This window comes from Streptomyces sp. Inha503 (assembly GCF_047215865.1).
In the GTDB taxonomy this organism is placed as follows: domain Bacteria; phylum Actinomycetota; class Actinomycetes; order Streptomycetales; family Streptomycetaceae; genus Streptomyces; species Streptomyces lycopersici.
In genome coordinates, this window is record NZ_CP178360.1 from 10,094,502 (window position 1) to 10,207,089 (window position 112,588).

Genomic DNA, 112,588 nt, shown 5'->3' on the forward strand with positions numbered 1-112,588 from the left:
TGGTCTGGGAGACCCGGTCCACATCGCGGTCGGTCGGGCCGCGTCCGCTGGCGACCAGGCACACCCGCTTGGCGCCGCCCGCGACCCCGGCGCCCGCCGCGGCGGCGGCCTGCTCCGGCTTGAGCCAGGTGTACTTGAGGATCTCGGACTTCGAGCCCAGCCGCTGTGAGCAGTACGAGCAGTCCTCGGGGCACAGCCCCGACTTGAGGTTCACCAGATAGTTGAGCTTCACCCGCCGCCCGAACCAGGCGCGGCGCACCTTGCCCGCCGCGGCCACCACATCGAGCAGCTCGTCATCGGAGGTCGCCAGGACGGCGAGCGCCTCTTCGCGGGTGGGCGTCTCGCGCCGCAGCCCCTTCTCCACCAGCGTGTTCAGCAGGTCCATGGCGACGATCCTTTCCTACCCCACCGCCCGCGGCCAAGGAGGGACCGTACAAGACGCGCTGATCGGGGTGTGTGTATTGCCACACCATGACCGGGCATGGACGAGGCTACGTTCTATCCGGACCCGACAGTCGGTGCCGGAGACGAGGCCACGGAAGGCGAGGCAGCCGATGCCCCAGGACCGCCACGACGCGTTCGCATGGATCGACGCACAGCGGGAGCGGCGCGACCGGGCGGGGCTGGTGCGCCGGCTCAGCCCCCGCCCCGCCGACTCCCCGCTGCTCGATCTGGCGAGCAATGACTATCTGGGGCTGGCCCGGCATCCGGAGGTGACGGCCGCCGCGGCCGTGGCGGCGCACCGCTGGGGCGCGGGGTCGACCGGGTCGCGCCTGGTCACCGGCTCCACCGAACTGCACGCCACGCTGGAGCGGGAACTCGCCGAGTTCTGCGGATTCGAGGCGGCCCTGGTGTTCTCCTCCGGCTACGCGGCCAATCTGGCCGCCGTCTCCGCGCTGAGCGGCCGGGACGCCCTGGTCGTCTCCGACGCGGACAACCACGCCTCGCTCATCGACGGCTGCCGGCTCTCCCGCGCCGAGATCGCCGTCGTCCCGCACGCCGACCCGGACGCCGTACGCAAGGCGCTGGGCGCGGCCGTGGTGGACGCGGGGGAGGCGAACGCGGGGGAGGCGCGGCGGCGCGCCCTCGTCGTCAGCGACGCGGTCTTCTCCGTCGACGGCGACGCCGCCCCGCTGGCCGCCCTCGCCGGTGCCTCCCGGCCGTACGGCGCGGCGCTGGTGGTGGACGAGGCGCACGGCCTGGGGGTGCTCGGCGAGGGCGGGCGCGGCGCGGTGCACGAGGCCGGGCTCGCGGGCGCGCCGGACGTGGTGGTCACGGCGACGCTCTCCAAGTCGCTGGGCAGCCAGGGCGGGGCGGTGCTGGGGCCCGCCCGGGTCATCGACCATCTGGTGAACTCCGCGCGGACGTTCATCTTCGACACCGGGCTCAACCCGGCGGCCGTGGGCGCCGCCCTGGCGAGCCTGCGGCTGCTGCGCCGGGAGCCGGAGCGCGCCACCCGCGTCCGTACGGTCGCCATGGGGCTGTACGGGCGGCTGACCGCCGCCGGGCTGGCCGCGGTGCGGCCGGACGCCTCGGTGGTGTCGGTACGGGCCCCGTCGCCGGAGGAGGCGGTGCGCTGGGCCGCGGACTGCCGCGCGGCCGGGCTGATGGTGGGGTGCTTCCGCCCGCCGTCCGTCCCGGACGGGGTCTCCCGGCTGCGGCTGGCCGCGCGCGGGGATCTGACGGAGGAGCAGATCGAGGAGGCGGTCGACGTGATCGTGAGGACCGCGCCGACCGCCTGATGGCTCACTGACGGGAGGGTGAGCGGATCAGCTCACCGGCGGAAGGAGTACTTCACTTACGGATCAGCTTCCGGTTCCGGTCGAGCGGGAGATGCCGGAGCCGGGGCCGTCGCCCTTGAGTCCCTCGAGGAAGGAGACCCAGGTCGACGGGGTGAACAGCAGGACGGGGCCCGCCGTGTTCTTCGAATCGCGCACGCCGAGCCGGTCGGGCCCCAGCAGGGCCGTCTCGACGCAGTTGTTCATTCCGACGCTGTAGCTGCTGCGCAGCCAGTCGACGGAGTTGGCGGACATTTTGGACATGGTGCCCCCTCAGGCGCCGCCCCCGATTTTGTTGATGAAGGACAACGATTCCTCAGGTGTCAGGGCGTGAGCGCGCAGTACTTCGAACGCGGCGCTGTACGCCCGGAGGTCTTCTTTCCGCTCCAGATAGAGGCTACTCGTCAGGTGGTCGAGAACTACTACGTCCAGGTCACTAATGTGCGGAAAAGAGAAAATAATGAAAGGACCTGTCATACCAATGGGCATTCCGATAGAGAATGGCAGCACCTGGAGCTGCACCTGAGGCAATGCGCAGAGTTCGGCCAGATGGCGCAATTGCGCCGTCAGCACTCCGGGCGCGCCCACCTCACGCCGCAGCGCCGCCTCGTCGAGCACCGCGTGCAGCCGCAGCGGCCGCTCGCCGTGCAGCACCGACTGGCGCGCGATCCGCACCTCCACCAGCGAATCCACCTGCGGCCCCGGCAGATCCGGGAGCGCCGCGAGGGTCACCGCCCGGGCGTAGTCCGGAGTCTGGAGCAGACCCGGCACCACCGTGGTCTCCAGGGTGTACGCGTCCGACGCCTCCGCCTCCAGGCTGATGAAATCCCGGTAGGCGGGCGGCAGCAGATCGCGGTACGCGTACCACCAGCCGCGCCGTGACCCCTCCGGATCCGAGGCGCCCCCGCGGCACAGCGCCTCCAGCAGGGCGCGCAGCTCCGGGTCGGCGACCTGGTAGACCTCCAGCAGCCGCGCCACGTCCGAGGGCTTGGCGCCGCTCCGCCCGGTCTCGATCCGGCTCACCTTCGACTGGTGCCAGCCCAGCTGGTTGGCGACCTCACCGCTGGTGAGCCCGGCCAGATCGCGCTGGCGGCGCAGTTCCGCACCGAGCTTTCGGCGACGCACCGCCGGGCCGTATCGCATCAGTTCTCCCTCCCGCCTTCCTTTTGGCGCGTCACCCACAGCGCGTGTCGCACCAGTGGCCCAGTGTGCCTTCCAAATCCGGTCTTCCGTAGCAGAGTTCACCGCTTTGGGCGACAGATATATGCATAACTCGGTGGATCGCCCCCGCTGGAGAGGCCATTGGTGGCAGTCTGACGCGTAGAGCCGTCGGGGCAGCCCACGACTTCACCGGCTTCGCAGTACCACCCTCGAAACGCGTCCGCAGCCGCGCCCCGGCCGGAAAGGGACAGGCCGTCATGGCAGACCATCAGGAAGCATCCGTCACTCTGCCGAGCGCACCGGCGTCGGTTCCCGCGGCACGCGCCTATGTCACGGACGTGCTCGCCGAATGGGGGCTCGGGGCGGGAGCGGAGGCCGCCGACACCGTGCGGCTGATCGTCTCCGAACTCGCCACCAACGCCGTGGAGCACACCGTGGGCCAGTCGCCCACCTTCACCGTGGACCTACGGCTCGACCGCGAGCAGCGGCTGGAGATCGGGGTCACCGACAGCCATCCGAAGTGGCCCAGGTGGCTGCCGCTGGCCACCCAGCAGGACAGCGGGCGCGGGATGGTGATCGTCCGCTGTCTGGCCGCGGAGTCGGGCGGCGAGGTGTTCGTCACCCCGACCGCGGACGGCGGCAAGACCGTCTGGATCGCCCTGCCGTGGACCGTCCCGGTCCGCTGAACGGGTGGGCCGTCCCCGTCCGCCGAAGGGCGGGCCGTCCCCGTCCGCTGAGCCCGGCAGGACCGCACCGATCCGCCCGAACCGCTCACAGCACGCGCTGGGCCTGACCCTCCGAGACCCGTGCCTCGGCCAGCTGGCGGATCCGGGTGTAGACCCGCCCGGCGGCCGGGCCGATCAGATAGTGCGGCATGTCGCCGCGCTCGATCACCCCGTACCGGCTGGTGCCCATCAGATACGAGGAGTAGAGGATCAGCCCGCTCGGTCCGCGCATATCGATGGTCAGCGCCGAGAAGCCGGGAAACTCCTCCGTCTGATAGACCCGCAGGCCGTCGGCCTCCGCCCCGTAGCGCTCCTTGAAACGGCCGAACCGCTCCAGCGAATCCTTGATCTTCCGCGTCATGTCCTCCTGGTACTGGCGGGAGAGCGTGGCCGCCGCGTCCGAGGACGGGTCCAGCAGATAGCAGTGGTACGTGCCGCCCCGGCGCAGCAGCCCGAGGACCGCGTCGCGGAAGCGGGCCGGGCGCTCGGTGGTGACCAGCCGGCCGGAGGTGGTGCGCAGCGCCGTCCCCATGTCCAGGACCTCCTCGGCCGCCGCGTCCAGCAGCCGCGCCTTCTCCTGCGGGCTCGGCCGCTCCGGATACGCGTGCACCGGGGAGCCGTCCGCGAGCCCCCGGCCCGCCAGCCACGCCTTGGCCGCCCCGTCCGGGCCGCCGTCGCCCGCCATCAGATAGACGTCCTTGCCCTCATGGCTTCCCACGTGGGCGAACAGCTCCGAGTACGGCCCGGCGGTGCGGTACACATCCTCCGAGACCGCCAGACAGTCCGGCGGAGTGGCCTTCTCCAGATGCGCGGCCAGATTGATGTCGGGGGAGTGGATGGTGCCGGTCCGCCCCTCGCCGGTGTGCCGTATCGCCCCCTTGTGCAGCGCCATCCGCACATGCAGCTCGCCCTCCACCCCCGCCTGGGCGAACTCGTCCCGCAGATGGCGCAGATCGAGGGTGAGAAAGGTGCGGGCCGCCTCCAGCGCGACATCGCGGGCCACGCTCTCGCGGTCGTCGTGGACCGCGAAGAAGCCCCCGTCGCCGCGCCAGCTCCATAAGTCGCCCCGGGCGCAGCGGTGCTGGGCCGAGAACTGCTCGATCCGCGCGCGCATCCGCTCCCGCAGCAGATCGAAGGCGTGGGCGGCGCGGTCCCTGGGGTTCGAGCGGACGATCGTCGAATACCCGGAGGTGTCGACGAAGAGCAGATACACCTGGTCGTAGGTCCGGTCCGCCTGGAAGGGCTCACTCATGCCGGCACCACACCACGCTCGACGGCGCCGCGCTCCACGCAGAACTCATTGCCCTCGACGTCGGACATCACCACCCACCCCAGCCCGTCCTCCGTGCGCCGGTCGTCCACCACGCGTGCGCCGAGCCCGATCAGCCGCTCCACCTCGGCGTCCCGGGTGGCCGACGGCGGCTGGATGTCCAGGTGCACGCGGTTCTTGACGGTCTTGGCGTCCGGGACCCGCAGGAACAGCAGCCCCGGCACCCCGGGTTGCCCCGGGCTGATCAGCGCCCATTCGCCGTCCGGATCGGAGTCCTCCAGGGGGTAGCCGGTCAGCCGGGACCAGAACCGTGCGAGGGCGTGGGGATCACGGGCGTCGAAGGTGATGTGCCGGACCGGGTTGAGATACGCCATGCGAAGCCTCCGGTGGTCGACGGGGCCGGTCCACGGCGGTGTCCCGGCCCCGTCAACCTACCCACGGCCACTGACGCCTACGGCGGGTCAGCGCACATGTCCGTACCAGACCTTCTTGGTCCAGATCCGCTCCAGCCGCACCACCTCGCCGGTCTTGGGGGCGTGCCAGAGGCGGCCGCCGCCCGCGTACACCCCGACGTGGTACACCCCGCTGCCGGAGTGGAAGAACACCAGGTCACCACCCTTGCGGGCGGCGGCCTTGATATGGCGGGTCCGGTTGTACTGGGCGGCGGCGGTGCGCGGCAGCCGCTTTCCCGCCCGTTTGTACGCGTACTGCGTCAGCCCGGAGCAGTCGAAGCGCTTCGGCCCCGCCGCGCCGTACTTGTACGGTGCGCCCTTCTTGGCGGCCGCGATCCGCAGCGCCTTGGCGGCGACGGTCGCGGCCTCGGCCTCCGGTGGACAGCCCGGCGTCGCCACGGTGCCGCCCACGGCGGCGACGGTGAGGGCGGAGACGGCGCCCGCTCGGGAGAACATCCTGGGGATGCGTATGTGCGCAGACATCACACGAAACCCTTCGTGAGCCGACCCCGCCCCGGTGCGGTGGCGGGGTCCTGTCGTCTCCAGGGATCGTCACGCAGGCGCGCCGCCGGTTCCGACTCGAGAGGGCGCGGTGTGACGGTGGTCACCGCGGGGCCGTTCGGGTGGTGCCGACCGCTCCGTCCCACGGCGATGACCTCCCCGAACGGCCGTTCCGCGGCGTGATGGGGCGGGCGGGGACACGGACCCGGGGCGGCCGCGGGACGCAAGCCGATCTCGCCCGGAGCGCCGGAATCCCGCTCCGCCGTTCGGGCGACGGTGCCGCGCGACGGTGACGGCCAGGCGCCCCCTCCGACAGCCAGGCGCCCCCTCCGACCGCCCCCGCCCCTGACGAGCGCGGCCGTCAGGCCCGGCATCAGGCCCGCAGCGCCGGGGGCAGCGTGACGCGCTCCGCGCGCCGCTCACCGTCCAGCACCCGCAGCGCTCGGGCCAGGGTCGCGGTGTGCAGTTCGCTCTCCCCGCGCTCATGCATCAGCGTCAGCGCGTCCCGCAGCGCGGTGGCCTTCCCCACCAGCGCCTGGGCGGCCCGCAGACTGCCGTAGGTGTCACGGCAGCGCGCCGGATTGATCCGGCCCAGCAGATCGACCACCTCCAGATAGCCGTCGATCACATTCCCCTCCGCGCGGGTGAGCGCGGGCAGCGGGGGCAGTTCCGGTGGCAGCACCGCGCTCACCTCGTCCGCGGCGGCGGGCCCGGCCGCTTACGGCTCTGGGTGACCTCGTCCACCAGCCCGTAGGCCATCGCGCCCTCGGCGTCGAAGATCTTGTCGCGGTCGATGTCTGCCCGGATCCGCTCGGCGCTCCGGCCGGTGTGCCGCACCAGCATCTCCTCGAGCATCCGCTGGGTGCGCCGCAGCTCATTGGCCTGGATCTCCAGATCCGAGGTGGTGCCCTCGACCGGTTCGCTGAACGCGGCCTGGTGGATGAGGATCCGCGCGCCCGGCAGGGCCAGGCGCTTGCCCGGAGTGCCGGCGGCCAGCAGTACGGCGGCCGCCGAGGCGGCCTGGCCCAGGCAGACCGTCTCGATGTCGCAGGAGACGAAGTGCATGGTGTCGTAGACCGCCGTCATGGCCCCGAATGAGCCGCCGGGCGAGTTGATGTAGAGCGAGATGTCCTGGTCGGGCGCTGCGTGCTCGAGATGGATCAGCTGCGCGATCACATCGTTGGCGGCGGTGTCGTCGATCGGGGTGCCGAGGAAGACGATGCGCTCGGAGAGCAGCTTGGAGTACGGGTCCATGGTGTGCGTCCCCGAGCTGGTGCGCTCGGTGAACTCGGGCAGGACATAGCGCGCGGTCGGTCGTTCCATCGCGTCACCTCTCGGCGTCGTCGTTCGCGGTGTCATTGGCTCCGTAAAAAACGTACAGGATGTACATCCAGATATGATGGGAGCATGGCTTACGAGATTCCGGTGACGCAAGCCCGTGCAGAGCTCGCGGAGCTGATCAACCGCGTGGTGTACGGCGGCGAGAGGGTGGTCGTCACGCGCCACGGGAAGCCGCTTGTCGCCCTGGTGTCCGCCGCGGACCTGCGGCGACTCGAGGAGATCGAGACGGGCGGGGAGGAGCAGGTGATCAGCACCGTGTCCTCGATGCGCCCCGCCTCGTCCGCTCCGGGCGAACGGCGGCGCTTCGGCATCGCGGCGGAACACAGCGGCCCGGACGCCGGGGATCGGCGTCCGGGCCGCGAGGAGTGACGGACGGCACCGGACCGGCTCAGCGCCGGTCCGGTGCGGGGGTGCTGATCAGGAGCTGAGCGTCCAGATCGCGTTGGCGATGGCGTCGGTGTTCAGGTCCAGCGCCTTGTCGTCGATGTTGGAGGTCTTGTCGCATGCGGAGTGGTAGCACGGGTCGAACGCCTCGCCCGCCTTGCCGCCCCACTGGTCGGCCTGCTCCTGGCTCATGGTGGCCTCGGCGCCGGTGAACAGTCCGCCGACCCGCACGCCCGCGTCCTTGAACGGGGCGTGGTCCGAGCGGCCGTCGCCCTCGGTCTCCTTCTCGGTCGTGATGTTCTTCGCCGCGTACCAGTCCTTGAAGACCTTCTCCAGCTCCGGGTCGTCGTCATAGACGAAGTAACCCGGGTTGGGGGAGCCGAGCATGTCGAAGTTGAGGTAGGAGTCGATCTTCGACTGCTCGTCGGCCGCCAGGCTGTCGACGTAGTGCGTCGACCCGACCATGCCGTCCTCCTCGTCGCCCCACCAGGCGAACCGCAGGTGCTTGGCGGGCTGGAGGTCGGCCTTGGCCACGGCGAGCGCGACCTCGAGGATCGCGGCCGAGCCGGAACCGTTGTCGTTGATACCGGGGCCGGCCTCGACCGAGTCGAGATGGGAACCGGCCATCACGACCTTGTCCTCGGAACCGCCCTTCCAGTCGGCGATGAGGTTGTAGCCCTTCTTGCCGCCGGAGGTGAACTCCTGGACGGAGGTGGTGAATCCGGCCTCGTCCAGCTTGCCCTTGATGAAGTCCAGGGACTTCTGGTAGCCGGGCTCGCCATGGGCGCGGTTGCCGCCGTTGGCGTCCGCGATGGACTGGAGCTCGCCCAGGTCGGCCTTGACGGCCGCGACGTCCACGTCGGGGGCGGCGGCCTTGGCGTTGACGGTGGCCTCGGCGCCGGAGGCGCCGCTCAGCAGGGCCGCGGCGAGCGCGGCACCGGTTGCCGCCGCGAGGCTTCCGCGGCGAATTGACGCTATTCGCTTCACAGTTGGGCTCCGTTGTGATGTGGGGGGTTGGAGCGGAGCAGGTGAATCATGGTGTTGCGGTGATGAGAATCGGGGCTATGCGGTGGGGCCGTCAAGTGCGATAGCCGGACGTACGGGTCCGCCGAGCGGATGCCGGGCGCTGGGCGAGGGGGGTACGAAGACGTGACGGTGGCTCATAAGACCGTCTTGACCAGCATCGATCGGATTGATCAGGGTTGCTCGGTCAATGGCTCAGTTAACGCCGACGAAATGCCGCGGAACTAGTCTGCGAAGGCTGGACGCAAGTCGTACCGGACCGGGCGGAGCGGGTGGTTTCCGCCGGATCGGGGCGTTTGCGGAATGAGGGCGAGAAAGAGGTGGTAAGCGTGCACTTGACCCCGCATGAACAGGAACGCCTGCTCATCCATGTGGCCGCCGACGTGGCCGAGAAGCGACGGGCCCGGGGTGTGCTGCTCAACCACCCCGAGGCGACGGCGCTGATCACCGCCCACATCCTGGAGGGCGCCCGCGACGGCCGCGGCGTCGCCGAGCTGATGGCCTCCGGCCGCGGGGTGCTCACCCGCGACGAGGTCATGGAGGGCGTACCCGAGATGCTCAAGGACGTGCAGGTCGAGGCCACCTTCCCCGACGGCACCAAGCTGGTCACCGTCCACCAGCCGATAGCCTGACGGGGGCGTTTCCATGATCCCTGGAGAGATCTTGTACGCCGATGAGCCGGTGCTCCTCAACGAGGGGCGGCCGGTCACCCGTCTGACCGTGCTCAACGCCGCTGACCGGCCCGTCCAGGTCGGCTCCCACTACCACTTCGCCGAGGCCAACCCCGGCCTCGACTTCGACCGCGCCGCCGCCCGCGGCAAGCGGTTGAACATCGCCGCGGGCACCGCCGTGCGCTTCGAACCGGGCATCCCCGTGGAGGTCGCCCTGATCCCGATCGCGGGGGAGCGGATCGTGCCGGGGCTGCGCGGGGAGACCGGAGGGCGGATCGTGCCGGGGCTGCGCGGGGAGACCGGAGGGCGGATCGTGCCGGGGCTGCGCGGGGAGACGGGAGGACAGCTCGATGACCGCTGAACTGGACCGCGCCGCGTACGCCGATCTCTTCGGCCCCACCACCGGGGACCGCATCCGGCTCGCCGACACCGACCTCTTCATCGAGATCGAGGAGGACCGCGGCGGCGGGCCCGGCCGGGCCGGGGACGAGGCGGTCTTCGGCGGCGGCAAGGTGATCCGCGAATCCATGGGCCAGTCCCGCGCCACCCGCGCCGAGGGCGCCCCCGACACCGTGATCACCGGGGCCGTCGTGCTCGACCACTGGGGTGTCGTCAAGGCGGATATCGGCCTGCGTGACGGCCGTATCACCGGAATCGGCAAGGCCGGGAACCCCGACACCATGGACGGTGTCCACCCCGACCTCGTCATCGGGCCCGAGACCGAGGTCATCGCGGGCAACGGCCGGATCCTCACCGCGGGCGCCATCGACGCCCATGTCCACTTCATCTCCCCGACCCTCGTCGACCAGGCGCTCTGCTCCGGGATCACCACCCTCGTCGGCGGCGGCACCGGCCCCGCCGAAGGTACCAAGGCCACCACCATCACCCCCGGACCCTGGCACCTCGCCCGGATGTTCGAGGCGCTGGAGGGGTATCCGGTCAACATCGGACTGCTTGGCAAGGGCAACACCGTCTCGCGCGAGGCGATGTGGTCCCAACTGCGCGGCGGAGCCCTCGGATTCAAGATCCATGAGGACTGGGGCGCGACCCCCGCCGCCATTGACGCCTGCCTCGGCGTCTGCGAGGAGAGCGGCGCCCAGCTCGCCATCCACACCGACACCCTCAACGAGGCGGGCTTCGTCGGCGACACCCTCGCCGCCATCGCCGGGCGCACCCTCCACGCGTATCACACCGAGGGCGCGGGCGGCGGGCACGCGCCCGACATCATCACCGTGGTCTCCCAGCCGAACGTGCTCCCCAGCTCCACCAATCCGACTCGTCCGCACACCGTCAACACCGTCGAGGAGCACCTCGACATGCTGATGGTCTGCCACCACCTCAACCCGGCCGTCCCCGAGGACCTCGCCTTCGCCGAGTCCCGCATCCGGCCCAGCACCATCGCCGCCGAGGACGTGCTGCACGACCTCGGCGCGATCTCGATCATCTCCTCCGACTCCCAGGCCATGGGACGGATCGGCGAGGTGGTGCTGCGCACCTGGCAGACCGCGCATGTGATGAAGCGGCGGCGCGGCGCGTTGGCCGGGGACGGGCGTGCCGACAACCACCGGGCGCGTCGCTATGTCGCCAAATACACCATCAACCCGGCGGTGGCCCAGGGGCTCGACGGTGAGATCGGCTCGGTGGAGCCCGGGAAGCTGGCCGATCTGGTGCTGTGGGAGCCCGCCTTCTTCGGCGTCAAACCGCATCTGGTCATCAAGGGCGGCCAGATCGCGTATGCGCAGATGGGCGACGCCAACGCCTCCATCCCGACCCCGCAGCCGGTCCTGCCGCGCCCCATGTTCGGCGCGCTCGGCCGCGCGGCGGCCAGGGGCTCGGTCAACTTCGTGACCCAGGCCGCCCTGGACGACGGTCTGGCGGACCGGCTGGACCTCCACAAGCGGTTCGCCCCGATCCGCGGTACGCGGGGGGTCACCAAGGCGGACATGCGGGAGAACGACGCCCTGCCGCGGGTCGAGGTCGACCCCGATACGTTCACCGTGACGATCGACGGTGAGCCCGTCGAACCGGCACCGGCGACGGAACTTCCCATGGCCCAGCGGTACTTCCTCTTCTGACCGGACCCGTCATGCGCATGAACGAGCCCCTGCCCACTCCTCCTCCGGGCGCCCGCGGTCCGGCGGCGGGTGGCCGGTCGGCGGACCTTTCCCCACCCCGCCCCTCCCCACAACCAGGGGGCTCCGCCCCCTGGCCCCCCGCCGCCCCGCCCCCGGGCGGACCGGACCGGTCCGGCCAACGCCCGCCCGCGGACGAAGCCCCTGGCGGGCCCCGGGCCGATGCCCCTGGCGGGGGCGCCACTCCGGTCCCCCGGGTCCCGGGTGCGCTGTCACCGGGTGGGCCGGGTCGGGCCCGTTCGGGGGCGGAAGAGACGCCTTCCGGCGGGGTTCGGGGTGAGGCCGTTGGTGGGGGCGCCGCTCCCGGCCACCCTGGTACGTCGCCGTCGGGCGGGCCGGGTCGGGCTGGTCCGGGGGTGGAGGACGTGGCTGTGGGGCCTGCGGTGGGGGGCGGGGGTGAAGTCCCCGGTGGGGTGGGTGCGTTGCTCGTTCTCGCCGATGGGCGGTTTCCCGCCGGAGGCCATGCGCATTCCGGGGGTGCCGAGGCCGCTGTCGCGGCGGGTCGGATCCGTGACGCGGCCTCCCTGGAGGCGTTCTGCCGGGGGCGGCTGCACACCGCTGGGCTCACCGCGGCCGGGCTCGCCGCCGCGGCCGCCGCCGGGCTCGATCCGCTGGTGCTTGACGATGCGGCGGACGCCCGTACCCCCAGCTCCGCGCTGCGGGCCATCGCCCGGCGGCTCGGACGCCAGCTGATGCGCGCCGCCCGCGCCACCTGGCCCTCGCCCGAGCTGGACGCGCTGGCCGCTGCCCGGCCGCGCGGGGCGCATCAGCCCGTGGTGCTCGGACTCACCGCGCGCGCCGCCGCGCTGGGGCCGACGGGCGCCGCGTACGCCGCCGGGTACGAGGCGGTGAGCGGGCCCGCGACCGCCGCCGTACGGCTGTTGAGCCTCGACCCCTTCGACGCCACCGCCGTCCTCGCCCGCCTCGCCCCCGAGCTGGACCGGGTCGTGGCGCGGGCCGCCGACGCGGCGTGGCGGGCCCTCGACGAGGGCCCGGGCGCGCTGCCCGCCGCCTCCGCGCCGCTGCTCGACATCGCCGCAGAAGACCACGCCACCTGGTCCGTACGCCTCTTCGCCTCGTAACCGGGCCCGCCCCGCCCCCGCCCCCACCCTCTGCTGGAACATCGGAGCCGTTCATGCACCTCGACCACGCGGATACCTACCCCACGCGCCACACCTACGGCGCCACCGTCCCCCACCGCCCCGACGGCACCCGCCGGGCGCTGCGCATCGGCCTCGGCGGGCCGGTCGGCTCGGGCAAGACCGCGACCGTCGCCGCGCTCTGCCGGGCGCTGCGCGACCAGCTCTCCCTCGCCGTGGTCACCAATGACATCTACACCCGCGAGGACGCCGAGTTCCTGCTGCGCAACGCGGTACTGCCGCCGGAGCGCATCACCGCCGTGGAGACCGGCGCCTGTCCGCACACCGCGATCCGCGACGACATCTCCGCCAACCTGGAGGCCGTCGAAGAGCTCGAGGAGACCGTGGGTCCGCTCGATCTGATCCTGGTCGAGTCCGGCGGGGACAACCTCACCGCGACGTTCTCCAGGGGCCTGGTGGACGCGCAGGTGTTCGTCATCGATGTCGCGGGCGGCGACGACATCCCCCGCAAGGGCGGCCCCGGCGTGACCACTGCCGATCTGCTCGTGATCAACAAGACCGACCTGGCCCCCTATGTCGGCTCGGACCTGGCACGCATGGCCCGCGACGCCGAGGCCCAGCGCGGTGAACTGCCCGTGGCCTTCACCTCCCTGGTCGCCGAGGACGGCGTCCGCCCCATCGCCGACTGGGTCCGCACCCGCCTGGCCGCCTGGACAGCGGCCCCGGCATGACCCCGGCCCCGGACGCCGCGGCCGGGGCGGAGCGACCGCCAGCGGCTGCCCCGGCCGCACCGGGTGGCGTACCGCCACACCCCGCGCCGCGGATGCCGGGGAGTGCTCCGGAGCGGGATGCCCCGGACAAACGGTGCGGCCCGGCCACCTCGGCTACGACGGCCTCCTCGGGCGCGGCGGCTGCCTCGGGTGCGGCGGTCACCTCGGCTACGACGGCCACTTCGGCTACGGCGGTCACCTCGGGTGCGGCGGCTGCCTCGGTTACGACGGCCGCCTCAGGCGCGGCGGGTACCTCGGGCGCGGCGACCGCTTCGGCTACGGCGGCTGCCTCGGGTGCGGCGGCTGCTTCGGCTACGACGGCTGCCTCGGGTGCGGCGGGCACCTCGGGTGCGGCGGCTGCTTCGGCTACGACGGCCGCCTCAGGCGCGGCGGCCACCTCGGGTGCGACGGGCACCTCGGGCGCGGCAGCCGCTTCGGCCAAGGCGGCCACCGCGGGTGTGACAGCCGCCTCGGCTACGACTTGCGCCTCGGGCGCGACTCGTACCTCGCCAGCGTCCGCAGTCGTCTCGCGTGCGGCGGGCACCTCATCCGCAACGGGCACCTCATCCGCAACGGGCAGCTCCAGCCCGGTCGTACGGGCCACCGCCCGTCTCGTCGCCGAGGCGGACGGGCGCGGGGGTACCGCGTTGCCCGTGCTCGCCGGGGACGGGCCGCTCGCGTTGCGGCGGACCCGGGGCGTGGGTGGGGAGGCGTGGGTCACCGTGGTCGGGGCCATGTCCGCGCCCCTCGGCGGCGACCGGATCGCCCTTGAGGCGACCGTCGGGCCGGGTGCCCGGCTGCGCATCGGTTCCGCCGCGGCCACCATCGCCCTGCCGGGGCGGGCGGCCGGGCCCGCGTACTACGAGATCCGGCTGACCGTCGCCGACGGCGCGACCCTGCACTGGCTGCCCGAGCCCCTGATCTCCGCCCACGGCAGCGAACTGCTGATGACCACGCGTGTCGAACTCGCGCCCACCGCCCGCCTCGTGCTCCGCGAGGAGCAGATCCTGGGCCGTACCGGCGAATCCCCGGGCCATCTGACCAGCCGTCTCACCGTCCACCGCGCCGGGCGCCCGCTCCTCGACCAGGAGCTCGCCCACGGCCCCGGCGCCCCCGGCTGGGACGGCGGCGCGGTCCTCGGCGGCCATCGGGCGGTGGGCCAGCTGCTCGTGGTCGACCCGGCCTATGGCGCTCGTCCCCTCGCGCCCCGCCGTCTCGCCGACACCGCCGTCCTCACGCCGCTGACCGGCCCCGCCGCCCTCGCCACCGCCGTGGCCCCGGACGCCCTCCACCTCCGCCGGGCCCTCGACGCGGCGCTCGCGGCCGTGGGTTGATGTTCACGTCTTGATAAAGAAACGGCGGTTTGCCCTGTACTCGGCGGTAAGCAAGACAGAAGAATCCCCCTGACACTCTGTGATCATCGCCGCTCCTGGCGGCGCAACAAAGCAGGGGGATGACTAAGTGAGACGCACAGCACTCTTCGGCGCGACCGGCGGTGTGATCGCCGGTGCGCTGATAACCGGTGCGCTGGCCGCCCCCACGGCCGGGGCCTCGGAGCGGACGCCCGGCGGGGCCGCCGAGGCCCGTGGGGTGGCGGTGGCCGCGGCCAAGGCGGCGAAGAAGGGCATCGACTGGACGGACTGCCCGGCCGACTGGGGGCTCGCCAAGCCCATCCAGTGCGGCTATGTCACCGTGCCGCTCGACTACGCCAAGCCGAACGGCCGCACCATCAAGCTCGCGGTGGACCGGATCGCCAACACCGGCTCCGCCTCCGAGCGGCAGGGCTCGCTGATCTACAACCCGGGCGGGCCCGGCGGCTCCGGGTTGCGCTTCCCGACCCGGGTCACCACCAAGAACCCGCTGTGGACGAAGGTGTCGAAGGCGTACGACTTCGTCGGCTTCGACCCGCGCGGGGTGGGCCACTCCACGGCCATCTCGTGCGTGGATCCCCAGGAGTACGTCAAGGCCCCGAAGCTGGACCCGGTGCCCGACAGCGAGGCGGACAAGCGCGTCCAGCGCAAACTGGCCCGTGAGTACGCCGATGGGTGCAAGGAGCGCAGCGGCTGGATGCTGCCGCAGATGACGACGCCCAACACCGCCCGGGACATCGACGTCATCCGGGCCGCGCTCGGCGACAAGAAGCTCAACTACCTGGGCGTGTCCTACGGAACGTACATCGGCGGGGTCTACGCGACGCTCTTCCCGACCCATGTGCGCCGGCTGATCGTGGACAGCGTGGTCAACCCCTCGCGGGAGAAGATCTGGTACCAGGCCAACCTGGACCAGGACGTCGCCTTCGAGACCCGCTGGAACGACTGGAAGGCGTGGGTGGCGAAGAACGACGCCGCCTACCACATCGGCGACACCCCGGGAGCAGTCCAGAAGCAGTGGGAGAAGCTGCGCGCGGCCGCCAAGAAGAGCCCCATCGGCGGGGTCGTGGGCCCGGCCGAGCTGCTCGGGTTCTTCCAGAGCGCTCCGTACTACGACTCGTCGTGGGCCACGGTCGCCCAGGTGTGGAGCGACTACCTCGGCGGCGATGAGAAGGCGCTGGTCGAGGCCGCGGGCCCGGACATGTCCGACACCGCGGGCAACATCGCCTCGGAGAACGGCAACGCCGTCTACACCGCCGTCGAGTGCGCTGACGCCAAGTGGCCGACCAGCTGGGCGAAGTGGGACCGGGACAACACCCGGCTCCACCGCGACTACCCCTTCCTGACCTGGTCCAACGCCTGGATGAACCTGCCGTGCGCCACCTGGGGGGCCAAGCAGGGGACCCCGCTGGAGGTGGGGGCCGCCAAGGGGCTGCCCAAGACGCTGATCGTGCAGAGCACCCGTGACGCCGCGACCCCGTACGAGGGCGCGGTGGAGTTGCACAAGCGGCTGAAGGGCTCGCGTCTGGTGACCGAGAAGGACGCCGGTTCGCACGGGGTCACCGGTCTGGTGAACCCGTGTGTCAACGACCGGGTGGACGCCTACCTGCTCAAGGGCACGGTGGACGCCAAGGACGTGACCTGCGCCCCGCACACCACGCCGGTGCCCGCCAAGTCGGGCGCGTCCGCGAAGGCGGCCAAGGCCGCGAAGGAGGCGGCCGCCGTCGTCAAGTAGTCGGCTGGCCGGCGGTATGCGGTGCTGGGCCGGGCCCGTGCGTTCCCCGCACGGGCCCGGTTCCGTTTCCCCGCACGGGCCCGGTTCCCTTTCTCCGCTCGGACCCGGTTCCGTTTCTCCGCCGTACGCCCCGCGTCGATCAGGGCGCGGGGGAATTCCCGCCGCTGCCCCGCAGCCACGCGTCCTCGGCCGCGTAGTCGAACAGATCGGTCATCGGATCGTAGGCGGCGGCCATATCGGGGAAGGCCGTGCGCCAGTCCGGGTCGGCCGCCAGCCGGTCCGCAAGCCAGGCGACGGTCGCCGGGAGCGATTCCGCATAGCCGGTCACCGGGCGGTAGCCCAACTCCCGTTCGGCCGCGGACATGTCGTAGACGAGGGGGTGGGCCAGGCTCCAGGGGGTGCTGCCGACATGCGGATGCGGCGGCTCCCCGTCGACCAGCACCAGCTCACCGCGCACCTCCAGCACCGCGTCCACGGCGGCGGCGATGTCGGCGACCGTCGGGGCCTGCGGATCGCCCGCGTTGAGCACCCGTGAACCGGGCCGGTGGGCGGCCAGCCGGACCAGCTCCGCGATGTTGTCGACATGCACCGGATGGAACCGGCTGCGGCCGCCGTACGCCAGGATCCGCACCGGCCGCCCGTCCAGCGCCCGTTTGACGAAGTACAGCTCACGCGGGGTGCGGCAGTGCGGGCCGTGGATCGCTCCGGCGCGCAGCAGGGTGGTCGGCAGCCGGTCCCCGGCGGCCAGCAGCTCCCGCTCCAGCGCCACCTTCCGGCTGCCGTAGCCGTCGCCCGGCGGGACGGTCCGCTGGGACTCGGGGAGCGGCACCGGATACCGCGGGGCGCCGTCCGGTTGGTCCTGGGTCGCGAAGCCCCGGCCCTGGTCGTCCTCGTACACCGCCCCGGTGGAGATCACCACCGCCGAACCGATCCGGTCGGCGAGGTCCAGCAACTGCCGTGCGTGCGCCCGGCCGTAGGCGACGCAGTCCAGCACCACATCGCAGCCGTCGCCGATCAGCGCGGCCACCGCGGCGTCGTCGTCCCGGTCCACGGCCACGCTCTCCACCGACCCGGGCCAGCTCTCGTCGCGGCCCCCACGGCGCGAGGCGGCCCGCACCCGCCATCCCTCCTCGGCGAGCGCGCGCACCGCCGCCCGGCCGATCTGCCCCGTCGCCCCGATCACACATGCGCTCCCAGTGCTCATGCCGGGACGCTAAGCGCCCGAGCGCCACACTGCCCAGACTCCTTCGCCATGAGCAGATTCGCCCTCGGCCGATCATTCACGGTCAAAGAGTGAGTGCAGATGATCGCTTTTTCACGGTCTTTGAATTCACCGTGATGCATTCCGAAGAAAAAAGCATCTTCGATTCATGCGACGGTGAAACCGCTATGCTCCAGGGCCCATGACGGGCTGGCTCATCGCCCGCGTTTCGCACTCATTTTCTCTTCGCTGTTTTTAAGGATGCCCATGGTTTTCGCCGGCACCTCATCCGGAGGCGGCACCTCACCCGGAGGCCGACGGCCCGCCTCCACGCTCGTATGGGTCATCCCTCCCGCCGCGATGGCGCTCTGCGCGGCGCTGGCCGTCGCCGTGGTCCCGTCCGGGGCGCGGGCCGCGGCCGCCTGGTGCGGAGTGGCGGCGACGCTCGCGGTGGTCCTCGCGGCGGCCGAGGCGATGCGCCGCGGCCGGCTGATCACCACGCTGCGCACCCGGCTCTCCGCCCAGGAGGCCGCGTTCCGGCAGCGCCTGGCGGCCCAGGAGGCGGAGATCCGGCGGCTGACCCGGGAGGTGCTCCCCGCGACGGTGGCCCGGCTGCGGCGCGGCGCCATGGTGCACGAGGCGATGAAGGACGTCGACTACGCGCCCCGTCTCGACCCGGACTTCGACGCCGCCCACGAGCAACTGCTCCGGTGGGTGCTGGACACCGTGCGGACCGAGGAGGACCTGAGGGACGCGGCCCAGCGGGCGTTCGTCAACATCGCCCGCCGGGTGCAGGCCATCGTCCACCAACAGGCCATGGACATGCGGGAGATGGAGGACAAGCACGGCGCCGACCCGGACGTCTTCGAGGATCTGCTCCACCTGGACCACGGCAACGCCCTCATCGGCCGGCTGGCGGACTCCATCGCGGTCCTGGGCGGCTCGCGGCCGGGCCGCCAGTGGCAGAAGGAGGTGCCGCTGTTCAACGTCTGCCGCGGCGCCATGTCCCGCATCCTCGAGTACGAGCGGGTGGATCTGCACTCGGTGGCGGACGTCGCCATCGTCGGCCCCTCGGTGGAGCCGCTGATCCACGCCCTGGCCGAACTGCTGGACAACGCCACCCGCTACTCGCCGCCCAAGACCCGGGTGCACCTGACCGCGATCGAGGTCCAGTCCGGGGTGGCGATCGAGATCGAGGACGCCGGGGTGGGCCTGTCGGAGGAGGCCCGCAGGCGCACCGACGCGGTGCTGCTCCAGGCGGCCACCGGATTCGACCTCAACGACCTCGGCGAGACACCGCGGCTCGGCCTGGCCGTGGTCGGCAGGCTCGCCGTGCGGTACCGGTTCCAGATCTCGCTGCGGCCCTCGGCGTACGGCGGGGTGCGCGCGGTGCTGGTCGTACCGCAGGACATCATCTGCCCCACCCCCGCTCCCGGCGGCGCGATCGCCCGCGCGGCCAAACTGCCCCCGCCCAAGCCCATCAAGCGGGCCACGCCGCTGCCCTCGCCCACCCGCATCAGTCCGATGGCGCAGGGCCACCCCGGCCCCGGCTTCCGGCAGAACGGCGCCGGACTCCCGCAGCGCCGCCGCCGGATGCCCATGGTCGCCCCGGCCCCCTCGTCGTTCCGCGCCGACTCCGCGCCCCCGGCGGCGCCCGCCCCGCCCCGCGAGACGGCCCGGCAGCCCGTACAGCCGGGGATCTGGCTGGACGCCTTCACCAAGGGGCTCAACGGCGAGCCGATCCCGGCGGCGGACGCCGCCACGGACGTGCCGGACCCCCGGCAGTCCCCCAACACCCCGGACAACTCGAACACCCCGAACACCCCGAACACGTCGGACAAGGATGAGTAGGCAAGTGACGCAACCGCGGTTCAACATGGACTGGATGCTCCGGGACCTGGCGTCCAGCGTTCCGGAGACCCGGCACGTGGTCCTGCTGTCCTCGGACGGCCTGTGCATGGCCCAGGTCGGCACGGACAAGGACACCGCCGACCGCCTGGCCGCCGCCTGCGCCGGGCTCCAGAGCCTCTCCGGCGCGATCGCCGCCGAGTTCCCCGAGGGGGACGGGCGGATGCGGCTGGTCGTCATCGAGGTCGACGGCGGGTTCTTCTATCTGATGGCGGCCGGTACCAGTTCGTATCTGGCGGTGCTCGCCGAGGACAGCGTGGACGCCGGGCTGATGGGCCAGTGCATGAGAGATCTCGTCGCCCGGCTGGGGGAGCACCTCAGCAGCCCGCCGCGGGTCGACGGACGGGTGACATGAGCGAGCCCGGCAAGCCGTGGGACGAGGGCGGCCCCGAGCGGCTCTACACGGTCAGCCGAGGCCGCGCCCCGCAGGAACCCCGGCACCGGCCCGTCGAGCTCGTCAGCCTCATCGTGGCGCGCGCCGAACCGGAGCCGGGGACGGCCCCCGAGGCGGCGGCCGTGCTGAGGATGTGCCAGTTCCCGCTCTCGGTGGCCGAGCTCTCCGCATATCTGGTCCTGCCCGTCTCCACCGTCACCGTGCTCCTCGCGGGGCTGCTGCGGGACGACCGGGTGGAGGTCAGGGCGCCGGTCCCGGCCGCCGTGCTGCCCGACCCCGAACTGCTCCAGGCGGTGATGCATGGACTACAGAACCTCTGAGGGAATCGCCGGACCGCGCAGCGAGGACACCCTCCCGGCCTCCGCGGCCGCCGCCGTCAAGGTGGTGATCGTCGGTGGCTTCGGCGTGGGCAAGACCACCATGGTCGGCTCGGTGAGCGAGATCCGCCCGCTGACCACCGAGGAGACCATGACCCAGGCCGGGGTCGGCGTCGACGACATCGCCGGGATCGAGCGCAAGACCGAGACCACCGTCGCGATGGACTTCGGCCGGATCAGCCTCAACGAACGGCTGGTGCTCTATCTGTTCGGCACCCCCGGCCAGGAGCGCTTCTGGTTCCTGTGGAACGGCCTCTTCGAGGGCGCCCTGGGCGCCGTGGTCCTGATCGACACCCGCCGTCTGGAGGTCAGCTTCGACGCGGTCGGACGGCTCGAGGAGCGCGGGGTGCCCTTCGTGGTCGCGGTCAACGCGTTCCCCGAGGCCCCCGTCCACCCCATGGCGGACCTGCGCGCGGCCATGGACCTGCCCGACTCCGTACCGATGATCGACTGCGATGCCCGCGACCGGGCCTCCAGCCGCGACACCCTCCTCGCCCTCGTACGCCATCTGCAATCCCTCCACACCGTGACCCCGGAGACACCGTGACTCCTCATCCCGACGACCCCGGCACCGGGCCCGCCGATCCGCCGCCCACCCGGTGCCCCGTCCACACCGCGCTCCCCGACGGGGGCGGCGGTCTGGTGGACCTCCTCGGGCCCGAGAACGAGAAGGACCCGATGGGGCTGTACGAGCGGCTGCGCGCCGAGCACGGCCCGGTGGCCCCGATCGTGCTCGACGGTGGCATACCGGCCTGGCTGCTGCTGGGCTACCGGGAGAACCTGGAGGTCTCCCGCACCCCCTCCCGCTTCTCCCGCGACTCCCGCCACTGGCACGCCTGGAAGGACGGCAGGATCGCCGCCGACTCGCCCCTGCTGCCGGTGGTCGGCTGGCAGCCCATGTGCACCTTCGCCGACGGCGACGAGCACGAGCGGCTGCGGGCCGCGCTCACCGAGTCCATGGGGCGCTTCGACCGCCGTGGGGTCCGCCGCCATGTCACCCGCTTCACCCACCAGCTGGTGAACGACTTCTGCGCCGACGGAGGCGCGGAAATGGTCACCGCCTTCGCCCAGCAGCTGCCCATGCTCGTCCTCACCCAACTGCTGGGCATGCCCGACGAGTACGGCCCACGGCTGGTCGAGGCCACCCGGGACCTGATGAAGGGCACCGAGACGGCCCTGCGCAGCGACGCGTACGTCACCGACGCCCTCAAGGGCCTGGTGGACCGCAGGCGCGCCGAACCCGGCGAGGACCTGGCGACCTGGCTGCTGACCCACCCCTCCGGCCTCACCGAGGAGGAGGTGGTCCAGCATCTGCGGCTGGTGTTGCTCACCGGCAACGAGACCACCACCAATCTGATGGCCAACACGCTGCGCATGGTCCTCACCGATCCGCGCTTCCGCGCGTCCCTGGCCGGCGGCCATATGACGCTGCCGGACGCCATCGAGCACGTGCTGTGGAACGAGCCCCCGCTCACGGTCGTCCCCGGCCGCTGGGCCACCGGGGACACCGAGCTGGGCGGTCAGCGGATCAAGGCCGGGGACATGCTGCTGCTGGGGCTGGCCGCCGGGAACGTCGACCCGGCCATCCGCCCCGACATCGCCGCGCCCATGTACGGCAACCGCTCCCATCTCGCCTTCAGCGGCGGCCCCCATGAATGCCCGGGGCAGGACATCGGCCGCGCCATCACGGACACCGCCATCGACACCCTGCTGCTGCGCCTGCCCGATCTGCGGCTGGCCGTGGACGAGTCCGAGCTGACCTGGCTCTCGTCCTGGATCTCCCGCCATCTCGTGGAGCTGCCGGTGGAGTTCATGCCCCGGCGCCCCGAGCCGGACGTCATGGACCTCCCCGTCGAGGCGCTCCTGCCCCCTCGGCAGCGGGTGCCCTCGATGCCCGAGGAGACCGCGGCCCCGGTCCGGTCCGGCACCGAGGGGCCCGAGACGGCGGCCCCAGGGCGCGTCCCGTGGTGGGCGGCGTTATGGCGATGGCTGCTGGGCAGGCCCCCGGGATCCGCTCCGAAGGGGTCCTCAGCGCCGTAGAGGTCAGCCGCGGGCCACCACGACCCCCACGGTCAGCAGTCCGAGCACCACCCAGCTGAACCAGAGCCAGCCGTTGCTCCCCAACGCCACGGTGTAGGCCGTCACCAGCACCAGACCCCCCACCGTGGCCACCGTCATCGCCTTCGCGGAACCGGGCATCCCCGACCTCCTCACGGCGGTCCCGACGCCCCTTCGCCAGGACCCGGGCCATCCAGGGCCCGGGTCCATGGTCTCGCGGTCCGGGCCTCGGCCGCTACGGGGTATGCCCCGCCTTCCAGCCCCTCCAGGGGGCACCTCCCAGCGGTAGCTGGGGGAGTTTGAGGAGCGGGGTCTGGGGCGGAGCCCCCACGCGGCGGAGCCGCATATCGACGCTGCGTGGGAAGGGGCGGGGAGGGGAACAGCCCGCCGCAGGCGGCAAGACCCGGCGAACCCTCACTGGCTCCGGGACTGGAGCGAGGCCAGATACGCGTTGTACGCCGCGAGCTCCTGGTCGCCGTCCCGGTCCGCGGTGCGGTCGATGCGCCGCGCCTGGCGCTGCTCGGACTTGTACCACTGGTAGACCAGCGCCACCAGCACGATCACCGACGGGATCTCGCTGAAGGCCCAGGCGATACCGCCCGCCCAGGTCTGGTCCGACAGCGCGTCGATGCCCAGCGAGGCGGGCGGGTGCTTGTACGCGCCGACCATGGGCTCGGACGCCATCATCAGCGCGATGCCGAAGAACGCGTGGAACGGCATGCCCGAGAACAGCTCCAGCATCCGCATCACATAGCCGGGCCGGTGCGGGCCCGGGTCCACGCCCATGATCGGCCAGAAGAAGACCAGACCCACCGCCAGGAAGTGGACCATCATCGCGATATGCCCGGCCTTGCTTTCCATCAGGAAGTCGAAGAGCGGGGTGAAGTACAGCGCGTACAGGCTCGCGATGAACAGCGGGATGGTGAACGCCGGGTGGGTGATGATCCGCATATAGCGGCTGTGCAACAGCGCGACCAGCAGCTCCCGGGGCCCCTTACGGCCGCGCCCGGCCGCCGGGAGGGCCCGCAGGGTCAGCGTGACGGGCGCGCCCAGCAGCAGCAGGATCGGCGAGACCATGCTGATGATCATGTGCTGCACCATATGGACGCTGAACATGACCATGCCGTAGTCGTTCAGCTTGGTGCACATCGCGACGGCGATGGTCAGCACCCCGAGCACGAAGGAGACCACGCGCCCCACCGGCCAGGTGTCGCCGCGCCGCCGCAGCCGCGCGACGCCCCAGCCGTAGAGGCCGAGCGCCAGCACACAGCCGACCAGGAAGAACGGATCGCCGCCGAACTCCAGCCCGCGCGACAGCGTGAACGGCGGCAGATCCATCATCATGCCGTGCCCGCCGTGATCCATGAGCAAGTTCTCCCCTTTGTGCGCCTAAACCGGCGCCGCTCTCGCGGACCTGGTTGCTCGCCGTAAGGGTTGCGCAATTGATGGCCGCGGTTGGAGTCGGCATTAACCGGTTTGTGTCGTCCCTACAGTACGCACTCGGCCTCGGCGTACCGCTCGGCGGGGACCGTCTTCAGCCGCTCCACGGCCGACGCGAGCGGCACCAGGGTGATGTCCGTGCCGCGCAGCGCGGTGATCGTGCCGAATTCGCCGCGGTGGACCGCCTCGACCGCGTGCCAGCCGAAGCGGGTGGCGAGCACCCTGTCGTACGCCGTCGGGGTGCCACCGCGCTGCACATGGCCCAGGATGACCGCCCGCGCCTCCTTGCCGAGCCGCCGCTCCAGCTCCACGGAGAGGTGGCGGGCGATGCCCGCGAAGCGCTCATGGCCGTAGACGTCCTTGCCGCCGGCCTCGTAGTCCATCGTGCCCTCGCGCGGCTTGGCGCCCTCCGCCACCACCACGATCGCGAACTTCTTGCCCGCCTCGAACCGCGCCCCGACGGTCCCGGCCAGCTCCTCGATGTCGAACGGGCGCTCCGGGACGACGATGGCGTGGGCGCCCGCGGCCATGCCCGAGTGCAGCGCGATCCAGCCGGTGTGCCGCCCCATGACCTCGACGATCAGCACCCGCTGATGGGACTCGGCGGTGGTCTTGAGCCGGTCCAGGGCCTCGGTGGCGACCCCGACCGCGGTGTCGAAGCCGAAGGTCACATCGGTCGAGGCGATGTCGTTGTCGATGGTCTTCGGCACGCCGACGATCGGCAGCCCGGCGTCCGAGAGCAGCCGGGCGGCCTTCAGCGTGCCCTCCCCGCCGATGGGGATGACCGCGTCCAGGCCGAGCTCCGCCACATGGCCCTTAGCCCGCTCCACGCCGTCCCGCAGATGCTCGGGGCGTACCCGGGTGGAGCCGAGGACGGTGCCGCCGAGGGCCAGGATGCCGCTCACGGCGTCCAGGTCCAGCTTGCGGTAGTCGCATTCCAGCAGGCCCTTCCAGCCGTCCTGGAAGCCGATCACGTCATCGCCGTGGTCGACGGTGGCGCGGTGGACGACTGACCTGATGACCGCGTTCAGACCGGGGCAGTCGCCGCCGGACGTGAGCACACCAATGCGCATGGCACGCGTACCTCTGTCTGAGATGGGGGCCGACGGCCGGACCGCGTCGTCCGGCGGGACCCCGCCACCCTACAAGCGGGCGGGCGGCGGGGGCGCGGTCGCCGGTCTGATGTCCGCCATGCGGTCACTCTGCGCTCGAACGGCGCCTGAGCTGCGCTCGAGCGAGCGGGACGCGGCTCAGGCGGGCTGGGTCGCCGCCGCGATCCGCTCGTTGCGCAGTGCCTCGTACCACTGGTCGTTGACCGGCGGCAGCGCATTCACATCGAGGGCCAGCTTCAGCAGGTGGTCCGCGATATGCGGGTTGCGGGCCATCACCGGGCCGTGCATGTACGTCCCGAAGACGGTGTCGCTGTAGGCGCCCTCGAAACCGTCCCCGGCGCCGTTTCCGTTGCCGAACCGGACCCGGGCGAAGGGGCGGGCGGTCGGGCCCAGGTGGGTGACGCCCTGGTGGTTCTCGAAGCCGGTCAGCGGGGGCAGTGCCAGCCGCTCGTCGATGTCGGCCAGCACGTCCCCGACGCACCGGGCGCCCTCGCCGCGGGTGCTGACCACGTCCAGCAGGCCCAGGCCCTGCTGGCGCTGCCCGAGGTCGTTGATGAACTCATGGCCGAGGATCTGGTACCCGGCGCACACCGAGAAGACGATCGCCCCGTTGGCGACGGCCCGGCTCAGTCCGCCGTCCCGGATCAGCCGCTCGGCGGCCAGCCGCTGCGGGCGGTCCTCGCCGCCGCCGATCAGATAGATGTCCCCGGAGGTGGGGATCTGCTGGTCGGAGCGGACGTCCAGGCGGGAGACCTCCAGCCCGCGCTGCCGCGCCCGGCGCTCCACCACCAGGACGTTGCCCTGGTCGCCGTAGGTGCTCAGCAGGTCGGGGTAGACCCACACCAGACGCAGGCCGTTCTGGCTCGTGCTACGCATCTTCGTGCCTCTCGTACGGGGGTCAGTTGCCGACCCGGCGGCGCAGGTCCTGGAACGCGGTGTAGTTGGCGATCACCTCGATGCGGCCGGGCGGGGAGATCCGCACCGCCTCGTCCACGTCCGCGCAGACCCGGAAGTCCAGCCCGGCGACCTCCAGGCGCACCGCGAGGTCCAGCTTGCGGTCGCCGATCACACAGATCGGGTGCCCGGCCAGCCGGGTGTAGTCCACGTCCCAGAGCCAGGAGGTGTCGGTGCCGTCGGCGCCACGCGCGTTCACCGAGAGGATCACCGGGGTGGGCGGCGGGTCGATCAGCGAGAAGGTCTCCAGCCAGCCGGCCGGGTTCTTCGCCAGCAGCAGCCGCAGCTGGCGCTCCTGGAAGGTGACCACGTCATACCGGCCGGCCACGGCCTGGACCTGGTACATCCGCTCCAGCGCGACCTGCGGGGGCACCCCGAAGGTGGCGGCGACGGCGGCCGAGGTGGCCGCGTTGGCCTTGTTGGCGCGGCCGGGGAGCTGGAGCTGGATGGGCCAGGCGGCGCCGTGCGGGTCCAGGACGTAGTCGCCGTTCAGCGCCCAGCTGGGGACCGGGCGGCGGAAGCCGCACTCCCCGCAGACCCAGTCGTCGCCCGGACGCTGGAGCACACCGCCGCAGGAGGGGCAGGACCAGGCGTCGTCCTTCCACTCCTGCCCGGCCGCGACCCACACCACATTGGGGCTGGAGGAGGCGGCCCAGACGATCAGCGGGTCATCGGCGTTGGCGATCACGACCGCCTTGGAGCCGGTCAGGCCCTCGCGCCACTTCTCGGCGAGCATCCGGGTCTCGGCGGCGCGGTCGAGCTGGTCACGGGAGAGGTTGAGGAGCGCGATGGCCTTGGGCTCGGTGTCGCGCGCCACCCCGGCGAGGTACTTCTCGTCGACCTCGATGACCCCGTAGCGGGCATCGGAGCCGCCCGCCAGGGCGGAGGTGATACCGGCCGGCATATTGGCGCCCAGCGCGTTGGAGACGACCGGGCCGGCCGCCCGCAGCGCCTCGGCGATGAGCCGGGTGGTCGTGGTCTTGCCGTTGGTCGCCGACACCAGGATGACGTCCAGGTGCTGCGCCAGCCTGCCCAGCAGATCGGGGTCGAGCCGCAGGGCCACCTTGCCGCCGATCACCGATCCACTGCCGCGGCCCGCGGCCCGCGACACCGCCGCCGCGGCCTTGCCCGCCGTCACGGCCAGCTTGGCCCGCGGTGACAGCGGCTCCGAGTTGCCTGCCATCGTCTTCTCGATCCTCCTCGCATACCGGCGCCGCTTCTGCCCCCCGAGGCGCCGGTGGTATGCCCCCTCCGTGCCGCGTCGCCGGCCGGGAGGCCACGGTCGGAGAGCAGCCTATCGAGATCCGGCGGCTGTCCCGAACTCCGGCCGCGCCCGGGGCCCACCTCATCGGCGCCGTAGGCTTGGCTGCCATGCGACATGGCGCGATCCCGGGCAGCCGCGGAGCGGTGCGGCCCCTGCGGCTCTTCGGCGATCCGGCGCTGCGCGCGCCGTGCGAGGAGGTCACCGCGTACGACGCCGAGCTGGCCCGGCTGATCGAGGACTTGTACGCCACGATGTACGCGGCCCATGGGGTGGGCCTCGCGGCCAATCAGATCGGTGTGGGACTGCGGGTCTTCGTCTTCGACTGCCCGGATGACGAGGACCACCGCCATCTGGGGCATGTCGTCAACCCCCGGCCGGTCGCGGCCGACGGGGTGACGGTGCGCGGGCCGGAGGGCTGTCTGTCGCTGCCGGGCCTCGAGGCGGGCACCCCGCGCCACGACCATGTGGTGATCGAGGGCGCGACGATGACCGGGGAGCCGGTGCGGATCGAGGGCACGGGCTTCTTCGCGCGCTGTCTTCAGCATGAGTGCGACCATCTGGACGGCGGGCTGTTCATCGACCGGCTGGCCGGGCTGAGGCGGCGTCGGGCGCTGCGCGCGATCCGCCGCGCCCCCTGGGCGCCGACCGGCGGCGCCGATGCCGTGGAGGCGTAGGGGCCTCAGAAGCCCGGTGCGCCGACCCGGTCGTCCGCCAGCGACAGCCGCCCCCACAGCAGATCGGTGAGATGGTGCACCAACTGGCCGCGTGCGCAGGGCCGGTCGCGCAGCCACCAGTCACCGGCCGCGTGCATCATGCCGACGATCCCGTGGCCCCAGACCCGGGCCACCTCGTCGCCGCCGGGGCCCAGCTCCACCCGCTCGGCGATCACCGTGGCCAGCTCCTCGCCGAGCCGCCGCAGCAGCGGGGCGGAGTGGTGGCCCACGTCGAAGCTCTGCTCCGGCTCCGGCTGGCCGTGGTCGGCCGGGTGCATCAGGAAGCGGTACACCTGGGGCCGGGCCTCGATCGCGGCCAGATAGGTGTCCAGCGTGGCCTCCACGCGCTGCCTGCGGTCGTCGGCGGGCGCGTCCAGGGCCGCGCGCAGCGAGGCGAGCAGGGCGTCGGTGTGGCGCTTGGCGAGGGCGCGGTACAGTCCGCCCTTGTCGCCGAAGTGGCGGTACAGAATGGGCTTGGTGATGCCCGCTTCGGCGGCGATGGCGTTCATCGAGGCCTCTGGTCCGTCGCGCAGCACCACCCGGTCCGCGGCCTCCAGCAGCTCCTTGCGCCTCTGCTGGGCCGTCTGCCGCTGGTCGTCCCGCTGGCTGGTCCCGGTCCGCATGCGTTGCCTCCCCGCCCCCGATGTCGTACTCGCGCCTTACGCGCCTCGCGTTTCCCGGCGCGATCGCGCTCCGCGCTGAAGCGCAACGTAACACTCGAAGGGGGAGCGGGGCCCGCGTGCCCGGGGGAGTTGACATTGCCTACTGGGCGGTAACAGACTGCTGTTACCGCAGGTAACAAGCACGTGGAGGGGTCATGGCGGAGTTCTCGTTCGAGCTCGACGACGATCAGAAGGCGGTGCGCGACTGGATCCACGGCTTCGCCGCGGACGTCATGCGACCGGCCGCCGCCGAATGGGACGAGCGCGAGGAGACCCCCTGGCCGATTATCCAGGAGGCCGCCAAGATCGGTCTGTACTCCCTGGACTTCTACGCCCAGCAGTACTTCGACCCCACCGGCCTCGGCATCCCCATGACCATGGAGGAGCTGTTCTGGGGCGACGCGGGGATAGCCCTGTCCATCGTCGGCACCGGCCTCGCCGCCGTCGGCGTCCTCGCCAACGGCACCGAGGAGCAGATCGGCACCTGGATCCCGCAGATGTACGGCGACGCCGCCGATGTGAAGGTCGCCGCCTTCTGCTCCTCCGAGCCCGACGCGGGCTCCGACGTCGGCTCGATGCGCACCCGCGCCGTCTACGACGAGGCCAAGGACGAATGGGTGCTGAACGGCACCAAGACCTGGGCCACCAACGGCGGTATCGCAGGCGTCCATGTTGTGGTCGCGGTCGTCGACCCCGACCTCGGCTCCAAGGGCCACGCCTCGTTCATCGTCCCGCCCGGCACCCCCGGGCTGTCCCAGGGCCAGAAGTTCAAGAAGCACGGCATCCGCGCCTCGCACACCGCCGAAGTGGTCCTCGACCAGGTGCGGGTGCCCGGCAGCTGCCTGCTCGGCGGCAAGGAGAAGCTGGACGAACGCCTCGCACGCGCCCGGGAGCGGGCCAAGTCGGGCGGCGAGCGGCTGAAGAACGCCGCCATGGCCACCTTCGAGGCGTCCCGCCCGGCCGTCGGCGCCATGGCGGTCGGCACCGCCCGTGCCGCGTACGAGGTCGCGCTGGACTACGCCAAGACCCGGCAGCAGTTCGGCCGCCCCATCATCGACAACCAGGGCGTCGCCTTCCAGCTCGCCGACATGCGCACCCGGATCGACGCCGCGCGGCTGATGGTGTGGCGCGCGTCGTGGATGGCCGTGAACGGCCGGCCCTTCGAGTCGGCCGAGGGCTCCATGTCCAAGCTGTTCGCCAGTGAGACCGCCAAGCAGGTCACCGCCCAGGCGGTACAGATCCTCGGCGGCAACGGCTTCACCCGCGAGTACCCGGTCGAGCGGATGCACCGCGACGCCGCGATTTATACGATCTTCGAGGGCACCAGCGAGATCCAGCGGCTGGTCATCGCCCGCACCCTCTCCGGCGTCCAGATTCGTTAGGCCTGATCCGCCAGGAGCGGCGGACGCGTCAGACGGGGCCGACCCCCGCGCCGAAACGCCGCTTCCTGGAGGCAAACGCGGCCAGCAGCGCGCGGAGCTCCTCACCGGTGAAGTCGGGCCACAGGGTGTCCACGAAGAAGAGCTCCGCGTAGGCCGCCCGCCAGAGCATGAAGTTGGAGATGCGCTGCTCCCCGGAGGTGCGCACCAGCATGTCGATGTCCGGCAGATCGGCGTGCGGCAGATGGCGGGTGAACAGCGCCTCGTCGATGAGCCCGGGGTCCAGCGCGCCGTCCGCCGAGGCGCGGGCCAGCGAGGTGGCGGCGCGGGCGATCTCCTCCCGGCCGCCGTGGTTGAAGCAGAAGGCCAGCGTCATGGCGCGGTTGTCGCGGGTGTCGTCCTCCGCCCGGCGGAGCGCGGTCAGCGTGGCCCGGGGGAGCCGGGCCTCCGAGCCCAGCCAGCGCAGCCGCACCCCGCGCTCGCCGTAGCCGCGGAAGACGTCCGCCAGCTGGGCGGTGAGCCGCATCAGGGCGGCCACCTCGCCGCGCGGCCGGTTCCAGTTCTCGGTGGAGAAGAAGAACAGCGACAGGTGTTCGATGCCCTCCTCCAGGGCCGTGTCCACCACCCGCGGCAGCGCGAGCACCCCCGCCTGATGGCCGCGGGTGCGGGAGAGGCCGCGCAGGGCGGCCCAGCGGCCGTTGCCGTCCATGATGATGGCCAGGTGCCGCGGCCGCCCCGGCGCCTCGTCCTGGGGGCCGCGGCGCTGCCGTACGACGGCGGGGGCACCGGCGACCGACGCCCGCAGCAGCCGCCTGAAGGAGGGCACTCTCCAGGCCCCGACCTCGAACACCCGCGCGTCCCTCCGCCTCGCTTCCCGGCGCCGTGTCTGACGACGCGACGGGGGCGGGGGTTACCTCCCCGGTGGCCGAACCATTCGTTTGGTCGTCACCGCCGTCACGGCTTGCGCGCCACGCCCCCGTGGACATCGGTGGTCTCGATGTCCGTCTCGGAGGGGGCCGGGCGCCACAGCGGACACGACACGATACCGGGCTCGATCAGCTCCAGGCCCTCGTAGAAGCGGCTGATCTGCTCGACGCTGCGCAGCACGTACGGCACGGCGCCGGTGTCGTCGTAGCCCTGCTGGGCCTGCTTGAGCGCCTGGTCGGTGTCGGTGCTGTCGTAGTGCACGAAGTAGCTGCCGGACGGTAAGGCGGCCTGGAGCCGCCGCACGATCGACACCGACTCGTCGTAGTCCTGGATGTGGCCGAGGATGCCCATCAGCATCAGGGCGATGGGCCGGCCGAAGTCGAGCGTCTTCGACGCGGCCTCAAGGATCCGCTCGGGCTCGTGCAGATCGGCGTCGATGTAGTCGGTCACCCCCTCGCGGGTGCTGGTGAGCAGCGCCTGGGCGTGCCGGAGCACCAGGGGGTCGTTGTCCACGTAGACGATGCGGGCCTCGGGCGCCACCCGCTGGGCCACCTGGTGGGTGTTGTCGTAGGTGGGCAGCCCGGTGCCGATGTCCAGGAACTGCCGGATCCCGCATTCGCCCGCCACATGGGTGACGGTGCGGATGAGGTACGCGCGCGAGGCGCGGGCCATCGTCTCGATGTTCGGGGCGACCTCCCGGTACTCGTCACCGGCGATCCGGTCGACCTCGTAGTTGTCCTTGCCGCCCATCCAGTAGTTCCAGATCCGGGCCGAATGCGGGACCGTGGTGTCGATCTTGGTCAGCGCCTGCTGGTCGGGGGTGGACGAGCCGTTTGTCATAGCGCCAGTCTCCTGCCGTGCGGATGCGATGCGGATGCGATGCGCGGGCACCAACTTAGGGCCGGTGCCGGGGAGTTCAGCTCTGCTCGGCGAACGGCACGGGGGAACGGATGCGCGGGAAGGGGCGGGCGAACGAGGCCACCGGGGGCTCCGGCGCCGCCTCGCCGTGGCCCGGATCCGGGTCCGGACCGCCGCCGGAGGCCGGCCGCTCCTCGACGGTGAGGACCGGGGCATGCTCGGCGAGGGTGGAAAAGGCGTGGTCATAACCAGTGACCGCGGCGTCGATCTCCGCGAGGGCCGCCGCCGAGGCGCCGCGCGCGGCCAGCCGGTCCTCCAGGACGTGCACCGGCGCGGTCACATGGACGAAGGCGCCGTGGCGCTCGGCCACCGCCTCGGCGAAGTCGAACGCCTGAATCCAGGTCACCCGGGAGTGGCCACGGCGCAGCGGCCCGTAGACGAGCTCGCCGACCAGCCCGGCGTCGACCGCGAGGGCGCCGTCGTGCTGGAGGAGCTCGCGGTACGGCCGGACCGGGTCGACATGGGGGAGTTCGCGGGAGGCGCGGGTGACGGTGTAGCCGTGCCGGCGGGCGAGACCGGTCAGCAGCGCGTCCCTGCCGACTCCGTCGCAGCCCTCGACGATCAGGGTGCGGTGCTGAGTCACCGCGTGGTCGAGGTTCATTACGGCATCCTGTCGGTCCCATGGGCTCTGCACATTTGCAAGGGGGACGACACCGCCGCCCGCCACGGCGTCTTCAGTGTGCGTGGCGGGACGGCGGGGACGGGAGTGCGGTGCGGGGTTGTGCGGTTGTGCGGGCGTAGTGGTTTTCGGGGAGTTTCGGGAAAACGGCCGTGGACGGCCCGCTCTAGGAGATGAGGAAGTCCGCTTCGCCCGCCTTCGCCGCCTCCAGGAAGGACGCCACCTCCGAGCGGGTGTAGATCAGCGCGGGCCCGGCCGGGTCGGTGGACTGGCGCAGCGCGATCCGCCCGTCCGGCAGTCGCTTGGCCTCGATGCAGGTGCCGCCGTTGGACCCGCTCCAGGGCTTCTCCCAGCCCTCAGTGCCGAGGTCCGTGGCCGGCATTCCGGTGTACACGGGGTCGTGCATCTCAGTGCTCCTTACGCAGTTCGGCCAGGATGGTGCTGCTGTCGCCGATCGGCTCGGCCTGGACCGCCATCCGGTCCAGGACCTCGAGGTAGGCGACGACTTCGGCCGGCTTGTCCACATAGACGGCCCCGGTGAGGCTCTCGGTGTAGACGACGTCCGGCAGTTCGGAGAATCCGAAGCGGAAGTAGTGGAAGGGGCCGAAGGCCCCGGGGTGCGGTCCCGCGGCGAACCGCATGATCTGCAACCGGACCTTGGGGATGTCCAAGGTCTCTATGAGGTGGTCGATCTGGTCGCGCATCACTTGCGAGCCGCCGACCGGGCGGTGCAGCACCGTCTCGTCGAGGATGGCCCAGATGGTCGGCGCGTCCGGCTTGGTGAGCAGGCTCTGGCGCTTGACCCGCAGGGCGATCCGGCGCTCCAGCTCCTCCTCGCTGTCCCGCGGGAAGCCCATGCGTAGCACCGCTCGTGCGTAGTCCTCCGTCTGGAGCAGCCCGGGGACGTAGTGGGGCTCGTACGCGCGAATGACGGTGGCCTCACTTTCGAGGCTTACGTAAACACTGAACCAGTCCGGAAGCACATCGCGGAACTGATGCCACCAGCCCGGCTGGTTGGCCTCGCGTGCGAGAGCGAGGAAATCCTCCATCTCCGGACCGCGGACGCCGTAGTTCCGCAGCAGCTCCTTCAGATACGGGATCTTGAGGCCGACTTCCGCCTTTTCCATCCTGCGCACGGTCAACGGGGTGACCTCGATGGCCTTCGCGGCTTCCTCGAACGACACCTTCGCCCGCTCGCGCAGATGCCGCAGACGCTTGCCCAGGACTCTCCGTAAGACGGTGGGGGCGGCGCCGGCCGGCCGTGCCTCGCTCACGTCCGCCTCCCGTAGGAATGGCTGTCATATGCCTGCACAGTGTGCCACGCGATGGATGACACTGACAGAGCGAGCGGAGCGCTTTGAAATTATCAGAACGAAGGTTGCGGGGTGACGGCTTCACCACTCATAGTGAGCACGTGACCCATCTCACCCTCGATGGCGAGGGCTCCCAACCACCTATGTCCACAACGTCGTTGAGGCCCCCGGCTGACCGGTGGGCGGCGAGCGACGGGGATCCCGCAGACCGCCGTGGCCCGAAACGGGGACGGTCACGGTGACGCATCACGTACAGCCGGTGAGCGGGCGCCAAGGCGCCGTGGCCAACGGGGCGTTGGCCGCCGCTCTGAAGGAATCCGGGTGCTCCTACGCCTCATTGGCCCTGCGGGTCAATGAACTGGGCCGTAGGCAGGGGCGCGAGTCGAACTACGACAAGGCGTCCGTCACCCGCTGGCTGCAAGGCGGACAGCCGCGCGGCACCACGCCGGAGCTGATCGCCGCCGTGCTCTCCCACCGGCTCGGCAGGCCCGTGGGCCCCGCCGAGCTGGGGTTCATCTCCGACCGACAGCGCCCGGTCGTGGCCCGGGCGCTGGCCTACCGGGAGGACGTAAGCGAAACCTTGCACACGCTCGCCGAACTCGGCTCCACCGACATATCCCGCCGCAGCCTGCTGGGTGCGGTGCCCTTCGTCGCCGGCGCGCTGGTGACCCCACAGCGCGAATGGCTGCTGTGGCTGGTCGAGAACCAGGACACCGCCCGGCTCGCACCCGCGGCCGAAGGCGGCCGCGTCGAACAGGTCCACGCGGCGATCAACATGTTCGACGAGATGGACAATCGCTTCGGCGGCGGCCAGGTCCGCGCCAGCATCGTGCTCTATCTGTCGACCGAGGTCGTCCCCATGCTCCAGCAGCGCGGCGCGCCTCCGCAGGAGCGGCGCCAGCTGTTCACCGCCGCCGCCAAGCTGGCCGCGATGGCCGGCTGGAGCAGCTATGACAACGCCGAATACGGCTTGGCCCAGCGCTATATGACCCAGGCGCTGCGGCTGTGCGCCGAGGGCGGCGACCGGGTCCTGGGCGGCCAGATCCTGGCCGGCCTGTCCCATCTGGCGACCAACCTGGGCCAGCCCGAGGCGGGGGTCGAGTTGGCCCGGGTCGGTGTCGCCACCGCCAAGCACGCCGGAAGCCCGCTCGGGCTGATGCGGTTGCACGCCATGGCCGCCCGTGGCTACGCCGCGCTGGACCAGCCCCGGGAGGCGTCCAAGTCGCTGCGCGCGGCCGACGCCCAGCTGGAGGCCAGCCAGGGGCCCGAGCAGGAGTCGCCCTGGGTGCGCTTCCTCGACCACCACTATCTGGCCGCCGAGGCGGCGCTGTGCTTCCGCGACCTGGGCAATGCCACGGACGCCGAGCACGCCGCCGCCGAATCCGTGCGCGCCAACGCCGAGCGGCGCCGGCGCCAGGCCATCAGCAGATCCGTGCTGGCCACGGCCTATCTCCAGCAGAGCCGGCTGGACGAGGCCGTGGGCACCGCGGGCGAGGCGCTCGACACGCTCAGCGGGGTGCACAGCGAGCGCTCGATCCAGGCGCTGCGCGACTTCCGCACCCGGCTGCGGCCGCACCGCGGGGAGCCCATGGTCAGGGAGTTCGAGCAGCGCTCCCGGACCGTGCTCGGCGTGGCCGCCTGAGGCATCCGGCCTCCGGGGCCCCGCCCCGCCGGTGCCCCGGGTGAAGTCTCCGGCCGCTCCACGGGGGCGGCCGGTGGCGTGTCCGGAGCGCCTCCGCTCGGGGGAGCGCCGGGGGTTAATAGCCTCCCGGCGTGGGGGCGTTCTGGGCTCCGTCCACGGGCAGATGCGCACCGGAGACCCCGCTCGAGGCGTCCGAGAGCAGAAACGCCACGACCTGGGCGACCTCCCGCGGGGTGACCAGTTCACCGCGTGGCAGCTCGGCGGTGAACCGGGCGTAGGCCTCGGGCTCTTCGGTGCGCATCCGGTCCCACCGCTTCCCGGGGATCAGCATGGACCCCGGGGAGACGGCGTTCACCCGGATCCCGTCCGGGCCCAGCTCACGGGCGAGTGAGGCCGCCAGATGGATCTGGGCGGCCTTGGCCGCCCCGTACTGCGCCTGAGGCCCCGGCTTCCAGCCGGAGATGGAGGCGATCACCACCACGGAGCCGCCGCCCGCCCGGCGCAGATGCGGCACCGCGGCCTTCACCAGCCGGGCCGTATGACCCACGTTCATCTCCCAGGTCAGCGACCAGTCCTGGGGACCGGCGTCCTCGATGCCGCGGCCGCGGGCGCCACCGGCGCAGGCCACCACACCATCAAGACCGCCGAAACGTTCCGCCGCCGCATCCACGAACCGCTCCAGCGACTCCGGCTCGGTGACGTCCAGCGCACGGGTGAAGGGCTCCCCGTGCTCCCCGTACCCCTCGGCCCTCAGGGACGCCGTGAGGGACCGCAAATGCTCCGGGGTCCGCGCACACGTGGCCAACCGCGCCCCGCCGGCGGCCAGGAGCCGTACGATCTGTTCCCCCAGCCCCCGGGAGCCCCCGGTCACCAGGACGCGCTTGCCGTCCACACCGGACCGTCCCCCCGGGCCGGGCCGCCCCTCGCGGCCCCCGCTCACGCTTGCCACGTCCGGACCGTACAGCCCGAACCACTACGCCCGTACAACCGGACAACCCCCATGCCCTCTCGCCCACCGGCCGGTCCAACCGTTTTTCTACATGAACGGCGACCGATGGCGCTTTGCGCTGCCTTCGAAGGAGGAACCATGCCGGTAACCGGCACTCACCGCGACCGGGCCGTCTCCGTCCGTGGCAGCTGGTCCAGGCGGGTCGGGTGGGGTGTGCGCACCACCTGTCACCAGCTCAGATGCCACGCCGTCGGTCGCCAGAATGCGCTTACCCGCTCACCCGAACATCAATCACCCCATGTGCCCGTATGCCACCAGAGTCCACAGACCGATGAGGACCGTGAGGACCGACACCGTGATCCGATCCTGTCCAGGACTGTCGCACCGGCCGGCGTCGGCCGATGAGAAGGGCGAGACGATGGGCCCGAGCCGTGGCGTCGCGGTCTCCGCGGACCGCCCGCGAACCGATCCGGTTACCGGGCGGGCCATCGCGCCGAGAACCGCGCCCGTCGACGGCCCGGCCGCCGCGGCGGTCCCCGTCCCCTGCCCCGGAGGGGAGAGGCCGGTGATCCCGCTGGACACCCGCCGGCTCTTCCGGGCGGAGTTCCCCGCCCTCCCCGACCGCGCCGCCGCGGTGCGCCGGATGGTCGCCGGGCATCTGCGCGACTGGCGGCTCGGCGCGATCGTGGATCATGTCGTCCTCGCCACCAACGAACTGTTCGCCAACGCCGTGGAGCACGGCAGCTCCGGCCCCGCCGACACCGTCACCATCACCGTCTCGCTGGAGCGCTTCGGCCGTGAGCTGCGGGTGGAGGTGGCCGACGGCTCGCCCGTGGTCCCGGTCGCCCGCAAGCCGGAGCCCACCGAGGAGTCCGGACGGGGGCTGGCCATCGTCGATGACCTGGCGGCCGATTGGGGCACCGAGCCGCCCGACCCCGGAGTCCGGGGGAAGAAAGTGTGGTTCACCCTGCCGCTGGTGGCCACTTCATGAACGCGGGGGCGCGGGGGGAGCGCCGGATGCGGGTCACCGTGGAGACCGACGCGGCCGAATGGCTGCTGGCCGCGAGCGACGACCCCGGGCGGGTGCGGCTCCAGTGGGCCAGCGGCACCGGCCTCGCCGATCTGCCGGTGGGCCCGGTCTTCGACCTGGTGCGGATGTGCGACGACATCGGCACCGCGGTGATCCAGGCACTCCAGCGGCGCGACGCGGCGGGGCCGGTGATGCTGGCCACCGCCAGCCATGTGCTTTCCTTCCTCGTGCCGCCCGGAGCCGCGGCCGAGTGGAAGGTCTGGCTGGCCGGGACGGCCTACGCCCGCCGCCGCACGGTGGCCGCGGCGGGCCCTGGCCGGGTGCTGCGCTGCCCCAGGCCCGGCTGCGTACGGCAGGGGCATGTCTGGCTGATCCGGCCCGGCGGCGCCCTCACCGACAGCCACACCCTGCGCGCCGCCCTCCAGGAGGCCATCGACCGCCCCGGCCTCCCGGGTGCGCTGTTCCGCTGAAGGCTCCGCGGGAAGTGCCCTGACCTGCCGTCGATCGTCCGCGGCGCCGTCGTGGCTGGTCCCACGCGGCGGAGCCGCATATCGACACAGCCGCCCGGCGGAGCCGCACTTCGACACAGCCCCACGCCCCTTCGGGGCGCACCGGACCGCGGCCGACTTCCGCCGATCCGTCTAGGGTCTGTCGGCCAATTCGGTGATGCGCAGCGCGGTGATCGTGGCGCCGAGTCCGCAAGCCGCCGCCGCGAGGACGAGGGTCGGCCAGGCGCCCGCCTGCTGGGCCAGGGCTCCGGTGGCTATGGTCCCTGCGGCGATGCCGAGTTCCTCGCCCGCGACCATCCACATCATGGACGCGACGGCCGTGCCACGGGGCGCGTGTGCGTCCAGCAGTTCGAACAGGCACACCGTCATGGGCGCGAACGCCGCGCCTGCGAGGGTGAGGAGTATCGCCATCAGCGGCGGTGCCGATATGGCGGCCAGAAAGGCCAGGAGCAGTGCGAGCCAGGTGAGGGCGGTGAGATAGCCGGTGGCGGGCGGGGCCGTGCGGTCGCGGGTGCCGAAGCGTACGCCGGCGAGTGCGCTGCCCAGCCCCAGGCAGGCGAACATCCAGTCCGCGCCCGCCGCCGAACCGCCCTCGGCGGCCCGGGCGGGAAGGCCGACCGTCAGTGCCCCGAGGCAGATTCCGGCGCAGACGTTGGTGAGGAGCAGCAGCCGCAGCGCGGGCGAGCCCAGGACGCCACGGCTGCCGATGTCCGGGGCGGGGGCTGCGCGGGCGGAGAGGGCCGGAGGGTGTGACATCACCAGGTACGAGCCCGCCACCAGGAGCGCCCCGGCGACAATCACCCCGAGCCGGGGGGACCGTACGGCCGCCGCTGCCGCGACGAGCGGGCCGCAGATCTTGGTCACCTCGGTGAGGACGGCTTCGAGTGCGTAGGCGCCGCGCAGCAGGTCGTGGGGGACGGCCCGCGCCCACAGGGAGCGTGTGCTCGCCACGATGGGCGGCGCGCTCGCCCCGGAGAGCGCGCCGGAGAGCACCAGCTGTGTGGTCGCCGTGGCCGTCACCAGACCGGCCACGGCGAGCGCGGTGAGCACGGCCATGGCCCCCATCGGCCACCGTTGCCCATGACGGTCCACCAGCCTGCCCCGGAGCGGCGCCGTCACGGTGCCGCCCACGCTCCAGGCCCCCGCCACGATCCCCGCGTCCAGGAACGAGCCCGACGAGCCGTGCCCGAGCAGGACGGTGGCCAGGGGGAAGACCGCGAAGCCCAGCTTGCCGGTGGTGGAGGCGAACATCAGCCGCCGAGCCGATCCATGACGCAGCAGTTCCGCGTAGGCGCGCATCGTCGTACGTTCGCGTCGCGGCCGAGGCGGTCCAGGGGGGGCGTGAGATCTGCGGCATGTCCTGGAGTGAGCGTCGGGGCCGTTTGTCGCTCGTCGTTGGTTGTCTGCGGCGCCGTTTCGCGCCTTCGGCGCATTTGAGCATGGGGGCGGCGGGTGGGGGGCGCGGGCCGCGTCGCCGGCCGCCGGGTCGGTGGGAGGTTGGGCCCGGTGGCGGCTTCCGTGGTCGGGGGCTTGGGCCGACGCCGGACGACTCCGCCGGGGGTGGGGTACCCCTCTGGAGATTGCTTGACTTATTAGTTGCGCTAGATCAAGCGTTTTTAAGAGGGGGTACCTGGAGGGGCCTGGGACCGACCGCGCCGCCCGGCCCGCAGCCCGGATCGAGCCCGGCCCACGAGCCGGGAGGCCGCCACTCGCCCCGCCCCCACCGGCCGGCGGCCGGCGACGCGGCCCCCGCCCCGGCACCCCCGACCCATGCTCAATTGCGCCGAAGGCGCGAGACGGGCCGCACCCAACCAAGCACCGCTAGAGTCGGATCCGGGCCCAGCCCGTTTTGCCGACGATGCGCTCCCGGACGCCCGACCAGGGCCGCCGAGCTCCGGTCCAGGCCCCAGGCGCGGAGAGCGGCATCGGCGGCGCGGCGGGCGTGGAACTCCGCTCCGCCGGCCGTGCAGTACTTCGCCGCTGTCCTGCGGCTGCCGCGCGAGCGGGCGCGGTTCACCCAGGACGAGTTGGGTGCGCTGTTTGCGGCAGACCTGGGGCGGAGCCCCCTCGCGACGGAGCCGCACATCGATGCCGCGGGAAGGTGCGGAGCCCCGGACCGGGGGTCCAGACGAACGTCTAGGCCGCGTCTAGGCCGCCGACGGCGGGGCGAACGCGGCGCGGTGTGCCTCGGCGAAGGCGCGGAAGGAGCGGGGAGCGCGCCCGGTGACCCGCTCGACGGTGTCCGTCGTACGGTCCTCCGCGCCGTGCCGGATGTCCTCGTCGAGCCCGGCGAGGAACGCGGCGAACTCCGGCGGCAGCCCTGTCGCCCTCAGCCTCTCGACCAACTCCGCGGTCTCCACCGCGATATGGCGGACCGGCCGCCCGGAGACCTCCGCCACGATGTGCGCCGCCTCCCGGTAACCGAGCGCCTCCGGGCCGGTGATGACGTGGTCCGTGTTGTGCGGACGGTCGTCCAGCAGGGCCCGGGTGGCGACGGCGGCGATGTCCGCCGCGTCGACGAAGGCCACCCTGCCGTCCCCGGTGGCGGTGACGATCTCGCCGTCGCCGCGTACGGCCTGGGCCGCCGGATGGTCACCGGTGAAGTTCTGCATGAACCACGAGGGCCGCAGCACCGCCCACTCGGGCAGGGTCCGCCGCACCAGCGTGTGCAGCGCGCCGAGGCCGGTGTCCGCCTCGTCGACCGCGGACGAGCTCAGCAGCACCGCCCGCCGTACGCCCTGGGCGGCCGCGGTCCTCAGGAACGGCTCGACCACCGGCAGCGGCTCGGCCACCCCCAGGGGCGCGACGAGATAGAGCCGGTCCACGCCGCGCAGCGCCGCCGCGTGGCCGTCGGGGTCGTGCCAGTCGAACCGTACGGCGTCGGTCACGCCCGCCGCGGCCGCGACCTCGGGCCGCCGGGTGGCGGCCAGCGCCCGCGCGCCCTCCGCGCGCACCATCCGCAGCACCTTGGAGCCGGTGTTCCCGGTGGCGCCGAGGACCAGAACGGTGGGTTCAGCCATGGGTCCGGCCCTCCTCGGAACCGAAGCTCATCTCGTCGAGCATCAGCGGATTCCAGTAGTCGCGGTAGGAGGCGATCTCGCCGTCGCGGACGGTGATGACGGCGACGTAGCCGGGGCGGAGCGGGCGGCCGCTTCCGACGGCCACGGCGTCCATCGAGAACTCCACGATCAGCACCCCGGGGTCATCGGTGAGATGGACCACCTCGTGCGCGACCGCGCGCAGATCGATGTGGTCGGTGTAGTCCCGCACGTATTCGCGCACGGCCTCACGGCCCTCCAGCAGGCGCGGTCGGCCGGGTGGGGCGAAGGGGAACTCCATGGTGCCGTCGGCGGCCCACAGATCCGCGAATCCCATCATGTCGTGGCCGAGCAGCAGCTCCTTCGCCCGCTCGAACACCTTGACGCGGTCGTCCATGACGTACCTCTCCTCAAGTAAAGGGTATCAACAGGACGGGACGGTACCGTCCCGCCGACCCCAGCATAGGACGAGACGGTGCCGTCCCGTCCATCTGTTAACCTCTGAGTCATGTCGGAGCCCACCCGGCGCCCCCCGAGCGGCGCCGCCACCCTGCGCGCGGACAAGACCGCGGCCATCTCCGAAGCCGTCCTCGACGAGCTCGCCGAGCAGGGCTACGGCCGGTTGTCGATGGAGGCGGTGGCCAAACGGGCCGGGGTGGGCAAGAGCGCGCTGTACCGGCGGTGGCCGTCGAAGCAGCGGATGGTCATCGCGGTCGTGTCCGAACTGAGCATCGCCCTGGTCGAGCTGCCCGACACCGGGACCCTGCGCGGCGATGTGCTGGCCGGGCTGCGCGCGGTGGCCGACTGGCTGACCCATCCGCGGTTCTCCCGCATCCTGCCGGACCTGATCGCCGAGGCGCAGCGCGACGAGGAGCTGAGCCGGGCCCTGGCCCACTGCATCGGCGAGCCGCGGCGCGCCCGGATGTCCGATGCGCTGGACCGGGCGGTCGAGCGCGGTGAGCTGTCGCCGGACCTCGACCGCGAGCTGGCGCTCGACCTGCTCGGCGGGCTGGTCTACTGGCGGGTCTCGGCCCGTGGCGCGCCCCTGGAGCCAGGCTACTTCGAGCGCGCCGCCGATATGGCGCTGCGGGCCCTGGACGCCCGGCCGCCCACGGCCTGACGGCCGGGCCGCCCGGGGTGCCTCCTCCGGATGGGCCGGAGAACAGGGCATGGCGGGGCGCGGCCCCGCATCATCGCTTAGTGACGAGCGATGGTGAGCCGCCGCACGTCCTCGACCCAAGGAGCCCCCATGTCCATCGGCCTCTCCGTCCACATCGGACTCAATCAGGTCGACCCCGCGGCGTACGGCGGCTGGAGCGGTGAGCTGGGCGCCTGTGAGCAGGACGCCGTGGACATGGCCGGGCTCGCCGACGCCGCGGGGTTCGATGTGACCGGCCCGCTGCTGAGCCCGGCCGCCACCGCGGAGACGGTCACCGCCACCCTGGAGGCCGCGGCCGGGCGGCTGGCCGAGGGGGACATCCTCTTCCTCACCTACTCGGGCCACGGCGGTCAGGTGCCCGACCTCAACCACGACGAGACCGGCGACCGTCTCGACGAGACCTGGGTGCTGTACGACCGGCAGTTGGTCGACGACGAGCTCTTCGAGCTGTTCGGGAAGTTCGCCAAGGGGGTACGGATCTGGCTGCTCTCCGACAGCTGCCACAGCGGCACCGTGGCCCGGCGGCTGCCCGAGGTGCTCAGCCCCCAGGAGCTCGACCGGCGCTTCAGCACCGCCGACCCCCAGGAGGTCGGCCGCAGGATCCGGGCCATGCCCCAGTCGGTGCAGACCGCCGTCTACCGGCGCGACCGCGACGCCTACGACCGGATCCAGAACACCCATACCGCCAAGGACCTCGCCAAGATCGACGCCAGTGTGCTGGAGATCTCCGGCTGCCAGGACAATCAGACCTCGGCCGATGGGATCGTCAACGGGCTGTTCACCGGTACCCTGCTGGAGGTCTGGCGGGGCGGCGCCTTCGCAGGCAGCTACCGCGGGCTGCACCGGGAGATCGTCAAGCGGATGCCGCCCGATCAGACGCCCAACCTCTTCCAGGCGGGTGCGCTGAACTCCGCTTTCGCCCGGCAGCGGCCCTTCACCATCTGAACCGGGATCTGAGACCGTGCCCATGTCATATCCGTGTGCGGCGGCCCGCCGGGCGAGGTATGACAGAAGGAGGGCACGGCGAGCCGGTGAGGTGCCGGTATGACGACGCATGACCGTGTGGACCAGGAGGAAGAGGCGGCTATCAGCAGCATGGCGACCGGCCCGGGAGGGGTGCTCGACCTGCTGCGGGTCGCCGCCGTGGCCCTGGACGTCGAGGGGCGGATCGCCCTCTGGAGCCCCGAGGCCGAGCAACTGTTCGGTTACCGGGCGGCCGAGGCGCTGGGGCGCCGCGCGGACAAGCTGCTGGTCCACCCCAAGGACCGCCGGGCGGCCGTGGAGCTCTTCGCACGGGTACGGGCGGGCGACACCTGGGCCGGTGTCTTCCCGGTCCGCCGCCCGGACGGCTCCACCCTCAAGGTGGAGTTCCGCACCATGGGCCTGCGCGACGCCCACGGTGAGGGCTACGCCCTCGGCCTGGCCGCCGACGAGGGGACCGTACGCCGGCTGGAGACCGACCTGGCGGTCTCCGGCTTCCTGATCAAACAGTCGCCCGTGGGGCTCGCGGTGTTCGACACCGAGCTGCGCTGGCTGCTCGCCAACCCGGCCCTCCAGCAGATGAACTCGATCACCGAGTCCCAGGTGCGCGGCCACCGCCTGGGGGAGGTGCTGCCGGGGCTCGACGTCGAGGCCATAGAGGGCGCGATGCGTCAGGTGCTGGAGTCCGGCAAGCCGCTGCTGGACCAGCAGAGCGTCGGCCGGACCCCCGCCGACCCCGACCATGACCACGCCTGGTCGGAGTCGTACTACCGGCTGGAGGACCCCAGCGGCCGGATCCTGGGCATCGCCGTCTCCATCATGGACATCTCCCGGCGCCACCGGGAGACCAGCGAGATCGCCGAGGCGCGGGAGCGGCTGGCCATGATCGCCGACGCGAGCGTCCGCATCGGCACCACGCTGGATCTGCGCCAGACCGCCCAGGAACTCGCCGATGTGACCGTGCCCCGGCTCGCCGACCTCGCGGCCGTCGACGTCCTGGACTCCGTGGTGCACCGCGAGGCCACGCCCCGGGTGTGGACCGACGGCTCCGCCCGCTTCCGGGCGCTCGCCGTCGCCGCCGGGTACCCCACCGACGCCGTCCACGCGGCGGACCCGGTCGGGGAGATCGCCCGCTACGATCCCACCCGGCTGATCACCCAGTGCGTCCGCGAGGCCCGGCCGCTGCTGGTGCCGCACGTGACCGAGAAGGACGTACGGCGGATCGCCCGGGACGACGACGCCGCCAGGGTGCTGCTGCGCGAGGGAGTGCACTCGTACATCGCCGCCCCGCTGATCGCCCGCGGCAGTGTGCTCGGCACCCTCAGCCTGCACCGCACCATCAACCCCAGGCCGTTCGACGAGGAGGACCTCACCCTCGCCTGCGAACTGGCCATCCGCGCCGCCCTGTGCATCGACAACGCCCGGCTCTACGCCCGCGAACGCGACGCCGCCCTCACCCTTCAGCGCAGCCTGCTCTCCCAGCAGCCGCGCGACCTGGACGGACTGGAGATCGCCTCCCGTTACCTGCCCGCGGTCAGCGCCGCGGGCGGCGACTGGTTCGATGTGCTGCCCCTCCCCGACGGCCAGGTCGGGCTGGTGGTCGGCGATGTCATGGGCAAGGGCATCCACGCCGCAGCGATCATGGGCCAGCTGCGCACCGCCACCCGGGCCTTCTCCCGGCTCGGACTGCCCCCGGCCCAGGTGCTGTGCCATCTCGACGAGATCACGCCCAGCCTGGGGGAGTCCATCGCCACCTGTCTCTACGCGGTCTGCGATCCGCGCACCGGGCGGTGCGAGATGTCCACCGCCGGCCATCTGCCGCCGGTGCTGGTGCACCCCGGCGGCGACGCCGAACTCATCGACATCCCCACCGGCGCCCCGCTCGGCGTCGGCGGCGTCCCCTTCGCCTCGGTGGAGCGGGAACTGGCCGAGGGGGCGCTGCTGGCCCTGTTCACCGACGGCCTGGTGGAGAAGCGCCACCAGTCCCTCGACGTGGGGCTGCACACCCTGGTCCAGCTGCTGCGCCGCCACCAGGGCCCGCTGGAGCGGATCTGCGACCAGGTGCTGGCCGCGCTGCACGGGGCGCCGGACGACGACGTGGCCCTGCTGCTGGCCCGGCTGTGCCGCCCTCGCCTGCCGGAGAAGTCCGTGGTTACCGTGGAGAGTGGCTGAAGAAGTCGCTGAACAAGTGGCTGAAGAAGGGCCGACCCGTCATGCGCACTCCATCGATGAGATGACGTCCCCATGGCTCAGCTCGCCCGCCGCTCCGGTGTACTGATCACTCTGGTGGCCCTCGCCCTGGGGACCACGGCCTCCCTCGCCGGTGCCGCGGAGCCGATCCCCAGGCCCACCCCCAAGGTCGCCGTCATCGGCACCGGGGGCACCATCGCGGGCGTCAGCAGGACCAAGGTGTCCTTCGACGACTACCAGGCGGGGAAGCTCCCGGTGTCCCGGCTGGTGAACGACCTCCGACCCGAGGTGAACCGGCTCGCCGACGTGACCACCCGGCAGTTCGGCAACAAGGACTCCAACGACTACACGATCCCCGAGTACCGCCGGCTCACCGCCGCCGTCGACCACGCCCTGAAGTTCAACGACGGGGTCGTGGTCACCACCGGCACCGACACCATGGAGGAGTTCGCGTACTGGCTGGACCTGACCGTCCGCAGCGACAAGCCCGTGGTGCTCACCGGCTCCATGCGGCCCTGGACGGTGATCGGCTCCGACGCCCCGGCCAACCTCTACAACGCCATCCACCTCGCCGCCAGCGGCCGGACCACCTGCTTCGGCACCGTGGTGATGCTCAACGACCAGATCCACGCCGCCCGCGAGGTGCGCAAGTCCGACACCCTGCGGCTGAACGCCTTCAACAGCGGCAGCAGCGGAGAGCTCGGCGTCATCGACCAGAACCACATCCGCGTCAACCGCGCGCCCGCCCGCGTCGAGCAGTGCGGCAAGCCCGGCTGGAAGACCCCGTTCGACCTCGACCGGATCGCCCGGCGGCCGCTGCCGAAGGTCGACATCGCCTACAGCTACCAGGGCGCCGGGCCCCAGGCCATCAAGGCGTTCGCCGACGCCGGGGCGGCCGGGATCGTCACGGCGGGCACCGGGGCGGGCGGTCTCTCCCCGGCCATGACCGAGGCCCGGGACGACGCCGTCAAGAACGGGGTGGTCATGGTCTCCGCCTCCCGCACCGGCTCCGGCGCGGTCTACGACCCCGATGTACGCGGCGTCATCGGCGCCCAGGATCTGACCCCGCAGAAGGCCCGGCTGCTGCTGCTTCTCTCGCTCGCCACCACGCACAACGAGCAGCGGATCCAGAGCTGGTTCCACACGTTCGGCACGGGCCAGTTCACGGTCCGCCACTAGGGGGTCTCCGACGGGTCCTGACGCCTGCGGCGTGCTGTTCCCCTCCCCGCCCCTTCCCGCAGCATCCATTTGCGGCTCCGCCGCGTGGCAGGGGCTTCGCCCCTGGCCCCCGGACGCCCTTCGGGCGTGTCCTCAATCTCCCCCAGCTACCGCTGGGAGGTGCCCCCTGACGGGCTGAAATCAGCCCCTCCGGCGCTTGAGGAGCGGGGTCTGGGGCGGAGCCCCAGTTGAGGGAAGGGGCGGGGAGGGGACTGATCCGCCGGACGCCGCCTAGTGGCGAGACCCGCTGCCGCGGAACGTGGCGCGGTAGGCGCTCGGGGACACCCCGAGGGTGGTGTGCAGATGCTGCCGCAGCGACGCGGCGGTGCCGAACCCCGCGTCCGCCGCGACCCGGTCCACCGGCAGATCGCTCTCCTCCAGCAGCTGCCGGGCGCGCTCGATGCGCCGCTGGGTCAGCCACTGCACCGGGGTCATCCCCACCTCCTCCCGGAACCGCCGGGAGAAGGTCCGTACGCTCATCGACTCCCGCTCGGCCAGCTCCCGCAGGGTCAGCGGACGGTCGAGCCGGGTCAGCGCCCAGGCGCGGGCCGCGCCGGTGGAGCCGCCGCGCCGCTCCGGCACCGGCCGCCGGATGAACTGCGCCTGGCCGCCGTCGCGATGCGGGGCCACCACCGAGGCGCGGGCCACCTCGCCCGCCACCGCCGCGCCGTGGTCGCGCCGGATGATGTGCAGGATCAGATCGATACCGGCGGCGTCCCCGGCCGAGGTCAGCACCTCGCCCTCGTCCGCGTAGAGGACGTCCGGGTCGAGCGCGACGGACGGGAACAGCTCCCGGAACCGGTCGGCCTCCTGCCAGTGGGTGGTCGCCCGGCGGCCGTCCAGCAGCCCCGCGGCCGCCAGGACGAACGCCCCCGTGCAGATCGAGGCGATCCGGGCGCCGGGACGGATCCGGGCGAAGGCGTCGGTGAGCTCGGCGCCCAGCTTGCCCTCGGTCTGTGGTGCGTCCGGTTCGTTGGCGGCCGGGACGAGCACGGTGTCGGCCTCGGCCAGCGCCTCCGGGCCATGTGCGACGTTCACCGTGACGTCGGAGTCGGTACGCACCTCACCGGGGACCAGCGCGCAGGTCACCACCTCGTACAGCGGCTCGCCCGCGGCCGATACGGCCCGGCCGAACAGCCGGTGCGCGATGCCCAGCTCGAACGGCAGCAGCCCGTGGCGGACCAGCACCGCCACCCGATGGCGGCCGGGGTGGAGGAAGACGGACATGGCGCGATTCTCGCAGCCGCCGAGGATCCGGCCATCACTTCTTGGCGCGGCTCGGCTGCACCCGCTTCGGCTCGCCCTTCACCTTCGGATGCTCCGGCGGATACGGGAGGTCGCCCAGACCGTGCTCCCGCTCGTCCCGCGCGGCCAGCTCCAGCGCGCCCTCCAGACGGAAGGTGTGCTCGTCCATGTCCGCGTGCACATCGCCCAGCTCGCGGTAGCGCACCGGCATGGTGGCCAGGTCGAAGTCGCGCGGCCGGGCGTCGGGGACCTCCTCCCAGCGCAGCGGCGCGGAGACCGGGGCATGGGGGCGGGGCCGCACCGAATAGGCGCTGGCGATGGTGCGGTCGCGGGCGGTCTGGTTGTAGTCCACGAAGATCTTCTCGCCGCGCTCCTCCTTCCACCACTTGGTGGTCACCCGCTCCGGAGCCCGCCGTTCCAGCTCCCGCGCGATCGCGATCGCGGACCGCCGCACCTGGGTGAAGGTCCACTCCGGCGCGATCGGGATGAAGACGTGCAGCCCCCGTCCGCCCGAGGTCTTGGGCCATCCGCGCAGCCCCAGCTCGTCCAGCACCTCGCGCAGCTCTCCCGCGGCCCGTACCGCGTCGTCGTAGTCGGTGCCCGGCTGCGGATCGAGGTCGATCCGCAGCTCATCGGGGTGTTCGGTGTCCCCGCGCCGCACCGGCCACGGATGGAAGGTCAGACTGCCCAGGTTCGCCGCCCACACCACGGCGGCCGGCTCGGTGGGGCAGATCTCGTCCGCGTGCCGCCCGCTGGGGAAGGAGATCCGGCCGGTCGGAATCCACTCCGGGAGGTTCTTCGGGGCCCGCTTCTGGAAGAACGACTCCCCGTCCACCCCGTCCGGATAGCGCTCCAGCGTCGTCGGCCGGTCCCGCAGCGCCCGCAGCGCGCCCTCGCCGACCGCCAGGTAGTAGCGGGCGAGGTCCAGCTTGGTGAACCCGCGCTCCGGGAAGTACACCTTCCCGGGGTTGGTCACCCGCACCGTGCGACCGCCGACCGTGAGCTCCACCGACTCTCCCATACCGACACGCTAGGCCCGCCCGCCCGGGGCCGCCTCCCGGCGGGCGCCCGGCCCGCCACAGGAGCACAATCGGACGTCATGGACCTTCCGGTGATGCCTCCCGTCGAGCCGATGCTGGCCAAGGCCGTGGCCACCATCCCGCCCGGGATGGTCTACGAGGGCAAATGGGACGGCTTCCGGGCCATCGTCTTCCGCGACGGAGACGAGATCGAGATCGGCAGCCGCACCACCAAGCCGCTCACCCGCTACTTCCCCGAACTGGCCGAGGCGCTGCTCGCCAACCTCCCACCGCGCTGCGTGCTGGACGGCGAGATCGTCATCGTGCGGGAGGGGCGGCTGGACTTCGACGCCCTGCTGGAGCGGATCCACCCCGCGGACTCCCGGGTGCGGATGCTGGCGGAGCGGACCCCGGCCAGCTTCGTCGCCTTCGACCTCCTCGCCCTCGGCGACGCCTCGCTGCTGGACACCCCGCAGAGCGAGCGCCGTGCGGCCCTCGCCGAGGCGCTGCGCCACGCCGAGGACCCGGTGCACCTGGCCCCCTGCACCGACGATCTCGAGGTGGCCCGGCAGTGGTTCGAGAGTTACGAGGGCGCGGGGCTCGACGGCGTGGTGGCCAAGAGCCCCGACCTCCGCTACCGCCCCGGCGAGCGGGTGATGGTCAAGGTCAAGCACGAGCGCACGGCGGACTGTGTGGTGGCCGGGTACCGCGTCCACAAGTCCGGCCAGGGCATCGGCTCCCTGCTGCTCGGCCTGTACGACGACACCGGCCGCCTCCAGCACGTGGGCGTCAGCGCCGCCTTCTCCGCGCGCCGCCGCCAGGAGCTGTTGGCCGAGCTGGAGCCGCTGCGCATGGCGACCGTCGAGGGCCACCCGTGGGCCGACTGGGCGCGCGAGGAGGCCCATGCCCAGGGCCGGATGCCGGGCGCGCCCAGCCGCTGGACCGGGGTCAAGGACCTGTCGTGGGTGCCGCTGCGCCCGGAGCGGGTGTGCGAGGTGGCCTACGACCACATGCAGAGCCGCCGCTTCCGGCACACCGCCCGCTTCCGGCGCTGGCGGCCGGACCGTGAGCCCCCGCAATGCACCTACGACCAGCTGGAGGAGCCGGTCTCCTACGACCTGCGTCAGGTCCTGGGGCTCGCCCCGGGGCCGTAGCCGCGCCTGACGCCTGCCGATGGTCTGCTCCCCTCCCCGCCGCCCCTTCCCGAATCCGAGGCTCTGCCCCGGGCCCCGAATCCGAGGCTCTGCCTCGGGCTCCGATTCTGGGGTTCTGCCTCGGGCTTCGGAGCGGGTGCTGTGCCCCGGGCTCCAAAGCTGGGGTTCTCCTCTGGGCCCCGAAGCGGGTGCTGGAGATATGCGGCTCCGCCGCGTGGCCCGCCGCAGGCGTCCCCCCAGCCGCGCCACGCGCGTCAGCGCTTGCTGCCCCGGGCCGGGCGCTTGGCCATCCGTACGAACCAGTCGCGCGCCGCCTCGGCGGCCTGCTCCAGAGTGCCGGGCTCCTCGAAGAGATGGCTCGCCCCGGGCACCACATGGATCTCCTGCGGGGCGGCCAGCATGGCGGCCGCCTGCTGGTTGAGCCGCAGCACCTCGTGGTCGTCACCGCCCACGATCAGCAGTACCGGCGCCCGCACCCGGTTCAGCGCACCGCCCGCGAGATCGGGCCGCCCGCCGCGGGAGACCACGGCCGCCACCCGCTCCGGCCGCTCCGCGGCGGCCGTCAGCGCCGCCGCCGCGCCCGTACTCGCGCCGAACAGCCCCATCGGCAGCCCGGAGGTGGCCGGGTGCCCGTCGAGCCAGTTCACCGCGGCCCCCAGCCGGCGGCCCAGCAGCGGGATGTCGAAGCGCAGTTCGGCGGTGATCGCGTCCACCCGCTCCTCGGCCTCGGTGAGCAGATCGAACAGCAGGGTGGCCAGATCCGCGTCCTGGAGCACCCGGGCCACCGCGCGGTTGCGCGGGCTGTGCCGGGAGCTGCCGCTGCCGTGGGCGAACGCGACGACGCCGATGGGCCGCTCGGGAAGGGCCAGATCGCCCACGAGCATGGCGTCGTCCGCGGTGATACGGGCGGTCTCGGAGCGCATCGGCCACCTCCTGCCGGGGGTTGCTCGGGCTGTCGCTGTCGCTGTCGCTGTCGCCGTCGTCGTCGCTAGGCGTAGGCCATGAGCCCTTGCCGCAGCTCGCTGTAGAGCCGGGAGAGCCTGCGGGATATGTGCATTTGGGAGAAGCCCAGGATCTCACCGATCTGGCTCTGCGAAAGCCCCGCGAAGAACCTCAGATAGAGCACGTAACGGTCCTGCTCCGACAGCTCGGCGATCAGCACCCGCAGCGCCTCGCGGTTGACGACGCGTTCGATCGCGGCGTCGTCCGCGCCCACCGTCTCGGCGAGCAGCCGCTCCTCGGCGCCCTGTACGGCGGCGTTGAGGGAGAGCGGTGTGCACGAGGCGCTGGCCTCGAGACCGGCCTTCACATCCTCCTGGGGCATACCGGTGCGCAGACAGATCTCGTGGATGGTGGGGGTGCGCCCGCCGAGCTCCTGCTCCAGCGCGTCGCGCGCGGAGCGGGTGCGGGAGCGGACCTCCTGGATGTTGCGGGGGATGTGCAGGGTCCACAGATAGTCGCGGAAGTGGCGCTTGAGCTCGCCCGTGATGACGGGGATCGCATAGGAGGGGAAGGCGTGGCCGAGGTCGGGGTCGTAGCGGTCGACGGCCTTCACCAGGGCCAGCGAGGCGACCTGGGTGAGATCCTCCATGTTCTCGCCCTTGTTGCGGAAGCGCAGCGCCAGGCGTTTGGCGACGGGCAGCCAGGCGCAGATGATCGCCTCGCGCAGCGCGTCGCGTTCGGGCCCGGACGGGAGCCGGGACAGACGCAGGAAGGCACCGCCGGTGTCGGGAGTGTCGTCATGGCGTCGTTGGCGAGTCGCGGTTGCTGACATGGTCACTCGCCTCCGTGGTCCGATGTCACGGCGGTCGCCACCAGATTCGCATGAGCACAAACACCTCGCAATTCGACCAAATTGGTGATGATGCGTGCGCTTTTAGGTGGTATGTGGGTTTAAGGTGCTTCGTTCCGGTCGTGGCGGGGTATCCACACGGGATGAACGCACGCCTTCGTCTCGCCCAGCGGCCCGAGGCGGACGCCCTGCTCGCGCGCGACCCGCTGGCCCTGATGATCGGGATGCTGCTCGATCAGCAGGTGCCCATGGAATGGGCGTTCTCCGGTCCGTACACCATCGCGCGGCGCCTGGGCGGGGACGACCTGGACGCCCAGGAGATCGCCGCCCACGACCCCGAGGGGTTCGCGGCGCTGCTGTCGGAGAAGCCCGCGGTGCATCGCTACCCGGGCTCGATGGCGGCGCGTATCCAGCAGCTGTGCCGGTATCTGGCCGAGCACTACGGGGGCGATCCGACCGCCCTGTGGCGCGATGTCCCCTCGGGTCAGGAACTGCTCCGGCGGCTGAACGAGCTGCCCGGTTTCGGCAAGCAGAAGGCGCAGATCTTCCTCGCGCTGCTGGGCAAGCGGATGGGGGTGCGGCCGGAGGGCTGGCGCGAGGCGGCCGGGGCGTACGGCGAGGAGGGCGCGTACCGCTCGGTCGCCGACATCACCGGGCCCGAGTCGCTGGACAAGGTCCGCGCCCACAAGCAGGAGCTCAAGCGGCAGGCGAAGCGGTGAGGGGTGCCCCGAAGGGGCGCGGGGAACTGCGCGACCAGCCACCACGGTGCCGCAGCCGATCGACAGCTCAGAGGGTACTTCCAGCGGAGCGCCTAGGCGGTGCCCAGTGAGTCCCGCAGGGTGTCCACGGCCAGGGTGAGCGCCGCCCGTGCGGCCCGGGTGTCGCGCAGCGCGTCAAGCATCAGGAAGTCATGGATGATCCCCTGCATCCGCAGGGCGGTGACCGGCACCCCGGCCTCCCGCAGCTTGGCCGCGTACGCCTCGCCCTCGTCGCGCAGCACATCCGCCTCGCCGGTGATGACGAGGGCGGGCGGCAGCCCGGCGAGCTGGTCGGGGGTGGCGCGCAGCGGGGAGGCGGTGATCTCGGAGCGCTGCGCCGGGTCGGTGGTGTACTGGTCCCAGAACCACTTCATCGCCTCACGGGTGAGGAAGTAGCCCTCGGCGAACTGCTCATAGGAGCCGGTGTCGAAGGCCGCGTCGGTCACCGGGTAGAAGAGCACCTGCCGCACCAGTGGCAGATCGCCGCGTTCCTTGGCGAGCAGGGTGAGGGCGATGGCCATGTTGCCGCCCACCGAGTCCCCGGCCACCGCGATCCGGGAGGCGTCGAGCCCGGCGCCCTCGCCGTGGGCCACGATCCACTGGCCCACCGCGTAACTCTGCTCCACCGCCACCGGGTAGTGGGCCTCGGGGGAGAGGTCGTACTCGGGGAAGACGACCGCGGCGCCCACCCGGACGGAAAGCTCCCGGACCAGCCGGTCATGAGTGTGGGCATTGCCGAACACCCAGCCCGCGCCGTGGACGTAGAGGATCGCCGGGAGGGTGCCGACGGCCTTCGGCGGGCGTACGATCCGCGCCCTGACGCCGCCCGCCGGGATGCCCCCGACATTGATCCACTCCTCGTCCACCTCGGGTTTGGGCACCTCGCCCGACTGCACCTCGTCGAGCGTGCGACGGCCCTCGGCGGGCGTCACCTGGTACGGATACGGCGGTTTGGCGGTGGCCTCGGCGAATGCCGCGGCGGCGGGTTCGAGGACGGGGCGGGCCGGAGCGGTGGTGGCCATCTGCTTCTCCTTTGCCGGTCCGGTTCCGTCCGACGATCTCACCCCGGCCGCCGCGGCACCCACCGCTGTTACGCCACCCGGGCGCTCATCGAGCCGGTGACCTCACCGAGCCAGTGACCTCACCGGTCAACGGCCTCACCGGGTCAAGGGACCCGGCGCCGGTGAGGGGTCCGGGACCGGATCCGGGCCCGGCGGCTTGGGCACCGGGTCGGGGGACGGGTCCGGTGGGGGGCCGGGCGTGGGGTTCGGCGGCGGCTCGGGCGGAGGGGAGGGAATCGGGTCGGGCGGCGGACCCGGGGGCGGTCCGGGCACGGGGCCCGGTGCGGGACCCGGTTCGGGTCCGCCCGGACCGGGCGACGGGGTCGGAGACGGTGGCCCGGGATCTCGCAGCGTCGGGTGGATGGGGGTGGGGTCGGTCTGCCGTGCCACGGTGTCCTCCAAAGCTCTTGGGCTGGTGGCCACGTCACTCCCGGGGCGGGTGCCCCGGTCCCCCGGGACATACGCATGGTCTGGGCGGTCGCTGTCGCCATGCGACGACTTCTTGTTCCTGGTCCGGATCCGGGAGATCCAGACCATCGCTCACCCACATCGTACGTACGATGGATGCGCGGATCGCGCATGATGCGCGCGGATCACGCGCGATGGGTGTGCGGTGCGGCCCGGGCGGGCGGGGACTACCCGCCCTCGACGACCGTGACCTCGACCCCCTGGGCGCGTAGTGCCCGGATCTCCTCTGGGTCCGCGTCGCCGTCGGTCACCAGGGTCCAGCCGGGCGGCAGCCGTACCCAGGTGTGGAAGGGGCGGCGGCCGATCTTCGCCGAGTGGGCCAGGACGTACACCGCCTCCGCTCGGCGGGCCATCAGCTCCTTCAGACGGGTCTGGCGCAGATCCGCCTCGCAGATGCCGTGTTCGGCCGTCACCCCGTCGGCGCCCAGGAAGACCCGGTCGAAGGTCATGCGCTCCAGGGCGGCCTCGGCGAGCGGGCCGAGGAAGCTCTGGCTCAGCGGGCGGAGCGTACCGCCGAGACATTCCACCTGCACGGTCTCCACATCGGCGAGCTCCTGTAGCGCGGTGAGCCCGGTCGTGGCGACCGTGAGCCCCTCGGCGGTGCGCAGCTCATGCGCGAGGGCGCCGACGGTCGAGCCGGCGTCGAGCAGCACCGTCTCCCCGGCGCGGACCGTCGACGCCGCCCAGAGCGCGATGGCCCGCTTGGCCTCGAACGCCTCGCCGGTGCGCTGGCGCAGCGACGCCTCCGGGTGGGCCACCAGGGCCATCGCCCCGCCGTACGTCCGCGCCAGCCGACCGTCCGCGGTGAGCTGGGCGAGGTCGCGGCGGATGGTGGAGGCGGTGACCCCGAAGGTGCGGGACAGCTCCTCCACGCTGGTCAGACCCGTGGTCGTGGCCAGGTGGACGATCTGGTCGCGCCGGGCTCGCGCTCCGTTCACCGGCATGTCTTTCGCGTTCTTCACCGTGGACTCGGCCTCGCGTTCCTCGACATGGCTCTCCGCGTCAGCGGGCGGGGGACGGCGACATCTCGGCGGCCTGCCGCAGCGCCTCGATCATGCTACCGGCGTCGGCCGTGCCCGTACCCGCGATGTCGAAGGCGGTGCCGTGGTCGACGGAGGTGCGGATGACGGGCAGACCGACGGTCAGGTTGACCCCGGCCTCCAGGCCCAGCACCTTGACCGGGCCGTGCCCCTGGTCGTGGTACATCGCCACGATCAGGTCGTAGTCCCCGCGCCCGGCCAGGAAGAAGGCGGTGTCGGCGGGGAGCGGGCCGCGGGCGTCGATGCCGTCCGCGCGCAGCGCCTCCAGCGCGGGCACGATCTTCTCCTCCTCCTCGCCGTAGCCGAACAGGCCGTTCTCACCGGCGTGCGGATTGATCCCGCACACCCCGATGACCGGTTCCGGGGTGCCGGCGCGGACCATCGCCTCATGGCCGCGGCGCACGGTGCGCTCGACCAGGCCGGGCTCGATCTTCCGCACCGCGTCGATGAGCCCGATGTGGGTGGTGACGTGGATGACCTTCACCGTGGGGGTGGCCAGCATCATCGACACCTCCTCGACCCCGGTGAGATGGGCCAGCAGCTCGGTGTGGCCGGGGAAGACATGGCCGCCCGCGTGCAGCGCCTTCTTGTTGAGCGGCGCGGTGCAGATGCCTTGCACCTCACCGTTCATGGCGAGTTCGGCGGCGGTTCGTATGTACTGGTACGCCGCGTCCCCGGCGATGGGGGAGAGCTCGCCCCAGGGCAGATCGGCGGGGAGCAGCCCGAGGTCGATGACGTTGATCCGGCCCGGGGTGAACACCGCCTCGCCGGGCGCGGCCACCGTGACGACCTCGCACGCGATGTCGCGCAGCCGGGCGGCCTGCCGCAGCCGCTCCGCGTCCCCGATGACCACCGGACGGCAGCGCCGCAGGGTGTCCGGGTCGAGCAGCGCGGGGACGACCACCTCGGGTCCGATGCCGGTGCCGTCGCCCATGGTGACCGCGATCAGCGGAAGCGGGGCGGGACCGGTGTCCGCACCAGCGGCCCCGGTGGGGGCGAGGTGGGGGGAGGAGTTCATGAGGTGACCTTCCGTTCGGTCGAGTGGGGGCGCAGCGCCTGGACGATGTGGCGCAGGGAGTCGGGATCGCCGAAGCTGCCCGGTCGGGTCACGACGGATCGCCCGTCGGGGGTGCGGAGGTGGACGGCGCCGTGGTGCACCTGGCCGACCGGGTCGAGCTCGGTCACCGCCAGGGCGTCCAGCACCCGGCGCGCCGTCTCACCGCCGGTCAGCACGAGGTCGACGGCCCCGTGGTGCGCGGCCACGGCCGCGCCGACGGCCCGGGCGAGCCCGAGCACCAGCCGCCGCCCGGACATGGGCTCGGCTTCGCGGGGCGAGGGGAGGGCCACCGCCTCGTACGCGGGGGCCGGTCCCGGGGACTTGGGCGAGGCGCCGAGGGAAACGACGGTGACGGCGGCGGTCAGCGCGGGCAGCCCCACCGGGGGCCCGTCCGCCAACAGCCCCGCAAGCGGAAGCCGGTGATGGCTGGCCCCGTCCTCGACCAGCCGCCGGACCTGTTCAACGGCGGCCGGCTCGGCCGTACCCACGACGACCAGCACCGGCCGCGCGGTGTACGCCGAGGGCGCGGCCACCGCGGATGCGGCGAGGTCCCCAGCCCTGGCGGTACCGGCGCCGCCCAAGACGTCCGAGACAGCCGGGCCAACGACGGCGGTGGGACCCGGACCTGTGTCCCCAGGGACGGCCGGTCCCGCGGCGACCGGGCTCCCAGTGTCGTTGGCGGTCGGGTCCGTGGTGGCAGGAGCAGCCGGGTCCGTGGTGCCCGGTGCGGCTGGGCCCGTGGCACCCGGCGTGGCTGGGTCCGTGGTGCCCGGTGCGGCCGGGCTGCCCGTAGTACGTGGTGCGGTCGGGTCCGTGGCACCCGGCGCAGCCAGGCCCGTGGCATCCGGTGCGGTCGGGTCCGTGGTGGCGGGAGCGGCCGGGTCCGTGGCGTCCGGTGCGGCCGGGTCGGTGGTGGCGGGAGCAGCCGGGTCCGTTGCGTCCGGTGCGGCTGGGCCCGTGGCACCCGGCGTGGCTGGGTCCGTGGTGCCCGGTGCGGCCGGGCTGCCCGTAGTACGTGGTGCGGCCGGGTCCGTTGCGTCCGGTGCGGCCGGGCCCATAGCGCCCGGTGCGGCCCGGTCCGTGGCATCTGGTGCGGCCAGCGCCTCCGTGGCTGGGAAGGTCGTCGCCAGGTGGCGGCCCACGGCCAGGGCCAGGCCGCCCGAGCCGACCAGTCGCATCCCGGGGCCGTCCGCCAGCGATGCCTCGACGATCGCGTCGAGGTCCGCGTCCGTCTCCGCGTCGCAGATGGCCACCCGTCCCGCCGTCGCGGCCGCGCGCAGGGCGGTGAGCAGGGTGGGGCGGGAGGCTCGTACGGTCGTGAGCGGGATCAGGGCGGTGGGCAGGCCGCCCAGCGCCTGGGCCACGGAGGCGGGCGGGGGGACGGCCTCGGCGCGCCATGCGTCGCCCTCGTGGAGCGGTACTCCGCCGATGTGGACCACCCCCGAGCGCACCACGCGCCCGGCGATCGGCAGCGCGGGGGCGAGCACCACCCCCGCCCCGCCCTCCGCGAGTGCGGCGATCTCGGCGGCGACATTGCCCCGCAGCAGCGAGTCGATCTTCTTCAGGACGAAGGTGTCCCGGGTGTCCCGGGTGTCCAAGGCGGCCGGGGCGGCCAAGGCGGCCGGGGTGTCCAAGGCGGCCGGCATGTCCAGCGCGCCCAGCGCGGCCGCGGCGTCCTGGCCGCCCCCGTCCGGCCAGGACATCCGCAGTGCCCCGCGGACCGCCTCCGCCGCCTCCGCGGCCGGGCGGTACCGGGAGTCCAGGTCCAGGACGGTCGCCTCGCCGGCATGGCGGGGGCGAAGGGCCGTTGCCATGCCGACAGCGCCCGGCCCCCCGAGGAGCAGCACCCGACTGCGTGTTGTGCGCGAGCAAACCGCGGCCGCCACCTCCGCGGCGCCCGACAGGTCATCCGCGATGGCCAGCAGTCTCCGGCTGGGTGTCATGTCCACCGGTACCTCCTCGAATGACCATGACAGGCGGGGCGGCCCAAAGCCGTGGGCATCGTCTCCGTGGCCCCGATGATGACATACGTTGCGCGAACTGCGCGAGAGGTATTGCGTAAAGCGCGCAGTCATGTCACGGTGACCGCCGCGACACTTCGACCCGTACGGCCCTCATCCGGGCGCCGCACGAGTCGAGCGAGCCGGTAGCTCGCCCAGAACGTCGCTCGCCTCAGGAACGCCGAGAGGTCAACGATGACCCGTATCCCCTACGCTCCGGCCCTCAGCCGCCGGTCCGTGCTGCGCCTCGGAGCAGGCGCCTCAGCAGGTATCGCCCTCGCCCCGCTCGCCGGGTGCGCGGGGCCCACCGGCGCCCCCGGGCCCGGCGCCATCAGTCTCGGGCTGAACCGCTCGCTGGTCAGCCTGGACAACAAGCTCAACCAGTTCGACGCGGCGGTGACCGTGCAGCGCGCGGTGCGCCAGGCGCTGACCCGGATCGGCAAGGGGCTCCGCCCCGAACTCGTGCTCGCCGACCGTTTCGAGATGACCGAGCCCACCGCCTGGACGGTGCGGCTCCGCGAGGGGGTCCGCTACTCCGACGGAACTCCGGTCACCGTCAAGGACGTCTCGACCGCGCTGAAGATGTACGCGGGCGTCAACGGCTCGTTCATCGTCGGCCTCTTCCCCGAGATGCCCACCGTCGAGCCGGTCGACGAGCGCACCTTCCGCCTGCACACCAAGCGCCCGGTGCCCATCCTCGACCAGCTGATGGCCAACATCCTGATCAGCCCGGCCGCGAAGAACCGGCCCGAGGAGCTGTCCGGCGGGGTGGGCTCCGGCCCGTACGTGGTCACCTCGGCCAACTCCGGCACCGGCGAGTACACCCTCGCCGTCAACCACCGGTACTGGGGCCGCCGCCCCACCGTGGACCGGGTCCGGGTGCGCTTCGTGCCCGAGGAGTCCAGCCGTGTCGTCGCCGTGCGCAGCGGTGAGCTGGACGTCATCGACACCATCACCCCCGACTCCGCCGAGCAGCTCAAGGGCCTGCCGGGGGTGCGCCTGGACCGCACCTCGGGCACCCGCGTCAACCAGCTGTTCTTCAACTTCCGCAAGCCACGCGGACATCCGCTGGCCGACGCCCGGGTGCGCGAGGCGCTCAGCTACGCCATCGACGGCGAGGCCCTGGTGCGCGATGTGCTCACCGACTCGGCCCAGCAGGCCGAGGGCGTCGTCCCGCTCGCCCTCAAGGGGGCCGTACGCACCGGGCGTTACGTCCACGACCCCGGCGAGGCCCGCAAGCGCCTCGCCGCGCTGGGCGCGAGCGATCTCAAGGTGAAGATCATCTGGGAGTCGGGCGAGTTCCCCGCGGACACCTCGGTGATGGAGGCCGTGCTGGAGATGTTGCGCGGGGTCGGCGTCCGCGCCAGCCTCCAGCAGTTCGAACCGGGCGGCGACATCCAGCAGTGGCGGCAGGGCCGCCGCGGCGACTGGGACGTCCTCGGCAACGGCTTCTCCGTCCCCACCGGCCACGCCTCCACCAGCCTCCAGGGCATGTACGGCGGCACACCGGAGAAGGAGAAGACCCGGGACACCTACCAGGGCTATGTCTTCCCCCGGATCGCCACCCGGCTGGCCGACGCCTCCGCCGAGACCGACGAGAAGACGCGCGACGAGCGGCTCGCCGCCGTCCAGAAGCAGATCTGGGACACCCGCCCCTGCCTGTGGGCCTTCGTCCCCGATGTGGTGCTGGCCCGCCGCACCCGGGTGCGCGACGTGGGCCTGCTCCAGCTCAACTCCTACGACCTCGCCGCCGTGCGTCTGGAGGGCTGAGCCGTGACGCGCTATCTGATACGCCGCCTGGGCCAGAGCGTCCTGACCGTCTTCCTGACCCTGTCCACCGTCTTCGTCCTGGTCCGCATGGCCCCCGGCGACCCCGCCGCCGCCCTGGCCGGGCCCAACCCCTCCACCGCGGACCTCGCCCGGATCCGCGAGCAGTTCGGCCTCGACCGCGGACTGCTCACCCAGTACGGGCTCTTCCTGCGCGATCTGTTCACCGGCGACCTCGGCACCAGCTACTCCTTCCACGCGCCCGCCCTGGACGTGGTGCTCGACCGGGTGCCGTACACCATCACCCTCTCCCTGTCCGCGATCGCCCTCACCACCGTGGTGGCCGTGCCGCTCGGCGTGTGGATGGCCCGTCGCGCCGACACCAAGCGGGAACTGGGCGCCAATGTGCTGACCATCGCCGGGCAGTCCATGCCGGACTTCTGGATCGGCGTGATGCTGCTGACCCTCTTCGCCGTGGCCGTTCCGGTGCTGCCCGCATCCGGCTTCACCACCTGGGGCGGACTGATCCTGCCCACCGTCACCGTGGCGATCCTCCAGATGGCGCTGATCTCCCGGCTGGTCCGCCGGGAGATGGTGGCGGCCCTCGCCTCGCCGTACGTCACCGTCGCCCGCTCCCGCGGAGTCTCGACCCGCGTACTGACCTGGCGCTACGCCATGGGCAACTCCGCCATCCCGGTGCTCACCGCGCTCGGCACCCGGTTCGCCGCGATGCTCAACGGTGTCGTGGTGGTCGAGGTGGTGTTCGGCTGGCCCGGTGTCGGCTCGCTGGTCGTCCGCGCCCTGGAGACCCGCGACTATCCGCTGATCCAGGCGACCGTGCTGGTCACCGCCGCGCTGGCGGTCCTCGTCCAACTCCTCATCGACCTGGCGTACCCGCTGCTCGACCCGCGGGTACGCCTGGGAAAGGCGGCCTGAGATGCAAGGCGCCCTCGAACCCCCGGCCCCCGCGAAGGCCGGCCCCGGGACCCGCCCCAGCGCGGTCACCGCCAGGGATCTGGCCCGCGCCACCGCCACCCGGCGCCGCCGCAGCGCGAGCCTCAAACTGTGGGCGGGCGCGGTCTGCACCCTGCTGGTCGTGGTGCCCGTGGCCCTCGCCCAGGTGCTGCCCCTGCGCGGCGCGGGCGAGCAGGACCTCTCCCGGCGCCGGCTCGCCCCGCTGACCGACGGCCATCTCTTCGGCACCGACCAACTCGGCCGCGATGTGCTCTCCCGGGTGCTGCACGGCGGCCAGGTGTCCCTGACGGTCGGGGTGCTCGCCGTCGTCGTCTCCGGCCTCATCGGCATCGTCGCGGGCGCCGCCGCCGGGTACTACGGCCGCTGGGTGGACGCCGTCGTCTCCCGGCTGCTGGAGGCCCAGATGTCGCTGCCCCTGCTGATGATGCTGCTGCTCGTGGTGGCTCTCTTCGGCCCATCCGTCACCGTCATCACCTGCGTCATCGCCATCGCCCAGTGGCCCGAGGTGGCCCGGCTGACCCGGTCGCTGGTGCTGGTCGAGCGGGAGAAGCCGTATGTGGCCGCCGCCCAGGTGCTGGGGCTGCCCCGGATCGCCATCCTGGCCCGCCATGTCATCCCCAACATCGTCCGCCAGGCATCGCTCGTGGTCCTGCTGCTGCTCGCCCAGGCGGTGCTGCTGGAGAGCGCCCTCAGCTACCTCGGCGCGGGCCCCCAGCGGCCGTTCGCCACCTGGGGCCGGATCATCTCCGACGGCCAGGACTACATCACCACCTCCTGGTGGCTGGTGACCCTGCCCGGCCTCGTCATCGTGCTGCTGGTGGTCGGGGTCAACCTGCTGGGCGACGGACTGCGCGACCGCACCCGACGGCGTACGACGGAGGGCTCCCGATGAGCGACACGACGAGCGCCCCTACGGGCGCCCCGGCGAACACCCCGCTGCTGGAGGTCGAGGACCTCCAGATCGAGCTGATCACCGACCGCGGTGTGGTGCGCGCGGTCGACGGGGTCGGCTTCACCATCGGCCCCGGCGAGACGGTGACCATCATCGGCGAGTCCGGCTCCGGCAAGTCCACCACCGCGATGGGGCTGCTGCGGCTGCTGCCCGAAGGGCTCGCCGTACTCTCCGGAACCGCCCGGATCTTCGGCGCCGACGTCATCGCCGACGCGACCGCCGCCGGGCGGATCCGCGGCCGCGGGGTCTCCCTGATCCCCCAGGACCCGATGACCGCGCTCAGCCCGGTGCACACCATCGGCCGCCAGCTGGGCGAGGCGCTCCGGCTGCGCCACCCGGGGATGTCCCGCGCCGACGCCCGCGCCAAGGGCGTCGAACTGCTCGGCCGGGTGCGGATCCCCCGCCCCGAGACCCGCTGGGGCGCCTACCCCCACCAGTTCTCCGGCGGCATGCTCCAGCGCGTCCTCATCGCCGTCGCGCTGGCCGCCGAGCCCCGGCTGCTGGTGGCCGACGAGCCGACCTCGGCGCTCGACGTCACCGTCCAGGCGGGCGTCCTCGACCTGCTGATGGAGCTCCAGGAGCGCACCGGCATCGGCATCCTGATGATCACCCACGACCTGGGGGTGGCCCGGCTGGTCTCCGACCGCATCCACGTCATGCGCGACGGCCGTTTCGTGGAGTCGGGACCGGTGGAACAGATCGTGGACCACCCCCGCGAGCGGTACACCCGCGATCTGCTCGCCGCCGTGCCCACCCTGGGCCCCTGGGACGAGACCCCCGCGGCCGCCGTCACCGAGGAGGCGCTGTGACTCCCACACCCCTGCTGGCCGTCGAGGACCTGGTGGTCGAATACCCGGTCGCCGGCGGTGTCTTCCGCGCGGTGGACGGCGTCAGCTTCGCCGTCCCGCCCGGCGGTGCGCTCGGCGTCGTCGGCGAGTCCGGCTGCGGCAAGTCCACCATCGCCCGCTCCATCGTCCGGCTGCTGCGCCCCACCCGGGGCCGGATCCTGCTCGACGGAACCGATATCGCGGGCCTGCCCGAGCGGCGGCTGCGTCCGCTGCGCAAGCGGGTGCAGATGGTCTTCCAGGATCCGTACGGCTCCCTGGACCCGCATCTGACGGCCGAGGAGATCGTGGCCGAGCCGCTGCGGCTGAACGGCATGCGCTCCGGGGCCGAACGCGCCCGCCGCGCCGCCGCCCTCATCGACCAGGTCGGGCTGCCCGCCGGTGCGCTCCAGCGCCGCCCGGCCGAGTTCTCCGGCGGCCAGCGGCAGCGGATCGGCATCGCCCGCGCCCTGGCCAGCGGCCCCGAGCTGCTGGTGTGCGACGAGGCCACCTCCGCGCTGGACGTCTCCGTACAGGCCCAGGTGCTCCAGCTGCTGCGGGAGCTCCAGACCGAACGGGGGCTCGCCTACATCGTCATCTCCCACAACCTCGGCGTGGTCCGCGAGATCAGCTCCGAGGTGGTGGTGATGCGCGCCGGGAGGATCATCGAATCCGGGCCCACCGGCAGGGTGCTCTCCGCGCCCGCCGAGCCCTACACCCGGGCGCTGCGACGGGCGGCGCTCGACCCGACGACCATGCGGGGACGCAAACCACGCGCCCTCGTGTCCGCGATCGCGGCCGACCAGGAACCCGTGGCGACCGGCCAGGAACCCGTCGCGGCCGACGTCGCGATCGCCCAGGAACCAGGAGCGACACGGTGAACGCGCACCCACACACCCACACCATCAGCCAGGCGTCCGCCGGCGGGGTCGCCCTGCCGGGCATCCCGGTGCCCCTCTCGCGGCTGGTGCTCGGCACCATGACCTTCGGTGACACGGTGGACCGGGCGGGCGCCGCCGCGATGCTGGACACCGCGCTGGACGCCGGGGTGACGGGGGTGGACACCGCGAACGCCTACGCGGGCGGCACCACCGAGACGATCCTGGCCGAGCTGCTGCCCGGCCGCCGCGACCGGATCGTGCTCGCCACCAAGGCCGGTATGCCGCACCCCGACGCCGGCGGCCACTCACCGCTGTCCGCGCGCGGAATGCGCGCGGCCCTCGAGGGCAGTCTGCGCCGCCTGGGCACCGACCACGTCGACCTGTTCTATCTGCACCAGCCCGACCGGGCCACACCGCTGGAGGAGACCCTCGCCACGGTCGCCGAGTTCGTCGCCGAGGGCAAGATCCTCGCGCTCGGCGTCTCCAACTACGCCGCCTGGCAGATCGCCGAGATCACCCACACCGCCGAGCGGGTCGGCGCTCCGCGCCCGGTGGTGGCCCAGCAGCTGTACAACCTGCTGGCGCGGCGGATCGAGGAGGAGTACCGGGAGTACGCGGCCACCAGCGGGCTGCGCACCATGGTCTACAACCCGCTGGGCGGCGGCCTGCTGACGGGCCGTCATACCTTCGAGCGACAGCCGGAGTCGGGGCGGTTCGGCGACTCGCGGGTGGCGGAGATGTACCGGCGGCGCTACTGGGACGCCGGGCTCTTCGAGGCCGTACGGAGCCTGTCGCGGATCGCCGAGGAGGCGGGCATCCCGCTGGTCGACCTCTCGCTGCGGTGGCTGCTCGGCCGGGACGGGGTGGACGCGCTGCTGCTCGGCGGCTCCCGTGTGGAGCACCTTCGCGCCAACTTGGCCGCCGCTGCGGCGGGGCCGCTTCCGGCGGGGGTGGCGGAGGCGTGCGACGAGGTGGGGGCGCGGCTGCGGGGGCCGATGCCCGCCTACAACCGGTAAGCCCGTGGCTCTTCCCCCACCCCTTCCCGAGCCAAAGGCTCCGCCCCTGGGGCCCGGGGCGGCCCCCGGACCCGTTCGCGGGTGGCGACGAGCCGTGCCGTCCGACCGCAGACATCTCCGTACCACCACGACCATGAGGAGCCCGGCGAACATGACCGCCGACCATGACACCGCGATACCGCCGACGGACGGGCGGCTTCGGGCGCGTCCGGACGATCCGGCGCGCCAGGAGGCGTTCCTGCCCGCGCCCGCCGTGCAGAACCACGCCGCCAACCTCACCGTGTTGCCCGGAGGGGACCTCGGATGTGTGTGGTTCGGGGGTACGCAGGAGGGCGTGCCGGACATCTCCGTGTGGTTCTCCCGGCTCGCCCCGGGGGGCGACACCTGGACCGAGCCGGTCCGGCTCTCGGACGATGGCACCCGCTCGGAGCAGAACCCGCTGCTGTTCCCGACCCCGGCCGGGGAGCTGTGGCTGCTGTACACCGCCCAGCGGGCGGGCGATCAGGACACCGCCGAGGTCCGGCTGCGGGTGTCCGCCGACGCGGGTGTCACCTGGGGCGCGCCGCGTACGCTGTTCCCGGCCACCGAGGCGGGCGGGGTGTTCATCCGTCAGCCGGTGGCCGTCCTGGACTCCGGGCGGTGGCTGCTGCCGGTGTTCCACTGCGTGGCCACCCCCGGTGTCAAATGGGTCGGCGACCGTGACACCAGCGCGGTGATGATCAGCGATGACCAGGGGCGTACCTGGCGCGAGCGGCCGGTGCCGGGCTCGACCGGCTGTGTGCACATGAACGTCCACCAACTGCCGGACACCACCCTGCTGGCCCTCTTCCGCAGCCGCTGGGCGGACGCAGTGTACCGCTCGCACAGCACCGACGGCGGGGAGACCTGGAGCGAGCCGGTCCGCACCGAACTGCCCAACAACAACTCCTCCGTGCAGTACGTCCCGCTCGCCGACGGACGGCTCGCGCTGGTCTACAACCACAGCAGCCGCGCGGACGCCACGGCCCGCCGGGTGTCCCTCTACGACGAGATCGACGATGAGGGGCGGACGGGAGGGACACCGGCCCCGGCCGCCACGCCGGACGACTCGGCGCCCGGCGCCTTCTGGGGCGCGCCCCGCGCCCCGATGACCCTCGCGCTCTCCTCCGACCACGGCCTGACCTGGCCCGTACGACGCGATCTGGACACCGGCGACGGCCACTGCCTGACCAACAACTCACGCGACCGGCTCAACCGCGAGCTGTCCTACCCCACCATCCGGCAGGGCTCCGACGGCACGTTGCACATCGCGTACACCTACCACCGCCAGGCCATCAAGTACGTCCGCGTCGCGCCCGATTGGGCGGCCGATGGCTGAGCCCCGCCACGCCGTGGTCACCGGTGTCAGCTCCGGTATCGGCGCCGCGATCGCCGCCCGGCTGCTGGACGAGGGGTGGCGGATCACCGGGCTCGGCCGTACGGCCCCCGCGCACCCGGTGACCCGGCTGCACTGGATTCCGGCCGATCTGTCCCGGCCGGAGGGTCTTCCCGAGGTGCTCGCCCCGGTGTCCGGGGTGGACGCGATCGTGCACGCGGCGGGCGTTCAGCGCTCGGCGCGGCTGGGGGAGCTCGACCCCGAGGACGGGTCCCTCATGTGGCGGATCCATGTGCAGGCGGCGGGCGTCCTGGTGGACACGCTGGTGGACCGGGTCGTGGACGGTGGCCGGGTGGTGCTGGTGGGCAGCCGGACGATGACGGGCGTCCCCGGCAAAAGCCAGTACGCCGCCACCAAGGCGGCGCTGCCCGCGCTGGCCCGGTCCTGGGCGGCCGAGCTGGCGCCGAGGGCGGTCACGGTGAACGTGGTGGCGCCGGGGCCGACGGACACCCCCATGCTGCGGGACCCCGGCCGCAGCCGCACTCCGCCGGTGATGCCACCGCTGGGGCGGCTGGTCCGTGCGGAGGAGGTGGCGGGGCTGACGTCGTTCCTGCTGGGCCCGGAGGGCGGTGCGGTCACCGGGCAGACGCTGGTGATGTGCGCGGGCGCCTCACTCTGACGGCGGCGCGGCGTCGGAGCGGGCGAGCGCCAGCAGCCCCGATGTGTCCCCGGGCCGGGCCTGGAGCGAGGGCAGCAGCAGGGTCCACAGATCGGCCAGCCGGTCCTCGACCAGCCGCCGTCCGTCGAGCGCCTCGGAGACGGTGTGCAGCCCGAAGAAGGCGCATACGACGGTCCGGGCGGCGGGCAGCGGGTCGACATGCGTGGCCAGATCGCCGTCGGCGCGCGCCTTCTCCATCAGCTGCCCCACCGCGTCGATCCACCCCACGAAGGGCGGTGGCATGGGCGCCTCGATCAGGGTGCGCTCGGCCCACAGCCGGGCTCCGGCTCGCACCACGATGTCGTCGCGGAAGGCGCGGGCCACCGCGAAGCTGAGCCGGACCAGTTGCTCCAGGGGCGGCGCGTCGAGGGCGGCGAAGCGCTCGATCAGCGGGGGCCAGGTGGCGAAGTGCTCCTCCACCACGGCGAGGGCGAGCCTTTCCTTGCTCGTGTAGTGGAAATAGATCGCGCCGCTGGTGTGGCCGGACCGGGAGGTGATGTCGCTGATGCTCGTTCCCGCGTATCCGCGTTCGTCGAAGAGGAACGCCGCGGCCTCCAGAAGGGATCGGCGTGTTTGTTCGGCCCGTTCTTGCACGTGTTCGCCGTCCTTCCCCGTCGGATGTGACGGGGAGAACTTAGCGGACTTTTGGCCTGAGATGGTGATGAGGCGAGACAGGTCAAACATTATTAGTATTTTAAGGTGATCGTTCGTGAGGCTCATGGCCTTTCGGAGCCGTCCGGTCCCGCCGGGCGGCCGCTCAGCTGGTCCCGCACGGTGGCGCGGGAGGCGGTGCACCGGGTCTCGGTGGCCGAGGTGCTGCTCACCGATGTGCGTACGCACGGTGACAACCGGTTCGAGGCCGCGGCCCAGTGGCCGAGGTCCCATCCCACCTTCCCGCACGGCGGAGACGGCCGCCATCATCCGCTGATGATCGCGGAAACCCTGCGCGAGCTGGGGATCTACATCCCCACGCGGTACTACGCGGTGCCCGCGGGGGCGCACTTCCTGATCCGGGACATCTCCTACCGGCTGGACCCCGAGACCGAGCCCAGGGCGCCGTACGGGGCCTCCGACATCACCTGCCGGGCCGCCGTCACCGACGTCCGCACCAGCCCCTGTGGACGTTTCGTCACCGGGATGCGGCTGGATGTGGTGCTGTCGGCGGGCGGCAAGCTCTTCGCATGGGCCGGGGGCACCGCGCGCTTCCTCGACGGCACCACCTACGCAGAGACCCGGGCCGCCGTCCACGGGCACACCGCGCGCCGCAGGTTGCGTGCCGCCGTACGGCCCTCACCTGCGCAACTGGCCGTTCCGGCGGCCCGGGACGTCCTGGTGGTGCGGGACGGGGGAGTGGTCTACCTCGACCCCGCCGACCCCCGCCACCCGTTCTTCTTCGACCACTGGAGCGACCATATGCCGGGCCTGGTGCTGCTGGAGGGCGCCCGGCAGGCGGCGGCGCTGGCCACCGGCGGGACGCTGATCCGGCCCGTCGTCTGCCGGATGAAGGCGATCCGCTTCACCGAGTCATATCCGCCGGCCGTGGTCGAGTGCACCTCCCACGGCCGGACGTGTGTCTTCCGGCTGCGCCAGGCCGGTATCTGCACGGCGGTCGGCGTGCTCCAGTACCTCTGAGCGACGAACACGCCGTGCGACGAACAATTTGACGACGAACAGGCTGAACGACGAACAAAACGCCGACGCTGAGTAGCCTCTTGCTTACTGCGGGTCATCAAACTAACGTAGTGATCGTTATGTTTCGGGCAGGCGAACCCCACGGCCTGTACGACGACAGCGGTCGGCGCGCAGCGCCCTCATGAGCCGCCAGGACGATTTCCACCGCGTGGCTCCCGCAGGTACAGGCATCCCCTGCGCCGATTCCTCCACCTCCCATGGAACGGCAGACAGATGACAGCCGAAAAGTTTCTCGGATGGACCCCAGCCGCCATCGTCTTCGACTGTGACGGCACCCTGATGGATTCCGAACGACACTGGGAGGAGGCGCGCGAAGTGGTCCTCAGAAGCCATGGAACCGCCCCCGACGAGGAGTTCGCGCGGCGCACGAAAGGGCTCCACTACACCGAATGCGGGCGCATGCTGGCCGAATTCGCCGGACGCCCCGAACTCGCCGACGAGATGACCGGACAACTCCTGGACGCCTTCCGCCGACTGGTGGCCGACGACCCGGTCACCATGCCGGGGGCGCCCCAACTGGTCGCGAAGGCGGCCGCCTTCGCACCGCTGGCCGTGGCCAGCAACTGCCCGCGTGACGTCGTCGAGGACGGACTCGCCAAGGCCGGGCTGCTGCGGTACTTCGGCCATGTGCTGGTCCCCGAGGGGGACGTACGGCCCAAACCGTACCCCGACGTCTATCTGGAGGCCGCCCGGCTGTGCGGGGCGGCTCCCGAGGACGCCCTCGCGGTGGAGGACTCCCACTGCGGGTTTCTGTCCGCCTCGCGCGCCGGGCTGAGAGTGCTCGGAGTGGGCCCGCGGAAGCCGGTGGACGAGCCCCCGCCGGTCGATGTGTGGGTCTCCACCCTCGCCGACCCGGACCTGGTCAAGTGGGCGGACTCCCGGGCGGCCTGAGGGGCTGGGCCACGCTCACCGCCTGGGCCACGCTGACCGCCTGGTCGGTGGCGGGCGCCGCGGGTCACTTCTTCGCGTCGTGGCCCGCATGGCTCGCCGAGCCGTCCATGCCCTCCATGCCGTCCATCCCGTCCCCCGTCTTGGCCCCGCCGTGGGATCCGCCGTGGGACATGGACATCCCCTTCTCGAGCGATCCGCCGATCTTCTCGCGCAGGGGTTCCAGCGAGCCCATGGACAGGCCGGTGACCGACCAGCGCTTGCCGACCAGGTACATGCCCCCGTAGTCCTTCGACGTGGTCAGCCAGTCGTGCTGGCCCTTGTCGGTGGCGAAGGTGACCATCGTGAACCGCTTCTGACCGGACCCGCAGGAGCCCTGACGCAGCTCATCCGCCTCGGTGATGATCGTGGCCTTGCAGCCGATGGCGTCGGCGATCTTCGTCAGCGGCGCGGGCTTCCCGGGCTTGGCGAACTCCTTGGTGGCGGGGGACACCTTCTTCTGCTCGTGGCCGGAGCCATGTGTCCGATCGCCTCCACCGCAGCCGGCCAGGAACAGCAGGGCCGCGCCGACCGCGGTGGCACGGAGAGCGAGTGACACATCAACCTCCCGTAGAAAATCCGGCGGGGCGGCCCGGGCTCTGATGCCTCGGGCCACCCGCCGCGGTGGACCAAAAGTAGTGGTTGTCTCCCTTACTGGCCCGCCTTCTTGCCCTTGTCGGTGACGGCGAACCAGGTGCCCTTCACGCCCTGGCCGTTGATGTCACCGGGCTTCTTGTCCCCGGTGAAGGTGTACAGCAGCCAGCAGTCGAACGCCGCCTGCTTGGTGCCGTCGGGGCGCTTGAAGGAGGTGACCTTCGCCGCGTCGAGCCCGGCGACCTTGGTGGTGTCCACGGCCTTGACCGGCTTCCAGGTGTCCAGGCAGGCGCCGAGGCAGCCGGTCTTCATCGGCCAGGCGCTGTCCTTGTTGAACCGGTAGACGGTCATGCCCTTGCCGTCCACGATGATCTTGCCCAGCTCGGCGTTGTTGTTGACCATCAGCTGGAGGCTGTCGTCCGCGGCCGCGGTCTTGCCGGCCGGCTTTCCGTCGGGCGCCAGCGCGTTCCAGGTGCCGCCCACGCCCTGGCCCTTGGTGTCACCGGGCTTGTTGTCGCCCGCGAAGCGGTAGACCGGCCAGCCCGCCAGCGTCAGCTGCTTGGTGCCGTCGGCGCGGGTGACCGAGCCCAGCTTGCCGGCCTCGATACCGGTGGTGGCCGCGGCGTCGTCCGCGGGCACCGCGGGCCACTTGGTGGCGCAGTCGTCGTTGCAGTTGGACTTGGCCGGCTTGGGGGTGTCCTCGTCGAACCGGTAGAGCGTCCAGCCCTTGCTGTCGGTGACGAACTTGCCCAGCTTGGCGTCCTCCTTGACCGCCAGCTGCTTCGCCGGACCGGTGCGCTCGGCCTCGCCGCCCGCGCCGGCACCGGTGTCACCGCCCGCCTCGTACCCGCCGCCGGCACCGGCCGCGGCCCCCGCGCCCGCCGACGCGGAGGCCCCCGCACCCACGGTCTGGCTGCCACCGGCCGGCTGCACATTGGCGCTGCCCGCGCTGTTGTCCTTGCTGCTGCCGCAAGCCGCCGTCAGCAGAACCATCGCTACCGACACCCCGGCGAATGCGATGTGACGCCGCTTCTCCATGACCATTCCTCTGCAATCTCGATCGGTCCGGCGGTGATTGCGCCGACGCCGGTCCATACGGAGCCCGTGCGGACCGGCGTTCAGCGGCTCGCGAATTTGTCACCGGACGCAAAATTCGCCGGATCGCTGAGCACACAGCAGTCGACGGCCGTTTCTCACGGCCGTCGCGGTGTCGGTGGTGCGGCTGGATCGCTCCCCCGCTCCTCGATCACTCCTCGATGCGCAGCGCCAGGGCGGGGCAGCGGCGGACCGCGCGGACCGCCTGCGCCCGCAGCTCCCGGGGCACTTCCATGGTGGCCGAGGACGGATAGCCGTCGATCCCGAGCGTCAGCACCTCGGGCGGCAGGATGTCCGCGCACAGCCCGTGGCCCTGGCACAGCGACCAGTCCACCAGGAGCTTCTCCATCGGCCCCCGCTGGCGGCGCTCATCGCGCGCCGCGGGGTTCAGCGGGGCGGGCGGCAGGGCGAGCGGCAGCGCGTCCTCCGGCAGCGGCAGCACCCCCATCGTGGGCCGTCCGCAGCCGGCCCCGAGCGCATGCGCCTCGAACTCCTCGGGGAACGCTTCCAGCGCGGTGGTCACGAAACCGGCGGTGCCATCGGGATGGCTGCACGCCCCGCGCTTCCTCACCGAGTTGACGTAGGCGCGCACATTGTCGATCGCGGACTGGCCACCGCCGCGCTCCACCTGGCCGATGGCGTCCGCGAGCGCGGGCAGCCCGATGAAGCAGGGCCCGCACTGACCGGCCGTCTCGGCGGCCAGCCAGCGCGCGATCCGCGCGGTTTCGCCGAGCGGGCAGGTGTTCTCGGGGACGGGCAGCACCGCACCGGCCCCCAGCCGGGCGCCGTACTTCTTCATGGACTCCCGGGAGATGGTGGCGGCGTTGATGCTCTTGGGGTCCAGCCACTTGCCGTGGTAGCCGCCCACCAGCACCGCCTGGCCGGGGGTGAGGCCGCACAGCTCCAGGACGTAGGTCAGCGGCACCCCGGTGGGCGTCTCCAGCACGTACTTGCCACCGACCGTCAGCAGCGTGGTGCCCGGCTCGGTGGGCAGCCCCACCGAGCGGTACGGCAGGGCACCCATCCGCGCCGCCACCGCGAGCTGGGCGAAGGTCTCGGTGTTGGACAGCAGGGTGGGCAGCCCGCTGAGCCCGCTGTCGCTGGTCCGGATCTTCCGGCCGTTGGGGATGGCCGGGGCGCCGCTGATGCCGTTGATGACCGCGCCGCCCTCACCGGCCACGAACCGGTCGTCGGTGATGTTCACCGAGACCGGGACCCCGCTGGGGCCCCGCTCGGCGATCGCGGCGGCCAGGGACTCCTGGACATCCTGGCGGTGCACCGCGATGGCCACCTCCTCGGCACCGAGCGCCTCGGCGGCGAGCACGGCGCCGTCGATCACCAGATGCGGGGTGTGCAGCAGCAGCGCGGTGTCCTTGAGGCAACTGGGCTCGCCCTCACTGCCGTTGACCACCACGGCGCAGCGGCCCTCGCGCCGGCCGGCCGACTCCACGACCGCCTGGACCTTCTTGGCGAAGGGGAAACCGGCGCCGCCGCGCCCGCGCAGATCGATGTTCTCCGCGAGCGCCACGAGCTCGTCCGCCCGGAGGGCCGGCATGGTGCCATGGACGGTCAGATGGCCGACGCGGTCGAGCCGGTACACCTCGTCGAGCCCGGCCAGCAGCCGGGGTGGATCGACACAGGCCAGCCTGGGTTTGGTCGTGATCACCGGTCCCACCCGCGAGAGGCACCGAGCGGCTGGCTGTCACGCCGTCCGGGTTCCGCCGAACGGGGGCGCGGCACGGTGGGATCGGACCGCCCGGTCCTGCCCTCCTGCATGCTGCGGGCCGGAGGGTTCCTGACCTCGATGCCGTCCGCCCGGTCGATGTCCTGGCGCCGCCGCTGCACCAGCCGCAGCCACAGCGCGATGGCCACACCGGCGAGGGCCGCGATGTAGCCGTAGGTCGCCCAGGTCTTGGCGGCGCGTCCCGCCTTCAGACCGTGGATCAGCGCGGCGCACCACGCGGGGTAGGCGCCCACATGCAGCGCCCGCCACCAGCGGTAGCGCCAGCGCGAGTTGCCCCTGGAGGCGAACGAGCTGCGGGCCGCACCGGTCACCGCGGCGATCACGAAGAGATAGCCGGCGATGGTGCCGAGCCCGATCAGCACCGGCTGATTTGCGTCAGCGAACGGTATCGCGATGGACGCGGTGTTGGTGTGGCTCTCCGCGACCTTGACCCAGATGTGGACGGCGAGGAAGAGCAGTCCGGCGACCGCGGCCGCCCGGTGGATGGCCTGGGCCAGCAGCCGCTGCTTGGTGTGCAGGATCATCTGGTCGGTCGCGGCGAGCCCCCACAGCACCGCCGAGGTGAGACAGACCAGCGCGAGCACACCCGCGCCGAAGTCGAGGAACACGAACATCTTCGAGAACGCGCCGGCGCTCCAAGTCACGTACAGGGACAGTGCGATGGAGCCGACGACGGCATAGATCCGGATGTGGCGTGGCCATCCCAGTCCGGATGGATCATGCTGCTGGGTCCGGCGAGCGGCTCGTCGTCCGCCACGAGCTCGGCGTCCCCCGTGACGCCCCTGCGAGGAGGGGAGCGGCGTTTGGGACATGGACATTGGAGCCTCCCGATCGCGCGGATTCGCGCGGGTGACGAGATACGTCAAAGTCGTCTTGGGGGCAGCAGCTTCTCGGAAGTACACCTGATCTCCATAAGATTTGTCGTAACGTGACAACTTCTAGTGGACGCACCGTGCCCACACCGTCCCCGGCTGATCCACTGTCGTCTCAATGGCAAAGAACCGGCAAAGTGCCGGGACCGGGAGGGGGCGGGGTCCTCTATGACGTAGCGGAGGACCCTCGACTCCCTGACCGGTACTGGACGAACCGGTGATGGAGGCAACCTCCACGGACCTGACCGACCCCCCAACGGCCAGGTCTCCCCCCGGCAAGAACGAGGTAATGATGGGCGAACTCGTGAACCGCATCTGGTCCCGCCCCCGTGGCGAGTGGACCCGCGTTCTGCGCAATGAACTCCCGTCCCTGGCCGACGAGGTGGTTGAGAACCTTCGGCACAGAATCCCGGGATTCGCCGAACTCCTGGAGGACTCTGAGCGAGACAAGGTCCGATGGGGAGTCGAGCAGGCTCTCCTGACCGCACTCGGCCACCGCAAGGCGGGCGAGGACGGCGCGGGCGAACTGGCCGCCGTCTCCGGTGAGGAGGCGCTGGCCGAGGTGCCGCCCGAGCGGGCCCGGCGCGATCTGTTCGAGGCCCTCATCGGCGAGGTGGCGGTCTCCGAGCGCACCTTGGTGGAGCTCTCCCGGGCCGCCCGCTGGCCGCTTCCCGAGACGGTGCAGGCCATCGCCCTGCCCACCCCGGGCGAGGCCCCGCAGCTGGCCGCCGTGCTGGGAGACACCCTCATCGGCGCGGTCGGCGACGAGCTGTGCCTGCTGATCCCCGACCCGGACGCGGACCCGGGACCCACCCCGGACACCGGCACCGCCGCCCAGGAGGGCGAGAAGGACCCGGAGCGGGAGCCCACCCCGGCCGAGCCCGGCACCCGGGCGGCGCTGGAGACCGCGCTGCGCGGCCGTACCGCGGCCGTGGGCCATGTGGTGCCGCTCAACGACGCGTCGTCCTCGGTGCGTTGGGCCCGGCGCCTGCTGACCCTGGCGCCCGCCCGCTCCGGCCCCGAGGCCCGGGTGCTCTTCGTCGACGACCATCTGTCGATGCTGCTGCTCCTTCAGGACGAGTCGCTGGTCCGGGCGCTGGCCGCCCGGTGGCTCAAGCCGCTGGTCGGGCTGACCCCCCGGCAGAGCGAGCGCCTCCAGATGACGCTGCTGGCCTGGCTGGAGGGCGGTGGCGCGCCCGAGGCGGCCAAGGCCCTCAAGGTGCATCCGCAGACCGTGCGCTACCGGCTGCGCCAGATCGAGAAGCTCTTCGGGCCCGGCCTCCGGGACCCCCGAATACGCTTCGAGCTGGAGATGGCGCTGCGCGGCCGCAGGCTGATGGCGCAGGTGGACCGGATACGGCGCCACGCGTCCCGGGTGAGCCGCCGGACCCGTACCGGCGCGCCCCCCGGTGTCCGGCCGCTGGGCATCGCCAGGGAGGCGCGCGTCAACGGACTCTGACCAGGACTGAACGCCGACAGGAGGCGAACCGTCGGCCGCGCTCACGCGGTCGGCGGTTTTCGCTGCCCCCGACGGCCCGGGAAGCCCGCCGGGACGGCCGCGGCGGGGTGGTTCAGCCCCGCGCCCCGGCGGGCGCCGCCGTACGCGGGGCCGTGCGCATCGCGGCGTTCAGGCCGAGCAGTTCGCGGTAGGCGTGGGAGCAGAAGGCGCATTCGTCGAGATGGCGCGCGAGCGCCCGGCCGCGCACCCCGCCGCGGCGCACCGAGGCGCCGAGCCGGCCGCTGAAGTGCCGGCACCGGTCGTCGCGCGCCGACTCCAGATGGGCCCGCAGATACGACTCCCGCAGCCCCTCACGGGCCCGGAACGCCAGCGAGGTCACCCCGCTGGGGGAGATGCCCAGGGCCATGGCCACCCGGTGCGGGGGCTCCTCCTCGACGAGGGTCAGCCACAGCACGCTCTGCCAGCGCTCGGGGAGCTCCCGGAAGCTGCGGATGAGCAACCGGCGGTCCTCCCGGGCCACCAGATGCTGCTGGGGGTCGGCCGTGGCCGCGTGCTGCCGCCAGGACTCGAAGTCGGCGGTGAGCAGCACCCGGCGCTCCCCGGCGCTCCACTCCATCGCCGTATGGCGCACCACGGTGAGCAGATACGGCCGCCAGGGACCCCGCGGACCGCCCCCGGCGCGAACGGCCTGGAAGGTGCGGAAGAACGCCTCGGAGGCCAGGTCCTCGGCGTCATGGGGGTCACGGCAGCAGGTCCGGGCGTAGCGGAGGGTCGCCGGGTGGTGGCGGCGGTAGAGCAGGTCGGCCGCGGCCGGACTGCCGCTGCCCGACCGGTAGCCCTCCACCAGCCGCCGGGTGAGCTCCTGGTCCGAGGGGGGACGGACCGGTCGGTCGGTATGTTCCGGTCCCGGGAACCCCTCGGTGTCCGGGTGCTCCGCCGCCGGAGCGTCGGTGGCCGCCTCGTCGTCCGCGGCCTGGTGTAAGTGCCCGGTGACAGCGCGGCGCGCGCCGGCCTTCCGGCCGACGCGCGCCTGGTGAGTGCTGGCCATCAGGTGCACTTCTGGCCGCTGTTGATGCAGTCCACCGCCTTGTTCATCAGGTCTTCCGACATCACGTTGATGAAGTCGTCGTGGTCCGTGATGGGCTTGTGCAACTGCTCGGGGAAGCCGTCCACGGCGAACGGGGTGTTGGCCGGTACATCGTAGGTGAGGGTGTTCACCAGCTGGGGGATGGCCTTGAAGCCGTTGGGGCAGGAGCCGTCCTCATTGGCGAACGCCACGTGGTCACGGTGGTTGGCGCTGTCGATGTTCTGGCCGTCCCAGCAGCTCTGGAAGTCGAAGGTCCGGGTGACCGAGCTGCCCTCGGGGCAGAGCGGGTACTTGTCGGTCAGCTGACGGTCCTCGAAGCCGGTGCAGCTCCAGGAGGCGTTGGCGTTCTTGTCGCCGTTGGTGAACGCCTTGGCGTCACCGGTGATGATGCGCAGGAACTTCGGCATCGCCGTGACCTTGCTCTGCGCGTTGCCCTTGAACTCGATCTTGGAGCTCTTGGGGGTCAGGATCGTGCCGACGTTGCCCTCCTGGCCGCCGCCGAGCTCGTTGGCGTCCGCCTCGTCCTTGCCATCCTGGGCGCGGACCACGGGCCAGTAGTAGGTCGACTTGTCGTCCTGGTTCTCGCAGGAAGTGCCGCCCTGCTCGAAGGTCTGGTTGTTGGCGAAGGCGTCGTTCTTGTCGTTGCCCACGTAGTCGTGGGTGTGGTGGGCGCCGTTGCCGACACCGGGCGCGACGATGACGTTGTCACTGTTGCGCAGCTGGGGGTCGCCGACTCCGCACTCCGAGGAGAAGGTGCCGGTGGAGCCGTTCCCCTGGGCCTCCGGCGGCTGCTGGACGTTCGGCTGCACCTTGGTGATGTCGACGAAGTCGTCCTGCGACGGGCCGTTGCCGGCCTGGCCGCCGGCGTTGCCGGGCACCTCGTTGGCGCCCTCGCCGCCCTGCTGGTCGCCGCCTTGCTGCTGACCGCCTTGCTGGTCGCCGCCTTGCTGCTGACCGCCCTGCTGGTCACCGCCCTGCTGCTGACCGTCCTGGCCGGCCTGGTTGGCCACCTCCTGCCACTTGCAGTCGGCCATGCCCTGGAGCTGGGAGTTGTCGCCGCCCATGGCCGAGCCGATGTTGTTCAGCGTCTGGGAGCGGTCGTCGTTGAGCTTGGAGAGCACGGCGTCGTTCGAACCCTGCTGCTGGTTCATCTGCTGGTACGCCTTGGCCACCTGGTTGTCCAGCTCGGCCAGGTTCTTGTCGACCTCGGGCTGGGCCTTCGACGGCACGTCACTCAGCTGCTGCCCCACGTCGGGGCACTGGATCGTCCCCGCCTTCGCGGCCACGGTGTTGTTCTGCTCGGAGCCGCTATTGTCGCCGTGGGCGGACGCGTTGGCGGCGATGATCGCGGCCCCACCGCCGCCGAGCGCCAACGCGGCGACGATGGCGACGGTCTTGTTGGTGAACCGCCCGCGTTTGTGGGTCTGTTGCCTCATGAGATCACTTCACTTAGTCGTTAGAGGGCGTCGAAGTCGACAAGCCCGGTGTCCTCGAGGACCGTGATGTGGTCGAGAACGATGGCATTGGCCCTGGTGGCCAGAGATCTGACCATGGAGTTGCGGCTCTCGGCTCGCACCTGTGCCACAAGGTTGAACACCTTGCCGTGAGCGGCGCGCAACCGGTTTGCGAAAACCCGCTCGAACTCGGCGCTGCTGCCGGCGTTGGTCATCTCATTCAGCCAGCCCTGCTGCTGATCGTTGGGCTGGCTGGGCAGCTGGATTCCGAGAGCCCGGCCGACCTCCTCGGAGCGGCGGTCGAGTTCGGTGTGTCCCTCGATGAGATGCTCACCGGCGGTCTTCACGGCGTCCCGGCTGTCACGTTCCTGGGCGAGACGTCCGGCCGGGAGCTCCCACGTTCCGGCGAGCCTGACTTTGCGGACAAAGTCCCGGTCAGTGGCCGTGAGCGGCCCGTACTGGGTGCTGACCGTCCCACCGCCGTCGTCCGTGACGCCATTGCGCGGCTGGGCCACGCTGCTCTCACCGAACAACGACACCGGAATGAGGATCGCCGCCAGGGTGACGGCGAGCGCCCCGATGATGAGCCCGGTGCCGATGGTACGGCTGGAGGCGATGGATCTGGTGAGGTTTGCTGATGGCACAGCGCCCTCCTTGGTTCGGAGTGACACCGGACGCTAGTACCTCGTGTGGCTCGGTCGTGGAGACCTCATCACTAGTGAATAAAGCCGGGACAGAGATCATTACCTGCTGGTACTCTGCGCGGCCGCCCTCCGGGGGCGCTCACAAAGATTTTTCCCACCCCGTTGAGCAACTCACCGGGCCCGTACGTACGGCAGGGAGAACCCGGTGCACGGCCGCGCCCGAGCGGCCCGGCCGCACACCGTCCCGACGACCCGGAGGCGCCCCGCCGTGGATGCGACAGCGAGGAAGACCACGCCCACCAGGCCCCGTCATCTGCTCAGGTCCCGTCATCTGCTCAGAGCCGAGGCCGGATGCGGCGACTGCCGGTACTGCCCCAGTTTGCCGTCGAGGACCCGGGCATCGGGGTGGTTCAGCTCCTGGAGGATTTCCAGGGCCCGCCGCCAGTCGGTGAGGGCGGTGGCCACATCCCCCTGGGCCAACCGGGTGTCCCCCTGGTGGTGCAGGGTGTCGGCCTCCAGATACCGGTCGCTGATCTCGCGGTAGATGGCGAGCGCCCGACCGTAGGAGGTGAGGGCCTGCTCATACCGTCCGAGGTGGTGGTACGCGTACCCCAGGCTGTCCAGCGCGGCGGCCTCGCCGGACGCGTCGCCGATCCGCCGGTGCAGTTCGACGGCCTCCCGGCAGCGGGCCAGGGCGTGTTCGTACTCACCGAGCAGGATATGGGTCCAGCCGATCTCGTTGAGCACGCTGGCCCGTCCGCTGATGTGGTCCAGGGCGACATAGTGGCCGAGCGCGGGCCGGTAGTGGTCCAGCGCCTCCTGATGGCGGCCCTGACTGTTGGTCAGGAAGGCCAGGGCGCGCAGGGTGAGGGACTGCCCGCCCCGCTCGCCGAGCTCCGTGAACAGCTCCAGCGCCCGCTCCAGATGGCCGTACGCCTCCTCGTACCGGCCCAGCCGTCCCTCGGCGAAGCCCAGGGTGCGGTGGCTGTGCGCCTGGCCGAGCCGATCGGACAGGGCCCGGGCCGCCCCCAGCGCGGTGCGCTGGACGGCGGTCTGCTCCTGCCAGTGACCGCGCCGGTCCAGGAAGCGCTCCAGCGTCACGGCCAACTGCCAGGCGTGGGCCGGGAATCCGTGGTCCCGCGCGTGCTCGACGACCGACAGCAGTACGCAGCGCTCCGCCGAGAGCCATGCCTCGGCGCGCTCCTGGCCACTGAGGTGCTCGGGGGCCGCGTCGGGCCGGGCCGGGGACACCGGCAGCGGTTCGGTCCGGTGCGGGGCGAGCCGCGTGGCGGCGGTGCGCGCGGTGTGCAGATAGTGGTCGAACATCCGGTGCCGGGCGTCCTGGCGGATCTCCTCCGCCTCCTGGTCCTCGACCAGCTCCATGGCGTACGCCCGCAGCAGATCGTGAAAGGTGTAGCGGCCCGGGCCGTGCTCCACCAGCAGATGGGCACGGGTGAGCGCGGTCAGCAGGGCCCGGGTGACCCGGAGCGGCAGCCCGGCCAGGCTCGCGGCCGCCGCGGTGGAGACCTCGGGCCCCGGATGCAGGGCGAGCAGCCGGAACAGCCGGGCGGCCTCCGGCTCCAGCGCGCGGTAGGACCAGGAGAAGACGCTCCGCGCGTCGGTGCTCGGATCGGCGCCCGCGAACGCGTCGAGGTTGCCCTGGCTCTCGCGCAACTCGGCGGCGACAGAAGAAAGGGGAAAGGAAGGACGGGTCGCGGCGCGGGCGGCCACCACCGCCAGTGCGAGCGGCAGCCGTCCGCACAGCCGGATGATGGTCGCCACCGCCTGTGGCTCCGCGGCGACCCGGTCCGTGCCCAGCCGCCGGACGAGTGCCTCATGGGACTCGGCCGGGGACAGCGGCCCCAGAGTAAGAGGACGGGCTCCCTCGCCCGCTATCAGACCGTGCAGCTGATTGCGGCTGGTGACGACGGTCAGACAGCCGGGGGAGCCGGGCAGCAGCGGCCGTACGTGCTGGGAGTCCACCACATTGTCCAGCAGGACCAGCATCCGCCGCCCCGCCAGCAGACTGCGGTACAGCGCGGTCTTGGCGTCCAGACCCGTGGGCACCCGGCTCGGCGGGACCCCCAGCGCGTGGAGGAATCCGCGCAGCGCCTCGTTCGGCGACATCACCGAACCGGTCGGATCGAAGCCGCGCAGATTGGCGTAGAGCTGTCCGTCCGGGAAGCGGTGGGCGATCCGATGTGCCCAGTGCACGGCCAGCGCGGTCTTGCCGATCCCGGCCATCCCGTCGATCGCGCTGATCACCAGCGGCGCCGGTGAGGCCACCCCGGCGCCATCGGGCAGCAGGGCGTGGATACCGGCGAGTTCGTTGTGGCGTCCGCTGAACGCGGGCAGATCGGGCGGCAGTTGAGCCGGGCGGACCGCCGGGGCGGGCGGCGTCGCCGGAGGGGTGTGCTGGACCGGCTCGGCGGGGGCCGGGGTCGACCGGGGCACCACCTCGCGGTGGGCGGCGCGCAATTCCGGGCCGGGCGCCACACCGAGCTGGTCCGCCAGCCGGTTCCGGGCCGTGGAGAAGACCTCCAGCGCCTCGGCCCGCCGTCCGGTGGTGGCGAGCACCCGGATCAGCTGGGCCTGAAGGGTCTCGTCCAGCGTGTGGTGGGCGGCTAACTGCTGGAGCACGGTGGGCAGTTGCTCCGGCACCTCGGAGGACAGCGCCGTGGTGGCGGCCTCCTTGGCGATGGCCAGAAGTTCACGGTCGACACCGGAGAAGACGGGATGGGTCTGGATGTCGGAGGGGATCCCGGTGGCGGTCGGCCCCTGCCACAGGGCGAGCGCCCGGGCGAAGAGCTCGGCACCCCGCTCCGGTTCCCCCTCGGCGGCGGTGCGCCGGGCCGATTCGCTCAGGTGCCGGAAGCGCAGCAGATCCAGCGCGTCCGGGTCGGCGTTCAGCCGGTAGCCGCCGGAGCTGCGCACCAGCCGGCTGCCCTCCGCCCGCGTCGCCAGACCCGGTTCCAGCAGCCGGCGCACCGAGCCCACATGGCGGTGCACCACATTCACCGCGGTGCTCGGCGGATCCTGTGCCCAGAGGACGTCGACGATCTCGCTCAGCGCCACCGGCTGCCCCGCCCGCACCAGCAACAGCGCCAGCAGCGCTCGCTGTTTGGGCGGGCCCAGCTCCAGTTCGGCGTCCTCGCGCCACGCCCTGACCGGGCCTAACACCGTAAATCGCACAACTAGGGATCTTAGTCGAGCCCGTTTCGGGCACCGTCCTCTTCCGGCCGTGGAGCGTCGTCAGACTTTCGTCACTCAATCGGCGTCCCCTTCTCTTACGCTCCCGCCATCAACGCATTCGCCTCGGGGGGAACGAGACGATGGACCTCAACGCGGCGGCCGTCATGACCGACGCCGACACTTTCTTAGCGACGCTGTACCGGCGCCACGGCTCGGCGCTGCTCCGGCTTGCGGCCCGGCTGCTGGGCGGGGACTGGCACCGGGCCCAGGACATCGTGCAGGAGGTGGCGATCCGGGCCTGGCAGCGGCCGATGGACGTCGGCCCCATGGACGCCACCGCCCGTCACCGGCTGTTCACGGTGGTGGGCGATCTGGTCGGCGATCTCGTCGGCGACGCCCACCGGGACCAGGTGGAGCCGCGGATGGAGATGGCCGGTGAGGCCGATATGGCGATGCTGGCCGCGCCGGACGCGGTCGATCAGACGCTCACCGCCCGGGTGGTGTGGGACGCGCTGGCGGACCTGGCGCCCCCGCAGCGGGAGGTGCTGCTGCATCTGCACTATCTGGACCGCAGTGTGAGCCAGGCGGCTCGGGCGCTCGGGGTGCCTCCCGGAACCGTCAAGTCGCGGACGTACTACGCGACTCGGGCGCTGCGGTCGGCCCTGCGGGCGCGGGGGATCACCGACTGCTGACCGCTCCGGCCACCCGCCGACTGCTTTCTGATCGAATGATCGCTACTATGGCGGTGTTTCGATATGAAGACGAAAGCCGATCGCGTCGGAGGTAGGGAACATGCGGGAGCCGGCGCAGAAGCGGCAGGCACGGATCGCGGCCCTCGTGGAGGCCCGGGGCAGCGCCCGGATCACCGATCTGGCCGATGAGCTGGCGGTGTCCGTCGTCACCGTGCGGCGGGACGTGGAGGAGCTGGCCCAGCGCGGGGAGCTGCGCCGCGGCCACGGGGTGGCGCGGTCGCTGCGGCCCATGCCCACGGAGTCCACCGCCACCGGCGACACCATCGGCATGGTGGTCCCGGAGCGCAACACCTACCTCACCGAGGTCGTCCAGGCGGCGCGCGAGGCCGCCGAGAAGGCCGGGCTGCGGCTCGCGCTGCACATCGCCGCTGACGAGCGTGGGACCGAGCGCGCGGTCCGCCAGGCGCTGGACGCGGGCGCGCGGGGGCTGCTGCTCGCCCCGCGCTGGCGCACCGAGGCGGAGGCGCGGGCGGACCACGCCTGGCTCGCCGCGCTGGAGGTCCCCGTGGTGCTGGTGGAGCGCCGGCCCCACCGGGGCAGCGCGATCTACGGGCTGGACTGTGTGCGCTCGGACCACGCCTACGGGGTGCATCTGGCGCTGGAGCACCTGATCTCGCTGGGGCATCTGCGGATCGTGCTGGCGGCGCGCGACGACAGCCCCACCGCACGGGTGATCCGGTCGGAGTTCGCCGCGCAGACCGCGGCCCGCGGCATCGGCGAGGGGTGTCCGGTGATGCTCAGCTCGCGCACCGCGGGGCCCGATCCCCGCCCGCGCGACGAGCGGGAGGCCGACCTGGCCGCCGCGGTGCGCCGCGCCGGGGCCACCGCCGCCCTGATCCACGGCGACATGGACGCGCTGGTGCTGGTCCAGCGGCTGCGCGAGGCGGGCATCGAGGTGCCGCGCGACTGCTCGGTGGTGGCCTACAACGACGTGGTCGCCGACATGGGGCAGATCGCGCTGACGGCGGTGGCCCCGCCCAAGGGGGAGGTCGGGCAGGCGGCGCTGGAACTGCTGACCCGCCAGCTGGAGCGGACCCGGGCCGGGCGGTGGGCCGGCGCCGCCCGCCATCTGGAGCTGCTGCCGCATCTGGTGGTCCGGGATTCCACCGCCCAGCTCCTCTGAGCGTTTGACCGATTTAGTTTCCACTGTTCGATGTATTGACGGAAATTCAGTCAAGCGCTCAGGATTCCCTCTGACTCCACCGTTGAATCAGGGGAGGGTCCATGCCTGGTCATAGACGCCCAGGACGCCCGATGCCCGGACACCGGGCTACGGCGGGTACCACCGCACTGCTCACGCTGCTCGTCCTCGTCCTGGCGGGCTGCTCCACAAGCCGCGGGTCCGACACCGCCGGTGACGGCCCCGTGCGCCTCACCTTCTGGTCGGCGCTGCGCGGCAGTCAGGAGGTCGTCGACGAGTTCAACCGCACCCACACCGACATCAAGGTGAACTTCCAGCAGGTCCCCTCCGGCGAGCAGGGCGGCTGGGCCAAGCTCAGCAACGCCGCCCGCGCGGGCAACGCCCCCGATGTCGCCACCATCGAATACCCCCAGCTGCCCAGCTTCACCATCGACGGCGTACCCCGGGACATCTCCAAGCTGCTGCCCGACTCGGTACGCCGCAAGATCCTGCCGCAGGCGCTGGACCTCACCACCTTCGACGGGCGCACCTACGCCGTACCGGTGGACATCGAGCCGATGGTCTTCCTGTACCGCAAGGACATCTTCACCAAGAACCACATCCCGGTCCCCAAGACCTGGGCGGAGTTCGAGAGTTCGGCCCGCAAGCTCAAGAAGGAACAGCCCCGCTCGCGGATCGCCAGCCTCTTCACCACCGGCGGCACCCTCTATATGGCCGGGTACGCCTGGCAGGCCGGGGCCCAGTGGTACCAGACCTCCAACGACACCTGGCGCGTCTCCATGGACGACGCCCCCACCCGCAAGGTCGCCGGCTACTGGCAGCGGCTGATGGACGACGACCTGGTGCGCGTCGAACCCGGCTCCAGCCAGCAGTGGCGGGCCCATCTGCGCAGCGGTGAGACGGCCGGCTATCTGGCGGGCGCCTGGGCCGCGGGCTCCATGATGGCGTCCACCCCCGATGGCAAGGGGAAATGGGCCATCGCGCCGATGCCGCAGTGGGATCCGGCGAAGCCCAAGGTGAGCACGCAGGGTGGGTCGACCTTCATGGTCACCAAGGACAGCCGGCACCCCAAGGAGGCCATGGAGTTCATCTCCTGGATGGTGACCAGCCCCGACGCCCTGCGCGCCAAGCTCTCCAGCGGTGTCAGCAGCGCCTTCCCGTCGGTGCCCGGCCTGGTCCCGGTCGCCCGTAAGGAGATGGACACCAGCTACTTCTCCGGCCAGGACATCTTCGGCCTCTTCGATCAGCAGGCCAAGCAGATCACCTCCACCTGGAAGTGGGGGCCGCGGATGGTCTCGACCACCACCTCCGGTGACGACGGGCTCGCCCGGGCCGGAGCCGGCAGCGGCACCGTCCTGAAGGCCCTGAGAGAAGCCCAGAGCAGAACCATGCCCGACCTGAAGAGCCTCGGCCTGTCGGTCACCACCGGCTGAGCCCGCCCCGCCACCTCACACCGCACCTTCAAAAGCCGTACTCACCACGCCTGAGCCGAGGTACCCCGTGAGCACAGTCACCTCCTCAAGACGGACGGCGCCGCCACAGGCGGCCGCCGCCGACCCACCCCGCAGAACCGGACGGCGCCAGCAGCGGATCGCCGCCACCATCCTGCTGACCCCCTTCACGGCACTGCTCATCGCCGTGTTCCTCGTCCCCGTCGGCTACGCCATCTACCTCAGCCTCTTCGGCGAGGACCACAGCGGGCTCGGCTTCGGCGGCGGGGAGACCGTCTTCACCGGACTGCGCAGCTATCTCGCGGTGCTCCAGGACCCCAGCTTCCTCTCCGGGTTCGGCACCATCGCCCTCTACTGCGTGATCTTCGTTCCCACCGTGGTCGTCAGCGCCCTGGCGCTCGCCCTGCTGCTCGACTCGGGCCTCATCCGGCTGCGCCGGACCTCCCAGATGCTGCTCTATCTGCCGCACGCCGTCCCCGGCATCATCGCGGCCGTCATCTGGCTGTACCTCTACACCCCGGGGCTCAGCCCGGTGATCAAGCTCTTCGCGCAGGCCGACATCACCATCGACTTCCTCGGCCTGCACACCGTGCTCCCGTCGATCGTCAACATCGCCCTGTGGAGCGGCCTCGGCTACAACATGATCATCTTCTACGCCGCGCTCCAGGCGCTGCCGCGCGAGGTGATCGAGGCGGCGACCATCGACGGCGCCGGCGGCATCCGCACCGCGCTCCAGGTCAAGGTGCCCATCATCAGGGGCTCCGTGGTGATGGTGTGCATGTTCTCCCTGATCGGCGCGCTCCAGCTGTTCACCGAGCCCATGCTGATGAACCAGGCCACCCCGATGGTCAACTCCCGCTTCACCCCGAACATGTACATCTACGACGCGGCCTTCCGCCGCAACAACTACGGACTCGCCTCCGCGGCCTCCGTCATCCTCCTGATCGTCACCTGCGTCCTGTCGTACGCCGTGACGCGCTGGTCGGGCCGCCGGGAACGGAGAGCGTGATGACCACGACCACACCCACCACCCCCGTGAACCCCTCCCGGGGACCGTCCAGGCCGCTCGGCAAGCCCTTCGGCGGCTCCAAGCTGACCAGCCGCGGTATCGCCAACGCCGTGGTCCTGATCGCCGCCCTCTACACCATGCTGCCCGCGCTGTGGCTGGTGCTGGCGTCCACCAAGAACGCCACCGCCCTCTTCGGCAGCGACATCCTCTCCTTCGGTAACTTCTCCTTCGGCAGCAACCTCTCCGACCTGTTCTCCATGGACGGCGGGCTCTACGGCGAGTGGTACGTCAACAGCCTGCTGTACGCGGTCGTCGGGGCCCTGGTCGGCTCGCTCATCAGCGTCGCCGCGGGCTACGCCTTCGACAAGTACGAGTTCCGGCACAAGGAGAAGTTCTTCGGGCTCGTCCTCACCGGCGTCATGGTGCCGCCGACCGTGCTGGCCCTTCCGCTCTATCTGGTGGCCTCCGAGATCGGGATGGTCAACACCTTCTGGGCGGTCTTCATCCCGGTCCTCTTCAACCCCTTCGGCGTCTATCTCGCCCGCCTGCTCAGCAGCGGCTATGTGCCCAACGAGGTGCTGGAGGCGTCCCGGGTCGACGGCGCGGGCGAGCTCCAGACGTATGTGCGGGTCAGCCTGCGGATGCTCGGGCCCGGGTTCGTGACCGTCTTCCTCTTTCAGCTCACGGCCATCTGGAACAACTTCTTCCTTCCGATGGTGATGCTCTCCGACCAGCATCTGTATCCGCTCAGCCTCGGCCTCTACACCTGGAACAGCGCCGCCACCGTCTCGCCCGAGTACTACCCCCTCGTGGTCATCGGCTCACTGCTCGCCGTCGTGCCGCTGATCGTGGCGTTCGTCCTGTTGCAGCGCTACTGGAAGTCCGGACTGACCGCAGGGAGCGTCAAGTGACCGCACCGCACCTCTCCGCCCGCCGTCGCCCCCGCGCCGCCCTGGCCATGGCCGAGCGGTCCGCCCGGCAGGTGCTCGGGCCCGGAGGCCTGGACCGGCTCATCGACCTCCTCGACCTCGACCCCGGGCTCGTCCTCGACGACTTCACCACCCCGGCCGCCCGCCGCGCCCTCGCCGACACCGAACTGCTGGTCACCGGCTGGGGCTGCCCGCCCCTGGACCGCCGCACGCTCGACGCCGCGCCCCGGCTGCGCGCCGTGGTGCACACCGCGGGCACTGTGCGCCACCACATCACCGACGCCTGCTGGGAGCGCGGCATCGCGGTCTCCTCGGCGGCCGCGGCCAACGCCGTGCCGGTCGCCGAGTACACCGTCGCCATGATCCTGCTGTCCAACAAGCGCGTCCTGGACATCGCCCGGGACTACCGCGCCGAGCGGCGCACGATCGACTGGAACGAGCGCTATCCGGACGCGGGCAACTACCGCCGTACGGTGGGCATCCTCAGCGCCTCCGCCATCGGCCGCCGGGTGATGGAGCTGCTGCGCCCGTACGACCTCGACCTCCTGCTGTACGACCCGTACGTCACCGCGCAGGAGGCGAAGGAGCTCGGGGCGCGCCAGGTGCCCCTGCGGGAACTCTTCGCCGGCAGCGATGTCATCAGCGTCCACACCCCCCTGCTGCCCGCCACCCAGGGGCTGGTCAGCCGGGAGCTGCTGGCCGCCATGCCCGACGGCGCCACGCTCATCAACACCGCGCGCGGAGCGGTGGTGGACCAGGAGGCGCTGACCGAGGAGGTGGTGGCCGGGCGGATCCGCGTCGTCCTCGACGTCACCGTGCCGGAGCTACTGCCCGCCGACTCCCCGCTGTACGACTGCGACAACGCGCTCATCACCCCGCATATCGCCGGATCCAAGAGCGGCGAGCTGCGCCGCCTGGCCGACCTCGCCATCGGCGAGATCGAGCACTACGTCACCGGCCGCCCCTTCGCCCACCCCGTACGACCGGAGATCCTCGACCGCTCGGCATAAGAGGGCGCGCGCCACGCCAGCCATCCGCGCGCCCTCTCACGTCCCGCGACCCCAGGAGGCCCACCCACCATGCCCGAGCTCCCCTTCCTCCTCCCCGCCGACGACCACACCCTCAGCCCCCACACCGGCTACACCCGCGCCCACTGGGAGGCCGCCGCGGACGGCATGCTGCACGCCGCCCTCCGCTACGCCACCCCCGGACAGGCCCTGATCGACCTGCCCGGCCCGCCGTCCAGGTCCGGGGTGCGCTCCGACGGGCTCGAAGGGTTCGCCCGCACCTTCCTCCTCGCCGCCTTCCGCGCCGCCGGGGCCCCGGGCAAGGACCAGCACGGCATCCTGGAGCGATACACCGAGGGGATCGCCCGCGGCACCCTCACCCCCGGGCGCGGGGACGCCGAGTCCTGGCCGGTGATCGGCCATCACGGGGCCCAGGGCCAGCCCATGGTGGAGTCCGCGTCCGTGGCCCTGGGCCTGCGGCTGACCGCGCCGTGGACCTGGGAGGCCCTGCCGTCCGACGCCCAGGACCGCACCGAGGAGTGGCTGCGCGGCGCGCTGCGCCATCAGCCCGCCCCCAACAACTGGTACCTCTTCCCCCTCACCGTGGCCGGTTTCCTCGACTCCGTCGGACGCGGCGACGCCGAGACGGCCCGCGCCATCGAGCGGGGGCTCGGCCTGCTGGAGGGCTGGTACCAGGGCCAGGGCTGGTACTCCGACGGCGACGGGCGGTCGTTCGACCACTACAACGGCTGGGCGCTGCACATGTACCCGCTGCTCCACGCCCATCTCGCGGGCGACGGGGAGCTCCTGGACCGGCTCGGCCCCCGGCTGCACACCTTCCTCGAAGGCTTCTCGCTGCTCTTCGACGCCAACGGCGCCCCCATCCACCACGGCCGCTCCCTCACCTATCGCTTCGCCGCCGGAGCCTCGGTGGCACTCGGCGCCCTCACCGGCCACACCCCCCTCGCCCCCGGCGCCACCCGCCGCCTCCTCAGCGGAGCGCTGCGCCACTTCCTGGACCGCGGGGCGCTGACCGAGGACGGGGTGCTGAGCCTGGGCTGGTACGGGCCGCACGCCGCGACCCTCCAGCGCTACTCCGGGCCCGGCTCGCCCTACTGGGCGTCCAAGGGGTTCCTCGCCCTGCTGCTCCCGCCCGACCACCCGGTGTGGACCGCGACCGAGGAGGCCGCGCCCGCCGAGGGCCCCGACCGGGCGCTGGCGCTGCCCGCCGCCGGGTTCCTCGTCCAGACCACGGGCCGGGACGGGCTGGTGCGGCTGCACAACCACGGCAGCTACAAGCTCCGCCCCTGGGAGCCCGAGCACGCGCCCGCCGACCCGCTCTACGCCCGGCTCGCCTACTCCACCCGCACCGGCCCCACCAGCGCGGACAACACCCCCGACAACCACATCGCCCTGGAAGACCGCGGTGTGCGCACCGCCCGGCTGCGCATCCACCCCCTGGCCGCGGGCCCCGACTGGCTCGCCTCCTCCCACACCCCCGCCTTCCCCGACGGCGGCCCCAAGGTGCCCTCGATCCGCATCGACAGCCTGACCCTCGTCCGCGGCCGCCTCGAAGTGCGCGTCCACCGCACCGTGGGCGTCCCCGCCGGGATCCGGATCCACCACAGCGGCTGGGCCGTCGCCCTGCCCCCGGGCACGCCCGCGGAGGGCGCGGAGGGCGCGGAGACCGCGGAGGGCGCCGAGATACGGCTGGACGGGGGAGAGGTGACCGGTCAGCTCCTCGGACTGCACGGCTGGGAGACCGCCACCGCGGTCCGGGCGCCGCAGGGCACCGCGTACGGGCCGTGGGCCCTGGTCCCCGAACTCACCGGCACCGTCGGCGAGGGCCCCTCCGGCACCCTCTTCGTCGCCGTTGCCTCGCTCACCGGGGAACGCGACCCGGCCCCGCTCGCCGATCTCGCCACCGCCGAGGTGAACGGGCTCGCGGTCACCGTACGGCCGGCGGACGGCCGGGCCTTCGTGGTGGACTTCGGCGCGGGCGACGCGCCCACCGTCACGGAGGTGGGCGCGTGACGCGGCTCGGCATCTGCTCGGTGACCCTGCGCCGGCTCGACCCGGACCGGGTGATCGCCGCCGTGGTCCGGGCGGGCCTGGAGTGCGTCGAATGGGGCGGTGACGTCCATGTGCCGCCCGGCGACGAGGTCACCGCCCGGCGGGTCCGCGACGCCACCCTGGACGCCGGGCTCGCCATCGCCTCGTACGGCTCCTACTACCGCGCCGGGCACAGTGATCCGGAGGAGTTCGCCGCGGTGCTCCGCTCCGCCGTGGCGCTCGGCGCCCCGCGCGTCCGCATCTGGGCGGGCGCCACGGGCACGGAGGAGACCCCGCCGGAGGGGCGCCGCGCGGTGGTCGAGGACACCCGGCGCGCCGCCGCGCTCGCCGCGGACGCGGGGGTGGAACTCGCCTACGAGTTCCACCGCAACACCCTTACCGACGGCGCGGATCACACCCTCCGGCTGCTGGACGACGTGGACCGCGCCGACGTCGCCACGTACTGGCAGCCGCCCGTCGACATGCCCGACGCCGAGGCGCTGAAGGGGCTGGACGCGCTGGGGGACCGGATCGCCGCGGTACACGCCTTCTCCTGGTGGCCCGGGACCACCCGGCTCCCGCTGACCGCCCGCGCCCCGCTGTGGCGCAGCACCTTCGAGCGGCTGCTCACTCACCGCTCCGCGGTGTCCGCCGACGGCCCACCGCTCGACGTCCTGCTGGAGTTCGTACCGGAGGACGACGAGCGGCTACTGCCCCGAGAGGCGGCCACGCTGCGAGCCCTCGCCGACGTCTAGCGCCCGCGGCGAGCCGTTCCCCACCCCGCCCCTCCCCGAAACCGGGGCTCCGCCCCAGCCCCCGAAACCGGGGCTCCGCCCCAGCCCCCGAAACCGGGGCTCCGCCCCAGCCCCCGAAACCGGGGCTCCGCCCCAGACCCCAGGCCGGGGTTGCACTCCGAGCCCCGGGCCGGGGTTGCGCCCCAGATCCCAGGTTGGGGTCGCGCTCCAGGTCCCGGATGGGGGTTGCGCCCCAGGTCCCGGATGGGCTCCGCCTTGGGTCCCGGGTGGGGGCTTCGCCCCAGGTCCCGGGTGGGGTTGCGCTCCGGGCCCCGGGCGGGCGTTGCGCCCTGGTCCCGGGTGGGGCTTGCCTCGGGTCCCGGGTGGGCTCCGCCCTGAGTCCCGGGTGGGGTTTCAGTCCTGGCTCTGGGTGGGGGTTTCGTCCCAGCCCGGACGGGGGCTTTGCCTTGGGGCCCGGGTGAGGGCTTCGCCCTAGGTCTCGGAGGGGGCTTCGCCCTAGGCCCCCGGTGGGGGGTTCGCCCCAGGGCCCGAATGGGGCTTCGCCTCGAGCCCCGGGTGGGGGCTTCGCCCTAGACCCCGGGTGGGGGCTTCGCGCTGGGCCTCGGGTGGAGTTTCGCTCCGGGGCCCGGGTGGAGGTCCCAGAGCCCGGACAGGGGCTCCCCCGGGCCCGGGCTGGGGCTCGGCCCCATGTCTCAGGCCCCGGGCCGGGGCGTCGATATGCGGCTCCACCGCGTGGCGGGCTTCGGGGTCCAGGGGCGAGCCCCTGGTATCGGGAAGGGGCGGGGAGGGGACAAATCCGCCGGGCACGGGATCGGCGGCGAGCGATGGACGGGTGATCACTCAGGGGTGCGGGAGGCGCCCCCGTAGGACGTGCCCTCCTCGATGGTGCCGCCGAACCGCTCCCGGAACTTCTCCATGTTCTTCCGGGGCGAAGACGACAGCACCCAGCGGTTGCCGACCAGGTAGACCCCGCCGTACATCTGCGCCGTCTCCAGCCAGTCCCGCTGGTTCTTGGCGGTGACGAAGTCGAGGAAGAGGAACTTGCCCTTGGAGTTCTTGCAGACGGCCTGGCGGTAGTCGTCCACCTTGGTGGTGAACTCCGGCTTGCAGCCGGCGGCCGAGGCGAGTTGCTCCACTCGCGCGGCCTTGGGCGTGGGGCCGGCGGTCGCGCTCGGTCGGCCGGCGTTTCCTCCGGCCTCCGCCTTGGCGTCCGCCTTACCGCCCCCGTCCCCGCCGCCGCATCCCGCGATGGCGAGCAGCGCGCCCACCGCCGCCACGACCGCCACCGCGCGCGGACCGTGGCGGCGCGGGGCGCGGTCGGCAGCGGTCCGGACGGGGTGCGGAGCGTCGGCGTCGGCGTCGGCATCGGCGGCGTCGTACATGAAAGGCCCTCTCGCATCGTCGGATCCGGGGTGCGGCTGCGTCCCTCGCGCCTACGGGTACGGATGGAGGGCGCCGATCGTTCACCGGCCTCGTGCCGTTCCGGGCGCGTACGGCGATCGATGCCCGGACCCTTGACAGCCAGGTCGGATGCTGGATTACTGGACCGCGCCCCGAACGGTAACCGAATGTTCGGTCGGCATCCGGAGGTGGTGGACGGCCCATGGTGGAACCGCTGAGCGCGGCTCCGCTCGACGACGCCGAGCGGATGAGCCCCGAGGAGCTGAGGGCGCTTCAGCTCACCCGGCTGCGCTCCACCTTGCGCCATGCGTACGACCATGTCGAGCTGTACCGCAAGAAGTTCCGCGAGGCCGGGGTCGGCCCCGAGGACTGCCGCACCCTGGAGGACCTGGCCCGGTTCCCCTTCACCACCAAGGCCGATCTGCGCGACAGCTACCCCTACGGCATGTTCGCCGTCGAGCAGAGCGAGGTGCGGCGGCTCCACGCCTCCAGCGGTACCACCGGCCGCCCCACCCTCGTCGGCTACACCGAGCACGACCTGTCGGTCTGGGCGGAGGTGATCGCCCGCTCGATCCGCGCGGCCGGCGGCCGCCCCGGCCACAAGGTGCATATCTCCTACGGCTATGGCCTGTTCACCGGCGGCCTCGGCGCCCACTACGGGGCCGAGCGGCTCGGCTGCACCGTCATCCCCGCATCCGGGGGGATGACCGCCCGGCAGGTGCGGCTCATCCAGGACCTCAGACCCGAGATCATCATGATCACGCCGTCCTATCTGCTGACGCTCCTGGACGAGTTCGAGCGGCAGGGCGTCGATCCCCGTTCCACCTCCCTCCAGGTCGGCATCTTCGGCGCCGAGCCCTGGACGGAGGAGATGCGCCGGGAGATAGAGGAGCGCATGGACATCCACGCGGTGGACATCTACGGGCTCTCGGAGGTGATCGGCCCGGGGGTGGCCCAGGAGTGCGTGGAGACCAAGGACGGGCTGCACGTCTGGGAGGACCACTTCTACCCCGAGATCGTGGACCCGCTCACCGACGAGGTGCTGCCCGGCGGCGAGGAGGGGGAGCTGACCTTCACCACCCTCACCAAGGAGGCGCTCCCCGTCATCCGCTACCGCACCCGCGATCTCACCCGGCTGCTGCCCGGCACCGCCCGCCCCGCCTTCCGGCGCATCCAGAAGATCACCGGCCGCTGTGACGACATGCTCATCGTGCGCGGGGTCAACGTCTTCCCAGCCAGATCGAGGAGATCGTGCTGCGGATCCCGTCGGTGGCCCCGCACTTCCAGCTCGAGCTGACCCGGCGCGGCCGGATGGACCATATGACGGTGCGGATCGAGGCACGCCCCGGGGTCGGCCCCGAGCGGCGTGCGGACGCCGCCACGGCGATCGCGCGGGGAGTCAAGGACGGGGTGGGGCTCACGGTCGAGGTGGAGGTCGTGGACCCGGAGACGCTCGAGCGCTCCGTGGGCAAGATCCGCCGGGTCAAGGATCTGCGGATGGAGGGCTGAACGGGCGCGAGGGAGGACTGGGCGGGCGAGATGGAGTGCTGAGCGGGCGCCAGGCCGAGCCGCCGCCCCGGGCGCCGTCCGTGGACGGTGCGGGGCGGGGTGGGACGGGGGCCGGGGCGCATGGGCTCGGCATGTCGGCCCGAGGCCTTCTCAGCGTGCCGGCCCGAGTGCGGCGACCTCGTGATGGAGGGGCAGCCGCGCCCCGCACACGGTCGCCTGGGCCTGCGCCGCGACCCGGCGCCGGTCGTCCACGTCCCCCATCGGCCGCAGTGGCCGGTGCACATTCACCCGCACCGTGAGCCCGTCGGCGCGGATCACCCGGCGCAGCGAGTGGCCGAAGTCGTCCTCGCCGACGAAGGCGGCCACCGTGGTCGGAGCGCCGTGCTGGACGTAGTCCAGGGTCACCGGGCGCACCGGCGCGCCCGCGTCCAGCGCGGCCTGGAAGGTGGCCCGGCGGAAGCTGCCGCCGGTGCCCGCACACCAGGTGATGCCCTGCGGGAAGGCCATCACCGACTGGCCGTCGCGCAGCCGGGCCGCCATCTCCCGTACGGTCGCGGGGAGTTGGCGCAGCGAGTCGCGGTCGATGTACAGCGTCCCCGCGCGGGTGACCATGGGGCCGATCAGCGGCCAGCCCGCGATCTCCCGCTTGGCCAGCATGACCACGGGCTCCATCGACAGCAGCGCGATGATGTCGACCCAGGAGATGTGGTTCGCCACGATCAGCGTGCCGGTGGTCCCCGGGGCGCTGAGCGTGCTGTCGCCCGCCACCTCCAGCCGGATGCCCAGGGAGTCCAGCAGCGCCGCCGCCCGCGCCCGCAGCGTCTCGGGCTCGGCGATCCGCCGGCCGGACACCAGCGCGCCCAGCACCGCCCGGCCGAAGACCGCGGCCCGCCGGGCGACCCGGGTGGCCGGGACGCGGTCGGCGCCGTGGGCGACACAGCCGGTGGTGCACGGCGACCAGGCCGCCCAGGCGTGTGCGGGCAGACTCGTCGCGGCCGGGACGGTCACTGGGATTCACCCAGGAAGTAGCGGCGGTAGCGGTCGTTCATCCGCTCGGTGTCCAGCAGCACGAAGAAGTCGGCGTCGTTGAAGGCCCGGTCGTGCTGCGGGGAGCCGCACATCCAGGCGCCGACCCGCAGATATCCGCGCAGCAGCGGCGGCAGATCGGCGTAGCCGGGCTCGCCGTCCAGCGGCCGCGAGGGTATCCAGGGGTCGAGCGGGTGGACCCGCATCTCCGGCGGGGCGGCGTGCTTGGTGGTGCCGAGCAACCAGGCGTTGGCGGCGGCCTGTTCGCCCTCGGCCAGCGGGACCGAGGCGCAGCCCGCGAGATAGCGGTGGCCGGACAGCAGTACATAGCGGGCCAGACCGGCCCACATCAGGTTGATGACGGCACCCGAGCGGTGGTCGGCGTGCACACACGCGCGGCCGGCCTCGACCATGGACGAGCGGACCTCGGCCGGAAGCCCGCGCAGATTGAACTCGGTGTCCGAGTAGAGCCGCTCACTGCGCCCCGGGGGCAGCAGCCGGTAGGTGCCGACCACGGTGTCCGTCGCCGTGTCCGTGACGATCAGGTGGTCCATGACCTCGTCGAACTCGTCCATGTCGCGGCCGTCGACCGCCGCGTCCAGCCGGCCGCCCCTCTCCTCGCCGAAGACCTGGTAGCGCAGCCGCTGCGCGGCGTGGATCTGCTCCTGGGTGTGGGCGATCGAGGTGACGTACGAGCTGGTGGGTGCCGTCGTGGACGTCGTGAGCACGGGCATTCCTGTTCTCCGTTCGAGGGAAGTCAGGAGCGGTGGGGACTGGGGAAGAGCGGAAGAAACGCCTCACTCGCCGTGCGGTACGCGGAGGCGGCGCGTACCGGGGGCGTCCACCAGTCTTGCCGTGGCGACGTACGTCACAGTGTCCGTGCGGTGATTCGGCGACTGCCAGTCGATGACGAAAGCATGCCGCAGGTCGGCCGTGGTTACGGAGTGGTAGTGCCGGTGCCGCCGCTGTCGTCGGCGGCGTCGGCGGCGCTGGCCGCGCCGGTGGCGTCGGTGGCGCCCGGGAGCGGGAAGCCCAGCGAATGGGCCGCGGTGGCGGGGGTGGGCTGGGACCAGTAGTCGCTCACCGCCTCGGCCGAGGACAGGGAGCGGGTTTCGGCCAGATCCAGATAGAGGACTCCGTCGAGGTGGTCGGCCTCGTGCTGGACGATACGCGCGGGCCAGCCGGTGAACTCCTCGTCCAGCTCCCGCCCCGTCTCGTCCTGCCCGCGCAGCCGGATCCGGTCCGGGCGGCCGACCACGGCCTGCCAGCCGGGGATGCTCAGACACCCCTCGAAGAACGCCGCCCGGCCGTCGCCGACCGGTTCGTAGCGGGGATTGACCAGCACCCGGTACGGCTGCGGCACCCGGCCGCGCGCCTCGCGCACCTCGGCCGTCACCTCCGCCGGGTCCTCGATCACCGCCAGCCGCAGCGGTACCCCGATCTGCGGGGCCGCGAGCCCCACTCCGGGCGCGGAGTGCATGGCTTCCCGCATCGCCGTCAGCAGCCGGTCCAGCTGGTCCGCGGCCAGCTGGCCCTCGTACGGCAGGGCCGGTCGCCGGAGCACGGGGACGCCCGCGGAGAGGATCGGCAACGGGCGGGTCCCGGAGAGCAGTTCGTCGACGAGCTCGGGCAGGGTGGTGGTCGGCATGGGGGACAGCCTGGCAAGACGATCACGCTACGGCAATTCGGGGGCGGGGGCGGGGGCGGGGGCGGGGGCGGGGGCGGGGCAGGGGCCGGGGTTCGGGTGCTCACCATCGGACAAAGGTGAACAGGGCATCGATGGGGTCCGTAGACGCTGAGGAGCCGCCGGGGAACATCCCACGCCCCCGCGGCTCGGCCGAGTCTCCCGGCTCGGCCGCTGCCGCTCCGCGGTGCTCTCCCCGTTGCGCACGCGGGGCGGCAGCCTTCCCGGCCCTACGCGGCTGGGCGGCGGCCTTCCCGGCCGCGGGGAGCGTCCGGCGGAGCTTGGCGCCTGCGGCGGGCTGTTCCCCACCCCGCCCCTTCCCGAAACTGGGGCTTCGCCCCAGACCCAGCACGGGGATTTCGCCTCAGACCCTGGGGAGGGGAACCCCGGACCCCGGGCGGGGCGCCTCAGGCCTCGGGCGGTGACTGCGCCCCGGGCCTCGGGCCGGGAGTTGCGCCCTGGGCCTCGGGTCGGGAGTTGGGTCCTGGGCCTCGGGCCGGCGCTCCGCCTCAGGCCTCGGACGGCGTTTCGCCCCGGGCCCGGGCGGGGCTCCGCCCTGGCCCCGGTCCGGTGCTCTGCCCCTTCCCGTGGCGTCGATTTGCGGCTCCGCCGCGTGGCGGGGCTTCGCCCCGGGTTCTGCGGGGTCTGGGGGCGGAGCCCTTGGTGCCAGGGAGGGGGAAGCGTCGATTTGCGGCTCCGCCCCAGGTCCTGCGGGGTCCGGCGGTGGAGTCCCTGCCATGCGGCGGAGCCGCGCATGCGTGCCGCGGGAAGGGGCGGGGTGGGGGAAAGAGCCCCCGGGCACCCCGTGGGCGGGTCGTGAGTCCTACTCGGTCCGCGAGTCCGGCTCGGTTGGCGCGCTCTGCTCGGCCCGGGACTCCGGCAGCAGCTCGCGGATGTCGTTCGGCAGCACCCCGTACAGCTTCTCCATCAGCTCCGGGTCCACGGCCGAGTCCAGCACCTCGAAGAAGGCGGCCGCCTCGCGCAGGGCCTCCTCCTCGGTGTGCTCGGTGCGCCAGGCGATCCGGCCCGCGAAGCCGGTGAGGTCGAACCGTTCGCCGTGGTCCCGCCGGTACGCCCGCTCCTCGGGCGAGCCCTCGTGCGAGGCGGCCACGCGCCGCAGCGGCTCCGCCGCCTCATGCGGCAGCTGGGCCGCCATATGGTCCGCCAGTCCGTCCGGGATGCGCTCGGCGAGCGTTTCGAGCGTCGCCCGTACCGCTCGCTCGGCGGACTGCCGGTCGGGGAGCTGGGCCCGGGCCTGGACCAGGCCCGTCATTTCTTCGTAGCGCATGGTCGGCGCTCCTCGTGGTGGTCGGGTGCCCGGCTGCTGTGCCGAGTGCCCCGTGTCGAGTGCCCCGTGCCATTCGCTCAAACCGCCGCCGGGCGGCCGGCCCCCGGAGTGTCCTCCCGCGCCGCGAGCAGCGGGCCCAGCACCTGGGTGCCGGGGCCGGTGCGCCCGCCCGGGCCCGGGAGCTGGGTGGTGTTGCCGACCGTCAGGGGTTCTCCGCAGTGGGCGCACGCGGACACCGGCCTGGTGTCCCGTCCGCAGCCGAGATGGCGGATCCGGGCCGGGGGCCCGGCGGGGTCCGCGTACCAGCGGTCGCCCCACTCCATCAGCGCGAGCAGCACCGGATAGAGCTCCTCGCCCTTGCGAGTGGCGCGATAGTGCTCACGCGGCGGCCGTTCCTGGTACCGCTCCCGGACCAGCACCCCCTCCTCGACCAGCCGGGACAGCCGGGCGGCCAGGACCTTACGCGATATGCCCAGGTCATGGGCGAGATCGTCGAAGCGGGTGACCCCGGTGAGCACATCCCGCATGATCAGTGCCGTCCAGGCGTCGCCGAACAGATCGGTGGCACGGGCGATCGAACAGGCCACATCGGCGAGCGGAGTACGGGTCATGCCCCGACCCTACCCGAGTTCCCTGAGGGAACTTAAGGGTGTTAGGTTTCTTCGGGGAACCCGGCGAGCCCGTCCGGGCCGCCCCAGGCAGCACCGGTGAATCCGCGAATCCGCGAATCCGCGCACCCCGTGAGGGAGAAGACGATGGCCGCCGCCCCGCACATCGAACTGGACTCACGGTCGCCCGAGGCCGTCGACGGCCGTCAGATCAGGGCCGTCACCTTCCAGGACAGCCGCCTCGAGTACATCCGCACCACGCTCAAGAGCGTGGACCTCTCCGCGTCCGGAAGCCGCGCCGTGGTCGTGGGCAGCGGCCGCGGGCTGCTGGCCCGCGGGGTGGCCGGTCTCGGCTTCGACGTCCTCGCCGTCGACCCCTCCGTCACCGCGACCGAGATGGCGCGCGAGGCGGGTGAGCGCGAGTACCCCGGGATCGACTACCGCACCGCGCCCGCCGAACGACTCGGCCTCGCCGACGGCGCGTTCGACCTCGCCTACTACGCGGACACCTTCGAGATCACCCCGGATCTCGACCGGGTGCTCGCGGAGGCCGCCCGGGTGCTGCGCCCCGGCGGGGTGCTGATCTACGACACCGTCAACCGCACCCTGCTCTCCCGGCTGATCTACCTCGGCGCCTTCCAGCGCGTCCCGATGACCCGGATCATGCCCGCCGGCCGCTACACGGCGGCCCGGCTGCGCACCCCCGCCGAGCTGACCGCCGCCCTGGAGCGGCAGGGGCTGCGCAACGAGGACATCTGCGACTTCAAGCCCAAGGATCCGCGCAGCCTGGTCAAGGCCACCATGGCGCGCCGCCGGGGGCGGATCACCGATGAGCAGATCCCGCCGATCGTCGACTTCGTCCTCGCTCCGGACGCCCGGCCGCTGGTCACCTACCTCGGCTACGCCCGTAAGGGCTGATACGCCCGTAAGGGCTGAGCGGTGAGTCCGGTGCCCCGCCCCGGCCGCGTGGGCGCACACTGGGCACCGTGACTCGTAAGCGCAGCGCCGGGCTCCTGCTGTACCGGGGTACGGGGGGTACGGGCCCGGCCGTTGAGGTTCTGCTCGCCCATATGGGAGGCCCGTTCTGGGCCAGGAAGGACGAGGGCGCCTGGACGGTGCCCAAGGGGGAGTACGACGAGGACGAGACCCCGGAGGCCGCCGCGCGCCGGGAGTTCCAGGAGGAGCTCGGCGTGGCCCCGCCCGGCGGGGAGCCGGTCCCGCTGGGCTCCGTGACCCAGACCGGGGGCAAGCTGGTCATCGCCTGGGCGCTGGAGGGCGATCTCGACCCGGCGGGCATCACCCCCGGCACGTTCGCCATGGAGTGGCCGAAGGGCTCCGGCCGGATGCGGGAGTTCCCCGAGATCGACCGGGTCGCCTGGTTCGGCCTGGACGAGGCCCGCCGGAAGATGGTGACGAAGCAGCGGGTGTTCCTGGACCGGCTGGAGGAACGGCTCCGGAGTGCGGAAGGCGCGGCGGGCGCGGAAGGCGCGGCGGGCGCAGAGGGTGCGCAGGGCGCGGAGGGCGCGGGCCCCGGCGGTGAATGACCGGGACCCGCGCCCACCGGATGTCATCTCACTCGGTTCCGCAGCGCACCGTGGCCGCCCCCCAGTCGGCATGGTCATGCGCGTTGCCGTCGCCGCCGTCGGTGACCCGCAGCCGCAGCCGCTGCGCGCCCTCGACCCGGGCCGCCACCGGTACGGCCGCGTCCGAGCCGCGCACCGTCCCGCCCCGGTACACCCGCTCGCCGTCGGCGTAGACCTCGAAGACGACGCTGCCGTCGGCCCCCACCTCGTCGTCCACGCCCGTCTGCGCGGTGAAAGTCGAGCAGTTGCCGCCCAGGAAGACCTCGACCGTGGAGTCGGCGTGGGTGCCGAGACCGCGCTCGTAGGCCGTGCCGTCGATGGTGAGGGTCTTGCCGTCGCCCGGCGCGGACTCGCCGTTGCTGCGGTCGCGTTCGACCGGGCCCCAGCCGTTGTCCGCGGTGATGAAGTCGAGCGTGGAGACCGCCGCATCACCGTGCGGCGGGGGAGGCGTGCCGTCGAGCTCGGCCGACGCCGAACCGCTCACCCGCGCGCCACCGGCCGAGGTCGCGCGGACATCGGCCACGGCGGGCCGCGGACCGTCCGGGCTGCCCTCGCCACGGCTGATCGTGGTCCGTACGGTCGCGGTCCGGCCCGCCGCGAGGTCGCCGAGGTCGAAGGTGCCGGGCTCGGCGGTCCACCCCTCGGCCAGGTCGAAGGCGGCCGTGGCATCGCGCAGCGGGGTGTCACAGGGGTTGCTGACGGTCAGTTCGGCCGAGGTGGAGCCGCCCGCCGGGACCGTGGTGTCGGCGGCGGTGAGCTTCGCCTCGGGGGCGCAGACCACCGGGCCGCGCGGGGTGCCGGTGCGGGCCTCGACGCCGGTGAGCGGGCGCAGCCGCAGCGTGTAGGCGTACTCCTTGGCGGGCCGCACCTGGTACTCGGGCAGCACGGTGTGGAACGTCTCGCTCACCCCGCTCACCGCGTGGTCCAGGTGCAGGGTGTTGCCTCCCGGGTCCTCGCGGAGGGCGAACGGGTAGGCGGCGCGGTCGATCCCGGTATAGGGGGTCACCCCGGCCGAGAAGTCCCCGGACACCAGGAGCCCGCCGCTGCCGTCGGACAGCGAGGCCCAGCGGATGTCCTCGTGGTTCCCGTAGTCCTGCGGTTTGGTGTATCCGGCGAACTGTTCGTCCACGTCGGTGGAGTACACCCCCACGGGGGCGCCGTCCTTGCGGTCGTTGTAGTTCTCCTGCGGCCCGCGCCCGTACCAGCTGAACCGGTCGTAGCGGTCGGGTATGCGCAGCGAGAGCCCGATACGGGGCAGATACGGCACCTTGCGCGCCGCGCCCCGGGCCTCCACGCGGTGGTCCAGGCGCAGCTCCCCGGAGCCGCTGACGGTGTAGCGCAGGGTCTGGGCGAACGAGGAGTCCTTGACGCCGGGCGCGGCGGCGGAGGAGGGCACGGTGACGATGACCTCGCCGTTCCGCTCGTCCACCGTGACCTTGCCCGGCTCCGTGCGCAGCCGGTCCAGGCCCGCCTCGCGCCAGGGCCCCTCCTCGGAGCCGATCTCATTGCTGACCGGGGCGCGCCAGGCGTCCAGTTCGGGGCCGGAGCCGAGCAGCTCCCGGCCGCCGGACTTCATGGAGACGAGCTCGCCACCGGCCCGGTCGAAGCCGTAGCTGAAGCCGTCGCCGGTGACCGTAAGGCGGTCGCCGGAGGTGGTGGCCTTCACCTTCCCCGGTGCCCGCGCGGGTGTCGTGCCCGCGAGCTGGCGGCCGCCGATGTCGAACTGCTCGACCGCCACCCGGTGTCCGGCCTTCGCCCAGGCCGTGTCCGCCGCCTGCACCGCCTCCACGGTCAGCTGCCGGTCGGCGTCCTGGGGGTTGGCGGGCGGCTCGGGCAGCTGGAGGGTGCTCCGCTCACCGGGGGCGAGGCCGAGGCCGCGGCTGCCCTGGGCGAGGGTGCGGGCACCCTCGGTGACGCGCCAGCGCAGCCGGAGGTCGCCGGTGCCGGTGAAGGACCGCTCGTTGCGCACCTCGACCCGGCCCGCGCGGACCTCCTCGCCCGAGATCCGGATCGGGGCGTGGACGGCCGCCATGGTGCGGGCTTCCGGCTGGACGGTGCGGTCGGCGGAGACCACCCCGTCGACCCCGCCGGTTCCGGCGCCGTAGGACAGGAAGTCCCCCTTACGGTCGAGCCGGTCGAAGTCGAGTGCCAGCACCGCGTCCCCGCCGGGGTCGGCGGCCAGCTGATCGGGGCTCAGCGCCTTGTGGTAGACGCGGACCTGGTCGACGGTGCCGTGGGCCATCCGGGTGCGGATGTTCTCCTGGTCGGTCTCCGGGTTGCGGCCGATGTTCACCGGCTGCGCCGAGTAGCCCACCCTGCCGGTCCAGTCGGCCGACGCGGTCTGCTCGCCGTCGATGAGCAGCCGGAGCGTCCGGCCGTCGAAGGTGGCGGAGACGCGATGCCAGGAGCCGTACCAGCCCTCTGGGACATCGGCCGACACGGTGTGCCAGTCCCCGTCGCCGTAGACGAAGAACTCCAGGGTGTCCTTGTCGCGCATCTTCAACGCATAGCCGTGGTCGCCCTTGGCGATCACGGTGAAGGAGCCCGTCCAGTCGGCGGGCTTCACCCAGGCGTCCAGGGTGAGCGCGTCCGACACCGCGTCCAGCTTCGGGTCGCGGTAGACCTCCACGAAGTCGTCGAGACCGGACAGCTCCAGTGCCTTGCCCTGGTGGCCCGCCACCAGACCGGGCTTTCCGGAGACGTACGACAGGATGTCGTTGCCGGAGGTGTCGGGGGTGGTCAGCAGCGGCTGGGTGATGTTCTGCTCCGCCCAGTCCCAGATGTAGCCGCCCTGGACCTGGGGGTACTTCCGCACCACATCCCAGAACTCCCGGAAGTTGCCGAGCGAGTTGCCCATGGCGTGGGCGTACTCGCCCATGATGATCGGCTTGGTGGTGGCCTTCGCCTTCTCCTCCAGGCCCGAGGGGGAGGGGTAGCGCGGGCCCCAGACATCGGCGAACGGGGCGTCGCCGTCCGGGCTGTTGGGCTGGTGGTAGACCGGCCGGGCCGGATCCTCGCGGTCCAGGAAGTCGGCCATCGTGTAGTGGGCCTTGCCCAGTCCGGCCTCGTTGCCGGTGTCCCACATCAGCACGCTGGGGTGGTTCTTGTCCCGTTCGTACATCGCGGTGAGACGGTCCATGAACGCCGCCTGCCACTCGGGCCGTTCCGCCAGGCAGTCGTCCGGGCAGGCGTCGTGGTGATGGGTCTCGATGTCCACCTCGTCGTCGATCCACAGACCGCGCGCGTCGGCCAGCTCGTAGAGGTACGGATCGGAGGGGTAGTGCGAGGTGCGCACGGAGTTGATGTTGAGCTGCTTCATCAGCGAGACGTCGGAGGCGGTGCGCTCACGGGTGGCGTGGCGGCCGGTGTCGGGGTCGGTCTCGGAGCGGTTGACGCCCTTGACGAGGACGCGTTTCCCGTTGACGAGGAGCTGTCTGTCCTTGATCTCGATCTCGCGGAACCCCACGGGCTGGGCGGTGGTGTGGGTGACCGTGCCGTCCGCGCCGGTGAGCCGGACGACGAGGGTGTAGAGGCGGGGTGTCTCGTCGGTCCACTTGGCCGGGTTGGTGACCTGGGCGGTGAGGGTGGTGGAGCCACCGCCGCCGCCCACCGTCCCCGACATCGTTGTCACCCTGCGTCCGCGCTCGTCGTAGAGGGTGCCGAGCACCTTGCGGTCGTCCGAGGCGCGCTCCGGGCCACTGGCGGCCACCTCGACCTCGGCGGTCAGCCGGGCGTCGCGGTACCGGTCGTCCAGATCGGTTTTGACGGTGATGTCCCGCAGATATTCGGCAGGGGTGGAGTACAGCCCGACCGAGCGGAAGATGCCCGAGAACCGCCACTGGTCGTAGTCCTCCAGATGCGACCCCGAACCCCAGCGGTGCACCTGTACCGCGATGGTGTTGCGGCCCGGGTGCAGCCTGTCGCTGATGTCGAACTCGGCCGGGGTGTAGCCGCCCTGGTCATAGCCCGCGTAGGAGCCGTTCACCCACACCAGATAGCCGCTGGTGACGCCCTCGAAGCGGAGGAACGTCCGCCGCTTCTCCCAGCTCCTGGGCAGCTCGAAGGTCTTGACGTAGGCGCCGGTCGGATTGACGTCGTGCGGGACCTTCGGGGGGTCGTCCGGATACATCTCGGTGGGGATGTTCCGGAACACCGGATGGTCCAGGCTGTCCGTCTGCCAGGTGTGCGGCACGCTCACGCTGCGCCAGCCGCCCTGGGAGGTGTCGTAGCCCTCGGTGAAGAAGTCCTTCGGCACCTCCTCGGGGCGGTCGGACATGTGGAGCTTCCAGGTGCCGTCGAGGGAGGCGGTCCAGCGGCTCCTGGCGCCGCCCGCGAGGGCTTCGGCGGTGTCGGCATACGGGGTCAGCCGGGCGTGCGCGGGTTCCTGCCCGACGGCGGTGACCTCGGGGTCCTCCAGCAGCTTGTACGCATCCGCGGGGGTTTGGGGCTGTCCGCCGCCGTCGCCGGTGCGGCGGGGACGGCGAGCGCGAGGGCCAGGGCGACGGCGGCGAGCCGGGGGAGCCGGGAGAGCGAGGGGAAACGGGGGAGGGGGAGGCGACGTCGGGGGCGTCGGGGCATCTGGTGGTCCACCCTTCTGTGGGTGTGGAAACGCTCCAGAATGAACAGGCCCGAACATTAGCCAACGCACCCCCTTGCGCCAAGATGTCCCGCAGCACTCACCGTCGGCCCGGCGCGGCTACCGTGAAAGGAGTGAGGGCCGTGCGGAATGCCGTGCCGAGCGCGGTGGGGCCGACGGAGGCACCGTGGGTATGGAGAGCACGAGGAGTACGGAGTACCTGCCCCGGCTGCGGCTGGACGAGCTGCTGGAAGAGCTCCAGGTGCGCATCGACGGGGTGCGTGGCACCCAGGACCGGGTGCACAGCCTGCTCGAAGCGGTGCTCTCGGTCGGCCGGGAGCTGGATCTGTCGCATGTGCTGCGGAGGATCGTCGAGGCCGCGGTGGTGCTGGTGGACGCCGAGTACGGGGCGCTGGGCGTCATCGGCGAGGACGAGCGGCTGGCCGAGTTCGTGCCGGTGGGCGTCGGCAAGGAGCGGGCCAAGGCGATCGGGCGGCTGCCGTCGGGCCACGGGCTGCTCGGCGAGCTGATCCGCCACCCCCAGCCGCTGCGGCTGGCCGATCTCTCGGAACACCCGGCCTCCTACGGCCTTCCGCCGAACCACCCGCCGATGCGCTCCTTCCTCGGAGTCCCCATCCGGGTGCGCGACGAGGTCTTCGGCAACCTCTACCTCACCGAGAAGCGCGGCGGTAAGGAGTTCGACGGCCAGGACGAGACGGTGCTGTCCACCCTCGCCGTGGCCGCCGGGGTGGCCATCGAGAACGCCCGGCTGTACGAGGAGGCCCAGCACCGCCAGCGCTGGCTGGAGGCGAACGCCGAGGTCACCCACAGCCTGCTGTCCGGAGTGGACGAGACCAGGGTCCTGGAGCTGATTGTCGAGCACGCCCGCCGGATCCTCTCCGCCGACCTCGGCGTGCTGATGCTGCCGGTGGCCGGCTCCGACGAGCTTCAGGTCGCGCTGGCTGCGGGCACCGACGCCGAGGCGCACCGCGGTCTGGTGCTGCCCCGCCGGGGCACCTTCGGTGGCGCGGCCTTCACCGCCTCCGAGCCGGTCACCAGCACCGATGTCCAGAACGACCCGCGGATCACGGTCGGCCCGCAGCGCTGGGACGGGCTCGGCCCGGCCGTCGCGGTGCCGATGCGGACGAGGGACGGGGTGGGCGGGGTGCTCTCGCTGGCCCGGGTGGCGGACAGCCCCGTCTTCACCCAGATCGAGACCGACACCCTGCTGGGCTTCGCGGGCCAGGCGGCGATCGCGATGAAACTGGCCGAGCGGCGGCGCGACGCCGAGCAGCTGGCTCTCCTGGAGGACCGCGACCGGATCGCCCGCGATCTGCACGACCTGGCCATCCAGCGGCTGTTCGCCGCCGGGATGACGCTCCAGTCCACCCTGCGGTTCGTCCAGCACCCGGAGGGCTCCGAACGGCTGCTGCGGGTGGTGGACGACCTGGACGACACCATCAAGATCATCCGCTCGACGATCTTCGGGCTGCGCTCGCACGAGGCGGGCCCCGCGGTCCAGGGGCTGCGGGTCCGTACCGCCAAGACGATCGAGGAGGCCGTGCCCGCGCTCGGCTTCACCCCCTCGCTGCGCACCGAGGGCCTGGTCGACACCGATGTGCCGCGCTCGGTCGCGGACGACATGGTCGCCGTGCTGGCCGAGGCGCTGTCGAACACCGCCCGGCACGCGGAGGCCGACGCCGCCGAGATCTCCCTGATCGTGGCGTCCGGGCGGCTGACCCTCACGGTCACGGACGACGGCGTGGGCATCCCCGAGGGCGGCCGTCGCAGCGGACTGCGGAACATGGCCGAGCGCGCCGAGAAGCTGGGCGGTGAGCTGGAACTCGGCGAGCCACCGGGCGGCGGCACCCGCCTGGTGTGGGCGGTACCGCTGCGGTAGGCGGTAGGCGGTGGCGCCGGGCCGGAGCGTTGGGCGGTGGCCGGTGGCGCGGCGATGGGCGGTGGCCGGTGGCGCAGCGGACAGCGCTGGCCCGTGGCGCGGGCGGCCGGCGCCGGGGCCGTGGCGCGGCGACAGGCCCCGGTCCGCGTGGTGCGTCAGCGGTGCCCGTCCAGCGCCTCGGCCGCTCCGCCGCGCGGCGTGGCCGGGCCCACCGGCCCGTAACCCAACCGGATCAGCATCTGCACATGGCCGGGCGCCGGATGGGCGTCGCTCATCGACCACCGCAGATCGGACCACTCCAGCGCCTGGTGCAGCAGGGACGCCCGGACCGCGTGCGAGGTCGCCAGCAGCAGTACGTTTTCCAGCGCCAGCCCGGCCCGCAGCCAGTCGGTGCGCCGGTCCTGGTCCGTGGTCAGCACGGCGATGGTCGGACGGGGCTCGAACGGGGTGGCGGCGGGCCGATCGCCGCCCCAGCGGCCGTCGGGCCGCGGGCCGAGGTAGTCACGCATCGGCAGCCGTCCGGTGGCGTCCCGCGGGCCGAGGGCGGCCGGGGGGATTCCGTACGATCCGGTGTCGCGGATCCAGGTACGGCTCTCGGCGAGCCGGCGCGGGTCCCCGCAGACGCGCCGCTCCGCCTCGGCGGTCAGCCGCAGCAGCCATGCGGTCTCCTCGGGGTCCGCCAGCCACAGCGCGGCCCCGTTCGCGCGCGCCGCCTCCGTCAGGTCGCACAGCACCCGTGCGGGCAGCCGGCGCGCGGAGTACGGGGAGCGGCTGCTGTGCCGCCGCCAGATGACGTCGTACAGGTCGTCGTGCCCGTCGTCATGGCGCCCGGTGCGGTCGGCGGGCGACGCGGCCAGGCGCACCGTGGCCAGCAGATCGGGCTGCGACCGGTGCGGCAGCAGCTGGACCACCGGGTCCCAGCCGAAGTGGGCCACGGCGACCCGCAGGTTGAACACGGCGGCCCCGGCGGAGACGCTGAGCGCCCGGCCCATCGGATCGGCGTACCGCAGCGCCCGCTCGGGGGCGGCCCGGACCTCCAGGGTGACGGTGTCGGGGTTCAGCCGATAGCGCCAGGGCTGGGTGTTGTGGATGGAGGGAGCGGCCACGGCCGCGGAGATGAGCTTCTCCAGGATCGCCGCGTCGAGCGTTGCGCGCTGCATGGGGTCCTCTCCTCGCCGGTGGGCCGTCAGTGGCGGTGGGCAGTGGTGGGTGGGCCGTCCATCAGGCTGGTCGAGCCGTCAGCGGTACGGGCAGGGCCGTACGGCCCTGCCCATCCCGGGCCATCCCGGGTGGGCCGGGGCCATTCAGAGTTGTCCCGGGTGGCCGTCGTCGGGGCGCGATGACGAGTGGGTCGCCAGCACCGCCGCCTGGATGCGGCGCTCCACGCCCAGCTTGGCCAGCAGCCGGGAGATGTGGTTCTTGACCGTCTTCTCGGACAGGAAGAGCCGCTTGCCGATCTGCCGGTTGGTGAGCCCGTCCCCGATCAGCACCAGGATCTCCCGCTCGCGCGGGGACAGCCCGGCCAGCACCTCGTCCCTGGGCTCCTGCGGGGCGGTGTCGCCCCGCAGCGTGCTCATCAGCCGGGCGGTGGTGGCCGGGTCCAGCATCGACTGGCCGGACGCCACCGTGCGCACCGCCGAGACCAGGTCGGACCCCTTGATCTGCTTGAGCACATAGCCCGCCGCCCCGGCCATGATCGCGTCCAGCAGGGCATCGTCGTCGTCGAACGAGGTCAGCATCAGACAGGCCAGCCCCGGCATACGGGAGCGCAGCTCACGGCAGACCGTGATGCCGTCTCCGTCCGGCAGCCGTACGTCCAGGATGGCCACGTCGGGCCGCAGCGCCGGGCCCCGGGCCATCGCGTGGTCCACGGTCCCGGCGTCGCCGACCACCTCGATGTCCGGTTCGGCGTCCAGCAGATCGTGCAGTCCGCGCCGGACGACCTCATGGTCGTCGAGGACGAACACCCTGATGGGCGTCGCCGGTGTCGCTCGTGTCGCTTCGGTCTCCGTCATGGGCTCTCGCACCGTTCGTCCGCCGTCCGCCCGGCCCCCGGTGGGAATCCTGGCGCAGCAGGTCAGCGCGGTACCAGGGCCGAACGGGCCCCCAAGGGGGCTGCCCGGCCCTCGTCCCACCCTCCCCGCGCGTGCGACGGTCACGGCATGGGCACGCAAGTGCGGGGGCGGCGGATGTGGCGGTGGCGGCGCAATCCGCTCAGACGTCGCTCGGACGTGATCGAGGCGTGGGTCGTGCTCGTGACCGGCCTGGTGATGGCGGTCGGCGGCCCGGCGGCCGGGGTGGCCGCGGGCACTGCCGTGGACGCGTCACTGCGGCAGGAGCGGGCGGACCGGCACCGGGTGCCCGCGGTGCTCAAGGAGGACGCCCCCGTCGCACAGCCCGCCGCCGACGGCTCCAACACCGGCCAGGTGCGCGCGATCGTCCGGTGGACCGGCCCGGACGGCACCGTCCACACCGGTACGGCACGGGTCCACGAGGGGAGCAAGGCGGGCAGCGCCACCGAGATCTGGACCGACGGCCGGGGCCGCCTGGTCCAGCGGCCGCCCACCCCCGAGCAGATCGCCACCCGCGCGGTGCTCGCCGGGACGTCCGCCGCGGCGGGCGTGGGCGCGGTGTCGCTGGCCGGACGCGGCGTGGCGCGCTGGCGCCTGGACCGCGCTCGCACCCAGGAATGGGGCCGCGCCTGGGCCGAGGTCGGCCCCCGCTGGAGCCGCCACATCCGCTGACTTGACGCACGGCCGTGTCCGGATGCCCAGGACCCCGGCGCGGTGCCGCTCGGCCTCCCGACCGGGGCCCGCCGGACCTCCCGACCGGGGCCCGTCGGACCTCCCGACCGGGGCCCGTCGGACCTCCCGACCGGTGGCTACCAGAAGGCGCTCCTACCGTCGCTGGGTCGTATGGGGCGCCGCCGTGAGCTGGTTGTCGAAGTCGACCACGCCCTCGATCGCCCGGATGAGGCGGGCCGCCGCCGGGATGAGGACGGCTTCCTTGACCCGTCCGGTCAGGGTGACCACGCCCTCGTTCACGCTCACCCGGACGGTCTCGCCCTGGGCCGGGAAGAGATGGGTCACCACCTCGCGGCGCACCTCGTCCTCGATGTCCTCGTCCGGCCGCAGGAACACCTTCAGCAGGTCGGCGCGGCTGACGATGCCCTCCAGGCGGCCCTCCTCGTCCACCACCGGGAGCCGCTTGACCCGCTTGTGGGTCATGATCCGCGCGGCCTCGGCTAGGGTGGCGCCCGCGTGCACGGTGATGGCGGGGGACGTCATCAGCTCGTCGGCCGTCACCGCGCCCGCCTTGGCGACGCCGGGGAGATCGGGCAGTTGCGCCACCCGAGTCGGATCGCTGTCGCGGAACTCCTCCTTGGGCAGCAGATCCGCCTCGGAGACCACGCCGATGACCCGGCCCTCGCCCTCCAGCACCGGCAGGGCGCTCACCCTCCACTGCTCCAGGGTTCTGACGATCTCCTTGAACGGCGCTTCGCGGCCGACGGCGACGACGGTATGGGTCATCACATCGCTCACGATGTGCGCACTCCGGGGCACGGCATCCTCCTTCGTCACGCTGCCTGTCTTCCGCCCACCCCGCCACCGGCCGCCAGCCGGACCTCGATCCGGCGGCGCACCTGACCCGCCAGCCGGGCCAGCCCGGCGGAGGTGGAGGCCCGCGGCGGGGCCGGGCGGCGGATCCGCCGGGCGTGCGGCGGCAGCCCCGCGAGATCGGTGCCGAACCGCCGCCGGGCGCGGTCGAGGGTGTCGGGGGCCGCGGTCCGTACGCCCTCCCGCATCACGGTCTCCAGCAGCGGCGCGCCGCCGTGGGGCGGAAGTTCGTCGCGCTCGCCGATCACATCGGCGAAGCCGGGGCGCCGCCACACCTGCTTGCCGCCCGGGGCCGTGGCCTTGGCCGAGGACAGCTTCATCACCGGCCGCCCGTCGTAGGCGACCAGCTTGTACGCGGTGTCGAGGGAGGCGGCGTCGGCCGACACGCCCATCCGGGTGCCCACCGCGTAGACATCTATCGGCGCGCCCGCGTGAATCAGCTCCTCGATGGCGTACTCGTCGAGCCCGCCGCTCGCCACGATCCGCGCCTCCGGCAGCCCCGCCGCGTCGAGGATCTCCCGGGCCCGTACCGCCTCTTCGCCGAGGTCGCCGCTGTCCAGCCGGATCGCGCCGAGGGGCCCGGACTCCAGCTCGCGCAGCACCCGCGCGGCGGTGGCCACGCCGGTCGCCGTGTCATAGGTGTCCACCAGGAAGGTGACCGGGCCGGGGTGGGTACGGGCGAACGCGCGGAACGCGGTCTCCTCGTCCGGGAACGCCTCGATGTACGAGTGCGCCATCGTCCCGGTGGCCTCGATCCCGTAGGCCGCGGCCGCCGCCACGTTGCTGGTCGCCGTGAACCCGGTCATCGCGGACAGCCGCGCCGACTGGAGCCCGGACCAGGGGCCGTGGGTGCGGCGCAGCGAGAAGTCCACCACCGGGCGCCCCTCCGCGGCGACCACACACCGGGCCGCCTTGGAGGCGATGGTGGTCTGGTGGCTCAGCTGCCCCAGCAGATACGTCTCGACCAGCTGGGCCTGCGGCAGCGGCGCGGTCAGCTCCAGCAGCGGCTCCCCGGCGAGGACGATCCGCCCCTCGGGCACCGCCCGCACCTCACCGTCGAAGCCGAGCCCCAGCAGCGGTGCCACGTCCTCGTACGGACGGCCCATCGCCGCGGCGTACGCCGCCACGTCCTCGGGCCCCACGCGGAAGCCGGACAGGAAGTCCAGCGCCGGTTCCAGGCCCGCGGCGACCAGGAAGCCCCGCTCGGGCGGCAGATCGCGGACGTAGAGGTCGAAGGTGGCCGGGGCGGTCATGCCCTCACGCACATACGACAGGGCCATCGTCACCTCGTAGAGGTCGGTGGTCATCGCCTCCGACACGTCACTCTCGCCTCCCTCCGGGCATCAGCCGCGCGGGACGACCGCCACCGGGCACGGCGCGTGGTGCACCGCCGCGTGGATCACCGAACCGAGATGGGGGACGGGGCCCGGCTCCGTCTCGTCGCGGCCCAGCACGAGCAGCCCCGAGCCCGGCGCGGTGTGCACCACGCCGAGCGCCGGGCGCTCCGCGGTGAACGCCTCCGCCACCGGCACCCCGGGGTACCGCTCCCGCCAGGGGCGCAGCGCCGCGTCCAGCGCGTCCTCCGGCCCCGGCTCCTCCTCGTCCCCCGCCGCCTCCTCGACCCCCGGTCCTTCCGTGCCCGCGTGCACCGCCCGCAGCACACCGCCGCGCCGGGCGGCGGCGTCGAAGGCGAACCGCAGCGCCTCCTCGTTCGGCCGCCGCAGGGACACTCCGACGGCCACATCGGCGGTCAGCGGCTGGTCGTCGGCGTGCACCATGATCACCGGGTGTACCCCGTGGGCCAGGACCTGACGGCCGGTCGATCCGAGGAGGAAGCCGCCGGGGGTGCCGCGGCCGCGCGAGCCGAGTACCAGCATCTCGGCGTCCCGGGCCGCGTCCAGCAGGGCGGGCACGGTCTTGCGCGGCACCAGCTCGGCCGAGACCCGCAGCCCCGGGTGGGTGTCGCGCAACTCGTCCACCAAATCGGTCAGCAGCCGCTGCGACCAGTAGCTCTGGTCGTCCTCGTGGGGGAGGGCCGGGGCCGGGGGCGACGGCGGGTTCCAGGCGTGGATCAGACGCAGCCGCAGATCGCGCAGCAACGCCTCGCGCGCCGCCCAGTGCGCGGCCGGCGGGCTCTCGGCGAAACCGTCGACCCCGACGGTGATGGGTGCTCCCATGCGCATCGCCTCCCGCTCACGTCCCCCGGGCCACCAGCGGACGGGCCGCCTCGCCGAGCGCGATCTTGAGCGCGCCGGTTTCGGCGGCGTGGGCGAAGACGTCGTACGCCTCCTCCATCTGGTCCAGCTCGAACAGATGGGTGATCAGCGTGGAGGTGGGCAGCCGCCCGGCGCACAGCAGGGAGAGCAGGGTGGGGGTCGAATAGGTGTCGACCAGCCCGGTGGTGATCGTCACGTTCTTGATCCACAGCTCTTCGAGATGCAGCGTCGCGGGCCGGGCGTGCACCCCCACGTTGGCGATCCGGCCGCCAGGGCGCACCATCCGGGTGCAGGTCTCGAAGGACCGCGGGCTCCCCACGGCCTCGATCACCACATCGGCGCCTAGCCCCTCGGTGAGATCGTCGACCAGCCGCTCCGGGTCCTCGGCGGAGTCCGCCACCGCGTCGGCGCCGACCCGCTTGGCGGCGTCCAGCCGAGCCGGGTCCGGATCGACGGCGATGGTCCGGCCGGGGGAGAAGAACTGCGCCGTGGCGACGGAGGCCAGCCCGACGGGCCCGGCGCCCACCACGACGACCGTATCGCCCGGCCCCACCCGGCCGTTGAGGACGCCCACCTCGTACGCGGTGGGGAAGACATCCGCCAGCAGCACGGCGTCATGGCCCTCGGCCGTCCCCGTCAGCGGATGCGTGGACAGATCGGCGAACGGCACCCGCACATACTCGGCCTGGGTGCCGTCGGCCGTACGGCCCAGGACCCAGCCCCCGCCGCCACGGCACTGCCCGTAGCCGCGCTCCCGGCAGAAGCGGCAGTGGCCGCAGGCCGAGATGCAGGAGATCAGCACCCGGTCTCCGGGACGGATCCCGCGGACGTCGGCACCGGTCTCGACCACCTCGCCGACCCCCTCGTGACCGAGC

At 72.4% G+C, this 112,588-nt stretch carries 104 protein-coding genes and 1 pseudogene (2 of these 105 only partly in view); 50 read left to right on the forward strand and 55 right to left on the reverse strand.

From position 1 onward, the window contains the following. On the reverse strand, positions 1-385 hold the beginning of the coding sequence (gene bioB / locus ACJX2R_RS42360; RefSeq protein WP_413104399.1) for a biotin synthase BioB. 866 nt of this gene lie to the left of the window's left edge; the window shows 385 of its 1,251 coding nt (coding positions 1-385); its start codon is at positions 383-385; the stop codon falls past the left edge of the window. A gap of 169 nt (positions 386-554) precedes the next feature. Here bioB and ACJX2R_RS42365 point away from each other — a divergent pair, with 169 nt between their 5' ends. Beyond that, a complete protein-coding gene (locus ACJX2R_RS42365; protein ID WP_413104400.1) occupies positions 555-1,742 on the forward strand; it encodes an 8-amino-7-oxononanoate synthase in 1,188 nt (395 codons plus the stop codon). Positions 1,743-1,805: 63 nt separating this feature from the next. On the opposite strand, the gene ACJX2R_RS42370 is transcribed toward ACJX2R_RS42365, so the two are convergent. Together ACJX2R_RS42370 and ACJX2R_RS42375 are read right to left on the reverse strand one after the other, a co-directional pair. Beyond that, positions 1,806-2,033: a DUF397 domain-containing protein gene (locus ACJX2R_RS42370; protein WP_371106040.1), complete on the reverse strand. Its 228-nt coding sequence runs from the start codon at positions 2,031-2,033 to the stop codon at positions 1,806-1,808. A gap of 18 nt (positions 2,034-2,051) precedes the next feature. Beyond that, the gene (locus tag ACJX2R_RS42375; protein ID WP_262701355.1) at positions 2,052-2,921 is read right to left on the reverse strand and encodes a helix-turn-helix domain-containing protein; all 870 of its coding nucleotides are present in this window, start codon (positions 2,919-2,921) and stop codon (positions 2,052-2,054) included. 275 nt (positions 2,922-3,196) lie between these two features. Between ACJX2R_RS42375 and ACJX2R_RS42380 the strand changes: the two genes are divergently transcribed. After that, positions 3,197-3,625: an ATP-binding protein gene (locus ACJX2R_RS42380; RefSeq protein WP_037959925.1), complete on the forward strand. Its 429-nt coding sequence runs from the start codon at positions 3,197-3,199 to the stop codon at positions 3,623-3,625. A gap of 85 nt (positions 3,626-3,710) precedes the next feature. On the opposite strand, the gene ACJX2R_RS42385 is transcribed toward ACJX2R_RS42380, so the two are convergent. From ACJX2R_RS42385 to ACJX2R_RS42405, 5 genes are all read right to left on the reverse strand, one after another. Further along, positions 3,711-4,916 carry a hypothetical protein gene (locus ACJX2R_RS42385; protein WP_413104401.1) on the reverse strand — a complete coding sequence of 402 codons (1,206 nt, stop codon included), beginning with the start codon at positions 4,914-4,916 and terminating at the stop codon, positions 3,711-3,713. Then, on the reverse strand, positions 4,913-5,308 hold the full coding sequence (locus tag ACJX2R_RS42390; RefSeq protein WP_413104402.1) for a VOC family protein: 396 nt from the start codon (positions 5,306-5,308) through the stop codon (positions 4,913-4,915). Before ACJX2R_RS42390 ends, ACJX2R_RS42385 begins: the two co-directional genes overlap by 4 nt. Before the next feature lie 87 nt (positions 5,309-5,395). After that, positions 5,396-5,869, reverse strand: a complete 474-nt coding sequence (locus tag ACJX2R_RS42395) for a C40 family peptidase (RefSeq protein WP_262701352.1) — start codon at positions 5,867-5,869, stop codon at positions 5,396-5,398. Between the two features lie 391 nt (positions 5,870-6,260). Further along, positions 6,261-6,569 (reverse strand): hypothetical protein, encoded by a 309-nt coding sequence (locus tag ACJX2R_RS42400; RefSeq protein ID WP_262701351.1) that lies wholly within the window; start codon positions 6,567-6,569, stop codon positions 6,261-6,263. 5 nt (positions 6,570-6,574) lie between these two features. After that, a complete protein-coding gene (locus ACJX2R_RS42405) occupies positions 6,575-7,210 on the reverse strand; it encodes an ATP-dependent Clp protease proteolytic subunit (RefSeq protein WP_413104403.1) in 636 nt (211 codons plus the stop codon). Between the two features lie 84 nt (positions 7,211-7,294). On the opposite strand from ACJX2R_RS42405, the gene ACJX2R_RS42410 reads away from it, so the two are divergent. After that, positions 7,295-7,597 carry a type II toxin-antitoxin system Phd/YefM family antitoxin gene (locus tag ACJX2R_RS42410; RefSeq protein ID WP_413104404.1) on the forward strand — a complete coding sequence of 101 codons (303 nt, stop codon included), beginning with the start codon at positions 7,295-7,297 and terminating at the stop codon, positions 7,595-7,597. 48 nt (positions 7,598-7,645) lie between these two features. Here ACJX2R_RS42410 and ACJX2R_RS42415 read toward each other — a convergent pair whose 3' ends face one another. Further along, on the reverse strand, positions 7,646-8,599 hold the full coding sequence (locus tag ACJX2R_RS42415) for a M28 family metallopeptidase (protein WP_262701348.1): 954 nt from the start codon (positions 8,597-8,599) through the stop codon (positions 7,646-7,648). Positions 8,600-8,964: 365 nt separating this feature from the next. Between ACJX2R_RS42415 and ACJX2R_RS42420 the strand changes: the two genes are divergently transcribed. The 7 genes from ACJX2R_RS42420 (at position 8,965) to ACJX2R_RS42450 (ending at position 16,413) form a co-directional block, all read left to right on the forward strand. Further along, entirely contained in the window at positions 8,965-9,267 is a 303-nt protein-coding gene (locus tag ACJX2R_RS42420; protein WP_413104405.1) for an urease subunit gamma, read from the forward strand. A gap of 13 nt (positions 9,268-9,280) precedes the next feature. Then, entirely contained in the window at positions 9,281-9,667 is a 387-nt protein-coding gene (locus ACJX2R_RS42425; RefSeq protein WP_413104406.1) for an urease subunit beta, read from the forward strand. Continuing rightward, on the forward strand, positions 9,657-11,381 hold the full coding sequence (locus tag ACJX2R_RS42430; protein ID WP_413104407.1) for an urease subunit alpha: 1,725 nt from the start codon (positions 9,657-9,659) through the stop codon (positions 11,379-11,381). The genes ACJX2R_RS42425 and ACJX2R_RS42430 overlap by 11 nt, the downstream gene beginning before the upstream one ends. Positions 11,382-11,851: 470 nt before the next feature. Continuing rightward, positions 11,852-12,520 (forward strand): urease accessory protein UreF, encoded by a 669-nt coding sequence (locus ACJX2R_RS42435; RefSeq protein ID WP_413106094.1) that lies wholly within the window; start codon positions 11,852-11,854, stop codon positions 12,518-12,520. A 53-nt stretch (positions 12,521-12,573) separates the two neighbouring features. Further along, positions 12,574-13,269 (forward strand): urease accessory protein UreG, encoded by a 696-nt coding sequence (gene ureG / locus ACJX2R_RS42440; protein ID WP_413104408.1) that lies wholly within the window; start codon positions 12,574-12,576, stop codon positions 13,267-13,269. Positions 13,270-13,766: 497 nt separating this feature from the next. After that, a complete protein-coding gene (locus tag ACJX2R_RS42445; protein ID WP_413104409.1) occupies positions 13,767-14,642 on the forward strand; it encodes an urease accessory protein UreD in 876 nt (291 codons plus the stop codon). A gap of 127 nt (positions 14,643-14,769) precedes the next feature. Next, the gene (locus ACJX2R_RS42450) at positions 14,770-16,413 is read left to right on the forward strand and encodes an alpha/beta hydrolase (protein ID WP_413104410.1); all 1,644 of its coding nucleotides are present in this window, start codon (positions 14,770-14,772) and stop codon (positions 16,411-16,413) included. A gap of 139 nt (positions 16,414-16,552) precedes the next feature. Here the strand turns inward: ACJX2R_RS42450 and ACJX2R_RS42455 are convergent, their stop codons facing one another. After that, a complete protein-coding gene (locus ACJX2R_RS42455) occupies positions 16,553-17,617 on the reverse strand; it encodes an NAD-dependent epimerase/dehydratase family protein (protein ID WP_413104411.1) in 1,065 nt (354 codons plus the stop codon). 264 nt (positions 17,618-17,881) lie between these two features. Here ACJX2R_RS42455 and ACJX2R_RS42460 point away from each other — a divergent pair, with 264 nt between their 5' ends. From ACJX2R_RS42460 to ACJX2R_RS42480, 5 genes are read left to right on the forward strand one after another with little or no spacing between them, the layout of a single operon-like run. After that, the gene (locus tag ACJX2R_RS42460) at positions 17,882-19,465 is read left to right on the forward strand and encodes a sensor histidine kinase (protein ID WP_413104412.1); all 1,584 of its coding nucleotides are present in this window, start codon (positions 17,882-17,884) and stop codon (positions 19,463-19,465) included. Beyond that, the gene (locus ACJX2R_RS42465) at positions 19,458-19,877 is read left to right on the forward strand and encodes a roadblock/LC7 domain-containing protein (RefSeq protein WP_037959972.1); all 420 of its coding nucleotides are present in this window, start codon (positions 19,458-19,460) and stop codon (positions 19,875-19,877) included. Before ACJX2R_RS42460 ends, ACJX2R_RS42465 begins: the two co-directional genes overlap by 8 nt. Then, a complete protein-coding gene (locus ACJX2R_RS42470; RefSeq protein ID WP_262701340.1) occupies positions 19,874-20,236 on the forward strand; it encodes a DUF742 domain-containing protein in 363 nt (120 codons plus the stop codon). The genes ACJX2R_RS42465 and ACJX2R_RS42470 overlap by 4 nt, the downstream gene beginning before the upstream one ends. Further along, positions 20,217-20,840: a GTP-binding protein gene (locus ACJX2R_RS42475; protein ID WP_262701339.1), complete on the forward strand. Its 624-nt coding sequence runs from the start codon at positions 20,217-20,219 to the stop codon at positions 20,838-20,840. The genes ACJX2R_RS42470 and ACJX2R_RS42475 overlap by 20 nt, the downstream gene beginning before the upstream one ends. Beyond that, entirely contained in the window at positions 20,837-22,333 is a 1,497-nt protein-coding gene (locus ACJX2R_RS42480; RefSeq protein WP_413104413.1) for a cytochrome P450, read from the forward strand. The genes ACJX2R_RS42475 and ACJX2R_RS42480 overlap by 4 nt, the downstream gene beginning before the upstream one ends. A 3-nt stretch (positions 22,334-22,336) precedes the next feature. On the opposite strand, the gene ACJX2R_RS42485 is transcribed toward ACJX2R_RS42480, so the two are convergent. The 5 genes from ACJX2R_RS42485 to ACJX2R_RS42505 form a co-directional block, all read right to left on the reverse strand. After that, positions 22,337-22,492 (reverse strand): hypothetical protein, encoded by a 156-nt coding sequence (locus tag ACJX2R_RS42485; RefSeq protein WP_020866563.1) that lies wholly within the window; start codon positions 22,490-22,492, stop codon positions 22,337-22,339. A gap of 273 nt (positions 22,493-22,765) precedes the next feature. Beyond that, complete coding sequence (locus ACJX2R_RS42490) at positions 22,766-23,716, reverse strand: cytochrome c oxidase assembly protein (protein WP_413104414.1); 951 nt, start codon at positions 23,714-23,716, stop codon at positions 22,766-22,768. Positions 23,717-23,838: 122 nt separating this feature from the next. Next, positions 23,839-24,864, reverse strand: a complete 1,026-nt coding sequence (locus ACJX2R_RS42495; RefSeq protein WP_413104415.1) for a 6-phosphofructokinase — start codon at positions 24,862-24,864, stop codon at positions 23,839-23,841. Positions 24,865-25,041: 177 nt separating this feature from the next. Continuing rightward, on the reverse strand, positions 25,042-25,779 hold the full coding sequence (locus tag ACJX2R_RS42500) for a type 1 glutamine amidotransferase (RefSeq protein WP_262701336.1): 738 nt from the start codon (positions 25,777-25,779) through the stop codon (positions 25,042-25,044). A 22-nt stretch (positions 25,780-25,801) separates the two neighbouring features. Continuing rightward, positions 25,802-27,040, reverse strand: a complete 1,239-nt coding sequence (locus ACJX2R_RS42505) for a Mur ligase family protein (RefSeq protein WP_191067030.1) — start codon at positions 27,038-27,040, stop codon at positions 25,802-25,804. 188 nt (positions 27,041-27,228) lie between these two features. Between ACJX2R_RS42505 and def the strand changes: the two genes are divergently transcribed. Further along, positions 27,229-27,795, forward strand: a complete 567-nt coding sequence (gene def, locus ACJX2R_RS42510; RefSeq protein WP_413104416.1) for a peptide deformylase — start codon at positions 27,229-27,231, stop codon at positions 27,793-27,795. 5 nt (positions 27,796-27,800) lie between these two features. Here def and ACJX2R_RS42515 read toward each other — a convergent pair whose 3' ends face one another. Continuing rightward, on the reverse strand, positions 27,801-28,457 hold the full coding sequence (locus ACJX2R_RS42515; RefSeq protein ID WP_413104417.1) for a TetR family transcriptional regulator: 657 nt from the start codon (positions 28,455-28,457) through the stop codon (positions 27,801-27,803). Positions 28,458-28,651: 194 nt separating this feature from the next. Here ACJX2R_RS42515 and ACJX2R_RS42520 point away from each other — a divergent pair, with 194 nt between their 5' ends. Then, complete coding sequence (locus ACJX2R_RS42520) at positions 28,652-29,878, forward strand: acyl-CoA dehydrogenase family protein (protein WP_413104418.1); 1,227 nt, start codon at positions 28,652-28,654, stop codon at positions 29,876-29,878. 28 nt (positions 29,879-29,906) lie between these two features. Here ACJX2R_RS42520 and uppS read toward each other — a convergent pair whose 3' ends face one another. From uppS to ACJX2R_RS42545, 5 genes are all read right to left on the reverse strand, one after another. Beyond that, positions 29,907-30,725 carry a polyprenyl diphosphate synthase gene (gene uppS, locus ACJX2R_RS42525; protein WP_413104419.1) on the reverse strand — a complete coding sequence of 273 codons (819 nt, stop codon included), beginning with the start codon at positions 30,723-30,725 and terminating at the stop codon, positions 29,907-29,909. A 104-nt stretch (positions 30,726-30,829) separates the two neighbouring features. After that, complete coding sequence (locus ACJX2R_RS42530) at positions 30,830-31,642, reverse strand: SAM-dependent methyltransferase (RefSeq protein WP_413104420.1); 813 nt, start codon at positions 31,640-31,642, stop codon at positions 30,830-30,832. A gap of 76 nt (positions 31,643-31,718) precedes the next feature. Further along, the gene (locus ACJX2R_RS42535) at positions 31,719-32,321 is read right to left on the reverse strand and encodes a hypothetical protein (RefSeq protein WP_413104421.1); all 603 of its coding nucleotides are present in this window, start codon (positions 32,319-32,321) and stop codon (positions 31,719-31,721) included. A 184-nt stretch (positions 32,322-32,505) separates the two neighbouring features. Beyond that, a complete protein-coding gene (locus tag ACJX2R_RS42540; protein WP_020866552.1) occupies positions 32,506-32,745 on the reverse strand; it encodes a DUF397 domain-containing protein in 240 nt (79 codons plus the stop codon). A 1-nt stretch (position 32,746) separates the two neighbouring features. After that, complete coding sequence (locus tag ACJX2R_RS42545) at positions 32,747-33,613, reverse strand: helix-turn-helix domain-containing protein (protein WP_413104422.1); 867 nt, start codon at positions 33,611-33,613, stop codon at positions 32,747-32,749. Positions 33,614-33,890: 277 nt separating this feature from the next. On the opposite strand from ACJX2R_RS42545, the gene ACJX2R_RS42550 reads away from it, so the two are divergent. Continuing rightward, complete coding sequence (locus ACJX2R_RS42550; RefSeq protein ID WP_262701329.1) at positions 33,891-35,294, forward strand: hypothetical protein; 1,404 nt, start codon at positions 33,891-33,893, stop codon at positions 35,292-35,294. A gap of 115 nt (positions 35,295-35,409) precedes the next feature. Here the strand turns inward: ACJX2R_RS42550 and ACJX2R_RS42555 are convergent, their stop codons facing one another. Continuing rightward, the gene (locus ACJX2R_RS42555; protein WP_413106095.1) at positions 35,410-36,234 is read right to left on the reverse strand and encodes an SDR family NAD(P)-dependent oxidoreductase; all 825 of its coding nucleotides are present in this window, start codon (positions 36,232-36,234) and stop codon (positions 35,410-35,412) included. 574 nt (positions 36,235-36,808) lie between these two features. Here ACJX2R_RS42555 and ACJX2R_RS42560 point away from each other — a divergent pair. Both ACJX2R_RS42560 and ACJX2R_RS42565 read left to right on the forward strand, forming a co-directional pair. After that, entirely contained in the window at positions 36,809-37,234 is a 426-nt protein-coding gene (locus tag ACJX2R_RS42560; RefSeq protein WP_262701328.1) for an ATP-binding protein, read from the forward strand. Positions 37,235-37,260: 26 nt separating this feature from the next. Then, complete coding sequence (locus tag ACJX2R_RS42565) at positions 37,261-37,743, forward strand: hypothetical protein (protein WP_413104423.1); 483 nt, start codon at positions 37,261-37,263, stop codon at positions 37,741-37,743. 171 nt (positions 37,744-37,914) lie between these two features. Here the strand turns inward: ACJX2R_RS42565 and ACJX2R_RS42570 are convergent, their stop codons facing one another. The 3 genes from ACJX2R_RS42570 to ACJX2R_RS42580 form a co-directional block, all read right to left on the reverse strand. After that, the gene (locus ACJX2R_RS42570; RefSeq protein ID WP_413104424.1) at positions 37,915-39,081 is read right to left on the reverse strand and encodes an MFS transporter; all 1,167 of its coding nucleotides are present in this window, start codon (positions 39,079-39,081) and stop codon (positions 37,915-37,917) included. An 848-nt stretch (positions 39,082-39,929) separates the two neighbouring features. Further along, a complete protein-coding gene (locus ACJX2R_RS42575) occupies positions 39,930-40,802 on the reverse strand; it encodes an NAD(P)H-binding protein (protein WP_413104425.1) in 873 nt (290 codons plus the stop codon). Beyond that, entirely contained in the window at positions 40,795-41,217 is a 423-nt protein-coding gene (locus ACJX2R_RS42580) for a nuclear transport factor 2 family protein (protein ID WP_413104426.1), read from the reverse strand. The genes ACJX2R_RS42575 and ACJX2R_RS42580 overlap by 8 nt, the downstream gene beginning before the upstream one ends. A gap of 111 nt (positions 41,218-41,328) precedes the next feature. Here ACJX2R_RS42580 and ACJX2R_RS42585 point away from each other — a divergent pair, with 111 nt between their 5' ends. From ACJX2R_RS42585 to ACJX2R_RS42600, 4 genes are all read left to right on the forward strand, one after another. Beyond that, positions 41,329-41,940 carry a TetR/AcrR family transcriptional regulator gene (locus ACJX2R_RS42585; protein ID WP_413104427.1) on the forward strand — a complete coding sequence of 204 codons (612 nt, stop codon included), beginning with the start codon at positions 41,329-41,331 and terminating at the stop codon, positions 41,938-41,940. A gap of 129 nt (positions 41,941-42,069) precedes the next feature. After that, a complete protein-coding gene (locus ACJX2R_RS42590; protein WP_413104428.1) occupies positions 42,070-42,924 on the forward strand; it encodes a caspase family protein in 855 nt (284 codons plus the stop codon). A gap of 99 nt (positions 42,925-43,023) precedes the next feature. After that, positions 43,024-45,132 (forward strand): SpoIIE family protein phosphatase, encoded by a 2,109-nt coding sequence (locus ACJX2R_RS42595; protein WP_413104429.1) that lies wholly within the window; start codon positions 43,024-43,026, stop codon positions 45,130-45,132. Positions 45,133-45,204: 72 nt separating this feature from the next. Further along, positions 45,205-46,329 (forward strand): asparaginase, encoded by a 1,125-nt coding sequence (locus tag ACJX2R_RS42600; RefSeq protein WP_413104430.1) that lies wholly within the window; start codon positions 45,205-45,207, stop codon positions 46,327-46,329. 270 nt (positions 46,330-46,599) lie between these two features. Here ACJX2R_RS42600 and ACJX2R_RS42605 read toward each other — a convergent pair whose 3' ends face one another. Together ACJX2R_RS42605 and ligD are read right to left on the reverse strand one after the other, a co-directional pair. After that, the gene (locus tag ACJX2R_RS42605) at positions 46,600-47,595 is read right to left on the reverse strand and encodes a GlxA family transcriptional regulator (protein WP_413104431.1); all 996 of its coding nucleotides are present in this window, start codon (positions 47,593-47,595) and stop codon (positions 46,600-46,602) included. Positions 47,596-47,629: 34 nt separating this feature from the next. Then, a complete protein-coding gene (gene ligD / locus ACJX2R_RS42610) occupies positions 47,630-48,634 on the reverse strand; it encodes a non-homologous end-joining DNA ligase (protein ID WP_413104432.1) in 1,005 nt (334 codons plus the stop codon). 78 nt (positions 48,635-48,712) lie between these two features. Between ligD and ACJX2R_RS42615 the strand changes: the two genes are divergently transcribed. Then, entirely contained in the window at positions 48,713-49,786 is a 1,074-nt protein-coding gene (locus tag ACJX2R_RS42615; protein ID WP_413104433.1) for an ATP-dependent DNA ligase, read from the forward strand. Between the two features lie 254 nt (positions 49,787-50,040). Here the strand turns inward: ACJX2R_RS42615 and ACJX2R_RS42620 are convergent, their stop codons facing one another. Together ACJX2R_RS42620 and ACJX2R_RS42625 are read right to left on the reverse strand one after the other, a co-directional pair. Then, positions 50,041-50,709, reverse strand: coding sequence for a dienelactone hydrolase family protein (locus tag ACJX2R_RS42620; protein WP_413104434.1), 669 nt, complete (start codon positions 50,707-50,709; stop codon positions 50,041-50,043). A 65-nt stretch (positions 50,710-50,774) separates the two neighbouring features. After that, the gene (locus ACJX2R_RS42625) at positions 50,775-51,560 is read right to left on the reverse strand and encodes a SigB/SigF/SigG family RNA polymerase sigma factor (protein ID WP_121825716.1); all 786 of its coding nucleotides are present in this window, start codon (positions 51,558-51,560) and stop codon (positions 50,775-50,777) included. A 161-nt stretch (positions 51,561-51,721) separates the two neighbouring features. Here ACJX2R_RS42625 and ACJX2R_RS42630 point away from each other — a divergent pair, with 161 nt between their 5' ends. Continuing rightward, positions 51,722-52,297 (forward strand): HhH-GPD-type base excision DNA repair protein, encoded by a 576-nt coding sequence (locus tag ACJX2R_RS42630; protein ID WP_262701315.1) that lies wholly within the window; start codon positions 51,722-51,724, stop codon positions 52,295-52,297. 92 nt (positions 52,298-52,389) lie between these two features. On the opposite strand, the gene ACJX2R_RS42635 is transcribed toward ACJX2R_RS42630, so the two are convergent. The 4 genes from ACJX2R_RS42635 to ACJX2R_RS42650 form a co-directional block, all read right to left on the reverse strand. Continuing rightward, entirely contained in the window at positions 52,390-53,358 is a 969-nt protein-coding gene (locus tag ACJX2R_RS42635) for an alpha/beta hydrolase (protein ID WP_413104435.1), read from the reverse strand. 674 nt (positions 53,359-54,032) lie between these two features. Further along, the gene (locus ACJX2R_RS42640; RefSeq protein WP_262701313.1) at positions 54,033-54,809 is read right to left on the reverse strand and encodes a DeoR/GlpR family DNA-binding transcription regulator; all 777 of its coding nucleotides are present in this window, start codon (positions 54,807-54,809) and stop codon (positions 54,033-54,035) included. A 58-nt stretch (positions 54,810-54,867) separates the two neighbouring features. Beyond that, positions 54,868-55,923, reverse strand: a complete 1,056-nt coding sequence (pdxA, locus tag ACJX2R_RS42645; RefSeq protein ID WP_262701312.1) for a 4-hydroxythreonine-4-phosphate dehydrogenase PdxA — start codon at positions 55,921-55,923, stop codon at positions 54,868-54,870. Further along, on the reverse strand, positions 55,920-58,037 hold the full coding sequence (locus ACJX2R_RS42650) for a four-carbon acid sugar kinase family protein (RefSeq protein ID WP_413104436.1): 2,118 nt from the start codon (positions 58,035-58,037) through the stop codon (positions 55,920-55,922). The genes pdxA and ACJX2R_RS42650 overlap by 4 nt, the downstream gene beginning before the upstream one ends. A gap of 120 nt (positions 58,038-58,157) precedes the next feature. Between ACJX2R_RS42650 and ACJX2R_RS42655 the strand changes: the two genes are divergently transcribed. From ACJX2R_RS42655 to ACJX2R_RS42690, 8 genes are all read left to right on the forward strand, one after another. Beyond that, positions 58,158-59,732: an ABC transporter substrate-binding protein gene (locus tag ACJX2R_RS42655; protein ID WP_413104437.1), complete on the forward strand. Its 1,575-nt coding sequence runs from the start codon at positions 58,158-58,160 to the stop codon at positions 59,730-59,732. Positions 59,733-59,735: 3 nt separating this feature from the next. After that, entirely contained in the window at positions 59,736-60,665 is a 930-nt protein-coding gene (locus tag ACJX2R_RS42660) for an ABC transporter permease (RefSeq protein ID WP_086883580.1), read from the forward strand. Position 60,666: 1 nt separating this feature from the next. Continuing rightward, positions 60,667-61,596, forward strand: coding sequence for an ABC transporter permease (locus tag ACJX2R_RS42665; RefSeq protein WP_413104438.1), 930 nt, complete (start codon positions 60,667-60,669; stop codon positions 61,594-61,596). Continuing rightward, a complete protein-coding gene (locus tag ACJX2R_RS42670) occupies positions 61,593-62,465 on the forward strand; it encodes an ABC transporter ATP-binding protein (RefSeq protein ID WP_413104439.1) in 873 nt (290 codons plus the stop codon). The genes ACJX2R_RS42665 and ACJX2R_RS42670 overlap by 4 nt, the downstream gene beginning before the upstream one ends. Beyond that, a complete protein-coding gene (locus ACJX2R_RS42675) occupies positions 62,462-63,361 on the forward strand; it encodes an ATP-binding cassette domain-containing protein (RefSeq protein WP_413104440.1) in 900 nt (299 codons plus the stop codon). The genes ACJX2R_RS42670 and ACJX2R_RS42675 overlap by 4 nt, the downstream gene beginning before the upstream one ends. Continuing rightward, entirely contained in the window at positions 63,358-64,377 is a 1,020-nt protein-coding gene (locus ACJX2R_RS42680) for an aldo/keto reductase (RefSeq protein ID WP_413104441.1), read from the forward strand. The genes ACJX2R_RS42675 and ACJX2R_RS42680 overlap by 4 nt, the downstream gene beginning before the upstream one ends. A 151-nt stretch (positions 64,378-64,528) precedes the next feature. Next, positions 64,529-65,734 (forward strand): sialidase family protein, encoded by a 1,206-nt coding sequence (locus ACJX2R_RS42685; protein ID WP_413104442.1) that lies wholly within the window; start codon positions 64,529-64,531, stop codon positions 65,732-65,734. Further along, a complete protein-coding gene (locus ACJX2R_RS42690; protein WP_413104443.1) occupies positions 65,727-66,410 on the forward strand; it encodes an SDR family NAD(P)-dependent oxidoreductase in 684 nt (227 codons plus the stop codon). The genes ACJX2R_RS42685 and ACJX2R_RS42690 overlap by 8 nt, the downstream gene beginning before the upstream one ends. Here ACJX2R_RS42690 and ACJX2R_RS42695 read toward each other — a convergent pair. Then, positions 66,402-67,043 carry a ScbR family autoregulator-binding transcription factor gene (locus tag ACJX2R_RS42695; RefSeq protein ID WP_413104444.1) on the reverse strand — a complete coding sequence of 214 codons (642 nt, stop codon included), beginning with the start codon at positions 67,041-67,043 and terminating at the stop codon, positions 66,402-66,404. The genes ACJX2R_RS42690 and ACJX2R_RS42695 overlap by 9 nt on opposite strands. Before the next feature lie 105 nt (positions 67,044-67,148). Here ACJX2R_RS42695 and ACJX2R_RS42700 point away from each other — a divergent pair, with 105 nt between their 5' ends. Further along, entirely contained in the window at positions 67,149-68,081 is a 933-nt protein-coding gene (locus ACJX2R_RS42700) for a ScbA/BarX family gamma-butyrolactone biosynthesis protein (RefSeq protein WP_262701303.1), read from the forward strand. Between the two features lie 273 nt (positions 68,082-68,354). Next, entirely contained in the window at positions 68,355-69,032 is a 678-nt protein-coding gene (locus tag ACJX2R_RS42705) for an HAD family hydrolase (RefSeq protein ID WP_138916226.1), read from the forward strand. A gap of 64 nt (positions 69,033-69,096) precedes the next feature. Here the strand turns inward: ACJX2R_RS42705 and ACJX2R_RS42710 are convergent, their stop codons facing one another. The 4 genes from ACJX2R_RS42710 to ACJX2R_RS42725 all read right to left on the reverse strand — a co-directional run bounded on the left by ACJX2R_RS42710 (position 69,097) and on the right by ACJX2R_RS42725 (position 73,145). Then, the gene (locus ACJX2R_RS42710) at positions 69,097-69,627 is read right to left on the reverse strand and encodes a hypothetical protein (RefSeq protein ID WP_413104445.1); all 531 of its coding nucleotides are present in this window, start codon (positions 69,625-69,627) and stop codon (positions 69,097-69,099) included. Positions 69,628-69,719: 92 nt separating this feature from the next. Continuing rightward, entirely contained in the window at positions 69,720-70,700 is a 981-nt protein-coding gene (locus tag ACJX2R_RS42715) for an SCO0930 family lipoprotein (RefSeq protein WP_138916224.1), read from the reverse strand. Positions 70,701-70,908: 208 nt separating this feature from the next. Next, positions 70,909-72,423 carry an NADH-quinone oxidoreductase subunit NuoF family protein gene (locus ACJX2R_RS42720; protein WP_262701300.1) on the reverse strand — a complete coding sequence of 505 codons (1,515 nt, stop codon included), beginning with the start codon at positions 72,421-72,423 and terminating at the stop codon, positions 70,909-70,911. Beyond that, positions 72,420-73,145 (reverse strand): hypothetical protein, encoded by a 726-nt coding sequence (locus ACJX2R_RS42725; protein ID WP_413104446.1) that lies wholly within the window; start codon positions 73,143-73,145, stop codon positions 72,420-72,422. The genes ACJX2R_RS42720 and ACJX2R_RS42725 overlap by 4 nt, the downstream gene beginning before the upstream one ends. A gap of 517 nt (positions 73,146-73,662) precedes the next feature. Between ACJX2R_RS42725 and ACJX2R_RS42730 the strand changes: the two genes are divergently transcribed. Beyond that, positions 73,663-74,832 carry a PucR family transcriptional regulator gene (locus ACJX2R_RS42730; RefSeq protein WP_413104447.1) on the forward strand — a complete coding sequence of 390 codons (1,170 nt, stop codon included), beginning with the start codon at positions 73,663-73,665 and terminating at the stop codon, positions 74,830-74,832. A 112-nt stretch (positions 74,833-74,944) separates the two neighbouring features. On the opposite strand, the gene ACJX2R_RS42735 is transcribed toward ACJX2R_RS42730, so the two are convergent. From ACJX2R_RS42735 to ACJX2R_RS42750, 4 genes are all read right to left on the reverse strand, one after another. Continuing rightward, positions 74,945-75,880: an RNA polymerase sigma factor gene (locus ACJX2R_RS42735; RefSeq protein WP_413104448.1), complete on the reverse strand. Its 936-nt coding sequence runs from the start codon at positions 75,878-75,880 to the stop codon at positions 74,945-74,947. Further along, on the reverse strand, positions 75,880-77,355 hold the full coding sequence (locus ACJX2R_RS42740) for a DUF1996 domain-containing protein (RefSeq protein ID WP_413104449.1): 1,476 nt from the start codon (positions 77,353-77,355) through the stop codon (positions 75,880-75,882). The genes ACJX2R_RS42735 and ACJX2R_RS42740 overlap by 1 nt, the downstream gene beginning before the upstream one ends. 20 nt (positions 77,356-77,375) lie before the next feature. Continuing rightward, entirely contained in the window at positions 77,376-78,017 is a 642-nt protein-coding gene (locus tag ACJX2R_RS42745) for a DUF4142 domain-containing protein (protein ID WP_413104450.1), read from the reverse strand. Positions 78,018-78,344: 327 nt separating this feature from the next. Continuing rightward, the gene (locus tag ACJX2R_RS42750; RefSeq protein ID WP_413104451.1) at positions 78,345-81,209 is read right to left on the reverse strand and encodes an AfsR/SARP family transcriptional regulator; all 2,865 of its coding nucleotides are present in this window, start codon (positions 81,207-81,209) and stop codon (positions 78,345-78,347) included. Positions 81,210-81,349: 140 nt separating this feature from the next. Between ACJX2R_RS42750 and ACJX2R_RS42755 the strand changes: the two genes are divergently transcribed. The 8 genes from ACJX2R_RS42755 to ACJX2R_RS42790 all read left to right on the forward strand — a co-directional run bounded on the left by ACJX2R_RS42755 (position 81,350) and on the right by ACJX2R_RS42790 (position 90,305). Further along, positions 81,350-81,901: a sigma-70 family RNA polymerase sigma factor gene (locus ACJX2R_RS42755; protein WP_413104452.1), complete on the forward strand. Its 552-nt coding sequence runs from the start codon at positions 81,350-81,352 to the stop codon at positions 81,899-81,901. A 100-nt stretch (positions 81,902-82,001) separates the two neighbouring features. Next, on the forward strand, positions 82,002-83,084 hold the full coding sequence (locus tag ACJX2R_RS42760; RefSeq protein ID WP_413104453.1) for a LacI family DNA-binding transcriptional regulator: 1,083 nt from the start codon (positions 82,002-82,004) through the stop codon (positions 83,082-83,084). A 131-nt stretch (positions 83,085-83,215) separates the two neighbouring features. Further along, positions 83,216-84,535 carry an ABC transporter substrate-binding protein gene (locus ACJX2R_RS42765; protein ID WP_413104454.1) on the forward strand — a complete coding sequence of 440 codons (1,320 nt, stop codon included), beginning with the start codon at positions 83,216-83,218 and terminating at the stop codon, positions 84,533-84,535. A 67-nt stretch (positions 84,536-84,602) separates the two neighbouring features. After that, positions 84,603-85,562 (forward strand): carbohydrate ABC transporter permease, encoded by a 960-nt coding sequence (locus tag ACJX2R_RS42770; protein WP_413104455.1) that lies wholly within the window; start codon positions 84,603-84,605, stop codon positions 85,560-85,562. After that, positions 85,562-86,473: a carbohydrate ABC transporter permease gene (locus ACJX2R_RS42775; RefSeq protein WP_262701292.1), complete on the forward strand. Its 912-nt coding sequence runs from the start codon at positions 85,562-85,564 to the stop codon at positions 86,471-86,473. Before ACJX2R_RS42770 ends, ACJX2R_RS42775 begins: the two co-directional genes overlap by 1 nt. Positions 86,474-86,520: 47 nt before the next feature. Continuing rightward, a complete protein-coding gene (locus tag ACJX2R_RS42780; RefSeq protein WP_413106096.1) occupies positions 86,521-87,501 on the forward strand; it encodes a hydroxyacid dehydrogenase in 981 nt (326 codons plus the stop codon). A gap of 69 nt (positions 87,502-87,570) precedes the next feature. Next, positions 87,571-89,532 (forward strand): DUF2264 domain-containing protein, encoded by a 1,962-nt coding sequence (locus ACJX2R_RS42785; protein WP_413104456.1) that lies wholly within the window; start codon positions 87,571-87,573, stop codon positions 89,530-89,532. Next, on the forward strand, positions 89,529-90,305 hold the full coding sequence (locus ACJX2R_RS42790; RefSeq protein ID WP_413104457.1) for a sugar phosphate isomerase/epimerase family protein: 777 nt from the start codon (positions 89,529-89,531) through the stop codon (positions 90,303-90,305). The genes ACJX2R_RS42785 and ACJX2R_RS42790 overlap by 4 nt, the downstream gene beginning before the upstream one ends. An 836-nt stretch (positions 90,306-91,141) precedes the next feature. Here ACJX2R_RS42790 and ACJX2R_RS42795 read toward each other — a convergent pair. Next, complete coding sequence (locus ACJX2R_RS42795) at positions 91,142-91,687, reverse strand: hypothetical protein (RefSeq protein ID WP_413104458.1); 546 nt, start codon at positions 91,685-91,687, stop codon at positions 91,142-91,144. Between the two features lie 221 nt (positions 91,688-91,908). Between ACJX2R_RS42795 and paaK the strand changes: the two are divergent. Beyond that, positions 91,909-93,215, forward strand: a pseudogene (gene paaK / locus ACJX2R_RS42800) (phenylacetate--CoA ligase PaaK). Between the two features lie 150 nt (positions 93,216-93,365). Here the strand turns inward: paaK and ACJX2R_RS42805 are convergent. From ACJX2R_RS42805 to ACJX2R_RS42825, 5 genes are all read right to left on the reverse strand, one after another. Next, positions 93,366-94,223: a lysophospholipid acyltransferase family protein gene (locus ACJX2R_RS42805; RefSeq protein ID WP_413104459.1), complete on the reverse strand. Its 858-nt coding sequence runs from the start codon at positions 94,221-94,223 to the stop codon at positions 93,366-93,368. After that, positions 94,220-94,975: a GNAT family N-acetyltransferase gene (locus tag ACJX2R_RS42810; protein ID WP_262701286.1), complete on the reverse strand. Its 756-nt coding sequence runs from the start codon at positions 94,973-94,975 to the stop codon at positions 94,220-94,222. Before ACJX2R_RS42810 ends, ACJX2R_RS42805 begins: the two co-directional genes overlap by 4 nt. A gap of 203 nt (positions 94,976-95,178) precedes the next feature. Beyond that, positions 95,179-95,889, reverse strand: a complete 711-nt coding sequence (locus ACJX2R_RS42815) for a peptide deformylase (RefSeq protein ID WP_413104460.1) — start codon at positions 95,887-95,889, stop codon at positions 95,179-95,181. A gap of 859 nt (positions 95,890-96,748) precedes the next feature. Continuing rightward, positions 96,749-97,213 carry a DUF2267 domain-containing protein gene (locus ACJX2R_RS42820; protein ID WP_413104461.1) on the reverse strand — a complete coding sequence of 155 codons (465 nt, stop codon included), beginning with the start codon at positions 97,211-97,213 and terminating at the stop codon, positions 96,749-96,751. A gap of 77 nt (positions 97,214-97,290) precedes the next feature. Next, a complete protein-coding gene (locus ACJX2R_RS42825) occupies positions 97,291-97,824 on the reverse strand; it encodes a winged helix-turn-helix transcriptional regulator (protein WP_413104462.1) in 534 nt (177 codons plus the stop codon). 144 nt (positions 97,825-97,968) lie between these two features. On the opposite strand from ACJX2R_RS42825, the gene ACJX2R_RS42830 reads away from it, so the two are divergent. Both ACJX2R_RS42830 and ACJX2R_RS42835 read left to right on the forward strand, forming a co-directional pair. After that, the gene (locus tag ACJX2R_RS42830; protein WP_413104463.1) at positions 97,969-98,739 is read left to right on the forward strand and encodes a class I SAM-dependent methyltransferase; all 771 of its coding nucleotides are present in this window, start codon (positions 97,969-97,971) and stop codon (positions 98,737-98,739) included. 68 nt (positions 98,740-98,807) lie between these two features. After that, the gene (locus ACJX2R_RS42835) at positions 98,808-99,365 is read left to right on the forward strand and encodes an NUDIX domain-containing protein (RefSeq protein WP_413104464.1); all 558 of its coding nucleotides are present in this window, start codon (positions 98,808-98,810) and stop codon (positions 99,363-99,365) included. Between the two features lie 28 nt (positions 99,366-99,393). On the opposite strand, the gene ACJX2R_RS42840 is transcribed toward ACJX2R_RS42835, so the two are convergent. Beyond that, positions 99,394-103,680 carry a glycoside hydrolase family 2 TIM barrel-domain containing protein gene (locus ACJX2R_RS42840; RefSeq protein WP_413104465.1) on the reverse strand — a complete coding sequence of 1,429 codons (4,287 nt, stop codon included), beginning with the start codon at positions 103,678-103,680 and terminating at the stop codon, positions 99,394-99,396. Positions 103,681-104,173: 493 nt separating this feature from the next. Between ACJX2R_RS42840 and ACJX2R_RS42845 the strand changes: the two genes are divergently transcribed. Next, positions 104,174-105,880, forward strand: coding sequence for a GAF domain-containing protein (locus ACJX2R_RS42845; RefSeq protein WP_413104466.1), 1,707 nt, complete (start codon positions 104,174-104,176; stop codon positions 105,878-105,880). 155 nt (positions 105,881-106,035) lie between these two features. Here the strand turns inward: ACJX2R_RS42845 and ACJX2R_RS42850 are convergent, their stop codons facing one another. Both ACJX2R_RS42850 and ACJX2R_RS42855 read right to left on the reverse strand, forming a co-directional pair. Further along, complete coding sequence (locus ACJX2R_RS42850; protein WP_413104467.1) at positions 106,036-107,040, reverse strand: Acg family FMN-binding oxidoreductase; 1,005 nt, start codon at positions 107,038-107,040, stop codon at positions 106,036-106,038. 144 nt (positions 107,041-107,184) lie between these two features. Continuing rightward, positions 107,185-107,895: a response regulator gene (locus ACJX2R_RS42855; protein WP_413104468.1), complete on the reverse strand. Its 711-nt coding sequence runs from the start codon at positions 107,893-107,895 to the stop codon at positions 107,185-107,187. 147 nt (positions 107,896-108,042) lie between these two features. Here ACJX2R_RS42855 and ACJX2R_RS42860 point away from each other — a divergent pair, with 147 nt between their 5' ends. Further along, positions 108,043-108,624 (forward strand): hypothetical protein, encoded by a 582-nt coding sequence (locus ACJX2R_RS42860; RefSeq protein ID WP_413104469.1) that lies wholly within the window; start codon positions 108,043-108,045, stop codon positions 108,622-108,624. A 153-nt stretch (positions 108,625-108,777) separates the two neighbouring features. Here ACJX2R_RS42860 and ACJX2R_RS42865 read toward each other — a convergent pair whose 3' ends face one another. The 4 genes in view from ACJX2R_RS42865 to ACJX2R_RS42880 are tightly spaced (at most 24 nt apart) and all read right to left on the reverse strand, a layout consistent with a single transcriptional unit that may run on beyond the window. Further along, a complete protein-coding gene (locus ACJX2R_RS42865) occupies positions 108,778-109,443 on the reverse strand; it encodes a CBS domain-containing protein (protein ID WP_413104470.1) in 666 nt (221 codons plus the stop codon). A 14-nt stretch (positions 109,444-109,457) separates the two neighbouring features. Next, a complete protein-coding gene (locus ACJX2R_RS42870; RefSeq protein WP_413104471.1) occupies positions 109,458-110,816 on the reverse strand; it encodes a nicotinate phosphoribosyltransferase in 1,359 nt (452 codons plus the stop codon). Positions 110,817-110,840: 24 nt separating this feature from the next. After that, positions 110,841-111,674 carry a universal stress protein gene (locus ACJX2R_RS42875; RefSeq protein ID WP_413104472.1) on the reverse strand — a complete coding sequence of 278 codons (834 nt, stop codon included), beginning with the start codon at positions 111,672-111,674 and terminating at the stop codon, positions 110,841-110,843. 16 nt (positions 111,675-111,690) lie between these two features. After that, positions 111,691-112,588, reverse strand: the 3' portion of a protein-coding gene (locus tag ACJX2R_RS42880; RefSeq protein WP_413104473.1) for an alcohol dehydrogenase catalytic domain-containing protein. 170 nt of this gene lie beyond the right edge of the window; 898 of the gene's 1,068 nt are visible here — the last part of the coding sequence; its start codon lies beyond the right edge, outside the window — the gene reads right to left on this strand; its stop codon occupies positions 111,691-111,693.

Coding starts and splice junctions, on each gene's coding strand:
- ACJX2R_RS42365 (WP_413104400.1), top strand. CDS start 555: ATGCCCCAGGACCGCCACGACGCGTTCGCATGGATCGACGCACAGCGG.
- ACJX2R_RS42370 (WP_371106040.1), bottom strand. CDS start 2,033: ATGTCCGCCAACTCCGTCGACTGGCTGCGCAGCAGCTACAGCGTCGGA.
- ACJX2R_RS42375 (WP_262701355.1), bottom strand. CDS start 2,921: ATGCGATACGGCCCGGCGGTGCGTCGCCGAAAGCTCGGTGCGGAACTG.
- ACJX2R_RS42380 (WP_037959925.1), top strand. CDS start 3,197: ATGGCAGACCATCAGGAAGCATCCGTCACTCTGCCGAGCGCACCGGCG.
- ACJX2R_RS42385 (WP_413104401.1), bottom strand. CDS start 4,916: ATGAGTGAGCCCTTCCAGGCGGACCGGACCTACGACCAGGTGTATCTG.
- ACJX2R_RS42390 (WP_413104402.1), bottom strand. CDS start 5,308: ATGGCGTATCTCAACCCGGTCCGGCACATCACCTTCGACGCCCGTGAT.
- ACJX2R_RS42395 (WP_262701352.1), bottom strand. CDS start 5,869: ATGTCTGCGCACATACGCATCCCCAGGATGTTCTCCCGAGCGGGCGCC.
- ACJX2R_RS42405 (WP_413104403.1), bottom strand. CDS start 7,210: ATGGAACGACCGACCGCGCGCTATGTCCTGCCCGAGTTCACCGAGCGC.
- ACJX2R_RS42410 (WP_413104404.1), top strand. CDS start 7,295: ATGGCTTACGAGATTCCGGTGACGCAAGCCCGTGCAGAGCTCGCGGAG.
- ACJX2R_RS42425 (WP_413104406.1), top strand. CDS start 9,281: ATGATCCCTGGAGAGATCTTGTACGCCGATGAGCCGGTGCTCCTCAAC.
- ACJX2R_RS42430 (WP_413104407.1), top strand. CDS start 9,657: ATGACCGCTGAACTGGACCGCGCCGCGTACGCCGATCTCTTCGGCCCC.
- ureG (WP_413104408.1), top strand. CDS start 12,574: ATGCACCTCGACCACGCGGATACCTACCCCACGCGCCACACCTACGGC.
- ACJX2R_RS42455 (WP_413104411.1), bottom strand. CDS start 17,617: ATGAGCACTGGGAGCGCATGTGTGATCGGGGCGACGGGGCAGATCGGC.
- ACJX2R_RS42460 (WP_413104412.1), top strand. CDS start 17,882: ATGGTTTTCGCCGGCACCTCATCCGGAGGCGGCACCTCACCCGGAGGC.
- ACJX2R_RS42465 (WP_037959972.1), top strand. CDS start 19,458: ATGAGTAGGCAAGTGACGCAACCGCGGTTCAACATGGACTGGATGCTC.
- ACJX2R_RS42470 (WP_262701340.1), top strand. CDS start 19,874: ATGAGCGAGCCCGGCAAGCCGTGGGACGAGGGCGGCCCCGAGCGGCTC.
- ACJX2R_RS42475 (WP_262701339.1), top strand. CDS start 20,217: ATGGACTACAGAACCTCTGAGGGAATCGCCGGACCGCGCAGCGAGGAC.
- ACJX2R_RS42485 (WP_020866563.1), bottom strand. CDS start 22,492: ATGCCCGGTTCCGCGAAGGCGATGACGGTGGCCACGGTGGGGGGTCTG.
- ACJX2R_RS42490 (WP_413104414.1), bottom strand. CDS start 23,716: ATGGATCACGGCGGGCACGGCATGATGATGGATCTGCCGCCGTTCACG.
- ACJX2R_RS42495 (WP_413104415.1), bottom strand. CDS start 24,864: ATGCGCATTGGTGTGCTCACGTCCGGCGGCGACTGCCCCGGTCTGAAC.
- ACJX2R_RS42500 (WP_262701336.1), bottom strand. CDS start 25,779: ATGCGTAGCACGAGCCAGAACGGCCTGCGTCTGGTGTGGGTCTACCCC.
- ACJX2R_RS42505 (WP_191067030.1), bottom strand. CDS start 27,040: ATGGCAGGCAACTCGGAGCCGCTGTCACCGCGGGCCAAGCTGGCCGTG.
- def (WP_413104416.1), top strand. CDS start 27,229: ATGCGACATGGCGCGATCCCGGGCAGCCGCGGAGCGGTGCGGCCCCTG.
- ACJX2R_RS42515 (WP_413104417.1), bottom strand. CDS start 28,457: ATGCGGACCGGGACCAGCCAGCGGGACGACCAGCGGCAGACGGCCCAG.
- ACJX2R_RS42520 (WP_413104418.1), top strand. CDS start 28,652: ATGGCGGAGTTCTCGTTCGAGCTCGACGACGATCAGAAGGCGGTGCGC.
- ACJX2R_RS42530 (WP_413104420.1), bottom strand. CDS start 31,642: ATGACAAACGGCTCGTCCACCCCCGACCAGCAGGCGCTGACCAAGATC.
- ACJX2R_RS42535 (WP_413104421.1), bottom strand. CDS start 32,321: ATGAACCTCGACCACGCGGTGACTCAGCACCGCACCCTGATCGTCGAG.
- ACJX2R_RS42540 (WP_020866552.1), bottom strand. CDS start 32,745: ATGCACGACCCCGTGTACACCGGAATGCCGGCCACGGACCTCGGCACT.
- ACJX2R_RS42565 (WP_413104423.1), top strand. CDS start 37,261: ATGCGGGTCACCGTGGAGACCGACGCGGCCGAATGGCTGCTGGCCGCG.
- ACJX2R_RS42570 (WP_413104424.1), bottom strand. CDS start 39,081: ATGCGCGCCTACGCGGAACTGCTGCGTCATGGATCGGCTCGGCGGCTG.
- ACJX2R_RS42575 (WP_413104425.1), bottom strand. CDS start 40,802: ATGGCTGAACCCACCGTTCTGGTCCTCGGCGCCACCGGGAACACCGGC.
- ACJX2R_RS42580 (WP_413104426.1), bottom strand. CDS start 41,217: ATGGACGACCGCGTCAAGGTGTTCGAGCGGGCGAAGGAGCTGCTGCTC.
- ACJX2R_RS42585 (WP_413104427.1), top strand. CDS start 41,329: ATGTCGGAGCCCACCCGGCGCCCCCCGAGCGGCGCCGCCACCCTGCGC.
- ACJX2R_RS42590 (WP_413104428.1), top strand. CDS start 42,070: ATGTCCATCGGCCTCTCCGTCCACATCGGACTCAATCAGGTCGACCCC.
- ACJX2R_RS42595 (WP_413104429.1), top strand. CDS start 43,024: ATGACGACGCATGACCGTGTGGACCAGGAGGAAGAGGCGGCTATCAGC.
- ACJX2R_RS42600 (WP_413104430.1), top strand. CDS start 45,205: ATGGCTCAGCTCGCCCGCCGCTCCGGTGTACTGATCACTCTGGTGGCC.
- ACJX2R_RS42605 (WP_413104431.1), bottom strand. CDS start 47,595: ATGTCCGTCTTCCTCCACCCCGGCCGCCATCGGGTGGCGGTGCTGGTC.
- ligD (WP_413104432.1), bottom strand. CDS start 48,634: ATGGGAGAGTCGGTGGAGCTCACGGTCGGCGGTCGCACGGTGCGGGTG.
- ACJX2R_RS42615 (WP_413104433.1), top strand. CDS start 48,713: ATGGACCTTCCGGTGATGCCTCCCGTCGAGCCGATGCTGGCCAAGGCC.
- ACJX2R_RS42620 (WP_413104434.1), bottom strand. CDS start 50,709: ATGCGCTCCGAGACCGCCCGTATCACCGCGGACGACGCCATGCTCGTG.
- ACJX2R_RS42625 (WP_121825716.1), bottom strand. CDS start 51,560: ATGTCAGCAACCGCGACTCGCCAACGACGCCATGACGACACTCCCGAC.
- ACJX2R_RS42630 (WP_262701315.1), top strand. CDS start 51,722: ATGAACGCACGCCTTCGTCTCGCCCAGCGGCCCGAGGCGGACGCCCTG.
- ACJX2R_RS42635 (WP_413104435.1), bottom strand. CDS start 53,358: ATGGCCACCACCGCTCCGGCCCGCCCCGTCCTCGAACCCGCCGCCGCG.
- ACJX2R_RS42640 (WP_262701313.1), bottom strand. CDS start 54,809: ATGCCGGTGAACGGAGCGCGAGCCCGGCGCGACCAGATCGTCCACCTG.
- pdxA (WP_262701312.1), bottom strand. CDS start 55,923: ATGAACTCCTCCCCCCACCTCGCCCCCACCGGGGCCGCTGGTGCGGAC.
- ACJX2R_RS42650 (WP_413104436.1), bottom strand. CDS start 58,037: ATGACTGCGCGCTTTACGCAATACCTCTCGCGCAGTTCGCGCAACGTA.
- ACJX2R_RS42655 (WP_413104437.1), top strand. CDS start 58,158: ATGACCCGTATCCCCTACGCTCCGGCCCTCAGCCGCCGGTCCGTGCTG.
- ACJX2R_RS42665 (WP_413104438.1), top strand. CDS start 60,667: ATGCAAGGCGCCCTCGAACCCCCGGCCCCCGCGAAGGCCGGCCCCGGG.
- ACJX2R_RS42670 (WP_413104439.1), top strand. CDS start 61,593: ATGAGCGACACGACGAGCGCCCCTACGGGCGCCCCGGCGAACACCCCG.
- ACJX2R_RS42685 (WP_413104442.1), top strand. CDS start 64,529: ATGACCGCCGACCATGACACCGCGATACCGCCGACGGACGGGCGGCTT.
- ACJX2R_RS42690 (WP_413104443.1), top strand. CDS start 65,727: ATGGCTGAGCCCCGCCACGCCGTGGTCACCGGTGTCAGCTCCGGTATC.
- ACJX2R_RS42705 (WP_138916226.1), top strand. CDS start 68,355: ATGACAGCCGAAAAGTTTCTCGGATGGACCCCAGCCGCCATCGTCTTC.
- ACJX2R_RS42715 (WP_138916224.1), bottom strand. CDS start 70,700: ATGGAGAAGCGGCGTCACATCGCATTCGCCGGGGTGTCGGTAGCGATG.
- ACJX2R_RS42730 (WP_413104447.1), top strand. CDS start 73,663: ATGATGGGCGAACTCGTGAACCGCATCTGGTCCCGCCCCCGTGGCGAG.
- ACJX2R_RS42735 (WP_413104448.1), bottom strand. CDS start 75,880: ATGGCCAGCACTCACCAGGCGCGCGTCGGCCGGAAGGCCGGCGCGCGC.
- ACJX2R_RS42740 (WP_413104449.1), bottom strand. CDS start 77,355: ATGAGGCAACAGACCCACAAACGCGGGCGGTTCACCAACAAGACCGTC.
- ACJX2R_RS42755 (WP_413104452.1), top strand. CDS start 81,350: ATGGACCTCAACGCGGCGGCCGTCATGACCGACGCCGACACTTTCTTA.
- ACJX2R_RS42760 (WP_413104453.1), top strand. CDS start 82,002: ATGCGGGAGCCGGCGCAGAAGCGGCAGGCACGGATCGCGGCCCTCGTG.
- ACJX2R_RS42765 (WP_413104454.1), top strand. CDS start 83,216: ATGCCCGGACACCGGGCTACGGCGGGTACCACCGCACTGCTCACGCTG.
- ACJX2R_RS42775 (WP_262701292.1), top strand. CDS start 85,562: ATGACCACGACCACACCCACCACCCCCGTGAACCCCTCCCGGGGACCG.
- ACJX2R_RS42780 (WP_413106096.1), top strand. CDS start 86,521: ATGGCCGAGCGGTCCGCCCGGCAGGTGCTCGGGCCCGGAGGCCTGGAC.
- ACJX2R_RS42785 (WP_413104456.1), top strand. CDS start 87,571: ATGCCCGAGCTCCCCTTCCTCCTCCCCGCCGACGACCACACCCTCAGC.
- ACJX2R_RS42795 (WP_413104458.1), bottom strand. CDS start 91,687: ATGTACGACGCCGCCGATGCCGACGCCGACGCCGACGCTCCGCACCCC.
- ACJX2R_RS42810 (WP_262701286.1), bottom strand. CDS start 94,975: ATGCCCGTGCTCACGACGTCCACGACGGCACCCACCAGCTCGTACGTC.
- ACJX2R_RS42815 (WP_413104460.1), bottom strand. CDS start 95,889: ATGCCGACCACCACCCTGCCCGAGCTCGTCGACGAACTGCTCTCCGGG.
- ACJX2R_RS42820 (WP_413104461.1), bottom strand. CDS start 97,213: ATGCGCTACGAAGAAATGACGGGCCTGGTCCAGGCCCGGGCCCAGCTC.
- ACJX2R_RS42825 (WP_413104462.1), bottom strand. CDS start 97,824: ATGACCCGTACTCCGCTCGCCGATGTGGCCTGTTCGATCGCCCGTGCC.
- ACJX2R_RS42830 (WP_413104463.1), top strand. CDS start 97,969: ATGGCCGCCGCCCCGCACATCGAACTGGACTCACGGTCGCCCGAGGCC.
- ACJX2R_RS42840 (WP_413104465.1), bottom strand. CDS start 103,680: ATGTCCGACCGCCCCGAGGAGGTGCCGAAGGACTTCTTCACCGAGGGC.
- ACJX2R_RS42845 (WP_413104466.1), top strand. CDS start 104,174: ATGGAGAGCACGAGGAGTACGGAGTACCTGCCCCGGCTGCGGCTGGAC.
- ACJX2R_RS42850 (WP_413104467.1), bottom strand. CDS start 107,040: ATGCAGCGCGCAACGCTCGACGCGGCGATCCTGGAGAAGCTCATCTCC.
- ACJX2R_RS42855 (WP_413104468.1), bottom strand. CDS start 107,895: ATGACGGAGACCGAAGCGACACGAGCGACACCGGCGACGCCCATCAGG.
- ACJX2R_RS42860 (WP_413104469.1), top strand. CDS start 108,043: ATGGGCACGCAAGTGCGGGGGCGGCGGATGTGGCGGTGGCGGCGCAAT.
- ACJX2R_RS42875 (WP_413104472.1), bottom strand. CDS start 111,674: ATGGGAGCACCCATCACCGTCGGGGTCGACGGTTTCGCCGAGAGCCCG.